Here is an 89469-nt window from a genome sequence, read left to right as displayed (position 1 = left end):
TTCGTGTCATCCCTGCCGCAGCGTTCACAACCTCCCCGGGAAGTACAACTAGGGCAGGGTTAATCGAGTTCAACTAGGGTCAGGGCATGAGTTGGCTCCTCCTGACCGCCGGATTCGCCGTCCTTGTCGTCGGCGGCGAGCTGCTGGTTCGGGGCGCGACGGCCATCTCCGGACGCCTGGGGATACCACCGATGGTCATCGGACTGACCGTGGTGGCGATCGGCAGCAGCCTGCCGGAGCTCGCTGTCGGCATCGATGCGGCACTGCGCGGCAGTCCCGGCCTGGTCACAGGCAACATCGTGGGCACAAACATCGTCAACCTGCTGCTCATCCTCGGAATCAGCGCGGCGATCCAGCCGATCCTCACCGGCCGGCAGATGATGCGACTGGACCTCCCGGTGGTCGCGGTTGTCGCGGCGCTGCTGTTCTTCCTGTCATTGGGCGGCTCGCTGAGCTGGCCGGCGGGTGTGTTCCTCCTGGTTGTCGGGGTGGTCTACACCGTGCTGATCCTGTGGTACACGCGACGGACCAGGGCGCAGGACGCGTCGGCACGGGCGAAGGAGTACAGGGAGCGGGACGACAAAGTCAGCAGAGACGCCAAGGTCACCGAACGCCCCGGTTGGGCACGCGCACTCCTGGACACCGTCTACCTCGTCGGCGGTATCGCCCTGGTCATCCTCGGTGCGGACTGGCTGGTCAGCGGTGCCGTCGACATCGCCACGGACCTCGGGGTCTCCGACACCCTCATCGGGCTGACCGTCGTGGCGATCGGTACCTCAGCCCCGGAGCTGGTGACCTCTGTCGTGGCGACGATGCGCGGCCAGGCGTCGATGGCGGTGGGTAACCTCATCGGCTCCAGCGTGTGCAACATCGTCTTCATCCTGGGGCTCACGGTGGTGGTGTCGCCGGACGCCATACCTGTCCCCGCCGAGGTGCTTTACGTGGACATGCTGGTGATGGCTGCGGTGTCGCTGCTGGTCGTCCTGCTGTTCCGCACCGGGCGCAGGGTCACCCGCAGGGAGGGTGTCGTCCTGGTGCTGCTCTACGCGGCGTACCTGGCGTACCTGGTGCTCGCACGGACGTGACTCACGACCGAAACTACATGCAGAACCCGAAAACTACCGGAAACATCGGCAACACGGACATGTAATCGTCGCCTCATACTGTGAACCGGGTCAGAGATCCGACGTTCACGAGGAGTTTCCATGCCACCACCCACTGACCCCGCGACAAGGAAGGGGAAGCGGTGGCGAAGCGTGTTCGCGGCAGCGGCAGTGGTGACCGGAGTCAGTCTCGTCCTCACGTCCTGTTCCGGAACCCGGGCCGGCGAGCCGGTCCCGGAGGCCGAGTCCTGCGTGGACACCAGCGGTGACAGCATCAGCATCGGCTTCATCAATTCCCTGTCCGGCACCATGGCCATCAGTGAGACCACGGTCAACCAGTCGCTGCACATGGCCGCCGAGGAGATCAACGCCGACGGTGGCGTCCTCGGGAAACAGCTGGACATCAAGGAGGAGGACGGCGCGTCCGAGCCCGTCACCTTCGCCGAACGTTCCCAGCGGCTCATCCAGGAGGAATGCGTGGCCGCCGTCTTCGGCGGTTGGACCTCGGCCTCCCGCAAGGCGATGCTGCCGGTGTTCGAGTCGAACAACTCGCTGCTCTTCTACCCGGTGCAGTACGAGGGCCTCGAGGCGTCCCCCAATATCTTCTACAACGGGGCAACCACCAACCAGCAGATCGTCCCCGCGCTGGATTACCTCAAGGACCGGGAGGACGTGGAGTCACTGTTCCTCGTGGGCAGTGACTACGTGTTCCCGCGGACCGCGAACATGCTGATCAAGCAGTACGCGGAGGCCAACGGCATCGAGATCGTCGGCGAGGACTACACCCCGCTGGGGTCCACCGACTTCACCACCATCGCCAACCGGATCGCCGCGTCCGACGCGGACGCGGTGTTCAACACCCTCAACGGTGACTCCAATGTCGCCTTCTTCCGCCAGTACAACGGCATCGGACTGACCCCGGAGGACATGCCGGTGATGTCGGTGTCGATCGCCGAGGAGGAGGTCGGCGGCATCGGCGCCGGCAACGTCGAGGGCCAGCTGACCGCGTGGGACTACTACCAGAACGTCGACACCCCGGACAACAAGGCTTTCGTGCAGCGGTTCAAGGACGAGTACGGCGACGACAAGGTGACCTCTGACCCGATGGAGGCCGCCTACACGAGCCTGCACCTGTGGAAGGAGATGGTCGAGAAGGCCGGCTCCTTCGACGTCGATGAGGTCCGGGCCGCCGCGGACGGGACGTCCTACGACGCGCCCGAGGGACCCGTCACCGTCAACGGCGACAACCAGCACATCACCAAGACCCCGCGCATCGGACGCATCAACGCCGACGGTCTGATCGACACGGTCTGGGAAGAGGACGCCCCGGTCGACCCGGACCCCTTCCTCGACGGATACGACTGGGCGGACATCGCCGACGACGTGAAGGAGGGTGACTGATCCATGGACGCCATACTCGACCAACTCGTCGCAGGGCTGAGCGTCGGCTCCGTCCTCCTCCTGGTCGCCATCGGGCTCTCACTGACCTTCGGTCAGATGGGCGTGATCAACATGGCCCACGGCGAATTCATCATGGTGGGCGCCTACACCGCCTTCGTCGTCCAGGGCGTGGTCTCCAGCGCGGGGCTGTCCCTGCTGGTCTCGATCCCGGTGGCCTTCATCGTCGGCGGCCTGCTCGGCGTGATCCTGGAGCAGGTGCTGATCAGGCACATGTACAACCGGCCGTTGGACACCCTGCTGGTCACCTTCGGTGTGGGGCTGATCCTGCAGCAGGTGGCCCGGGACATCTTCGGCGCCCCGGCGGCCGACGTCCGCGCCCCGGAGTTCCTGCAGGGAAACGTTGACCTGTTCGGGACCACGGTCCCGATGTCCCGCCTGTTCATCCTGGTGCTCGTGCTCGTCATCGTCGCCGCGCTCGGTGTGTTCATGACGAAGAGCCCGGCAGGACGCCGTATCCGGGCGGTCGTGCTCAACCGCGATCTCGCGGAGACCAACGGCATCAACACCCGCGCCACCGACCGGATGACCTTCTTCATCGGTTCCGGCCTGGCCGGGGTCGCCGGCGTGATGATCACCCTGATCGGTGCGACGGGCCCGACGATCGGCCAGAACTACATCGTGGACGCGTTCCTCGTCGTGGCCGCCGGCGGCATCGGACGCATCAAGGGCGCGGTCATCGCCGCGTTCGCCCTGGGCATCATCCAGGCGTTCATCGAGTTCTCGACGGGCGCGAGCATCGCGAAGTTCCTCGTCCTGATTATCGTCGTCGTCTTCCTGCAGTTCCGTCCCCAGGGCCTTGTCACGGTCCGGACGAGGAGCCTCACATGAGTACCGCAACCACCTCACCGACGACCTCACCGAAGCTCCGACGCGCGACCTTCGTCTCCGGCGCCCCACGCACCCTGTGGGCAGGTGTCGGCCTGATCGCACTGGGTATCGCCCTGCTGGTCGTCGCCCCTGCCGTGTTCACCCCGTTCGCCCTGAACCAGATGGGACGGTTCGTCTGCTACGGCATCGTGGCCGTCGGCATCGGCATCGCCTGGGGACGCGGCGGAATGCTCACCCTGGGCCAGGGTGCCTTCTTCGGCATGGGCGCCTACGTGATGGCGATGCACATGCTGCTCGCCGACGGGGAGCAGGACGACAGCGGCATCCCGTCCTTCATGTCCATCGCCGGCGCCACCGACGTCCCGGGCTGGTGGGAACCGTTCCGCAGCCCGGTGTTCACCCTGGTCGCCGTGGTCGCACTGCCCGCCCTGGTGGCGTTCGCGCTGGGGTTCTCCATCTTCAAGCGGAAGATCAAGGGCGCGTACTTCGCCATCCTGAACCAGGCGCTGGTGGCTGCCACCGTGGTGCTGCTGGTCGGCCAGCAGACCACACTCGGCGGGTCCGACGGTCTGTCCGGGTTCAACTACTTCATGGGCTTCAACCTGGAGGACGACGACAACAAGCGCATGCTGTTCTACATCGCCGCCGGCACGCTGCTGGTGATGCTCGCCGTCGCGTACTGGCTGATGCGCAGCCGCTACGGCGAACTCCTCGTCGCCACCCGCGACGCGGAGGAACGCGTGCGCTTCCTCGGCTACGACCCCGCGCTGATCAAGACGGCGGCCTACGTGATCGCCGCGGCGATGGCGGGTGTCGCCGGGGCACTGTTCGTCCCGATCGTGGGCATCATCTCCCCGGAGGAGATCGGGGTGGTCCCGTCCATCATCTTCGTCATCGGTGTGGCGGTGGGCGGCCGGACGAGCCTGTTCGGCCCCGTCCTCGGTGCCCTGGGCATGGCGTGGATGGAGTCCACCCTGGCGCAGTCGTTCCCCGCCGGCTGGTCCTACATCCAGGGACTGCTGCTGGTGCTGGTCATCGCGCTGCTGCCGGGCGGACTGGCGTCGATCCTCGGCCGGTGGAAGTCACGAACACGACAGGAGCAGGAACATGAACAGCCAGAGTAGCGGCCTCGCCGTCAACAACCTCACCATCCGGTTCGGGGAGTTCACCGCCGTCGGCGACGTGTCCTTCCACACCGACCCCGGCGAGGTGCACTTCCTCATCGGCCCCAACGGTGCAGGTAAGACCACCTGCGTGGACGCGATCACCGGCCTGGCGCCGGGGACCGGGTCGGTCACCCTCGACGGCAGGGAGATCCTGGGAACCCCGGTGCAGAAGATCGCCCGGCTGGGCGTGGGACGCACCTTCCAGACGGCGAGTGTCTTCGAGGAGCTCTCCGTCCTCCAGAACCTCGACATCGCCTGCGGCATCCACCGAGGACGCGGCGCCCTGTTCGGGGTGCGGCGCTTCGTCGACCCCCGCATCGAAGAGGCCCTGGAGCTCACCGGACTGCGTCCGTTGGAGAACCGCAGGGCCGGGGTCCTGTCCCACGGGCAGAAGCAGTGGCTGGAGATCGCCATGCTGCTGGTGCAGGACGCCCGCGCCCTGATGCTCGACGAGCCCGTCGCCGGCATGAGCGAGGACGAGCGCGTGGCGACCGGTGAACTGCTGACCCGCATCGCGCCGGGACGCATGATCCTCGTCGTCGAGCACGACATGGACTTCATGCGGCAGTTCGCCACCCGCGTCACCGTCCTGAACCGCGGCACGATCCTCGCGGAGGGCTCGGTGGACGAGGTGCAGGCGCACCCGGACGTCCAGCAGGTCTACCTAGGCACATCGGCAGGAGCTGAGTAACATGCTTGAACTCGAGAACATCACCGCGGGATACGGCCGTACCACCGTGGTCCACGGGGTGTCGCTGGGCACCGGGGACGAGGGGATCGTCTCCGTCCTGGGCCACAACGGCGCCGGGAAGACCACGCTGCTGCGCGCCGCGGTGGGACTGATCACCCCGACGAAGGGGCGCGTCCTGTTCGACGGGACGGACGTGACCCGCAAGCCCCCGCACGCCCGGGTGCGCATGGGCATGGCCTATGTCCCGCAGGGGCAGCAGTCCTTCGAGCAGCTGAGCTGCCTGGAGAACCTGCAGGTCGTCGCCGATCTGCAGGGCAGGGAGTCACAGGCGCGCCTCGATGAGGCCCTGGCCCGGTTCCCCGCGCTGGAGCCGGTACTCGACCGGCAGGCCGGGCTGCTGTCCGGCGGTCAGCGGCAGCAGCTGTCGATCGCCCGCGCCCTGATCACCAAACCTCGCCTGCTGGTGCTGGATGAGCCGACCGAGGGAATCCAGCCGTCCGTCGTCGCCGAGATCCAGCAGACCGTGCGGGACCTCGCGGCCGAGGGCGTGAGCGTCCTGCTGGTGGAGCAGCACATGGATTTCGCGCTGTCGGCGTCCCGCAACTACGCGGTGATGTCCACCGGCCGCATCGTGCTGGAGGGGGAGAGCGGTGCCGGTGACGAGGTGGAGACCGCGGAGGCGGACAAGGTGAAGCAGGCGCTCGCGATCTGATCCCCCACGCACTCCCCGGGGAGACGTAGGCTCGGGTGGTGCAACCGAACCCTCACCGAGGAGGACAGGCACATGAGCACCATCACCACACGCGACGGCGTCACACTGCACGTCGACGACAGCGGGGAATCCGGCGACCTGGGACGGACGGTCGTCCTGATCCACGGGTGGCCGCTGTCGGCGGAATCCTGGTCGGCCCAGACCGAGGTGCTGCGCAAGGACGGCTACCGGGTGGTCGCCTACGACCGACGCGGTTTCGGACGCTCCGGCAAACCCGCTTCCGGCTACGAGTACGACACCCTCGCCCGTGACCTCGAGGACGTCCTGACCGCCCTGGACCTCACCGATGTGACGCTCGTCGGTTTCTCGATGGGCGGGGGAGAGGTCGCCCGCTACTTCAGCGTCGGCGACACCTCGCGGATCCGCAGCGTCGTCTTCGCTGCCGCGGTGCCGCCGTTCATGATGAAGGGCGACGACAATCCCGACGGCCCACTCACCGAGGAGGCCGCGGCGGAGATGGAGGACGGTCTGAAGGCCGGCCGGGACGCCTTCTTCGAGAGCTTCACCACCGGTTTCTTCTCCGTCGGGGGCGAGCTGAAGGTGTCCGAGGACGCACGCAAGGAGGCGGTGCGGCTGGCGCTCCAGAGTGACCAGACCGCCGCGGTGGGCTGCATGGAGGCCTTCGGGACCACCGACTTCCGGGAGGACCTCCCGAAGGTCACCGTCCCCGCGCTGGTCATCCACGGTGACTCGGACGACATCGTCCCCTACGAGGGATCGGGGAAGCGCACCGCCGAGATCGTGCCGCACGTCAGGACGACCATCATCGAGGGTGCCCCGCACGGGTTGAACACCAGCCACCCCACGGAGTTCAACACCTCGTTGCTGGAGTTCCTGGCCGACTGAGGGGCATGCTCGCCGTGAACCGTCGGGGGCCCGGCATCCCGGCATCCAGAGACGGTTTCAGCCGCCTCCCACCGACCCTGGATGCCAAGATGCCGGAGCCGGGGGAGTCGGGTGCGGGCGAGATGACAACCACAGCCACCCCCGCAGTGTTTCGGCCCGGTTAATCCCCCTCCCGACCGCCACACACCGTCCCCCGGGACAACTATCGTGGGGAATCGACCGACAGGAAAGGACGTCGCCGTGGAACTCACCCCCCGGGAGCAGGAGAAGCTCCTCATCTTCACCGCCGCCGAGGTCAGCCGCCGGCGCCAGGCCCGGGGACTGAAGCTCAACGTCCCGGAGGCGACCGCCCTGATCAGCGACGCGGTCATCGAGGCAGCCCGCGACGGGCGCACCGTCGCCGAGGCGATGGAGATCGGTACGCAGGTGCTCGGCGCCGACGACGTGCTGGACGGCGTGCGCGACATGCTCACCCTCATCCAGGTCGAGGCGACCTTCCCCGACGGGACGAAGCTGATCAGCGTCCACGACCCGATCGGCCAGTGACCATGGGTGCCCACCACGACAACGCACTCACCGTCCTCTACGCGGGGGCGGAGGCCTCCCCCCCGGATGTCCTCGCCGGAGTGACCGGGTTCCCGGTGGCCACCGGCCCCAGGGATCTCGCCCGCCACACCGAGCAGGCCAGGGAGCAGGACGCGACACTGGTGGTCATTCCCGCCGGGACGAACCGTGACCTGACGTCGATCACCCAGGCGGCGCAGGCCCTGCGGTGGGCGCAGCGTTCCGGGGCGAAGGTCGTCCTGGGCCCGTCGCTGATCGATGCCACGCGGGCGATCGCCGAACTCCGGCGGCACCTCCGTTCGGCGGCGAAGGACCATGACGCTGTCCTGTTCACCGCACGGACGGTGGACCCGTTCGCGGACGCCGAGCTGGTGCGACGTGTTCGGCTGGCCCAGCAGTTCTCCGAGAAACTCCTGGTGGAGGTCGCGTTCGAGGGATCATGGCCGTCGGTGGGGACCGGGCGGGAACGGTTGGGGCTGTTGGGTGCGACCGCTGCCGCCGACATCCGCGCGGACCTGGCGACCGGCGGGGACGCGACCGCGCTGTTCCGTCCGTCGGCGCTGGCGACCGCCACCGAACAGGCGTCGCACACCGCGCTCCACCTGCTGCGCGACCATGGCGACGACGGCATCGCCGCCGGTCTGCTCGCCGACCACGAGACGGGGTTCGCCCACTCGCACGGCGACGAGGACGGGCACAGCCACAGCCACGGGCACAGTCACCCGCACTCACACGCCCACACCCACCACCACTAGGAGACAAGACGATGTCCGGATCCGCCAGCTACGGCACCGCGCCCGGTGCCCCGGCCACGATCGAACTGAACCCCGGCCGCCGCACGATCACCCTGCGCGTGGCCAACACCGGCGACCGCGCGGTGCAGGTCGGCTCCCACTACCACTTCTTCGAGGTGAACCCCGCCCTCGACTTCGACAGGGAGGCGGCCTGGGGCATGCACCTGTCCATCCCGTCCGGTCTGGCGGTGCGGTTCGAACCCGGTGACACCCGGGAGGTGGAGCTGGTGGACTTCGGTGGTAAGCGCATTCTGCACGGGTTCGGCGGCGTGACCGAGGGGGCGCTGGACGACCCGGACGTCAAGGCGCGGGCGCTGGGGAAGCTGCCGGAGTTCCTGGCCACCAACGATGCCCTGGAGACACACTGATGAGCACCATCGACCGTTCCCGCTACTCCGAGATCTACGGCCCGACCACCGGCGACACGGTGCGCCTGGCGGACACCTGCCTGACCGTGCGCATCGAGCACGACCACCTCGCCGCCGCCTACGGTGACGAGTCGGTCTACGGCGGCGGCAAAGCCGTGCGCGACGGCATGTCGCAGGACCCGGGCGCCACGGCGGCGTCCGGTGCCCTGGACACCGTGATCACCGGCACCATCGTGCTGGACGCCGTCGCCGGCGTGGTGAAGGGCGATGTGGGCATCAGGGACGGCCGCATCGTGAAGATCGGCAAGGCGGGCAACCCGAACACGCAGGACGGGGTGGACCCCGAACTCGTCATCGGGCCCGGCACCGAGGTCATCGCCGGTGAGCACCGCATCCTCACCGCCGGTGGGGTGGACTCGCACATCCACTACATCACCCCGCAGCAGGCCGAGCACGGGCTGGCCAACGGCATCACCACCTTCTTCGGCGGTGGCACCGGCGCGGCCGAAGGCACCCTGGGCACCACCTGCACCCCGGGTGCCAATGGCGTGCAGTTCATGCTGCGGGCCGCCGAGGGCATGCCGGTGAACACGGGTTTCCTGGGCAAGGGTTCCGGCTCGCTGCCCGAGGCGCTGGCCGAGCAGATCGTCGGCGGAGCGGCGGGGCTGAAGATCCACGAGGACTGGGGCGCGACACCGGCCACGATCCGCAATGCCATGGACGTCTGCGACGAGTACGACGTGCAGCTCGCCATCCACACCGACACCCTCAACGAGGGCGGTTTCTTCGAGTCCACCGCCCGCGCCTTCGGTGGCCGGACCGTGCACACCTTCCACTCCGAGGGTGCCGGCGGCGGCCACGCCCCGGACATCCTGCGCGTCACCGGCATGCCGAACGTGCTGCCCGCCTCCACCAACCCCACGCTGCCGTACACGGTGAATTCCGTGGAGGAACTGCTGGACATGGTGATGGTCTGCCACCACCTGTCCCACGACATCCCCGAGGACGTCGCCTTCGCCGACTCGCGCGTGCGTGCCGAGACCATCGCCGCGGAAACCGTGCTGCACGACCTCGGCATCATCAGCATCTTCAGCTCCGATTCGCAGGCGATGGGACGCGTCGGCGAATCCTGGACGCGCGCCTTCCAGACCGCCCACCACTGCCGCGAGCAGCTCGGTGAGCTGGACGGCGACAAGGGTGCGGGAGACGACAACAGCCGCGTGCTGCGCTACGTGGCGAAGATGACGGTGAACCCGGCGATCGCCCAGGGCATCGCCGGGCACATCGGCTCCATCGAGCCGGGCAAGCTCGCGGACCTGGTGCTGTGGCCCATCGGGACCTTCGCCGCGAAACCGCGGCTGGTCCTGCGGCAGGGCCGCATCGCCTACGGGCAGATGGGCGACCCGAACGCCTCGCTGGCCACGCCGCAGCCGGTCTTCTACCGCGACCAGTTCGCCAACTACGGGTCCGCGCTGCAGGCCACCCGCGTCACCTTCATGAGCCAGGCAGCCATCGACGCCGGCGTGCCTGAACAGCTGGGACTGACGTCCACCGTCCTGCCGGTCGCCGGCACGCGCGGCATCGGCAAGCGGGACATGGTGCGCAACGACCGCCTCGCGGAGATCGCCGTCGACCCGGACACCTACGAGGTCACCGTGGACGGCATCCACGCGACGATCGACCCGGCGGAGAGTCTTCCACTGGCCCAGAAGTTCTTCCTGTTCTGATGTCCCCTTCGCTGCCGTTCCTGCAGGCGCTGACCTACGCCGATTCGGCCTACCCCTCGGGGCGCTACACGCTGTCCCACGGGCTGGAGGCCCTGGTGCAGGCACGCCGGGTGACCGGCGTGGACCAGGTGACCGCGGTCCTGATCGACCACCTCCGCCACACCGCTGCGCCGGGGGACGGGGTCGCGACGGCGGTCGCGGCCATGTGCTCCGGCACCGGTGACCTCGACACGCTCGTCACGCTCGACCACGAACTCGCCGCCACGAAGGTCACCGGCGAGCTGCGCCGGGCATCCACCCGGGTAGGACGCCAGCTCCTGCAGGTCACGGCCGCGGTCGAGGCCCAGCTCGGCGCCGGGCAGCCGGAGCTGCTGCGGGAGTACGCCGCCGCCGTCGCCGCCAAGGAGAGCCCCGGTAACCAGGCCATCGCCGCCGGGCTGATACATGCGTCCCACGGGATGGACGCCGCCACCGCCGTCGCCACCGAACTCACCGGCCTGGCCGTCGGATGGGGCGGGGCGGCTCTTCGGCTGAGGCAGTGCGACCACATTGGTGCGCAGGTGGCGATCACCGCGGCGCACCCCGTCATCGCCGAACTGGGCGAGCGGTGCGTCCTGACCGCTTCTGACCTGCTGGAATCGCGGGAATGGCGATTACTGGGACGTGCGAGCCCCGGCAGTGACCTGGCCTCCGCGCAGCACGAGACCGCCCCCGCCCGCCTGTTCATGAGTTAGAAAGGGAGTCATGACAACCACCCCACAGTCCTCGCCCGATTCCGTCACCGGCACCGGTTCCCCCCTGCGCATCGGCATCGGTGGACCGGTCGGCTCCGGCAAGACCGCCCTGATCGAGGCCCTCGTCCCGCTGTTCATGGACGCCGGACGCAACGTCGGCGTGATCACCAACGACATCTACACCCAGGAGGACGCCGTCCACGTCCGCCGCGAGCTCGACGGGGTGATCGACCCCGAGGTGGTCATCGGCGTGGAGACCGGGTCGTGCCCGCACACCGCGGTGCGCGATGACCCGACGATGAACCTGATGACTGCCGCGGACCTGCTGGACGAGCACCCCGGCATCGACACCCTGTTCTTCGAGTCCGGCGGCGACAACCTGACCCTGACCTTCTCCCCGGCGCTGGTGGACGTGTTCGTCTTCGTGCTGGACACCGCGGAAGGCCAGAAGATGCCCCGGAAGCGCGGTCCGGGCATCACCGAGTCCGACATCCTGGTGATCAACAAGACCGACATCGCGCAGTACGTGCGCTGCGACCTGACGATCATGAACGCCGACGCCGTGGACGTGCGCGACGGCAAGCCGGTCGTGCTGACCGACTGTCTGCTGGGCGAGGGGATCGACGAGCTGCACCGGAAGCTGGAGGGCTTCCGCGCGTGACCGCGGTGTCCCCTGACATCCGGCTGGACCCGGCGGCTCTCACCCCGGCGGTGCCGTGGGAGCTCGCGGAGGTCGCGGGCGAGGTGTCCGCGGGGGGTGGCGTGCTGCCGGTCGGACGTCCCGGCAAGGTCGGTGTGCTCGATCTGACCTTGGGGGTGGACGGGTCCGGCACCACCGGTGTGGCGTCGCGGTTCGTGAAGGCGCCGATGCAGCTGACCCGACCGCTGTACATCGACCCGGGTGATCCGGGGGAGGCTTTCGTCTACGTGCGCACCACCGGCGGAGGACTGGCGCAGAACGACCGCATACGGCAGATCGTCCGGCTGCAACCCGGAGCCCGGGCGACGGTGACGACGCAGGCGGGGACGCCGGTCCACCGGATGAACACCGGCATGGCGACGCAGTGGGTGAGTCTGCACGTGCCGTCCGGTGCCGTGTGCGAGTACCTGCCGGGGCAGACGACCCTGTTCGCGGGGTCGAGGTTTCTGCAGGTCACCGATGCTTCCGTGGAACCGGGTGGGATGCTGCTGGCTGCGGAGGTGATGCTGACCGGACGTCTGGCCCGAGGTGAGCGCGACGGCTATGATGCACTCGGGCAGGGCTTCCGGGTGGAGCGTTCCGGACGTCCGCTGCTGTCCGACACCCTGTGCGTGGTCGGGGCGGGGGAGGGACGCAGCGAGATGCTGCTGTCACGGTGGCCCGTGTGGGGGACGGTTCTGGTTGTCCCGCCGTCGGCCACGGAGGTGCCGGGGTTGCTGGACGTGGTCAGGGATGTGCTGGGGGACCACCCGTCGGCGGGGGCGTCCACCATGGTCGGTGACGCGGGCATCACCGTGCGCGTCGCTGGCGAGGATCCGGTGGAGGTGCGGGCCATGGTCGGTGCCGTGCACAGTGTCGCCCGGGAGTTCCTGCTGGGGCGTCCCGCGGTTGACCTGCGGCGTATGTAGCCGGTCCGCTACGGTGGTGGCATGAACCACGTCACCTACGGCGACAACATGATCCGCCGCATGGAGGACTCGGTCGACGACGAGTACCAGGCCGAGATCATGCACAAGGCGTCGTCGGTGGGTATGCAGTACTACTGGTGGACATTGCTCGGACTCGGCGTGGTCTTCGCCTGGGTGCTGCCCGGCTTCTACTCGCTGCTGAGCATCCTGCTGGTCTGGGCCCCGGCACTCGCTGTCACAGCGTCGCAATGGTGGATGAAGCGCTACGCCCCACGTCCCCGATTCATGGCGATGACGCCGGGGGAATGGGCTGCGCTCATTCCCGGGCTGGCAGTCATGTGCGCCGGAATGCTCGTCAACGCCTACGACGGTGAACTGTCGACGGCCGCCGGAATGGTCGTGGGTGGCCTGGTGGGTGGATTTGCCGGTGGTTGGTACGCGAAGAACCGGGCGCGAACCGTGCGGGAACGGGACGAACGCCGTCTCGACGCCGAGATCGACGACTGGGCGCTGTAGGAGCCTCAGGCTGCAGGATGTCAGTCGGGGAGCCCGACCAGGAACTCCCGCAGCCCCACCAGGTCGTCCGTGCCGATGACGTCCAGTCCGGCCCGCAGCTGCGCCGCCCAGGTGGCACGTTTGCCCACCGGGTCCGTCTCCGGTACTCCCCAGACCCGGGAATCCGCGCCGTGCCCGTCCGCCCGCTCCACGAAACCGGTGGGGTCACCGATGACGTCGGTCCAGGTCGACGAGACGAGCGGCATGTCACGGGCATCGAGTGCATCGGTTCCGGTGAGATCCGACTCCCGGCCGTCGTAGAACCCGTAGCGCACCGGCCGGTCGGCGATCGTCTCGAACGGGGGTTCACCGGAGTAGACGACCTGCACGGCGCCGGGTGTGAGTTGACCGTCCTCCACGTGGGTCAGGACGTCGGAGTAGGACGCGAGGAGTTCCTCGGTTCGGGCGAGCGTGTCCGCGCCCCCGTCCTTGACGTCGACGAGCAGACGGACTGGTTCGGTGCGGTCCGGGTACACCTGTCCGCCGGTGCCCCGTACCCACTCCGCCAACGGCTTCAGGTACCAGTCCTCGAGGCTGCGCCCCGCCTGCGGACCCGTGGTTGCCTCGGGTTGGGTGTGCCCCAGGAGGAGCTGGCCGTCCTCGAACCAGATATCCGCCTCGATACTGGTGAACCCCTGGGCCAGGGCGTCCCACAGGGGAGTGGGATGCAGGTAGTCGTTGTGGGCGTGGGCCTGGGGCAGGGACGTCGGTGTGCTGAACCCCTCGGGCGCCGGGTTGGCCGACGATGGTTCCACCACCCCGGCCGATGACGTGGCCGCGAGGGCGAATGACAGGAGCGTGGAGCAGCATACTGAACTGATCAGGGCGGTTCGTCCGGTTCCGTGGCGGGGCATGGTGGTTAGCGTATCCGGCAGCTAATCGTCTGCGCAGCGTATCCGGACAAGGTTCATTCGCAGGTCAGTTGCTGTTCACATCCGAGAGTTCTTCAGTACCCTCGGCCCCATGAGCGACCTTCCCGAAGCACTCATCACATCCGTCCGCGATGCCCGCCGGGTCGAGGTGTTCACAGGTGCGGGGATGAGCGCGGACTCCGGACTCGACACCTTCCGCGACGCCACCACGGGCCTGTGGACCCACGTGGATCCGCAGGCGATGGCCAGCGTGGACTCCTGGGCCCGCGACCCCGACCCCATGTGGGCCTGGTACCTGTGGCGCGCGGCGAAGGCACGGACCGCCGACCCCAATCCCGGCCACACGGCCGTCGCCGCCTGGCAGCACGCCACCCCGGACACCAGCGTCCACGTCACCACCCAGAACATCGACGACCTGCATGAACGTGCCGGATCGAGCAGTGTCTCCCACCTCCACGGCAACCTCTTCGATTTCCGCTGCACGGTCTGCGGAGCCCCGGCCTTCGAACCGGACCTGCCGGAAGAACCGGTCGAACGCCTCCATCCGCCGGAGTGCAGCGCCTGCGGCAACCTGGTGCGTCCCGGGGTGGTCTGGTTCGGCGAGGCACTGCCGCAACGCGATTTCGCGGAGGCCGAACAGTCCATGCAGGACTGCGACCTGGTCGTCATCGTCGGGACGAGCGGCGTGGTCTACCCGGCCGCCGGACTGCCGCAGATCGCCGCGGCCCGAGGCGTCCCGGTCATCGAGATCAGCCCGGACGACACCGACCTCACCCCGACCGCCACCTGGTCACTGCGGACCACGGCCGCGCAGGGGCTTCCGGCGCTGCTGGACGTTCTCAGCTGAACCGCACCTCGTCCAGGCTCAACGCGTCGCCCGGCGGCCGCTGCCCCTCCGCGATCTCCACGTAGCCCGCGGCGTGGGCGATCAGGCCCTTCCTCTCCTCCTCCGAGAGCTCGCGCCGGACCTTCGCCGGCAGTCCGGCGGCCAGCGAACCGTCCGGGATCTCAGCTCCCTCCAGCACCACCGCGCCTGCGCCGATGATCGTGCCGCCGCCCACGGTCGACCCGCTCAGCAGCGACGACGACATCCCCACCAACGTGCCGTCCCCCACACTCAGTCCGTGCACCAGGGCCTGGTGTCCGACGGTGACGTCATCGCCGAGGACGCACGCCGTGCCGGAGTCCACGTGGATTACACTGTTGTCCTGGATGTTCGTCCGCTCCCCGATGCGGATCGCCCCCACATCCGCGCGGATCACCACACCGTAGAACACGGAGGAATCGGCACCGATCTCCACGTCGCCGATGATCACGGCGTTCGGGGCGACGTACGCCGATTCATGGATGCGCGGCGTCCTGCCGTTGAAGGGGAGGATCAGCGGGCCGGTGGTGCGGGGATTCTGGAAGGTAGTCATGTTCCCCACTGTAACTACTAGTCCGCGATCCCGGTCGTCCTCAACCAGTCCACGACCACCTGGCAGGTCGGCTCCACCAGGCCAGGGCCGTACTCCTCGGTGTCGGCGCGCAGTGAATCGAGGTCGACGTCCTGTGACGTGAGATCGCTGGCGTGCCCGATCAGCCACTGCTCGATGCGCGACGGATCCACCTCGGGGTGGAACTGCAGGCCGAGCGCATGGTTGGACTGGAACGCCTGGACCGGCGAGTCGTCGTCGTAGGCCAGACGCTCCACACCGGAGGCCATGGCGGACTTGCCGTCCGGCAGCTCGATCCGGTCGCCGTGCCAGTGCAGGACGGGACGCCCCTCGAGATGGCGCAACGGCCCCTCCAGGCCGGCCTCGGTGAGGGTGACCGGCGACCAGCCGATCTGCATCGGCCCCGCGCCAGGGACGATGCGTCCGCCCAGCGCCACCGCCAGGAGCTGCGCTCCCAGGCACACGCCCAGGACGGGGCGTCCGGCGGCGTGCCTGGAACGGATCAGGTCAACGACCTCGTCGAGGTAGGGGTACCGCGGGTCGGCGGTGGACACCGGCCCGCCCATCACCACGAGCAGGTCGGCCTCCAGGGGGCCGGGCGGGAAATCCACGCCGACGTCGGCGTATGTGGGGTGCAGGACGTCCTCCCACACCCCGGCGTCCTCGAACGCGAGGAAGCGGAGCACAACAGAGGTGAGCGGGCTGGTGGTCATGGTCCCAGACTACGTCCATGATGGAGGCATGTCCTACCTACTGATCGTCCACCACAGCCCCACCGACAAACTCCGCTCGCTGGCGGACACCGTGATCACCGCGGCGCGGGAGGCGGCGGCGCAGGTCAACGAGGAACTCGCCGGTGACGGGGCCCTCGAGGTCCGTGAACGCAACGCCCTGGACCCGGATCCCGGGGAACTCGCCGGGGCGGATGCCGTGATCCTGGGCACCACGGCGAACTTCGGGTACATCTCCGGGGCGCTGAAGCACTACTTCGACTCCACGTTCACGGAGAACCAGGGGGTGGACAAGCCGTTCAGCTACTGGATCCGCGGTGGCTACGACACCACCGGTGCGGAGAAGGCGATGCAGACCATCACCACCGGATTCGGGTGGACGCAGGCCGCCGAGCCCGTCGCCTTCACCGGGGACATTGAACCCCACCGCGGTGAACTGCAAGCGCTGGCGGAGAACACCGTGGGCGCGTGGTTCGCGTCGGTGGCGTGAGTGCCGCGGGTGGGGGCTACTTCGCGTCGGCCAGGAAGTGGGACGCCGCGGCAACCCCGGCGGTGACGGTGAGTACCGCGGGCCACGGTCCGATCTTCTTCGCCAGCGGGTGGGACAGGCCGAACCCGGCGACGTAGGCGGTGCCCAGTCCGGCGGTGAGGGCCGGGCCCCCCTTGGCGAGCCAGGTGCGTCCGGCATGCACCCCGGCCGCGGCGAGCAGGACTCCGCCGAGCGGGCGGATACCGGTCTCCCGGGCGCTGACCCACCCCCCGATCAGGCCCAATGTGGTGACGGTGGCGGTGTTGACGTCCTTGGCGTTCTTGAGTTTCATCTCCATGCCTGACAGGTTACCCGGGTACCCTCGGCACCAGACACTGGAATCTGTGAGAAATGACATGAATCACCCCGACCCGACCACCTCCCCCGGCGACTCCCTCGCGGACTCGTCACCCTCGCCGCTCGCTACCCTCCTGACCAGGCTGTGGGGCATCGACCTGCCGATCATCGGTGCCCCGATGGCCGGACGCGCCGGTGGGGAACTGGCGGCGGCGGTGAGCCGCGCGGGCGGACTCGGAATGATCGGGGTGGGGTCCGGGACGTCCCCCGACTGGATCCGGGACAACGCGGACACCGCCGGGGACGGGGGGAACTTCGGCATCGGACTGATGGTCTGGGCACTCGACAGGTCGGTGTCCCGGACCGGTTCCGCACCGCAGTTCGACGCCGCCATCGCCGCCAACCCCACCGTGATCTCCCTCGGCTTCGGCGACCCCGCGCCGTGGGTGCGTCGCGCCCACGACGCCGGCATCAGTGTGGTCGCCCCGGTCAACAACCTGCTCCAGGTGCGGCAGGCGTTGGCCGCTGACGTTGATGTGCTGTGCGTCCAGGGTTCCGACGCCGGAGGGCACACCGGCACGATCGGCACGATGTCGCTGATGCAGCACGTCCTGAACTACGCCGCCGTGCAGGCGCCCGCGGTTCCGGTCGCCGTCGCCGGAGGCATCGCCACCGGCCGGGGCGTTGCCGCCGCGTTGTCCGCCGGGGCGGACGCCGCGTGGATCGGGACGGCACTGCTGGGCTCCCCGGAAGCGCTCGGATCGGACGCGCTGAAGACCGCGGCCGTGCAGGCATCGTCCCGGAACACCGTCCTGACCGGCATCTACGACCGCGCCGAGCAGGTGCCGTGGGACACCGAATCATGGCCCACCCGCACCGTGCGCAACCGCTTCGTCGACCGCTACGCCGGGGACGCCTCCGTGGATGACGCCGAACTGGTCGCCGCACGCGCCGACGGTGGGGAGTACGCCGACGAGCTCAAACTGCACGCCGGACAGGGGATCGGACTGCTTCGTCGCCGCGAGCCGGCCGGGGACATCGTCCACCGCATGGTGGAGGAGGCATCGGTCCTGCTCAAGCGGTTCTAGTCCGGTAGGTCGGCGACCATGTCCGCGACGGTCGCGCGTGCGGCGTCCTCGGTGATCCGGCCCGCCATCAGCAGGGACCCGAGGCCGTGCCCGAGGGCCATTGCGGTGTCGACGATGCGTCCGGCGACCCCGTCCCCCAGTTCCGGTGCGGCGGCGAGGCATGCGGCGGTGAACTCGTCGCCCGTCGCAGCGAGGTGTCGACGGTACGCCGATGCGGCGGGTTCCGTGCCGGTGACCGCCATCAGTTCCATCGAGACGCCCACACGGTGCAGCGCCTGTGTCTCCGCGTCCACCGGGAGGGACGCGGCGAAGTAGCCCTCCAGCACCGCGCGCAGGGAACTGCTCTGCTGGCCCCGCAGGTCGCGCCAGCGTTGCACGCTGCGCCCACTCAGTCGGTCGAGGGCGCTGGTCAGAAGGGTGTCCTTGTCGGTTCCGTAGTACTGGACGAGGCGGAGGGAGACCCCGGCTTCGGTGGCGACGGCCCGCATCGTCACCGCGTTGATGCCGCCGGTTCCGAGGAGCCGGTCGACGGCATCGAGGATGTCGTCCCGGCGGGTGGATTCCCGGCGTGTGGAGCCGGTGGTTGTACGCATGTACCAGAGGGTACAGGGGGCTGCGGGTGTGGTTCGCGTAGGGTGGGCGGTGTCATGAACGAGACAGGTAGAGCCAACAGAAACACCCGCTGCCTGGACGTTGACCTTACGGCCACCCCGTGGCTGTACCCGGGGCCCTGGCCCACATCGTCCGGAACGCTGACCGCCGAGGGCTACTTCCCCGGTGACGACGGGTTGGTGGGGATCGCCTCCGACCTGGACCGGACGCCGGTGGTCGCCGTCGGATCCAATGCCTCGCCCGGGGTGGTCAGGACGAAGCTGCGGGAGCACGACGTCTCGCCGGTGGTCCCCTTCGTGCGGGCCTGCGTGCCGGACACGGTCACCGGGTTCACGGCGCACATCAGCCCGCGGGGTTACATCGCCGCGGCGCCACACCGGCGGCCCGGGACGCAGACAACGATGTGGGTCAGTTTCCTCGATGCCGAACAGCTGGAATGCGTGGACGCCACCGAGGCACCGAACTACAGGAGGATCCGGGTCAATGACACGGTGATCCTCGACAACGGTGATGAACTGACCGGGTACGACATTTACCGCAGCAGCTGGGGACTGGTTCCGGACATCCCGCACCACACCGGACGGGGCAGTGCGCCGATGGCCTTCACCAGGCGCGGGGCGCAGGAAAGGGTGTTCGGTCACCTGCGCGAACGGCTCGCCGGATTCGTGCCGTCACTGCCGGACGGCGGGAGCGAGAAGGTGGTCCGCGCTATGTGGGACGACCGGATGTTGGCTGACCGGGTCTCGGAGGAGCTCCACGCCGTCGCGCTGGACGACGGGTACTGAGCTCTCCGACGTTCTAGCCGGCGGTCTCCGAGCCGGGGACGCTCTGCCATGAACCGGCGGCGGCGCTGCCGGACGTGATGGAACCCACGACGCTGAACAGGGAACCGATGACGTCGGTCTCGGTCAACGAGGTGAGGACCGAGGCGACGGTGGGGTCGTCGGAGGAACCTCCGCCGCTCGAGTTGGAGGGGAGGTCCTGGGCGGAGGCGACGCCGGTCGCGGTCGTTGCGGTGAGCACGGTGGCGGCGGCGAGTGAGAGCGCGCGGGTACGGAAGGGGCTGCGGGTGTTCTGCCGGGCGTGGCGGGGTGTGCGGTGATGGGAAGTCATGCGGACAAGTATGCCGTCTCCGGCGCGAAAACGTGTATGAAAGGGGACATGGATACCAACACGCTTGTCCTTGCACAGGGTTCGGCCCCGACCCTCGGTTTCATCGGCTGGATCATCATCGGTGGGCTTGCCGGCTGGATCGGCTCGAAGATCATGAAGACCGACGAGCAGATGGGCTTGATGCTCAATATCCGTGGTCGGCGTGATCGGCGGGTTCCTTGGCGGGTGGTTGCTGACCCTGCTCGGCCTGGATGTTGCGAATGGCGGTTACTGGTTCAGCTTCTTGACCTGTCTGCTCGGTGCGGTGATCCTTCTGTGGATCGTGGGGGCGGTGACCTCGAGGAAGAGGTGAGCGCGTACGTGTAGCCCCGGCACCGGGAGGGGTGCGGGGTGCAGGTCGGGGATGAGTGCGGGGCGGGTTATCCCCCGGGGTCGGGGTCAGGCTGGGGTGTGGATGGGGTGAATCCGGCGAGTTCGGCGACGTCGCGGTCGCTCATTGCCTTGAATCTTGCCAGGGGTCCGTCGGCGTGGGTGGTGTGGGTGTCGCCGTCGGGCCCGGTCCAGTGGATGGTGAATCCGCCGTCATCGGTGTAGCAGCTCCAGGTCTTGTCGGTTTTGCCGGCGTGGTGGGCTCTGCACAGTTTCTGCCCGTTGGTCACCGCCGTCGGCCCGTTGCTTGTCGGGTCGGTGTGCGGCGAGTTGACGATGTGGTCGTTGTCGCACTGGGCTGCGGGCACGGTGCAGGACGGGAACCGGCAGTGCCCGTCGCGGCCGTCGAGGTAGAGCTGCTGGGTGAAGCTGAAGCGGTAGCCGGCGGCATCGGGGATGTCGGCGGGATCGGTGGGCAGCTGTTTGACGGTGTCGGCGACGGATTCGAGACGGTCGGCGGAGTTGGTGTCGATCCAGCCGACGCTGGGCAGGTAGCCGGCCCCGGTGCCGTGGATGCCGTCGAGGCTGGCACGGTAGAGGTTGACCCGGATGTGCATGGTCTCGGCGGTGTCGCCGAGCAGTTCGAGCAGGACCTGGGCTTTGATCTGTGATGGGCTCGGCAGTCCAGGCAGTTCGGCGGTGGTGTGCTCGTCGAGGAGGTCGCGATCGCGGCGCAGCCCGGCGAGCCGGGCGCGGGCTTTGCTCTCAAGGGCGTCGGCGATCGCTGCACTGCTGGTCTCGGAGCCGACGGTGAGGATGTAGTTGCGTCCGCGGCGGTGCAGTGTGGCGGAGTCGGCTTCGGCGTCGGCGGTGTCATCGGCGAGATCCGGGGCGAGGTCGATGATCGCGGCGTCGACACGGTCGCGCAGGGCGGGCAGGGGAACCGGGGTGGGGCTCGTGGCGAGCCAGTCGGTGATCGCGTCGGCGACGGTGACGTCGAGATCGGCGCGGACCTGCTCGACAGCCTTTGCGGGCACGGTCGTCAACTGGCGGTTGATGCGGCCCCAGATGGTGTCGAGGTGGTCGGCGGTGACGGTTCCGGTGTCGGCGAGGGTGGTGAACAGCTCTGGCATGCGCAGGGATAGTTCGGCTGCGTGTGCGAATTTTATGGCGTCGGTTCTGGTGCGTGCGCGTAGTGCCAGTGCGCGGGAGGTCCGGGCGTTGTCGGGCAGGGTGGCGAGGTAGGAGATGATGACGAGTTCGCCGTTGTTGAGCAGGTTCTGGACGTCGGTGATGGTGTGTTGTGGTGGGTGTGTGGTGGTGGTCATGGCCCCGAGCGTCCCCTTATGTCGTGTTCGTTGGACAAAGTATATACGACGGCACGGACACGGTCAACCACATGTTCGAATACAGGAACGTCAACGAGGCGGGGACTAGTGTTGGCGTCATGGGACAGTTGCTCATTGACCGCGCGTACAACGTCCGGGGAGCCGGAGAGGACGACGGCGCAGCGTACTTCCTCGTCGACCGTCTCTGGCCCCGCGGAGTGAAGAAGGAGGACCTGCCGTTGGACGGCTGGCCGAAAGAGCTCACCCCGTCCGCCAAACTGCGGAAGGAGTTACACGCGGAGGCGCTGACGTGGCGTCAGTTCACCGGGAGGTACCGGGAGGAACTCGATGGGCGCCTCGCGTCTGGGGAGCTGGACCACGCACTGGCGGAGATCCGGGACAAACTCGCCGTCGGCGACGTCGTCCTCCTCTTCGCGGGCAAGGACACGGAGCGCACCCATGCGAGGGTTCTGCGGGAATGGTTGGACGAAGCTGACTGACCTTCGGCCGAATGTCCATGTACGCTTTGATACATGTGTATCAAGCGAGACGGGCTACCCCACGCGGGGATCATTCTGGCCGTCGCGTGTATCGCCCAGCTCATCGTCATCCTCGACGCGTCCGTGGTGAACGTCGCACTTCCGGAGATTCGCCGGGACCTCGGACTCGGCGACACGGCTTCGGCCTGGGTGGTCACCGGCTACGCTGTCGGTTTCGCGGGGGTACTCCTGGTCGCAGCACGCTCGGTGGACATTGTCGGGGTCGGGCGCATCCTCGTCGCCGGTACGGCGGTATTCACCCTCGCCAGTGTCGCTGCGGGGATCGCCACCGGTCCTGAAATGCTCCTCGGCGCCCGCGTCGTCCAGGGCCTCGCGGCTGCAGTCGTTTCGCCGGCCACATTCACCATGATCACACTGGCGTTCCCGGAGGGACGTGCCCGCACGCGGGCGATCACGGTGTGGACGGCGGTGAGTGTTGCAGGCGGAGGGGCGGGAACTGTTCTCGGCGGTCTACTCACCGGGGCATGGTCCTGGCGACTCGTCTTCCTCATCAACATCCCCGTCGGACTCGTCGTGCTCGGCGGCCTCGCGCTTCTCGTCCGTGTCGTCCCGTTGTGGAGGGGTTCATCGGCGGCCGCGAGAATCGATGTCCTGTCCGCGGTGTGCTCGGCGGTGATGATCGGTGGGGTCGTTTACCTCCTCACCGACATCCCATCGCTTACCCCGGGCGGGGTTTCCACCGGGATAGCGTCAGTCCTGGCCGCCGTGGTCCTCCTCAGACGGCAGGCCATCTCGAACGATCCACTCATACCCGTTGACCTCCTCCGCCGGCGGCCCGTGGCGCTGGGCAATGTTGCCACTTTCCTCTCGGCGTGCTGTCTGCAGTCTGCGATCTGGTACGTCCTGACGTTCCGTATTCAGGACGATCTGGCCTACTCGCCGACGGAGACCGGCCTGTTGTTCCTTCCCCTGACCCTGAGTATGACTGCGACGAATCTTCTGCTGGTGCCCCCACTTGTGGAGGGGATAGGCAACCGGCTGACAGTTCTTGCAGGGACATCGGTCGCGGTGGGAGGACTGGTGTGGCTGGCTATGGCCCCGGAAGCGGTGGTGTGGCCCACCCTCCTGGTGGGTGCCGGAGGTGGACTCGTGGGTGCGCCGCTGGCGTACATCGTCACCGAAGACGTTCCCCCAGGACAGCAGGGTGCGGCATCCGGGATGATGAACACCTCGAAACAGTTCGGTGGCGCGGTCGGTGTCGCCGGATCCGCCCTCACGTCCGCCCCAGGGGCCTTCCTCCTCATGGCTGCGGCGATGGCCACCGCGGCGGCGCTGACGCTGGCATCCCGACCAGGAAGGGACCTCACCACCGCCGCAGCAGATCCGCGGCCACACTGACCGCGATCGTCGCCGGGTGGCTCCCTGCCAGCTCAGGGATGCCGATCGGGCACTGGATGGAGCTGACAGCCTCATCGGTGAGGCCGGCGTCCGACAGCTTCGACCGGAACCGCGACCACTTCGCCGATGACCCGATCAGTCCCACCGACCCGAGGTCGTCCCGGGCCAGCGCCGCCATGCACAGGTGCAGGTCCTCGGCGTGGTCATGGGTCATGATCAGCACGTGCGTCCCGGCGGGCAGTGCGTCGACGACCTCCTCGGGCACCATCGAATGCTGCGTCCGCACCGTCGCGACGGCGCCAGCCCCAGCGACCGCGTCCGACACTGCCGCCACCTGTTCCGGCCGGGAGTCGCAGAACCACAGGTCGGCGTCCTGCCTGGACAGGATCCTGGCGAGTTCCAGGCCCACGTGGCCGCATCCGAACACCGCCACCGCCGGCGGCACGGGCAGGGGTTCGAGCATCACCGTCACCTCTCCGCCGCAGCACTGGCGGCCGTGGTCGTAGGGAACGCGGTCATTGAGCGCGAACTCCATCATCTCCGGGGCATCGCGGGACGCCCCGAGCATCTCCCGGGCCCGTTCGACGGCACCCGCCTCGAGATTGCCACCGCCGACCGACCCATGGATTGCATCACCGCTCACGAGCATCTTCGCCCCCGCCTCCCGAGGCGCGTGGCCCCGGCGTGCAATGAGGGTGACCAGGACCGCGGGTGTGCGGGACGCGCGCAGAGCCGAGGCGTCCGACAGCCAGCTCACGGCGCCACCCCTGCGGGTGCGGCGGCACGCACCCGCCCGACCGCCCAGTACACCGCCTCCGGGGTGGCGGGGGAGGGCAGGTCAACGACGGGGGAACCACCGTCGTCCGAGAAGGCGGCAACGGCCTGGCGCAGTGCCTCGCGCACCGAGAACGCCAGCATCAGTGGGGGTTCACCGACAGCCTTCGACCCGTACACCGCCCCCTCCTCGTGTGCCTTGTCCAGCAGCTCCACGTTGAACACCCCGGGCAACTCCGACAGGGAGGGCAGTTTGTACGTCGATGCGCCGGACGTCGACAACCGGCCTGACCCGCGGTCACCGGGGTGCGAACCATCGTCCCAGCGCAGGTCCTCCAGCGTCAGCCATCCGACGCCCTGCACGAAACCGCCCTCGATCTGGCCGATGTCGATCAACGGGGACAGCGAGTCGCCGACGTCGTGCACGATGTCCACCCGCCGGACCTCGTAGGACCCGTCGAAGCGGCTGACCTCGACCTCCGAGGCGGCGACGCCGTAGGCGAAGTACTTGAACGGTTCGCCCTGCATGACCGAGGAGTCCCAGTGCAGGCCCTCGGTGCGGTAGAAGCCGGACGCGGACAGCTGGACGCGCTGCATGTAGGCGTCCGCCACGACCGACTCCCACGACAGGTCGTCCGGAACCCCCAGGGCGGACACCCGGCCGCGGGAGAAGCGGACGTCCGACGGGTTCACGCCCAACTTCGAGGCGGCGACCACCCGCAGACGCGCAATGATCTGGTCGCAGGCGTCCTTCACCGCCCCGCCGTTGAGGTCCGCCCCGGAACTCGCCGCGGTCGCCGAGGTGTTCGGCACCTTGTCGGTGCGTGTCGGGGACTGCCGGACCAGGGACAACGGCACACCCAGGGACGTGGCGGCGACCTGCATCATCTTCATGTGCAGGCCCTGGCCCATCTCCGTGCCGCCGTGGTTGATCAGCACGGACCCGTCCTTGTACACCAGTACCAGTGCCCCACCCTGGTTGAAGGCGGTGAGGTTGAAGGAGATGCCGAACTTGATCGGGGTCAGCGCCAGCGCCCGGCGGCGCGACGGGTGGGACGCGTTGAACAGGGCGATCTCGGTTTCACGGGCCTCCACGTCGGCGTGGGAGAGGAGCTGGGACCAGGCGGCCTCGAGCCGCTCCGGGTGTCGGACGGGCATGTCGTAGGGGGTGCGCTGCCCCTCCGAGTAGAAGTTGCGCCGGCGCACCTCACGGGCAGGAAGTCCGAGGTGCTGCGCGATGCGGCCCAGGATGTCCTCGATGACGAGCATCCCCTGCGGCCCGCCGAAACCGCGGAAGGCGGTCTGGGACGTCCTGTGGCACTGCGCGATACGCCCGTGGCACGCCACGTCCGGGATCCAGTAGGCGTTGTCGATGTGGCACATCGCGCGGGCCAGCACCGGCTCGGACAGGTCCAGCGACCAGCCACCGTCGGCGGTGATCGTGGTGTCCAGGGCCGTGAGCAGGCCTTCGTCGGTGAAGCCGACGGTCCAGGTGGAGTGGAAGCCGTGGCGCTTGCCCGTCATCGTCATGTCCTGCGGGCGCGTCAGACGCACCCTCACAGGACGGCCGGTCAGTACCGCACCCAGTGCGCCGACGGCGGCGTAGCCGTGCGGCTGCATCTCCTTGCCGCCGAATCCTCCGCCCATCCGCAGGGACTGCACGGTGACCTCGTGGGCGGGTACACCGAGGACGTGGCTGACGATGTCCTGGGTTTCGGTGGGGTGCTGGGTGGAGCAGTGCACCATGATCTGGCCGTTCTCGTCCACGGTTGCCAGGGACGCCTGCGTCTCCAGGTAGAAGTGCTCCTGGCCGGCGAACTCGAACGTGCCCTCGAGGGTGTTCGGCGCCGCGGTCAGGGCGGTGGCGGCGTCCCCGCGCAGCATCGTGGGCCGGGCACCGTGGAAACTGCCGGCCTCGATGGCGTCGGTGAGGGTCAGGACCGCATCCATCTGTTCGTACTCCACGACGACGGCTTCCGCACCCAGGCGGGCGGCCTCCAGCGAACTCCCGAGGACCCAGCACACCGCCTGGCCGTGAAACATGACCTCGTCGGTGGGGAACAGGGGTTCGTCGTGCTTGGTTCCGGCGTCGTTGACCCCGGGGACGTCCGTGGCGGTCAGGACGCGCACCACGCCGGGCACGTCGTACGCGGCTGCGGTTTCCAGCGAGACGATGCGGGCGTGCGCGTGCGGGGACTGCACCGGGTGGGCGTGGAGGATCCCGGGGTGCCGGTTAACCAGGTCGTCGGTGTACAGGGCGGCACCTGTGACGTGCAGGGACGCCGATTCGTGCGGGTGGGTCTCGCCGACGACCGGGTCGGCCGGACGCTGCGACAGGGTACTCATGACTGCACCTCCGCGAAGAACCGCTCCAGTGAGGTCCCCAGCATCGCCGAGCGGTAGGCGGAACTGGCCCGGTGGTCGGACATCGGGGTGCCCTCGGTCCGCAGGACGCCGGCCGCCTGCTCGATGGTCGTGGCCGTCCACGGCTCGCCCTCCAGGGCGTTCTCCGTGGCACGTGCCCGGACCGGTGTGGCGGCAACGCCACCCAGCCCGATCCTGGCCCTGGAGACCAGGCCGTCCTGCACCTCGACGGCGATGCCGACGGCGACCGAGGAGATATCGTCGAAACGCCGCTTGGCGATCTTGTGGAACGCCGTCAGCGGGGACAGCGGCAACGGGATCCGGACCCGGGTGATCAGTTCGTCCGGACGGCGCACGGACTGCCGGTAGCCGGTGAAGTACCCGTCCAGGGGCACCTCGCGTTCGCCGTCCGCGGAGGTCAGCACCAGTGACGCCTCCAGCGCCAGTAGTGCGGGCGGGGTGTCGCCGATGGGCGATCCGGTGCCGAGGTTGCCGCCGATCGTGGCACCGTTGCGGATCAGGCGGGAGGCGAACTGGGGCAGCAGCTGGCCCAGCAGGGGGACGCGCCCGCCCGCCTCCCGCTCGATCTCGGTGAGCGTCTGTGCCGCACCGATGTCCACGTGCGTGTCCGTCCACCGGATGCCACGCAGTTCCTCCAGCCGGTCGATGGCGATCACGTTGTCCGGGCGTGCACCCTTCAGGTTCACACCTACCCCGTGGTCTGTGGAACCGGCGACGACGGTGGTGGACGGGTCGTCCTGCAGGATCTCCAGGGCCTCCGCGAGGGAGGCGGGCCGCCGGAAGCGGGCGTCCCCCGTCCGCACATCGGTGTGGACGGGCCCGGGTGCCGGCTGCTGCAGCCGGGCGGCGCGGTCGTCGGTCGCGTCCGGGGTGCCGAGGGCGAGCGCGGCGTCCCTGATCGGACGGTAGCCGGTGCAGCGGCACAGGTTCCCGGAGAGGGAATGCAGGTCGAAGGGCTCGTCTGATTCGGGACGGTAGTACTCCGAGGCCATCGAGCAGATGAAGCCCGGGGTGCAGTAGCCGCACTGGGAGCCACCGCGGACCGCCATCTCGTGCTGGACCGGGTGCAGGTCCTGCGGGGTGCCGAGGCCCTCGGCGGTGATGACCTCCTGGCCGTCGAGCGCGGCCGCCGGAACCAGGCAGGCGTTGACCGGCACCCAACGGGTCCGGTCCCCGTCGGGGCGCGCGACCATGATCGCGCAGGCCCCGCACTCGCCTTCGGCGCAACCTTCCTTGCAGGCTGTGAGGCCGCTGTCCCGCAGTGCGTCCAGGGCATTGGTGTGTACCCCGGTGCTGCCGGGGCTTCCGGTCCGGAGAGTCACTCCGTTGACCGTCATCGTCGTACTGTCTGTGTGTGCTGTAGTCACGTGTGGATCTCCCGGTGACTCACGGTGGGCAGGTCGCCTGGGTCCGGGCACCCCGGGTGCGGTCTGTTGTCCGTTCACGGGGTCGTATAGCAACCGTGTGCCCACCTGTTGCCTGCACAGATTATTGCACCCCGGGGTTTCGTGCATGTTTCAGTTGACTGTGCCGGGGTGTTCCGGCCACGGATGCTTCGGGTAGCGGCCGCGCATGTCGGCACGGACCTGCGCGTATGCCCCGTCCCAGAAGCCTCCGAGGTCATCGGTGACGGCGACGGGACGCTGCGCCGGCGACAGCAGCTGGAACTGGATGCGGCGTCCGGCGATCTCCGGCGAGGAGTGCAGGCCGAAGCAGTCCTGCAGTTTCGTGGCGACGACCGCTGGCGCATCCGGACCGGCACCGGGTTCCGGGTAGCGGATCCGGACGGTCCGCCCCGACGGCAGCTCCAGGGACTCCGGTGCATACCCGTCGATCGGCCGGTCCCAGGGGACGAGTCCGCGCAGCAGCCCCGCCAGGTCGGGGCGCCGTCCTGCGGCGAGATCGGGGAGGACGAAATCGAGGAGCTGCCCGGAGTGCCGGACGTCCGCCACGTCCGGGTAGCCCTCGACGCCCCGGTTGTGCAGGTACTGGATTCGTCTGCGCAGGTCCGAGGCGTTCCGTGACCATTCGAGCACGTCCAGCCCGTGCCGTTCCAGTCCCCCGCGGACGGCGGACTCCCGCGTGGCGGCGGGCACGTCCTTCACCGAGACCGGGGTGGACGCCAGCTCGATCGCGCTGAGGGCCCGCACGCGCCGCGCCCGGAGTTTCCCGGACGGACCGCCGGGATTCCATGTGCAGACCACCTCGTCGGTGAGCAGTGGGTCGGCGGCTTCGAGAGCCAGTGATTCAGTCAGCGGCACGGCCGAGCGGATGACCGCACCGGTGCCGTCGGTGGACCGGCTCCCCGCCCCGGCGAGGTCGGCGACGGCGATCCACCGGGTATCACGCGGGCCGTTCCACACCGCACCCGTCCCTGAGGCGGTGAGGAAGCGTTCGCTGCCGGAGTCGCCGACGCGGCGGGCGATGAGTCCGGGGAATGAGCAGGCCAGCGTGTACGCGACAGCATCGGTGCCGGTGAGGTCCGGGGAACCCGGGGCCCCGTCAAGGAGCCGCCGGAATCGACGGACCACCGGGTCCTTGTCCGGTGCCAGCGTCCGCGGCGGGTCGTCCAGGGACCCTGAACCTCCGTCGAGGGCGGCCAGGACCTTCGCGACGGTGGACGCGTCCACCCGTTCCGCGGCGGTCAGGCCGCCCCGGGCGAGCCGGGGGTCGGCGGGGATCCGGGCCAGGCGGCGCCCGTAGTCCGTCGCGGCACCGGACACGTCCACCGCGCCGATGCCGAGCAGTGTGTTCTCCGCGGCTGTCGCAGTGGCGGCCGGGAACGGGTCGGGTAAAGGAAGGTCGGTGGCCCGCGGGGAACCCCAGCAGGCTGCGTCGAGCATCGCCGCGGTCAGGTCACTGGTCAGCACTGCGGGCGGTGCCACAGCAGGGGCCTTCGCGTACTGCTCGGCGGTGATGCAGCGGTACACGGTTCCCGGGCCCTCGCGTCCGGCACGTCCAGCGCGCTGTGTCATGGATGCCTGGCTCGCGGTCTCGGTGACCAGCACCGACATGCCGCGGGACGTGTCGCGCCGGGAGATCCGTGCCAGGCAGGCGTCCACGACCACCCGGACACCGGGCACGGTCAGCGAGGACTCGGCGACGTCGGTGGACACGACCACGCGGCGACCGCCGGAGGAGTGCCCGCGCACGATCCGGGACTGTTCCCCGGGCGACAGCCGCCCGTGCAGGGCCGAGGCGTGGATCCCGTCCCCGGCCAGTGCGGATGCGATCTGCTCTGTACCGCGGATGGTGGGTACGAAGGCGAGGACGTCGCCGGTGGTCTCCCGGAGCGCCGTGCGAATTGTTGCGGTGACCAGGTCCTCGACCGCAGAGCGGGACCGCCGGTCGCGGTTGACCATGGAGGTGGCGGAGTCCGCGTAGTGGATGTCGAGCGGGTGGATGGGGGAGGGGACGTCCACCAGCGGGGCGGGGCCGGAGTCCCCTCCGAGGAGGTCCGCGAACCTGGCGGCGTCCAGTGTGGCGGACATCGCCACGACCGCCAGATCGTCCCGTAGTTCGCGGAGCTGGGCGAGCATGCCGAAGACCAGGTCGGACTCCAGGTGGCGCTCGTGCACCTCGTCGATGACGACCGCGGACACCCCGTCCAGGTCGGGGTCGGCGAGCAGACGACGAAGCAGGACGCCCGGGGTGACCATCTCGATCACGGTCCCCCTGGTGGTCTTCCGGTCGCCGCGGACGGTGTAGCCGATCTCCCCGCCGAGGTCGCTGCCGCGCAGTTCTGCGATGCGGGCGGCGGAGGAGCGTGCGGCGACCCGGCGTGGCTGGGTGACGACCACCTTCCCGTCACTGTCGGTGGTACGGACATGTTCCAGCACGTACTGCGGTGCGAGTGTGGTCTTGCCCGTGCCGGGAGGGGCCTGCACGACGGCCGCACCACGGGTACGCAGGGCAGTCAGCAGGTCATCGCGTCCTGCGGCGAAGGGGAGGTCATGCACCTGTACCAGGGTAGTGGCTCAGGTGGAGATCAGGAACAGGGCCATGAGCGCGGCGATGGCCAGGGTGAACGTGCCGATTGCCAGGGAGACTCTCAGTATCGTTCGTCCGCGGGGTGTGGCCCGTCTCTGCGTGAGCGAAATGAGAATGGCCGTGACCGCGAGTGGGATTCCGACAGTGATCTTCGGAATGATGAAGAAAAGCGACAAGAGGGCCGCGGTCAATGCGATGATCGGCCACCAGTCTCGCTTCGCCCTGGTGGGCGATGCGGAAATCGCTGCGGTGGCGGTGGACATGGTCATTCCTCCGGAAGCGAGTGTAGTTCGATGGCAAGGTCTGGCTTCCACATTTTCATAAGATACTTATCATCACGATGCCTCGACCAGTATCTACTCCACCCGCATGTTCCGGGAGCGCACCGTGCTGAAGGAGTACACGAGATACACGGCGACGAAGCATGCCCCGAAGGTCAGTGCGGTTGTCATGTAGTTGAACGCACCCTCGGTGTTGTTCGTGGACAGCTCACCGAGATGGGCGAGGTAGACATTGTTCATGCCCGCGATGGCATTGATGATCGTCGCGATGAGGAGGAGGATCTGGATGGTGACGAGGTAGGTGCTCAGCGGTGGTGCCGCGTACTCCCGGCGTTGACCCAGGGGCTCCGGCTCCTCCCAGACCGGATTCACCAGGCGGGGACGCGAACGTGTGACGAGCATGAAGAACACGATGATCGACCCGACGATCGGTATCAGCCCGTAGAACGCGCAGGGGCCCGGCAGCCCCGCGTCGTGCAGGCGCCGCCAGAGCAATGCCAATGAGGGGATCAGTACCACCAGGGAGAAGGAACTGGACGTGATGTCGAATACCGTCGTCGCCGCAGAGTGCAGGGCCTCGGAACGGTCGGAGGGTGAATCACTGTCGAAGTACTGCAGCACCACGTCCCGGAGAAGACCGAAGGCGACCGTGATCAGGACGCCCGCCAGTACCACCCACCAGAACTCGCGTCGGGAGGACCGTCCCTTGAAGCGGGCCCACCGGGTGAAGAATCTCTTGACGGCACGGGGGAGTGAGGCTGAGTAGTCGGGGTGGGCGAGTGAGGGTTCCACCGGTTGTCTTTCGTAGGAGAGTGTTTCCCCAAGGTTTTCATGTGGGTCAGCGAGGCGGCAAGGAAGGCCGTGGTCCCGCGGAGACAGGACCCACACCCCGTGGGGGTGGCGGCAGAGTCAGTTGACCACGGGCACCGTCTCGGGGTCGGACAGGTAGCGTTCGCGCGAATCGTCCAGCTCCTGCAGCCACGGGGTGTGGTGCACGGTAGCGGCGGTGCCGGTCATCACCGAGCGGTACGGCTGGTCCCGGTAGGTGAGGATGTCGGTCTTCTTGTCCTTCTTCCACGCCAGGAAGATCCGCACGACCTCGTCCAGGTCGAACATCGGGTAGTCGGTGGCCTCGATGAGGTCTCGGATGTAGTCCGCCTGGAAGGTCACGGCCGCTTCGTCGTCGGCGATGGCGTCGTGGCGGGTGGTCCACCGTTCGATGTCGGCGGCACGGGCCTCACGGTCAGGCAGTTCCGCGCGTCCCAGGATCAGGTCGCGGATGTACCAGGCCTGGGCGTCGAACATGTTGAACGTGAACCACTGGTCCTGGGAACCCAGGTAGTAGACCTTCGGGTTGTCCTGCCAGACGGTGCCGCGGTACAGGCCCGCCGGGTAGAGGTTGTTCGGGGAGTCGATGCTCAGGTCACTGGGCAGGAACGGGTAATGGTGCAGGTACCCGGTGCACAGGATGACCGTGTCGAAGTCGCGGACCGAGCCGTCGGAGAAAGTGACGGTCCTGCCGCTGAAGTGGTCGATGACCGGGAGCTCCTCCATGCCATCGGGCCAGGCGAAGCCCTGGGGTTGCGACCGGTAGCTCATGGTCACCGATGCCGCGCCCATCTTGTGGGACTGCACACCGATGTCCTCGGCGGAGTAGGAGCCACCGATCAGCAGGACGTTCTTGCCTTCGAGCCGCTCAGCACCACGGAACTCGTGGGCGTGGATGATCTCGCCGGGGAACCGGCCGATGCCGTCGAAGTCCGGGACGTTCGGGAAGCTGAAATGCCCGGTGGACACGATGACGTGGTCGACTGTTTCGGTGTGGGTCGCCCGCGCCCGCAGGTCCTCGACGGTGAGGGTGAAATTGTCGGTGTCCCCGTGGTACTCGACCCAGCGCACGGCATGGGCGAAATGCACCTTGTCCTTCACACCGGACTGGGACGCGCGGCCGTCGATGTAGTCCCACAGAACCTCACGCGGCGGGTAGGACGAGATCGGCCGGCCGAAGTGCTCGTCGAAGGTGTACTCGGCGAACTCGAGGGCCTCCTTCGGGCCGTTGGACCAGAGATTGCGGTACATCGAGGAGGGGACGGGCTCGCCGTAGTGGTCGGTGCCGGTGCGCCAGGAGTAGTTCCACTGCCCGCCCCAGTCGTCCTGCTTCTCGTAGCAGACGATGTCGGGGACCCGCGCGCCCTGGCGCTCCGCCGCTTCGAATGCCCTGAGCGCCGCCATTCCACTGGGCCCTGCTCCGATGATCGCGATTCTCTGTTTTCCTTGCACTCCATCCTTCCCACCCCGAAGAATTTCTCCAGGATGAATAAGCTGAACGATATCCGACGGGTAAGTTCCATCCGTGGCCAGGCCAGGTTCAGCCGGGATCCGTCGGCGCGGCGTCCGGGACGGGGCTAGAGTGGTTCCACATGAGCCTGAAGGAGAAAGCTGTCGCACTCGCCGGCAGGATCACCGATGCGTTACCGATCGGAAATGGTCTGGACCAGCGTGGACTCGCCCCTGTGGGGTGGTGGGAGCACGGGAACGCCGTGCAACGTCTGCAGGACAGTTTCGACGCCGTCCCGTCCGGGAAGCGCGTCCGGCTGGCGAAGAAGACCTCGAACCTCTTCCGCGGTCGCTCCGGTGAGGCCGTCGGCCTGGATGTGTCAGGACTGCACGGGGTGGTCGCCGTGGACCCGGTCAACGGCACCGCCGACGTGCAGGGCATGTGCACCTACGAGGATCTGGTGGACGTCCTGCTGCCCTTCGGCCTGGCTCCCACCGTCGTCCCCCAACTGAAGACCATCACCCTGGGCGGGGCGGTGACCGGCATGGGCGTGGAATCCAGCAGTTTCCGCAACGGACTGCCGCATGAGGCAGTCGAAGAGATGGACGTGCTCACCGGCACCGGGGAACTCGTGACCTGCTCGCCGACACGGAACGAGGACCTCTACCGGGGGTTCCCGAACTCCTACGGGTCGCTCGGCTACGCGGTGCGGCTGAGGATACGCTGCGAGCAGGTCAAGCCCTACGTGATCCTGCGGCATGTGCGCTTCAATGACGTGGACAGCCTCACGGACACCCTGGCGGAGGTCTCGGAGAGCAAGGAGTACGACGGAGAGCAGGTCGACTACCTCGACGGTGTGGTCTTCAGCCTGGACGAGGGCTACCTGGTGCTCGGGCGGCAGACCGATGAACCCGGCCCCACCAGTGACTACACCCGGGACAAGATCTACTACCGTTCGCTGCAGCACCCGGAGGGAATCCTGCATGACCGGCTGACCATCCGCGACTACCTGTGGCGCTGGGACATCGACTGGTTCTGGTGCAACCGGGCCTTCGGCGCGCAGAACCCCACAATCCGGACCCTGTGGCCGCGTGACCTGCTGCGCTCCAGCTTCTACTGGAAGATCATCGGCTGGGACCGCAAGTACGACATCGGCGACCGTCTCGAGGCCCGCAAGGGGCTGCCGGCCCGTGAACGTGTGGTGCAGGACATCGAGGTCACCCCGGACAACCTGCCGGAGTTCCTCACCTGGTTCTTCACCCACTGTGAGATCGAGCCGGTCTGGCTGTGCCCCATCCGGCTGGCTGACGAGAGTGCCGACCCGACCTCCACCCCCTGGCCGCTGTACCCGCTCACCCCGGCGACGACCTGGGTCAACGTGGGCTTCTGGAGTTCGGTGCCGGTCGACCTGATGGGTCCCGACGCCGGTCCCGGGGCTTTCAACCGGGAGATCGAGCGGGTCGTCTCCGGTCTGGGCGGGCACAAGTCGCTGTACTCCGAGGCGTTCTACACCCCCGAGGAGTTCGCTGCACTCTACGGTGGGGACCATCCGCAGCAGCTCAAGGAGATCTACGATCCGGACGGCCGGTTCCCCGGGTTGTACGAGAAGACGGTCACCGGCACCTGACGGCCGCTGACGGTATCTGACGGCACAGGAAAGACAGAGGACAGAGGAGAGACATGAGCAAGAGTGGGGCCGCGGGTTTCACACCGCTGACGGTGGGGCAGATCGTGGACAAGGTCATTGCCCCGCCGTCACCGTTCCGGGTGACCGCCTTCGACGGGTCGTCCAGCGGACCGGATGACGCAGAAACCACACTGGAGGTCACATCGCCGGACGCGCTGGCCTACATCGTCACCGCCCCCGGCGACCTTGGGCTGGCGCGTGCGTACATCACCGGCAGCCTGCGCGTCAGTGGTGACCACCCCGGGCACCCCTACCTGGTCTTCGACCACCTGCAGCACCTCTACGACCAGGTCCGCCGCCCGTCGGCCGGCGACCTCGCGGTGATCCTGCGGTCGCTGAAGGCCATGGGTGCGTTCCGTTTTCAGCCAGCACCGGCGCAGGAGACCCTGCCCGGGTGGAAGCGCGCGCTGCTGGAGGGGGTCTCGCGGCACTCCAAGGAACGTGACAAGGAGGTCGTGAGCCGCCACTACGATGTCGGCAACGACTTCTACGAACTCTTCCTCGGCGATTCCATGGCCTACACCTGCGCCTACTACCCGCAGGACGGGGCCGGTGACGTCACCGGCGTTGACGGCGGATGGAACCACCACAACTGGGAGAAGGGTGCGGACGTCAACGCACCGCTCACCGCGGCCCAGGAGAACAAACACCGGCTGGTCTTCGACAAGCTCCGCCTGAGCCCCGGCGACCGGCTGCTCGACGTCGGCTGCGGGTGGGGTGGCATGGTCCGCTACGCCGCACGCCAGGGTGTCAGGGCCATCGGGGTGACCCTGTCGCGGGAACAGTACGAGTGGGGCAGGGCCAAGATCGAGGAGGAGGGTCTGCAGGATCTCGCCGAGGTCCGCTGCATGGACTACCGGGACGTCCCCGAGTCCGACTTCGACGCGGTCAGTGCCATCGGGATCCTGGAGCACATCGGCGTGCCGAACTACCAGGACTACTTCACCCGTCTGTACGCGAAGCTGCGCCCCGGCGGACGGATGCTGAACCACTGCATCACCCGCCCCCACAACCGGAAGACGAAGACCGGCCAGTTCATCGACCGCTACATCTTCCCCGACGGCGAACTCACCGGGTCGGGGCGGATCATCACGATCATGCAGGACACCGGTTTCGACGTGGTCCACGAGGAGAACCTGCGCCCCCACTATCAGCGCACCCTGCACGACTGGTGCGAACTCCTCGCCATGAACTGGGACGAGGCCGTCCCGCTGGTCGGCGAGGAGACCGCGCGTCTCTTCGGTCTGTACATGGCCGGATCGGAGTGGGGGTTCGAGCACAATGTGATCCAACTGCACCAGGTTCTCGGCGTGAAAACGCAGGAGGGGGGCCAAACCGGGGTGCCGGTTCGCCAATGGTGGCGGTCCTGACGGTAATCTTCTCGGCGTAGCTTCACCATGAAGTTCGTGGATTGCACGTTGACGAAGGAGACGTCGGAAGAATGCGGACCCGCCTGAAAGCGCTGCCGCTGGCGGTGGCCTGTGTGCCACTGCTGGCCCTGGGTGCCTGCACCATCGGGGATCCGGAGGCTCCGCAGGGGGTTGAGGGGCAGGACACCGTCGGTGCCCCCGCCGAGTCCCCCGCGGATCAGGACGCCCCGCGGGACGACCCCGTGCCGGAGGGATCCGACGCCCCGTCCGGGGACGCCGACCCGGAGGACGGGGAGCCGGGCGTGCCCGCCGACACTGACCCGGATGCACCGGGGACGCTGGGCCTGGCCGTGGGGGACTGCGTGGCCGACGTCGACGCCCTCGGCAACGCCGACGACGTCGACCCCGCCGACTGCGGTGACCCGCATGTCGGCGAGGTCTACGCGCAGGCCGACATCACCGGCAAGTCCCTGTTCCCCGGTAACGAGCCGCTGGGCCAAGAGGCCGGCGCGATCTGCGGTGGCGACGGTTTCACGGACTACGTCGGTCTGGACTTCGCCGAGTCGTCCCTGGACGTCATCACGATGATGCCGTCGAAGGAGAGCTGGGCGCAGGGCGACAGGACGGTGACCTGCGTGCTCACCGATCCGGGTGCCGACGAGATCGACGGCACCCTGGAGCAGAGCCTCCGCTGATCCGGCGACGTCAGTCTCAGGCGGCGGGGCCCTGCCCGTGGCGCCGCAGGTTCTCCTGGCGCTCCAACTGCTCCATCCGGTCGGCGGAGTCGAGCAGGGTCACCAGCTTCAGCCGGTTCGACTCCTCCAGGTGGCCGACCGTGACCCCCCAGGCCTTCGACCGGGGAAGGACGGTGCGTTCGGCCACGTCCTCCAGCAGCCGGTCGACGATGTCGGAGACCGGCGGCGCGTCCGAGGCGTCCGGGACCGGGATCATCGCCACGGCCTCGGCGGAGCCCCACACCGCCGGATCGGCGATGAAGAGGTGTCCCTGGGCGGCGGCGTAGCCGAGGGCCGCGTCCCGCAGGTCGGAGACCTGGTCGTCGGTGATCTCCCGGTTCGCCCAGGCGTCCTCGATCAGCGGGACGCGGTCGATGGGGCGGTGGGAGTCCACGATGCCCTCCAGCAGGGGGTCCGGCAGTGTGTTCAGGGTGCGGGACGCCGCGGCGTAGACGTCGGCGGAGTCGAGGTAGGGGCGGCCGACCACCAGGGTGCGGGCCAGTTCACGGCTCGCGGTCATGAAGGTCAGCAACGTGGTCAGTTGCTCGGCGGGGGCGGAGTTCAGGCCGTCGAGATCCCGGACCGCCGGGGTGGATGCGGGTCGCGTCGCGAAGAGCGGGGAAAAGGGTGGCGTGTACATGTCCCCTATGCTCCACCCGGCGGGTTTCCGCGCGGTTACGCGCGTGAACGGGGTCAGTTAAGGTACTCGTCCGCCAGGCCGTCCAGGGCCCCGAGCAGGACGTCCGTCTCATCAGCGTCGGTGACGGTGATGCGGACGCCCTCGCCGTCGAAGCAGCGCGTGGCGATGCCGTACCCGGCGATCGCGTCGGTGAACGCCCGTGCGCGGTCACCGAGGTCCAGCCACACGAAGTTTGACTGGGATCCGATGCGCAGTGGCTCGGGGATGTGCTCCAGGACGCGTGCGCGCTGGACAGCGGTCTCCTCCGTGCGGGCGGCCAGTTCGTCCTTCGCCCCGATGCTGGCGACGGCGGCGGCCTGGGCGACGGCGTTGACGCTGAAGGGGATGCAGACCTTGTTCACCGCTTCGATGAAGTCGGGGCGCCCCACCAGGTAGCCGACGCGCAGACCGGCCAGCCCGTAGGCCTTCGAGAACGTCCGGGCCACGGCCAGGTTCGGGTACTCCGCCAGCAGTCCGAGACCGTCGGGGAAGCCGTCCTCGCGGACGTACTCCACGTAGGCCTCGTCCAGCAGCACCTGGACGTCCGGCGGTACGGCGTCCAGGAAGTCGACGAGTTCCCGGCGGCCGACGGTGGTGCCGGTCGGGTTGTTCGGGTTGCACACGATGACCAGCCGGGTGTTGTCCGTGACGGCCGCGGCGAGGGCCGGCAGGTCGTTGCGGTGGTCCTCGGTCAGCGGGACCTCGACCGCGTTCGCCCCGGCGACCCGGGCGAGGATCGGGTAGGCCTCGAAACTGCGCCACGGGTAGATCACGGTGTCGGGGGAATCGCCCCCCTGGCACGTGGCCTGGATCGCCTGCTGGATCAGCGCGGAGGACCCCGCGCCGACGGCGACATTGTCCGCACTGAGCAACAGGGAGGACGGGCCGCCCAGCCAGTCGGCGATCTGCTCCCGCAGCTCCAGTGCGACCATGTCCGGGTACCTGTTGGACTGGGCGAGCGCGCCCGCCGCCGCCCTGGTGACACCGGGTAGCGGACCCCGGGAGGACTCGTTGCTCGACAGCTTGACGGGAAGGTCGTTCGGACCTCCCGGAACGTACGGGGGCAGGGTGGACAGGTCGGCGCGGATCATGGTTGTCAGCCTAGTACTCATGCGTTTTGTCCTGCCGTGGGGGGCTGCTGTAGGCTGCGTCTAGCCGTCATCCGTGACGGTGTGGAGGCGTGCCAGAGCGGCCGAATGGGACTCACTGCTAATGAGTTGTCTGCTTAACGGCGGACCGGAGGTTCAAATCCTCTCGCCTCCGCCACTTCAGATTCCCCAGGCTTTTCTTGTGGATGTGTCGTCAGCCGTCCGGTTCTTGTGGTGAGTTACCGGACATTCAGGACGTCGGCCCGTTACATGGGGTGTGTGGTGTACCCCGGGTCAGCGTGACACGTCCCGTCTGGTGGTGTGCCGGGGAATCTGGAGTCGCTGGAAACAGCGGGCGCCCGTAGCTCAACGGATAGAGCATCTGACTACGGATCAGAAGGTTGGGGGTTCGAATCCCTCCGGGCGCACGCTTTTCTTGAAGTCAACCCCCGGGTCACACATTGTGTGTCCCGGGGGTTCTTCCGTTCTTCGCCCACGTGGGGACCGTCGGAGTTGTTAGGCTTGGGCCGCATGAGCACCTTCACAGCCCTGATCACCGGCGCGAGTTCCGGACTCGGCGCCGAACTGGCACGGCAGTCCGCCGCACTCGGCCACGACCTCGCCCTGTGCGCCCGCCGGACGGACCGCCTGGAGGAACTCTCCGCGGAGATCACCGCGTCCCACCCGCAGGTGACGGTGCGTACCTACGCGCTTGACGTCACGGACGCCGACGCGGTCCGGGAGGTTTTCCAGGCGGCCCACCGGGACGCGGCGGACGGCCTCGACCGCATCGTGGTGAACGCCGGGCTGGGGAAGGGGCGCAAGATCGGCTCCGGGAAGCCGGAGGCCAACCGTGAGACCGCCACGACCAATGCGCTCGGGGCGCTGGCACAGGCCGAGGCGGCGATGGAGATCTTCCGCGGTGCCGGTGGCGGCGGGGGCGCGGGCCATCTCGTCCTCATGTCCTCGGTGACCGCGATCAGGGGAAACCGTAAGGCGATGACCACCTACGGGGCGTCGAAGGCGTTCGTGGCGAACCTGGGCGAGGGCATCCAGTCGGAACTGATCGCCGCGGGGATCCCGATCGACGTGACCGTGATCCTGCCCGGGTACATCGAATCGGAGATGACCGCCCGCAACGAGCAGGGCACGCCGTTGATGGTGGACACCGAGACCGGGGTCCGCTCGATACTTGCGTCGATCGAGGCCCGTAAGCGCAGGGCCTACGCCCCCGGATGGCCGTGGCGGCTGGTCTCCCCGGCGCTGCGGGTGCTGCCCCTGAAGGTCATCGCCAAGCTGATGTGACCGACCGTCCAACCTGCACTTTTGGCGCACAGGGCTGGCGCGTGTAGGCTACTGTCTCGTTGCGGTAAGCAACGGTGAGCGCCCGTAGCTCAACGGATAGAGCATCTGACTACGGATCAGAAGGTTGGGGGTTCGAATCCCTCCGGGCGCACCACAGAGAACGGACCCCGTCACCTCGCAGAGGTGGCGGGGTTCCGTCGTTGGTCCATCAACCCATCAGCCCTGTCACGAATGGGGTGCCGTGGGTTGTTCTTAACTGGGAAAAGCAACCCACGGCACCCCAATCGTGACAGGGGTTGAGTCAGCGGTGGCGTGGGCGGTCGGGTCACCGATGATCGCCGGCGAGCGGTACCTGGAAGCGCGGTATGAAGTACTGGCACAGAGGCCCGATAAGCAGGGCAAAGAGAACCGTGCCCACGCCGAAGGTGCCTCCCAGGAGCCAGCCGAGGGCAACGACCGTGACTTCGATCCCCGTACGTACCGCCCACAGAGGCAGCGGAGTGATCCGGTCCAGTCCAGTCATGAGACCGTCCCGGGGTCCTGTGCCGTACCGGGCTCCTATGTAGACACCGGTCGTGGCACCGACGGTCACGATGCCGGCGGCGAGGTAGAGCACTCTCGCCCACAGCTCAGTGCTGTCCGGGAAGAAGTACAGTCCAATGTCCGCTGAGGGGCCAACCAGCAGAACGTTCAGGACGGTGGCGATCCCGGGACGCTCCTTCAGGGGGATCCAGCACAACAGGACCACAGCGCTGATGACCACCATCACGGTGCCGAAGCTCAGAGGCACATGAAGACTCAGACCCAGGGTGAGGACGTCCCACGGGGCGGCGCCGAGGTCGCTTCGGACCAGCATCGCCAGGCCGATGCCGTACAGGAAGAGACCGCCGAACAGCTGGAGACTACGTCGGGCAAGCCGTTCCGTCATCACACCGTCAGTTTCCGGTGCTTCTGGTACTTCGCCTGGCTGCGGATGAACGACCCGATCACGTCCGGCCAGCGTCGGACGTCCTCCGGGGAGTACGCGATGGACAGCTGGGATCCGGGGAGCAGGTCGTGGAGCTCCTCGGAGACGGCCAGCGGGTGGGTGGGGTCGCCGATCCACCCCAGGATCAGCGTGGGGATCCGGCGTTCCCCCAGGGCGGCGATGCGTTCCCGGGGCGGCAGGTCATTGCCCGCCGCACCCCGGTACACGATCGGCAGCAGGTCCTCCGCCACGTCCGGCACGGTGAACGGGGTGTCCGCACTGCGGGCCGGGGGGTCGGGTTCCGCACGGGTGGTCTCGGCGAACGCGGCCAGACCGTGCTCCTCGACGAATTGGGCGGACCGTTCGTACACCCCCGCCCGGTCCCCCCGGAGTTCCCACGCGGTCGGCGGGATGCCCAGAACCAGCGAGCCGTAGCGTTCCACCGCGGCGTCCGGGTCGGAGGCGGCGGAGGTGAGGATCGTCGCCGATCCCATGGACTGCCCGACCACGTGCACCGGAGGGGTGTGACCTGCCTCGTCGCTGAGGAAGCCGGTGATCTTCTCCAGGTCCTTCGCCAGCGACGTCCACCGGTACGCCGCCGGGATCCGTGTTCCCACGGAATGGCCGTGGCCGCGGGCGTCGTACCGGAGAACACGCAGGTCATCCTGGCCGGCGGTGAGGTCGAGGCCCAGGGCCACGTCGCGGGCCCGGCTCGAGGTCAGTCCGTGGAGCTGGACTACGGGGGTACCGCCCACCGGGCCCCACATGTCGTAGGCGAGGCCGTCGATAGTCTCATCGGGGGTGTCGGTGACCGCGTGGTCAGGCATTACGGACCTTTCTGGCTTATCTGGAGTGCTGTCCCGGTGTCTCTCAGGCGACTTACGGGGGAAACCCGGTTGTAATCCTACGGTCCTATCTTCCGTAGGTATGAGACTCACAACTGTAGCCCTCATGGATCTCGCCGCAGGGCAGGTGCACGTGTACGAGCCCACCGTCGAGGACGTGCCCGGGCGTGACCCGGCCGGCCGGGTGCCGTCGTTCGACCAGGCACGCCACGCGGCCGGTGGTTCCCGCCCGGGAACCTGGATGGCGGTGGCGTTCGAGGCTCCGCCGGTGGCCAAGGGGCGGATCGCCGCGGCGTGGCGCAAGGTCATCGACCGGCACGGGACGCTGCGCACCGTCCTGCGCCAGCACGAGCGCAGCGGGCCGGGGGCCGACAGTTCCGCACCCCTGGTCAGGGTCCACGACATCGAGGTCACCGGTGGGCAGTGGCGGCGTGTCGGCGACGGGACGTCCGACCCCCGGGCACTGCTGCGGCAGGTCTTCGACGTCGCCTGCGACCCCTTCGGTTCCCCGTCCCACCGGCTCGCTGACGTCGCCCACCCGGACGGCAGCCGCTCGATCGTCATCGGACTGGACCACAGCCACACCGATGCCTGGTCACTGCTGGTCCTGGTGCGGGACATGCTCGCCTTCCTCGCCGACGAGGAGGAGGACAACAACGGGTCGGCCGCGCTCCGGGAGACCGTCCCGTCCTTCGCCGACCACATCCGCGACCTGGAGCGTCGCCCGGCCGCCCCGGTCGCCGTGCGCAACAGGTGGGCCCGGATCATGGCGGACGACGACGGTGACATGCCCGTGTTCCCGCTGGACCTCGGCGACATCTCCGAACCCCGCGATGAGGTTGTGGAGGTCCTCGACGTCCTCGACGCCGCCGGGGTGGCCCGGCTGGAGAAGGCCGCCGAGCAGCGGGGGGTGCGACTGCTCCCGCTGGCGATCAGTGTTCTGACCGCGGTCAACCGGGACATGGACGCCGGGACGCTGCGCGCGGTCTTCCCCGTGCACTCCCGCAAGGGGCCCGAGCACGACCGTGCGCTGTGGGCGGATTCGGTGGGCTGGTTCATCACCAACTCCGTGCTGGAGTGCGGCTCGACCGACACCGTCGACTGCGACGCCGCGGTATACGACGCCATCATCCTGGGCTCCCATCCGCTCGAGCCCCTGCTGCGGCCCTGGGGTGGCATGCCCAACACCCCGGGCATGTTCGCCCTGTCGTGGCTGGACAACCGGCGCCTGCCGGTGCAGGTTCCCGCCGGGACGCACCCGCAGCACGTCTCCGCGTGGATCAGGACCGACGGGGTGATGGCATGGTTCGTCCTCAACGACGACGGCATGCACCTGCGGGTGCGCTACCCGGGCACACCCGAGGCCAGCATGAATGTCGGTGGATGGGCGCAGCGTGTCGCTGACGGCCTGCGTGAGGTGGCCGGCGACGGAACGGGGGAGGGCTCAGACGACCCCGTTCTCGTAGGCGAAGACCACGACCTGAGCCCGGTCACGCAGTGACAGTTTCTGCAGTACCTTGCGTACGTGCGTCTTCACCGTCTCCTCGGAGATGAACAGCACACCGGCGATCTCCGAGTTGGAGCGGCCCGTGGCGATCTGCTCCACGATCTCGCGTTCCCGGGGCGTCAGGGAGGCGAGTTCCCTCGACTCGGTCCTCGACGGGGTGCGGGGGGAGCGTTCCACGGCATCGGCGATGAGACGCTTGGTGACCGTGGGGGCGAGCAGTGCCTCGCCGGTGACCGAGACACGGACGGCGCGGGCGAGCTCGTCGGCGGGGGCGTCCTTCAATAGGAACCCGGAGCATCCGATGCGCAGGGCCTCGTACACGTAGTCGTCGAGGTCGAAGGTGGTGAGCATGATGATCCGCGGGGCGGGGTCCAGTCCGGACGACAGGATCCGCCGCGCGGCCTCCAGTCCGTCCATCACCGGCATGCGCACATCCATGAACACCACGTCCGGCTGCAGGCGCGTGACCCGGTCGAGTGCCTGTGACCCGTCGGCGGCGTCCCCGATGACCGTGATGTCCTCCTGCGCGTTCAACAGCGCGGCGAACCCCTGACGGACCATCGCCTGGTCATCGACGACGATCACGGAGATGTTGTCCGGTCTGCTCATGTCGGACCAATCTACCGGGTGGCGACGGGTACACCGGCGGTAACGGTGAATCCCCCGTCCGCCGCAGGCAGCGCGGTGAAGGACCCACCCACGGCGCGCACCCGGGCGGACATCCCCTGGATGCCGGACCCGCCGCTGCTCTCCGGTGGCACGATCGCACCGTCGGTCGCGGGCCCGTTGTCCACCGACAGGTTCGCCCACTCCCCATCAATGTCCAGGTTGACCAGGATCTTCCCCCCGGGTGCGTGGCGGGAGGCGTTCGACAGGCACTCCTGCAGGACGCGTTGCAGGACCACCCCCGCCGTCTCGTCGATCTGTGCGGTCGCCGGGTCGAGGGTCCAGGTGACATCGACCCCCGCGCGGCGGGCGGCCGTGAGTGTCGGTTCGATCTGGTCGGCACCGACCGGGGTGGTGGCCCCCTCCTCCGCATCGGAGCGCAGCACGCCGAGCAGTTCACGGACCTGGTTCAGCGCCTCGCGGGCGGTGTCCGACAGGGAGTCGAACTCCGCGTGGATCGCCGGGGTGACACCCTGCAGCCGGTACGGAGCGGACTGGGACTGCACCACGATCATCGACATCTGGTGGGCGACCACGTCATGCAGGTCGCGGGCCAGACGGTTGCGTTCCTCCGCCATCACCCGCAGCTGCGACTGCTCGGAGGCGCGGGTGGCCTCCTGCCGCAGGCTCTCCGTGGAGGACGCCAGGTCGCGCCGGGAGGCGACCAGCCACCGGATCAGCAGGAACACGATGGTCCAGGAGAAGGTGCCGACCAGCCAGCCGATACGGACCTCGGACGGGTTCAGGGCCATGAGGACGCCCGTCCCGGCCACCGCACCGATCACCGCGGCGTCCGACCCCTTCAGGACGACGACCGCCAGGGTGAACGCGATGGCGAGGTGGAACGCCACCGGCCAGCCGAGCTGGTACTCCATGTTGAAGCGGAACGGCACACACGCCGCACTGGCCACGGCGACGACCAGCCAGGACTGCCACGGCCACCGGATGCTGGTGGCGACCGGCCACGTGCCGGCGGCGGCGAGGGCGGGGATGACCGCCGCGCTCACCGAATGGGTGAGGAACGATGTCGGCCACGCCACCGAGTAGAGGATCGCGGCGAGCAGGAGCACGGCCACGGGTGCACCGAAACGCTTCGCGGTGCGCCCCACCACGGTATGGGGTGTGCGGGTGCGCTCCCGGAGGGTCATGATCGGGCTGCCGGTGCCACGGGGACGTTCCTTACTGCGGTTCATGCCACATGACGCTAGTCGGCGGGCAGGGGAGGCGGATCCCCCTGGAGAGTGATATCGGAATCACTGCGGTGGGGGATTACCGCGGCGGTTGCGGCTTCGTAGCTTTCTCCGTCATGAACGCAATGAGCCGCATTCCCAGCCTGAAGAAGTCCATCACCGTTGTTGCCGGAACCATCCTTCTCCTCGGCTTGTCCGAGGGGTCCGCCACGGCGGCCACCGCCGTCGCAGACGCTGCAGGAACAGTCGACACCGCCGTCGCAGACACCGGAGGCGTCGGTGCGATCGACGCCGCCACCCGGCTGGCGGCCGGCGAGAAGGGAACGTCCTACTTCCCGGAGGAACTCGTCGCCGAGCTCGGTTACGTGCCGGGAACGCAGAACGGTCACGCCACCAATCCGACGGGGGACTGTTCCTCCCCGGTGACGCTGCCCGAGTCCTTCGAACCCGCATGCATGACCCACGACCTGGGCTACGACCTGCTGCGCGTCGCCGACCGCACCGGGGAGACGATCCCGGAGAACACCCGCCGGAACCTGGACCGGCAGATGGCGTCCCAGATGCGGGAGTCCTGCAACTCCCTCGGCTGCCGCGCGATGGCGTCGGCGGCACATATCGGCGTCGGCGCCAACACCATCCGGCAGGGCAACGGTGCCCCGGTTTCCGAGGGGTGGCCGTCATGGTGATGCTCGCACCGACCCCGACACCGACCCGGACCAGCCCGGCACCGGGCCCCCGGACGGTCCCCGCCCCCGGTCCCACCGTCCGCCCCGCCTACAGCTCCCGCGAGGCCGCGGGACTCCTCGCCAGCCTGGCGGCAGGGCTGATCCTGCTGCAGCACCTGCTCGGTGCGCTCGGCGGCGTGGTCTGGTGGACCTTCGACTCCGGTCCTCTGGGCCAGCACCCGCGCGACGTCCTCACGGAAACCTCCCCGTTCGGCGCGGTACGCGTCTTCGGCGACTACCCCGGTGTGGACGCCGGAACCGCGGCACGCGACACCGTCGATACCCTCGTCGACGCCGGCGGGTTGCAGCAGGACGTTCTGATGGTCACCCTGCCGACCGGGTCGGGCTGGGTCGACCCGGACCAGGTCGAGGCCGTGGAGGAATGGGCCGACGGTGACGTGGCGACCGTCGGCACGCGCTACGCCCGCACCCCGTCCGCCGTGGCGTACATGATGCGCCCCGACGTGGCCGTCGAATCGGCCACGGCGCTGATCAAGGAGGTGGTGGACCGTGTGGAGGCCATGCCGCAGACGCAGCGCCCAGAGATCCTGGTGCACGGCCAGAGCCTGGGCGTGGCCGCGGGGACGGAGGCCGTGTCGGAGCTGGGCATCGAGGACAGTATCGTTGCACAGCTGTGGCAGGGCAGGCCCGGGTCGACCGGGGAGCCGGATGCCCGGACCTGCACCATTGACGCGGTGAATGCGGATGATCCGGTGGCGAAGCTCAACTGGGGGCTGCTGGCGGACCCGGTGAAGGCCGTCGGTGTCCTGGCTGACCTGCCCGGGGCGGAGTCGAAGTCGCCCGGGAGTGGGCACTCCTACAGTCCGGTGCTGCCGCCGCAGGGGTGCGTGGTTGGAGTGTGAGTGCAGCCCCGGGGTCGGACAGCTGTCCGTATCAGTCGGCATCCCGGCATCCAGGGGCGGATTCACCGGGGCGTGAGCAACCCTGGACGCCGGGATGCGGCACGCCTCGTGGTGGGATGCTGCAGCCGGTGCCCTACACTTGGAGCGAATTGAGCAGGACGGTGCCTGCAGCTTCAGTGAGGAGAAGAGATGGCTGAGAATGACGGCTGGGGTCGACGGGACGGTGGGGACACGCCCGGTGCCGGGGATGCCGACGATTCCACCCGCGAGTTCCGTCCTGCCCCTGGTGGCGCTGGCCCGGCGTGGAACCAGCCCGGTGGCGGCCAGCCGGACTGGGGTCAGCCTCCGCCGCAGCCGCCGTACCCGCAGCCCATGCAGCCCGAGCCGCACTATCCCGATCCAGGGAAGTCCGACGGCGGACGCATGTTCCTCCTGATCGCCGTCCCGCTGCTCGCCGTCCTCTTGGTGCTGGTGGTTCTGATGTGGCAGTGGGACAATCTCTTCGGTTCCGATGATTCACAGGGCAGTGCCGCGCCGGGCACCACCGCCACCCAGCAGCCGACGGCCGAACCGGACGACGGGGAGGCAGACGAGACGCCCGGCGAACCCTCCACCACCGCGCGTCCCGAGGTCGCCGGTGTACCCGGCAACGCCGAACCGGTGAACGCCGCGGCCCGCAACGGTGATCCGGCCGGGAACTTCAACAACATCTACAAGTCCCCGCCGATCGGGGACAACTACACCACGGATGGATTCGCCGAGGCGGTCCGCAATGCTTTCGTGGATGCCTACCTTGAGGACCGGGAGACGGACCACGTGCTGAATGTCGTGAGCCCCAGCACCAATGCCAGTATCGAAATGACGTGCGAGGACCAGGGAAGCTACATCCACTGCTCCGGTGGCAACGACGCGAATGTCTACATTGCGTAGGCGCCGGGGGATCCTCGCCGCGGTGGCGGCCGGGGCGATGCTGCTGTCCGGCTGCGTGATCGGTGATGTGGACGGTGACGGGGGCGCCACCACGGCGGATGCGACGCGTGAGGCCCCGGTGGACGCAACGCAGGACGCCGCCCCGGACCCGACGACCTCCGGGGACGCGGCCGGCGCCCGGGTGGAACAGGACCTGGAACTCCCCGCCGAGGTCACCGGTCTCGGCGAGATGTCCGTGGCCGTCCTGGACTTCGTCGGCGGGGACGGGGACGGCGACCTGCGCTTCGGCGGTGCGGGCGACGTCACCGATTCCGCCTGGTCCACCAGTAAGGTCCCGTTGTCCGTCGCTGCGCTGCGGCAGGACTCCTCCCCTGCGGTGGTCGCCCAGGTCGAGCAGGCGATCACGGAATCCGACAATGCGGCCGCCGATGCTCTCTGGGCCTCCCTCGGGGATCCGGCGACGGCGGCGTCCGCGGTGCAGGACGTCCTCGCTGAAGCGGGTGACACCACCACGGTGGAATCGCGGAAGGTGCGTCCCGAGTTCAGTGCCTACGGCCAGACCCAGTGGTCCCTCGGGGACCAGACCCGGTTCGCCGCCGAGCTGCACTGCCTCGATGGCGCCGGGCCGGTGTCCGACGCGATGGGGAGGATCGCCGAGGGCCAGAACTACGGGCTCGGGACGTTCGCGGGCGCACAGTACAAGGGCGGGTGGGGCCCCGGTGCCGACGGCCGCTACCTGGTCCGGCAGTTCGGCCTGGTTCCCGCGCAGGACGGGACGATGGTCCCGGTCGCGCTCGCGGCCGTGCCGGCGGACGGCTCCTACGAGTCCGGCCAGTCCGCACTGACCGCCGTCACCGACGCACTGCGCGGTGAGATCGAGGGTGCGACGGGTGTGGGGGACCGGACGACGTGCACGGCTGCTGATCTCACACGGTCGTCTACTAAGCTCAGACCGCGTGGCACGAAGGACAGCACACTCGAGGCACCAGGCGACGCATGCCGCCGCATCCAAGAACCGGACGAACCTCTGGGTCGTCGGGGCGCTCCTGCTCGCTGTCCTGTCCGTCACCGTGTTCCTCAACGGACTGTCCGCGGACCGGGGCGATGACGGGGGCCGGGACCGCGAGGCCCTGGAGCAGGAGATCGCCGCCTCCTCGGCGCCGACGGCGGCCGAGGAAGCGGAGGACATCGAGGCATCGCTGGCCGGCATCGTCGAGGACATCTCCGCTGAATTCGGGGTGCAGACCGGGGCGACGATGCGTGCTGGCGGCGGTATTGTCCACGCCGGTGAACTGCAGGATATCCCGGCCCTCTCATCGATCAAGGTGCCGGTCTCCGTCGCCGCGGTGCAGGACAAGCTGTTGACCGGTGCCCCGGTGGAGGAGCAGGACGCCGACATCGACGCTGCCCTGACCAGGTCCGACAATGATGCCGCCCTGCGTCTGTGGGAGTCACTCGGCAGTGACGAGGAGTCGGCCGTGGCGGTCGGCGGGGTGCTCAGCCAGGCCGGTGACCCGACCGACACCCTGCGTGACCGGGACCTGGACACCTACGAGGGCTTCGGTGACATCACCTGGAGCCTCGACCACCAGGTGATCTTCGCGAACCGGTTGGCCTGCCTCAATGGCGCGGAACAGCCGCTGGACGCGATGGGGCGTCTCGTCGACGAGCACCGCGGCGGCCTGGGCCAGCTGCCGGAGGCCCGGGTGAAGGGCGGTTGGGGCTACGACGCCGACGACCAGTTCATCCTGCGGGAGTTCGGCCTGGCCGGGCCCGCGCAGGCGCAGGTGCCGCTGGCGGTCGCGGTGATCCCCGAGGACGGCCAGGAGGAGACCGCCCGCGAGGCCGTCGGTGAGATGGCCCGGCGTCTGGCCCCCGTGGTGGATGAGGCGTCCGCCACCGGCGGCGACGCCGACTGCCAGGCGGTTGCCAGCTAGAAGACCCCGATGTGCGCGCCGACGGTTTCGGCGTAGTGCAGCTGCTCCAGCCACCCGTCAGTCCCGGGGCGCACGCGGATGAACGGCCGGTTCGTCGGTGCGTCCCGCGTCCTGCCTGCCCGGGCCTCGAACCGTAGGCGGGCGTCGTGGCCGTCCTGGGTGAGTTGTTGGAGGTCCTCGTCCGGGTCAGCCAGCGAATCCTTCGCGGCGGTGAGCAGGGCGATCGTCTCGTCCAGTGCGGTCACCAGGGCGTCCCGGTTGTTCTCGCACATGGCACGGACCAGGCCGGGGGAGGTGCCGGCGACCCGGGTCCCGTCACGGAAACTCGAGGCGGCCAGGGACAGGGAGAGTGCCCCACCCTGGTCGGCGGTGATCGCCAGGGACTCGGCGAGGACATGGGGCAGGTGGGAGACCCGCGCCACCGCGTTGTCGTGCTTGCGGGCGCGCGCCGGGACCACCGATGCGCCGACGGAGTCCGCCATCTCCACGACCCGTCGCCAGACGCCGATCCAGGGCGAGCCGGAGGTGTCGTCCTGCGGTGCGTTGTCGTGGGTGACCACCCACACGGCCCCGTCGAACAGGCCGGTCACCGTGGCCTCCCAGCCCGAGTCCGCGGTACCCGCCATCGGGTGGCCGCCGACGAAACGACCGGCCATGCCCCGGTCGCGGACGAGGGCCAGGACATCCCCCTTCACACTGGTCACATCGGTGAATCCGCAGTCCGGAGCGTGCGCGGCGATGGTATCCAGCAGAGTGCCCAGCGCGGGGACGGGAACGCCGAGGACGATCAGGGCGTCCTGCTCCGCCGCGCGGGAGAGGGTGGCCACCAGGTCCGTGGAGACGTCGAACCCCTCCGCCGCCGCGGCGTCCACGCTGCCGGACGACCGGTTCCAGCCGAACGCCGGGCACCCCACGGTGTGCAGGTCACGCAGCAGACTGCCCCCGATCAGCCCGAGACCCAGAATGCAGACCGGGGCACGGACGGGGGCGGGGTTGGCGTGCGCATCAGAATCCACCTTTCAAGTGTGGCACAGGCCGACTACGGTTAGCGACCATGAATGGTTTCGTCGTTGCAGCCGAACTCGCCGAGGGTGACACCGGCAACTCGTCCTGGCGGGTTCGCGTCCTGCAGCGATCGGTGCCCGACGGGCTCGAAACGCTGGTCGGGAACCTGCGGAAGCTCCGCGCCGAAGGGGTGCTGCTGGGCCTGGTGTGTGTCGAGGACGACTGGTGTGCGCTGGTCAGACCCACGCCGCGGGGCTCACAGCTGCTGCTCGGGGATGCCTCGGTCATCGTCGAGGACGACCAGGAACCGGGCATCGACCTGGCCCGGGACATCCTCGATGAACTCGACGTGGACGGCCCGTCCGACGATGACATCGACGATGCCGACGACCCGGACGCGCCCTGGCCCGAAGGGGACTTCGACATGCTCGCCGACCTCGGGGTGGGGGAGCAGGTCCTGTCGGTGATCTTCGACGACGGCGACATCCTGGCCTCCGACCTGCTGCTGCGCGTGGCCGAGGAGCTCGGCTTCGGGGGTGAGCTCTCCGACGTCCTCGACGACCTCGGCTACGGCGGGGACAGTGACGGGGACGACGGCTGGTGACAGGGACGACCGGGTCCGGTCTGCCGCGTCCCGCCGGTGAACGGCGCGACGCGGCGTGGATCGGCCGGGCACTGGAGATCGCCCGCGGGACGCCGGAACAGGACGTCCCGGTCGGTGCCGTCGTGTACGGCCCGGACGGGAGTGAACTTGCCACGGCGACGAACCGGCGGGAGGCGGACGCCGACCCCACCGCCCACGCGGAGGTCCTCGCCCTGCGGGCCGCGGCGGGGGAACTCGGCGACGCCTGGCGGCTGGGGGACTGCACCCTGGCCGTGACCCTGGAACCGTGCGCGATGTGCGCGGGCGCCGCCGTCGGTGCAAGGGTGTCCAGGATCGTCTTCGGGGCCTACGAACCGCGTACCGGTGCGTGCGGCTCGGTGTTCGACGTGGCCCGCGAATCCCCGCTGCACGCGGTGGAGGTCCGTGGTGGTGTGCGGCTGGAGGAATGCGAGGAACTGCTGACCGGGTTCTTCCGGGAGCGCCGGGGGTAGTGGCGGGGGAGGACGCTTTTCTCTATCCTCGGATTCGATAGTTCACGACCCACCCACACAACCCCAACTGGAGGTACACAGCATGGATCTCGGCGGACTTGGAGACAAGGCGAAGAAGGCGGCCACGGACAACCGGGACAAGGTCGAGAAGACCGCCGGTGACGCGATCGACAAGGTCGCCGGCGGCGACAAGGCCGACAAGGCCAAGGGCGCCCTCAAGGACGGCCTCGACAAGCTGGGCGGCGGCAAGGACGACAAGGGTGGCAAGGACGACAAGTAGTCTCCTGCGTTTTGGGTCAGGTGCCACCGGTGCTGTAGCCTAATCTGCGGTGGCGTGTCCGAGCGGCCGAAGGAACTCGCCTCGAAAGCGAGCGTCGTGTAACAGCGACCGGGGGTTCAAATCCCTCCGCCACCGCCAACGCGAACCCTCCCACCCTCTCCCGATGTGGAGCAGGGCAGGGAGGGTTTCGCTGTGTCTCAGCACGCTTTCTGACCAGGAGAACAACGCCATATGCCCAAGCCGGTAGACCGGAGCACCACGTACGTCCCCGGACTGGACGGATTGCGGACCCTCGCGGTCGCCGTGGTGATTCTCTTCCACCTCAATGTCTCCGGAGTCGAGGGCGGACTGCTGGGCGTCGGGGTGTTCTTCACCCTCTCCGGCTACCTGATCACGGCCAACCTGATGAAGGCGTGGCAGAAGCGCAGGGACTCGGACGGGCGGGACAAACTCGGACTGAAGACCTTCTGGTTCCGGCGGTTCCGGAGACTCGCCCCGGCGATGCTCGTCACCGTGGCCGCCGTCCTGATACTCACCGCGGCCCTCGAGCGGGAATCGCTGGGGGACCGGGCCGGTGAGTCGCTCTCGACGCTGCTGTACGTCAATAACTGGCACGTGATCTTCGGCGGGTCATCCTACTTCGACAACTTCGGGGGCCCCGGGCCGCTGGACCACATGTGGTCATTGTCGGTGGAGGAGCAGTTCTACGTGGTGTGGCCGCTGGTGTTGCTCGTGCTGCTCATCGCCGGCACACGTCTGGCGGGGAAGAAGCGGGCGGGGACCCGTGCGATGACGGTGGCGATGTGGGCGACGGTGGCGCTGGCCATTGCGTCCTTCGTACTGATGTGGGCCCTGGCCTCGCCGGGGTTCGACAACACCCGTGCCTACGAGGGCACCGACACCCGCGCCGGCGGGCTCCTGCTCGGTGCCGCCCTGTCGATCTGGTTCGCCGTCCGGCAGGCCCGCGGACTGTCGGTGGTGCCGACCCGCGCCGCGTCCGACGTGATCGGTCTGCTGGGCGTGGCCGGCATCCTGGCGATGGTGGTCTTCGTCGGTGACCAGGACATGTTCCTGTACCAGGGCGGCATCGCGCTGCTGTCCGTCGCCACGCTGATGGTGATCCTGGCGGTGCTGCGTCCTGACGGGATCTGGTCGAAGGTCCTCGGCTGCGCCCCGATGCGCTGGCTCGGGGAGCGGTCCTACGGCATCTACCTGTGGCACATGCCGGTGATCGCCTTCATGCCCGCCGACTGGCTCGCCGGGCAGCCCTGGCTGTCCGGTGCGCTGGTGGTGGCAGTGTCCGTGGGGGTTTCCGCACTGAGCTGGAAGGTGCTGGAGGACCCGATCCGCAAGCACGGGGTCGTGGAACCGGTGAAGCGCTGGTGGGCGGCCCAGATGTCGGCCCGCCGGGCGGCGCGCAGCACGCCGCGGAGGACGTCGCCGTCAGTGATGGGGCCGTACATGGCGCAGACCTACGTCGGGTCCGCCGCCGTGGTGGTGCTCGCCGCCGTGGTCGTGGTCGGCGCACCGTCGGTGATCGCCGATGCCGGACGCACCGGTGGTGCGGCCCCGATGGAACTGCCGCAGCAGCGTCCCGCGGAGACGGCGCAGGACGATGACGGTGCCGACGACGGTGCCGACGGTCCGGACGGCGGCGTGCAGCACGACTCGGCTGCGACAGGGGCAATGTCCTGCTCCCGGGTCATCCACGTCGGCGACTCCACCTCGATCGGCATGTTCGATCCCGCCCAGTTGCCCCCGGACCGGGGCGAGGGGAGTGCCCGCTACGTGGACAAGGGAGCCGACGACGTGGTCACCAGCGTCTTCGGTGCGAGGGCCACAACCGAGGGATTCGAGGAGTACCCCTCCGCGGTGGACTCGGTGTCCCAACTGCTCGCCGAGGGTCAGCCGGAGGGGACCTGCTGGGTCATCGCCACCGGCGCCAACGACGCGGCGAACTTCTCCGTCGGTGCGAGCCTGAACGAGGAACAGCGCATCCGGACGATGATGGACATGCTCGACGACCGGAAGGTCATGTGGGTCACCACCGCCTCCGCCCTGGACCAGGGCCCGTGGGCGAAGGCCAACATGGCCGCCTTCAACGACGTGCTGAAGCGGGTCGCCACGGATTACAGCGACATGGCCGTCTACGACTGGGGCGAAGAAGTCGCACCGCACCCCGACTGGTTCATGGCCGATGACGGCGTGCACTACTCGCCCGTCGGCAACGCGGAGCGGGCCGACCGGTTCGCCGCCGCGCTGGCCAACGCTTTCCCCGAGGGGGAGGACACACATCCCGGTGGGAAAGTCGTCCACTCCGGGTTGTGACTACCAGAGGTCGACCGTCTCACCGGCATGAATGCGGATAAGGAGATCCAGGTTCACCTGGGACAATGAGCGGACGGTACTGACGCCGTTTTGACCAGCGTAGGAGCTGTGTACTGCGTCCGACGGGGGAACCGCCAGGACAGGTGCCCCTGTTGCCACCCCGGCATCGACCCCGGTCGGGGAGTCTTCCACGATCACGATTTCCTCGGGACGAAGTCCCAGACGCTGTGAGGCGGTGAGGAATACCTCCGGGTCGGGTTTTCCCTTGTGAAGTTCGTCGCCGGTGACCATTTCCCGCAGTGTGCCCTCTGGAGCGGCATCACGGACAATGCTGGCGAGACGACGGAAACTCTGGGTGCCGAGCGCAGTGGCCGTTCCATTGGCCTGCAGCGTAGCGAGCAGGTCCACAGCGCCCGGCAACCAGGGAACCCCGCTGCGGTAGATCGAGGAGAGCTCAGTGATCATCCGGTCGATCGCCTCGTCCACGGTCAGGTCGAGACCGCGGTCGATGATCGCCTGGGTCGTCTGGGCCAACGGTCGTCCGAAATAGGAGAAGGCGTCCTCCTCCGTCCAGTCGATGCCGTCGGCGGCGGCCACGCTGGACTCGACCCGTGCCCACAGCGGTTCGGAGTTGATGAGCGTTCCGTCGAGGTCGAAGACCACACCGCGGAAATCAGGCCGTGTCATCGCAGCACCCGCATGAAGTGACGGCAGGTCTCGGTCATGGCATCCCGGCCCGGACGGATGTATTTGCGGGGGTCGACGCCGCCCGTATTGTCGTCGTCGGTCAGCCAGTCCCGCACTGCGCCGGTGAAGGCGATGTTCAGGGCGGTACCGATATTGATCTTGCGCATTCCCGCCTTGGCGGCAGCGGCGAGTGACTGGTCCGGGACCCCTGAGGAGCCATGGAGGACGAGGGGGATGTCCACCTGTTCGGCGATGCGTTCCACCAGGTCGATGTCGACGCTGGCTGAGCGAGTCGTCATGGCGTGGGAGGAACCGACGGCCACAGCGAGGGAATCGACTCCGGTGTCCGAGGAAAACTGTGCAGCCTCCCCCGGGTCGGTACGGACGCCAGGGGCGTGGGCCCCGTCCTTGCCCCCGATCTCCCCGAGTTCGGCCTCCGTCCAGATGCCGTTGTTGTGTCCCCAGTCCGCGACGCGTCGGGTGGTGGCGACATTGTCGGTGTACTCGAGTTCGGAGCCGTCGTACATCACCGAGGAGAAGCCCAGATCGCGGGTGCGTAGCGCGAGTTCGGGGTCCTTGATGTGGTCCAGGTGCAGGACAATCGGGGCAGGGGAGTTTCCGGCGACGGACACCATCGCCGCAGCGATGGCCTCGGGGCCTTCGTGGAAGGCGATCGCGTTCTGGGAAAGCTGCAGGATGACCGGGGTCTGTTCCGTTTCCGCAGCGGCGGTGATGGCTTCGGCGTGTTCGAGGGTAATCACGTTGAATGCGGCCGCGGTGGTGGTCCGGTCGAAAAGCTCGGCGGGTGTGATGATCATGCTGTTGACTTTGCCACCGAATCCATTACTTTGCAAGGAAATACACCCTTGTGCAATCAAATCCAAGAAACTACACTGGTTTTCGTGAGGATACGAAGGAGATGTCGCGTATGAGAGATGCGCCGATGCTGGCCTCAGAACGGCAGCGCTACCTGCTGAACGAGCTCCAGACCTACGGGAGGATCACCGCCGCGGCAGCAGCGGAGGAGATCGGGGCGTCGGTGGAGACGATCCGCAAGGATCTGATCCACCTCGAACGCGAGGGCAGGCTGCATCGTGTCCACGGTGGAGCCCTGCCCATTACCCCGGTCACCTTCGAACCGGACGTCACCATCCGGGACGAGAACCACGAGGAGAAGATCCGCATCGCCCGTTCAGCGGTCGCCCGGGTCCCTGACGGAGGGGCGATTGCGGTGGACGCAGGCTCGACGACCATGGAGTTCGTGCGGCGGTTGCCCGACCGGCCGCTGAATGTCTACACCACCGCGCTGGACATCGCAGTCGCACTGTCACACCACCGGAACATCCGGGTCTCGACCTTCGGCGGACTGGTCCGGGCGAACACGACCGCGCAGGTGGGTCTTGTGGCCATCAACGCCATCGAACGGATGCACTTCGACGTCTCCTTCGTGGGCACCAACTCCATTTCGGTGGAGCGGGGGTTGGCGACGCCCGACGAATCCGAGTCGGCAGTCAAATCGGCTCTTATCGAGCATGGAGAGCGGGTCGTTCTTCTCGCCGACCACACCAAATTCACCCAACGCTCACTCATGACATATGCGCAGGTGACGGATCTGGATGTCGTTGTCACCGGATCTGAACTGGATCCGGAACTGCGCGAGGCCTTCAGTGAGACCGACACCGACATGGAGTTCGTATGATCGTCACAGTAACCCCGTCACCCGCAGTTGACTGGACCGTATCCACCGACAGTTTCGACCTCGACGCGGTCAACCGGGCAGGCCGTTCGACCCGGGAAGCATCCGGGAAAGGTGTGAACGTCTCCTGGGCGCTGCACCGGGCAGGCGTGCCCACCACCACCGTCTTCCCCGGTGGTGGGCAGACCGGACAGTTCATGGACGATGCGCTCTCTGGGGCGGGGATGCCGTTCACCCGGGTGGACACCGGCCAGGAAGTCAGGACGAACATCACCCTGATCACCCCGGGCCACTCCACGAAAATCAACGAACCCGGAGTTGAACTGACTGAAAGTCAGCTTACCCAGCTCACGGATGCTGCTGTCGCGGCGACCGTGGATGCCCGGGCCGTTCTGGTCTGCGGCAGCCTGCCTCCATCCATGTCCGCCGGTCAACTTCGTGATCTGGTCGCGGAACTCCGTACGGCGGGAACCGGGAACGCGGAGGTCGTCGTGGACAGTTCGGGAGATCCTCTGACCGCTGCCTTGGAGGCGGCCCCCTCGTTGATCAAACCGAACGTCCACGAACTCTCTGAAGTCGTCGGCCGCGACATCTCGACGCTGGGGGAGGTCGTCGCGGCCGCGCACCTGGCCATACAGGCTGGGGCTGGTGCCGTCCTCGCCAGCCTCGGGGCGGACGGGGCCATGTACATCGACGGAACGCACGCCGTCTTCGCTGCGGCCCGGGACATTCCCTTCGTCAACTCCGTCGGAGCGGGGGATGCGCTGCTGTCCGGATTCATGGCGGTTCAGGGTACTCCGTCGGAGCGGTTGCACAACGCGGTGCTGTGGGCATCCAGTGCGGTCGCGCACGAATCCACCTTGTTCCCCGTCCGGCCTGACTTCGACGACCGGATCTCCGTCAGCGACGTCTTCGACAACGACACACCCCTCTCTGAACCCTCGGTTCCGCTGGTCCCCACCACACGATCAGAAAGGAAGAGCAAATGAGTTCACAGGATGATGTCTTCATCGTCGCCGCGACAGGGTGCCCCACCGGAGTCGCCCATACGTTCATGGCGGAGGACGCACTGAAGAAGGCGGCGGCGGACCGCGGAATCGAGATCCGGGTTGAGACCCATGGGCAGGTCGGGCTGGAGAATGAACTGACCCCCGGGGAGATCAAGCGGGCCACCGGCGTGATCATTGCCGCGGACAAGGAGGTCAATGCCCGGCGTTTCGCCGGAAAAGCCGTCATCGATGTCGGAGTGAAAGAGGGAGTCAGCCACGCGGATCAGCTGATTGACCGGGTACTGGAGAAAGCCGCGGCGCCTGTCGGAGTGGTTGCCGGTGGCTCCGGCAACGGTGAAGGTGGTGCGGACGGTGGAGACGAACCACAAGACGAGAACGACTTCCTCAACGTCGCCGCGATTGACACCGAGGGCGACCAGGGCTGGCGCAAGGCGGGACGTGCCATCTACAAGCACCTGATGAACGGCGTGTCCTACATGCTGCCGTTCGTTGTCGGCGGCGGTGTCCTGCTTGCCGCGTCGTTCCTGTTCGGCATCTATTCGGCCGACCCGACCTCGTCGGAGTACAACCAGTTCGCCGAGATGCTCAACACCGTGGGTAACACTGGCCTGGGCCTTATGGTCCCGGTACTGTCCGCGTTCATCGCCTTCTCGATATCCAACCGTCCCGGTTTGACCGTTGGTCTGATCACCGGTTTGCTCGCTGCGGACCTGGGTACCGGGTTCCTCGGCGGTATCGTGACCGGGTTCCTCGCCGGATACGGGATGCTGTGGCTCGGCCGCGTCTTTGACAAGCTCCCCAAGGCACTCGGTGGGCTGAAGGCTATCTTCCTGCTGCCGGTCCTCGGTACGTTGATCTTCGGTGGCATCACCTTCGTCATCGGTGCTCCGATGGAGTCCATTTCCAGCGGGATGGAGAACTTCCTCGCCGGATTCCAAGGTTCCAATGCCATTGTCCTAGGCATCATCATCGGCTGCATGGCTGGTTTTGACATGGGCGGCCCAGTGAACAAGGCCGTGTACGTGACCGGTGTGGCCCTGCTGGACGCGGGCAACATGGAGTTCATGGCTGCTGTGTCTGCGGCCTGCATCGCACCGCCGATCATCACCGCCATCGCTGTGACGCTGTTCCCGAAGGGGTTCGAGCCGGGGGAGCGTAAGGCGGGTTACGTCAACTACCTGCTGGGTTCCACACACATCACCGAGGGTGCGATCCCGTTCGCTGCGCGGAACCCGCTGGTGGTCATTCCGCTGATCATGCTGGGTTCCTCCATCGCGGCGGTGCTCACCCTGCTGTGGGGGGTGACGTCCCCGGCACCGCACGGTGGGTTCCTTGTCTTGCCGATCGTGGGTAATCCGCTGGGCTGGGTGGCAGCCGTCCTCATCGGCTCCGTCGTCTCCGGCGTGCTCTACGGGCTCTACCGGCTCAGCCAGGTCCGTAAGTCAGCGGAGGCCGACCAGACCGCAGAAGAAGAGATCGCAGAAGAGGCCAGCGTGGCAGAGACGGAATCTGCCGCCGTACCGGTCGAGGCCCCGGCCGTTGCCGACATGTTCACGCGTGAGAACGTCCGCCTCGATCTCCGCGCCGACTCACAGGATGCCGCACTGTCCCAGGTCGCGGCGATGGCTGTCGAGCGCGGATACGCAACCGACGCCGACGGAGTTTTGTCCGGACTGAAGGAACGTGAAGCCCAGACGACAACTGCGCTGATGGACGGTATCGCTATCCCACACGCGAAACACCCAGCGATCATCGAGCCGGCGCTGCTGGTCACGAGGTTTGAGGGCTCCGTTGCCTGGCCGGACGAGGATTCCAAGGTCAACGTCGGCGTGGCCATGCTGATCCCGGAAGCACAAGCGGGAACCACCCACCTGAAGCTGCTCGCGAAGGTGTCCCGGGCGTTGATGAACGAGGACATCCGGCACACGCTAGCTTCCGGTACGGCCAGTGAAGTATACGACGGGCTCAGCGCGAAGCTGAGGTGAGGAAGCGAACACCCACTTTCGGCGCAACTTCCCTACGATGGGACACCGACTATGTTGTTCTGACAGAAGTTTCCCGGAGACTTCAGAAGTGGGTGAGCGCGCGTGGCGAAGCTGCTGTTCCGCCTTGGCCGGTGGTCCTATCTGCGCCGATGGATCGTCATCGGCGTATGGCTCGCCATCGTCGCCGCCGTCGGCGGTGCATCGCTGAGTATCCAGAAGGGGTACAACGACCTCTTCAGTATCGGTGGGGTGCCCTCCCAGCACGCCACCGAGATGCTCGTGGAGGAGTTCCCCGGAACCCCCAATCCCGTCGAGGCCGCCAGCGTCGACCTTGTGTTCCGCACGCCTGACGGCGAAACCCTCACGGACGAGGACAACCACGAAGTCGTCGACGAGGTCCTCGCGTCCGTCAGGGACAACGTCGACGACCTGGCGGACCCTGAGTCGCTGGCCAACCCGGTGGAGGCCAATGAGCAGCAGACGGACCTGGTCATCGGCACGTCCACGGACATGGGCCTGCCACGTGAGGTCGCTGAGGCCGATGCCGCGAACGTCGCCACGCTGAGTCCCGACGGGCGCACGGGGGTGTCGTCCTTCTCCTTCGACGTCGATCTTCCCGCGGACGTCACGGACTCCGACAAGGAGGCCGTCAACGAGGCGCTCGACATCGCACGCGATGCCGGTCTCGAGGCGGAGGCCGGCGGTGCCGGCTTCGGCGACCCCATTGCCATCGAGCCGATCAGTGAGGTCATCGGCCTCTTCGCCGCCTTCGTGATCCTGCTCATCGCCTTCGGATCCATTGTCGCCGCGGGTATGCCCCTGATCAGCGCGGTCGTCGGCGTCGGCATCGGTGCACTGGGGATCACGGGCGCCACGGCGTTCGTGCCGCTGAACAACATCACCCCGGTGCTCGGCATCATGCTCGGCCTGGCCGTCGCCATCGACTACGCACTGTTCATCATGAGCAGATACCGGGATGAGCTACGCAACGGACGATCGCGGACCGACGCGGCCGGGTTGTCCGTGGGAACAGCGGGCTCCGCGGTGGTCTTCGCCGGACTGACGGTGATCATCGCCCTGGTGGGCCTGCGCGTCGCCGACATCGAGTTCCTCAGCTACATGGGTTACGCCGCCGCGGCGACCGTGCTGGTCTCCGTCCTCGTCGCGCTGACCCTGCTGCCCGCCCTGTTCGGGGCATTCGGGGACAAGGTCTTCAGGAAGGACGCGGCGACCGGTGCCAAGGTCCGCGCCGGAATGACTGTCGCCGAGGCAGAGGAGGCCGTGGAAGCGTCCCTTGCTGCAGGGCCGCGGGGCAAGAAGAAAAAGCGTCCGAAGAAGGAGAAGAAGGAGAAGACAGGGCCGACGCTGGGCACGAAGTGGGTGCAGCTCATCCACCGTGCACCGGGCGGATTCCTGCTCGTCGTCGTCGCGTCCCTCATCCTGCTGACGCTGCCGGCGACGAACCTGCAGCTTTCCCTGCCGTCCGACAAGACGTCCCCGGTGGACACCACCCAGCGCAAGTCCGCCGAGTTGATCGAGGAGGGCTTCGGCCCGGGACGGGGTGCCCCGTTCCTCGTGATCGTCAACACCGACGACGTGGATCCGGACGCTCCGTCGCTGGCACCGCTGGTCGACAGCGGGATCGGACCGTCCGAGGCGGCGTTCGTCAACGTCAAGGACCGCCTCGGCAACAATGTCGGTGTGGAGCACAGCCAGCTCATCGCGGCGTCCGAGGACGGTTCGACCGCGCAGATCCTGGTGACCCCGACAACCGGGCCCATCGACGAGCAGACCGTCCAACTGATCCAGCAGCTGCGCGCCGAACAGGAGGCGATCGAGAACGAGACCGGTGTGGACATGGGGATCACCGGGCTCATGCCCATGCAGCAGGACGTGACCGACCGGCTCGCCGACGCCATGCCCGTCTACCTTGCGCTGGTCGTCGGCCTGGCCCTGGTGCTTCTGCTGATGGTCTTCCGCTCGCTGATGGTGCCGGTGATGGCCGCCGCCGGATTCCTGCTCTCCGTCGGCGCAGCCTTCGGTGTGACGGTGCTGTTCTGGCAGGACGGCCTGTGGGGGCTCATCAACTCCCCGGGCCCGCTGATCAGCTTCCTGCCGATCTTCCTGATCGGCGTCACGTTCGGCCTGGCGATGGACTACCAGGTGTTCATCGTGTCCAGGATGAGGGAGAGATACACGCTACGCAGTCACGAAGCGGCGAAGACCAGCAGGTACAACGCCGTGGAGGACTCGGTGATCCACGGCTTCGGTCTGGGCGCCCGGGTGGTCGCTGCGGCGGCGCTGATCATGATCTGCGTCTTCATCTCCTTCATCGCCCAGCCGTTGCCGTTCATCCAGACCTTCGGCTTCGCACTCGGTGCGGCGGTGCTGTTCGACGCCTTCTTCATCCGCATGACGCTGATCCCAGCGCTGATGTTCCTGTGCGGACGTGCCACCTGGTACATGCCGAAGTGGCTGGACAGGATCCTGCCGTCGGTGGACGTCGAGGGTGCGAAGCTGGAGGAGGCCTACGAGTCCGGCGAGATCGAGCGCATCGAGGACGAGGACGAGGACCGGGAAGACAGGGAAGTCGCGGAAACCCCGTCCGCTCAGGCGTAGATCGCCGGTGAGGTCGCACCGCGTTCCGGCACCGGGATCCCCAGGTTCGAGCGCAGTGTCGATCCGTCGTAGTCCTGCCGCAGGGAGCCGCGTTCCTGCAGCAGCGGCACGACCTTGTCCACGAACTCGTCGATGCCGGTGGGCACGACCGGGGAGCCGATGACGAAACCGTCCGAGGCGTCCTGCTGCACGAAGTCGTCCAGCGCCCCGGCGACCTGGGCCGGTGTGCCGACGAAGTCGGGCGCGGCCTGCAGGCCGATGAACGCGTCGCGCAGGCTGAGCCGGTGTGCCCCGGCGTAGTCCCGCAGTTCCCGGACCCGCTCGGTCCGGTCGCCGAGGAAGGTGCGACCGTTGACGTAGCGCGGAGCGTCCAGGTCCGGGCCGAAGGACGGGAACTCCGTCTCGACATCCACGTCCGAGAGATCGCGGTTCCAGATCTGTTCGGCGAGGACCCGCACGGTCTTCGGGGTGTAGGTCTGCTGGACCGTCTCCTCATGCCGCTGGCGGGCCTCGTCCTCGGAATCGCCCAGGACGATGCCGACACTGGGCACGATCTTCACATCGCCGCGCCGGCGTCCCCATCTCTCCACGCGCTCGTTGATGTCGCGGTGGAACGCCGAGGCTTCGGCACGGTCGCGGTACGGGGAGAAGATCAGGTCGGCGTTCGCGGCGGCGAAGTCGCGGCCGTCCGGGGACACTCCGGCCTGGACGATGACGGGGCGCCCCTGCGGACTGCGCGGCACGGTGAACCGCCCGGAGATGTCGAACTGCTGACCATGGTGCTCGAAGGAACCGGGGTCCGCCCGACGCACGAATGTGCCGGAGTCCTTGTCGGCGACGATGTCATCGGCGGCCCAGGAGTCCCACAGTTCCTTGACGGTGCGCACCGTCTCCTCCGCGCGCTGGTAGCGCTGTTCGCGCGGCAGGTAGCCGCCCTTGCGGAAGTTCGCGCCGGTGAAGGTGTCGAAGGACGTCACCACGTTCCACCCCGCCCTGCCACCGGAGAGGTGGTCCAGGGACGCGAACTCGCGGGCGAGCTCGAAGGGTTCGTTGAACGTGGAGTTGATGGTGCCGACCAGCCCGATGTGCTCGGTGACCGCCGCGAGGGAGGCGAGGACGGGCAGGGTGTCGGGGCGTCCGACGATGTCATGGTCGAAGAACTCGTTGCCGTGCTGGCGGATGGCGAGTCCCTCGGCGAGGAAGAAGTAGTCGAACTTCCCCCGCTCCGCGGTCTGCGCGACGTGCCGGAAGGTGTCGAACTCGATCTGGCTCCCGGCCCCGGGCGCCTCCCACAGTGTGTGTTCGTTGACGCCGCCGACGTAGGCGGCGAGGATGATCTGCTTCTTGTCGGTCATGGGTGTGCCTTCCTGGAGTGTGGTGGTCTGTGGTGGTTTACAGCGCGGTGGTGGGAGCGGGGGAGATCTCCCCGGAGTGCCCGGCGTAGCGGCTGGGCACGTCGGTCGGCAGCCCGACGAGCCCGCGGAGCGTGGGATTCTCCGGGTAGCTGTCCCGGGTGAGACCGCGGTCCCGGAGCCGGGGCGCGAGGTCGTCGGCGATGCGGGGGAGATCGTCGGTGAGGACCGCCGGACGCAGGCGGACCCCGTCGTAGCCCACCTCAGCGAATTCCGCGATGATCCCGGCAATGTCGTCGGCGGATCCGGTCACGATTCGGGCCTCGGTCGCCTCGGCCAGTGGCCGGCCGAGGCCGTCGAGGCGTCCGAGCCGGTCGACGGCGGTTTCACCGGTGGGACCGTCGGCGCCGGCGGTCTCGTCAAGCAGGACGACGAGGTCGGCGATGACCTTCAGCGGTTCGCCGGTGCGTCCTGCGGCCTTCTCTGCGGCGTGGACCGCGGCGAGGACCTCGGACGCGTCCCCCGTGCCCAGCGGGGAATCCGGGGTGACGAAGACGAGGTCGGCGGCCCGGGCGGCGAAGCGGTAGGGGATGTCCGCGTGGGCGAGGGCGGCGACGACCGGCTGGCCCTGCGGGGAACGTGGCGTGATCGACGGGCCGCGGACGCTGAAGTCGCCGTTGTCGAAGTCGATGGTGTGCAGCTTGCCGGCGTCGATGAAGCGGTCGGTGACGGTGTCGCGGATCTCGGCGTCGTCCTCCCAGGAGTCCCAGAGTTCGCGGATGACCTCGACCTCGTCCGCCGCGGAGTCGAAGACGGAGGTCAGGGCTTCGGCGAGTTCACTGCCGCCGGGAATGTCGCGGGAACCGAGCGGGTTGCCGGTTCCCAGATGGCTGTACTCCTCGCCGCGGGATGCCACGCGTGGCTGTATTCCGGCCCGACCGTGGCTGGTGAAGTCGAGGGTGGCGATCGCCTTGGACACATGGAAGGGCTCGGTGAGACTGGTGACGACGGTGGGGATGAGACCGATGGACGAGGTGGCCGGGGCAACGCGGGACGCGACCAGGCGCGCGTCCAGGCGTCCGCGGACCTCGTCGGTGCGCTGGTCCGGGTCGAGCCGCCCCGAGGACTGGAGCGCGAAAGTGTCCTCGATGGTGACGAAGTCGAGGAGACCGTCCTCCGCTGTTCTGACGAGGTCGGTCCAGTAGCCGGGGTCGACGAGCCTGTCCGGCTGCGAGGTGGTTTCCCGCCAGGCGGCGGGGTGCCATCCGGCGCCGTCGAGGGCGGCACCGACGATGAATGTGCTGGTGGTGTTGTCTGGCATGTGAATCACCTTGGTGTACGGGAGCGTTGTGGTTCTTCTTTGGGCTGTTGTGCCTGTAGACGGCAGCGTAGGAGCCTCGAACCGACCGCCGGAGGGGAATGACTCGGGGTGAACTTATGTGGATGATCCCGGACGTGTTCCGCCGTTCGATTTGACGAATGGGAGTGGGCGAGGGAGTATGAAAGTGGAAGAGGGGGGTTTCGGAAAGGGATCAGTGGGACGCTGGGATCGTGGGCTGCTGTCACAGGATCAAGCGGTGTACATTGCTGAAGTCTTCCCGCACGTCACCTTGCGGGAAGACCTGTCCTGGGGGTTGACGGACACCCGTGTACTTCACGCAGAATCGGGTGGTCGGGGGATCGTGATCAAGGCTGCGGGAGCAGCGAACAGACACATCAGGCGGGAGATCACCGGGCGTCAGCGTGCGCCCCATGCCTTGGTCGACCACGGTGTTATCGGGTCCATGCTTGCGGCCCGTCGGGACCTGAACGTGGTCGCCGTCGAACATGTGGGAAGGGGTGCTCGCTGAGGGAACGGCGGCGGAATGTGATCCGGCGGTGCACCGACGCGCCGGGGAACTGCTGTCCGCGATCCACGCGGAGGCTGTTCCTGAGGAACTGGACAATCCTGACTACGAGTCGGTGATGACGGACAAGACCCTCACGCTGCTCGACCGTGACCACCGGATAGAGCCGGAGTCGGTGTCGGCGGTCCGGAGTATTCTCAGTGAGTTTGCCGCTGGCGGTGTTGGCCGTGACATGCCTGCACCCCGTGTGATGACCCATGGGGACTGGGATCCGAGGAACTGGCTGGTGGATGGGGGTGTCGTGAGGATCATCGACTTCGGACGTTTCGATGTGCGGACCGCTGAATCGGATCTTGGGCGGCTCTCGGTGCAGCAATGGAGGGGACGTCCCGACCTCGAGGCCGCTTTCCTGGAGGGCTACGGTTCTGATCCGAGGAATCCTCGGACGTGGCCCATCAATCAGATCCGCGAAGCGGTGGGGACGGCGGTCTGGGCCCGCGAGGTGGGGGACGGTGCCTTTGAACAGCAGGGACACCGGATGCTCGCCGATGCCCTCGCGCTTTTCTGAGTCACTGACCATGACTCGATGAACTCAGGAACCGAGTCGGTGGTGGGGAGCATGCGAGTGAGGGCGAGCAGGCGGACGGTGGTCGGGGTGCTCAAAATCTTCTCAGCCAGGGACGCGTGAAAAGCCGGGCAATTTCGGAGACACCGGAACACTCGGGCTTACCGATTTTGCCCGGGTTTTTACGTACGCAGGGGAGGTGCACCGGAAGACGCTGTGTGGAGCGTCACCTGACGACGACGACGATGAGAAGATCGTCGGACCTATCGCCCGCGCAGCTCCGGGGCCTTGTTGGCGTAGTAGCGGCCCAGGAACTCGTCCCGGTACTCCTCGAAGCGTCCCTCCTCGATGGAGGTGCGGATGTTGTTCGTCAGCGTCACCATGAAGTGGATGTTATGCAGCGTGCACAGGGTGCCGGCCAGGAACTCGTGGGCGCGCAGCAGGTGGTGGATGTAGGCGCGCGTGTAGTTCTCGTTGACGTACCCGCCGGTATCCGTGTCGATCGGGATGAAGTCCCGGCGGTGGCGACCGGCCATCAGGTTCAGGCGCCCGTCCAACGTGTAGACCCCTCCGCGGCGCGCGAGCCTGGTCGGAGCGACGCAGTCGAAGGTGTCCGCACCTGCGGCGATGGTGGTGAACAGGTCGTCCGGCTCGGAGATGCCCAGCATGTGCCGGGGTTTGTCGTCCGGCAGCTCATCGGAGACCCAGCCGGCGATGGTGCCCAGGTTCTCCTTCTCCAGGGCGCCGCCAATGCCGAAACCGCCGAAGCCACGGCGTCCTGCGTCCTCCGCCTCCTTCGACAGTTGGACGAGTCCGCTGGCGGCCTTGCGGCGCAGGTCCTCGTACTGCGCACCCTGCACCACACCCCACAGTGACTGCAACGGACGGTGCGTCCTGTCCCGGGTGAGCCGCTCGTGCTCGAGGAGGCAGCGCTCGGCCCAGCGGTGCGTCCTGTCCACGGATTGTTCCTGGTAGAGGCGGGTGTCGATGAGGGTGGTCAGCTCATCGAAGGCGAACATGATGTCCGCGCCCAGGCCGTGCTGGATCTGCATCGACTTCTCCGGGGTGAAGCGGTGGGACGAGCCGTCGATGATGCTCTTGAAATCGACACCGTCCTCATCCACCAGTGCCATGCGCTCCTTCTTCGCCGCGCGGATGTCGCCCTCGGTGAGGTTCGCGACGTCCATCGCGAGCACCTTCTTGAAGCCCACGCCCAGGCTCATGACCTGGAATCCGCCGGAGTCGGTGTAGGTCGGTCCGTGCCAGTTCTCGAAGGCTGCGACGCCACCGGCGGTGTCCACGATGTCCTCGCCCGGCTGCAGGTAGAGGTGGTAAGCGTTCGACAGGACCGCCTCCGCACCGGTGGAACGGACCTGCTCCGGGGTGAGCGTCTTGACCGTGGCCTTCGTGGCGACGGGGATGAAGGCGGGGGTGTGGATGTCGCCGTGAGGGGTGTGGATCACGCCGGTGCGGCCGTGGGCCTTGTCTCCGTCGACGGTCTCCAGCCGGGTGCCGAGCTCGAAAGCGGTGTCGGCGGCAGATTCTGTCATGATTGACCAGTGTATCCGGTGCTCGATGTATCCAGGCATGGCAGTAGCGCTGTGCCGGTCGTCCGCCGAGAGGTAGCGTCCCGTCACGTGTAGTCCCGGTGCGGCTCACCGAGGATGAACTCACCGCGGTGATGAGCCGGCCGGAACGGGAGAACATGAAGAGATCCGAGGTGATACGGGCGGCATTGAGCGACTGGGCACACTCCGCATGATCGTTCGAGTCTCCGCGCTCAAACATGGTTGCCCAGGAGAGGTCATCCACTGTGTGGGGCAGGAAGAAGTATCTGCGTCTACTTCCCCGACCCGGGCAGTAACGTCGGATTCAGGTGTATCTACCCTGGGGAGAGAACGACGTGACAGCGTCGCACAACCAAGGAGGCACACCACCCATGACCACCGCCCGTCAGATCGTCCTGGCCAGTCGGCCCAAGGCCGCACCGCAGCCGGAGAACTTCCGGTTCGAGGACGTCGAACTGCCATCTCTCCAGGATGGTCAACTGGAACTCAAGGTCCGCTACCTCTCCCTCGACCCGTACATGCGCGGTCGGATGAGCGCGGCGAAGTCCTATGCGGAGCCGGTGCCGGTCGACGGGGTGATGACCGGCGAGACGATCGCCGAAGTCGCGCGGTCGGAGCACCCGGACTTCAGCGAGGGCGACCTCGTCCTCGCCCAGACCGGCTGGGTGGACGCCGCCGTGGTCCCCGGCAAGTACGTCCGCAAGCTCAACACCCATGGCGCTCCCGAGACGACCGGACTCGGAATCCTCGGCATGCCGGGTTTCACCGCCTGGTCAGGCCTGAAGTTCATCGGTCAGCCGAAGGCGGGGGAGACTGTGGTGGTCGCCGCCGCGTCCGGGCCGGTGGGAACCATGGTCGGGCAGCTCGCGCAGCTCGCCGGGGCCCGCGCCGTGGGTATCGCCGGCGGGTCCGAGAAATGTGACTTCGTCCGCGACGATCTGGGCTTCGACGCCGTGGTCGACCACCGCGACCCGGACTTCGCCGCGAACCTGAAGGCGGCCTGCCCCGATGGTGTGGACGTGTACTGGGAGAACGTTGGTGGGAAGGTGTGGGACGCGGTGCTGCCGCTGCTCAACCTGTACTCGCGCGTGCCGGTCTGCGGCCTGGTCGCCCAGTACAACACCGGTGGTTTCGGCGACCGTGACCGTCTCCCGGCGACGATGGGGACGATCCTTGCCCAGAGCGTCCTGATCCGTGGGTTCATCCAGACGGAGTTCGCCGGTGAACACTACGACGAGTTCCTGGCGGAGGTCGGGCCGAAGATTGCCGACGGCAGCATCTCCTACCGCGAGGACATCGTGGAGGGATTGGACGCAGCTCCGCAGGCCTTCACTAACATGCTCGACGGCGGGAACTTCGGCAAGCTGCTGGTGAAGGTCAGCTGATCACCGCAGCATCAATGAACCGGCGATAGACCTGCGGCAGATTGGTGGGGATCTCCGCAAGGGGAAACCACCGCACGTCAGAATGTTCGGCGCTGGGTCGGGGAGGCTGGGCGTGGTCCAACCTCGCAGACATCGCAATCAGGGTGACCTGTCGGTCGGGGACTGGGTGCCACAGTTCGGCGCCGATTAGCTCGACTCCAGAAGTCGGTACATCGAGGCCAGATTCTTCCCTGACCTCGCGCACCGCGGTGTCGGCGAGGCTTGTGTCCTCCCGGTCCGGCCACCCGCCGGGCAATTCCCACTCGTTGCGGTCGTTCAATCCGAGCAGGACGTTGCCCCCGGCCAGGAGCACAACCTTCACTGAACTGGGAACCGCGTAGAACCCTGTACCTTCCTCGATCATGGATCCAGGCTACCGTGCGGCACGTCCTCAACTGACCCGCCGACCACCGACGAGCGCGTACAGGAACGGCCACACCGAGACCCCCATCATCGCGATCCCCACAACGGTCACCGACGCGGAGATCAGCACCGCACCGCCGATTGCCAGGCCGACGAACAGTAGCGCCGCCACGATCCGACGGGCAACTCGCTCCAACCGCTTCAGCTGATGCTCGACCTGCGGGGTCTTGACCGACAGGTCGCCGCTCTCCACCACGGAGATCACATGGTCGAGTCGCTCGGGTAGACGTCCCAGCACGCGGAACGTCCCCGCCGCCGTCGTCACTGCCCGTCGTGCCACCTCGACGGCAGAGCCCCCGGCCTGCTCACGCACCAGTTTCGCGGCGAAGGGCTCCACGGACTCCCAGATGTTGAAGGACTTGTCCAGCGAGGAGCACAGTCCCGACAACATCGACACCGCGCGCATGATCAGCAGGAAGTTCTCCGGCAACTGGAACGGCATCGAGCGGATCACATCACGGAAACGGTGCGCGAACTCCTCGAACTCCCGGATGTCCACGTGCTGCAGATCCATCACACCCATCCCGCCGAAGCGGGCGAAGAGCTCGGTCATCGCCTCCTCGAGTTCGGTGACGTCCGCCGTCGGCAGCAGGACGCCCAGGCTCTGCATCGCCTGGACCATGCCGTGGCCGTCCCGCGTCCCGACGGCGATGACCAGGTCGCGCAGCCCCTGCTTCAGGACGTCGTCCACCGTCCCGGTCATGCCGAAGTCGATGAAGGTCAGCCGGAAATCAGCCCCCTCACCGTCGCCGCTGCCCGGCAGTCCGGGCGTGACGAAGATGTTCCCCGGATGCGGGTCGGCGTGGAAGTGACCGTTGTCGAAGAGCTGGGTGAACATCACGTCCGCCAGGCGTCGTGCCACCTGGGCCGGATCGATCCCCGCGGCACGCAGCCTGTCGAGGTCGTTGATCTTGATCGCGGTGACGTCCTGCAGGGTCAGGACGCGCCGGACGCTGCGCTCCCACACGACCCGCGGCACACTGACCCGCGCGTCCTCCCTGAAGTCCTCCCCGAACGAGGACGCCTCGGAGGCTTCATGGAGGTAGTCGATCTCCTCGTAGCTGGTCCGCGCGAACTCCTCGATCAGGCCGGGGACGTCCGCGCGCTGGGAGATGAAGCTGAACCGGGCGAGCCAGCCGGCGATCCTGCGCAGGGCGGCGAGGTCGACCTCGACGATGTCGCCGATGCCGGGGCGCTGGATCTTCACGACCACATCGGTGAATCCGACGTCGTTCGCGTCCTGCGGACGGAGCCGGGCGCGGTAGGCCTGCCCCAGCGAGGCGGCGGCGAGAACGGTGGTGTCGAAGGACGCGAAAGCCCTGTCCAGGGGCATGCCGAGTTCCGACTCGGCAAGGGCCCGCATCTCGGCGGCGTCGACGGCCGGGACCTTGTCCTGCAGTGCGGCGAGTTCCTCGGTGACCCCGGCGGGGAGTACATCGATGCGGGTCGACATGAACTGGCCGACCTTGATCATCAGCCCGCCGAGGTCCGTGGCGAGGTGGCGGAACCGTTCAGCCGCGCGGGTGAAGCGGCGTTCCTGGCCGCGGCGGCTGAGCTTCCGCAGGCCGATGCGTGGCAGGAACAGGTCGAACCACCAGGTCTGCAGCATGAGGACCATGCCGAAGACCATGATGCGCCGGTACCGGGCGCGGAGATGGCGGCGGTTCGGACGCCCCTGCTGTTCGCTCACTCGGTGTCTTCAGCCGTGCCCCCGGTTGGCTCCTCGGCAAGGATGCCGTAGACCTTGCGCCGGGTCTCGTCCAGGAGCGAGGTCACGCGTGCGCGCTGGTCCCCGTCACCGGTGAACGCGGCCTGGTGCACGGCCTGGGCGAGTTTCGTCCCGGCCTTCGGGAGCTCGCCACGTCCCTCCGCTGCTTCAGTGAAACGGCCGAAGGTCGGCCACGGTGGTGTCCAGTCCCCGTCACCGTCGTCGGAATCGATGGTCGTTGCCTCGTCCTGTCCGGCGTCCGTCGCCGAGTAGAGCCTGCGGCCGTCCTGCTCCTCGACGGTGGCGAGTTCCTCGTCCACCAGCAGCTGCAGCGTGGGGTAGACCTCGGCCGGCGAGGGCTCCCAGTCGCCGTCACTGCGGTCGGTGATGGTGCGGATGATCTGGTGGCCGTGCTGCGGCTGCTCGGCGAGGACGGCCAGGATGGCGGTCCGGAGGTTCCGTTCGGGTTCGGCGGTCGGATGGAAGTTGCCGCGGACGGCGTCGACGAAGTCGCGGATTCCGGGGATGTCCTGTGGTGTGCGGGTGGTTCCCATTGCTGGCGCCTCCATGGTGCGTCGGAGAAAAGTGGTGTGCGGTGGTTCAACTGTGCTGTGGATCTCGTGCCCCTCCAACGCTACAACCGTTTCGGGTCGGGGTGCCGCCGGATGTTGCCCAGATCACTGCGCTGCCGGGACGCCCCCGCGATACCCTGGTGGACCATGAGCACCCACACGCCAGGCAATGGCCGCTACGCACCCAGCCCCAGCGGTGACCTGCACCTCGGCAACCTGCGGACCGCCGTCCTCGGCGAGTGGTGGGCGCGGGCGACGGGACGCGGCTTCGTGATGCGCATCGACGACATCGACGCCGCCCGGTCGTCCACGGTCTCCGCCGACCGCCAGCTCGAGGACCTCGCGGCCCTCGGTGTCACCTGGGACGGCGGGATCGCGCGCCAGTCCGACACCCTCGACCGCTACGACGTCGCCCTGGAGCGGCTGCAGGACGATGGCCTGGTCTACGAGTGCTACTGCTCCCGCAAGGACATCCAGGAGGCGTCCCGCGCTCCGCACGCCGTCCCGGGAAGCTACCCGGGCACGTGCCGTGACCTTCCGGAATCGGAACGCTCGCAGAAACGGGAGGCGCTGGCCGCTGAAGGCCGTGTCCCCGCACTGCGGTTGAAGTCGCAGGTCAGTGAGTGGACGGTGCAGGAGCGCTTCGCCACTGTGGCGGAGGACGGGCGCTACACCGGCTCCGTGGACGACATGGTCCTGCGGCGTGGTGGCCAGGGCGGGGAGGGGACGGACTTCGCCTACAACCTCGCTGTGGTCGTCGACGACACCCTCGCCGGGGTCGACCAGGTCGTCCGGGGCGATGACCTGCTCAGCTCTGCCCCGCGCCAGGCCTACCTCGCACACCTGCTGGACCTGCCCGAGGTGGAGTACGTCCACGTCCCGCTGGTGCTGGGACCGGGAGGGAAACGGCTGGCCAAGCGGGACGGGGTGGTGACGCTGCGGGAGATGCCGGGGGAGACCCCCGAAGCGCAGGCGCAGGCTGCCCGGGAGTGGATCGACCGGTCCCTGGGCGACGCCACCGCGGACCACCCGGAACGGCTACCGCACGAACCGGTGACGTGGGAAGGGTAGATCCCCGGGAAGTCAGTCCCCGGGGGTCCGGAGGACCCGACGCCAGTCACCGTCGAGGTTCGGGTCGAGGTCCGGGAGGTCGCCGTCGCCGAGCTTCTCCTCCATTCCCTGCATCATCGCCTGCCTCACCCACCGGGTACTCCCTGACAGGCCCGGGATCGCGGCGAAGTGGAGGCTGGCCATGAGGGGGCGGGACGCCAGCAGGTAGGCCTCGTTCGGTGAGGTCCCGGGACGCAACTCCATCACCGTGTCGACGACTGTGGTGTAGATGCGGATGGAGTCCGGTTCGAAAGGGCCGTAGAAGAGGTAGGTCGTCAGCCCCGGGTGTTCGCCGACGAGGGCGACGGCTCGTTCGCTGATCTCGTCCACGTACCCGGTCCACGTCGTGGCGTCGGTGTCCCAGGAAACGGAGGCGAAGGTGCGGTCGCATGCCTTGCGGTACAGGTCGTCCCGTCCGGACACGTAGTTGTAGACGGTGGCTTCGGCGACACCGACGTGTTTGGCGACCTTGCCGAGGGTGAACCGCTGGAGTCCGATCTCGATTGCCGCGTCCACCAGTGTGTCCAGTGACGTCCTGGCGGGCCGTCCCGCTGCTCGGTGCTGGTTGTCCATGGATTCCCCCGGACTACCGCACCGACCGGGGACGGAACACCGGGCTGATCTTCTTCGCCGCCGCCTTCCGCGCGACGCCGGCGTTCTTTCCGGCGAGCAGGCGGAGCTGGCGCAACCGCTCCCTGGCGAAGGTTCCGCGCGGTCCCCGTGTCCAGGTCTCGTCCACCAGCTTCTTCGCGTAGGCCACGGCGTCCGGCGACCGGCCGGCCATGGTCCCCACCAGTTCATCGGCGGCGGCCAGCGGATCGTCCGACACCTCGCTCGCCACGCCGTACTCCACCGCGCGGGAGCCGTCGAAGGTCTCGCCGGTCATGGTCAGCTTCTTCAGGACGTCCGCCGGGAGCTGCTGCGTGAGTGTCTGCATCCCCGACATGTCCGGGACCAGCCCCCACTTCGCCTCCAGGATGCTCCACTCGGCGTCGGACGTGGTGATCCGCCAGTCGGCGGCCATCGCCAACTGAAGTCCGCCGCCGTAGCAGTGCCCGTGGACGGCGGCGATCACCGGGACAGGCAGCCGCCGGAATGCCCAGCAGGCCTCCTGGAAGGCGTTCGTCCCGCGCCACGGCCTCGGCAGGAATGTGGCGCCGAGTGCCGCCGGGCTCTTCATGGCCGAGGCGAAGTCCAGCCCGGCGCTGAAGGAGCGTCCCTCCCCGGCGATGACCACGGCGCGGACGCTGCGGTCGCGTCTGATGCGTCCGGCGATGGCGACCAGCTCGGAGAGGGTGCCGAGGGTCAGCGAGTTCAACTTCTCCGGACGGTTCAGCCGGACGTGGGCGACACGGGTGGCAGCGCCGGCACCGGTGCCGTTGCCGGTGTCGATGTCGGTGAACGTGAGCGTGGGCAGGCCGGCGGTCGGAGTCATGCGGTTCAGGCTAATCGATCGGTCAGCGGTTCTCGTCGATGATCCTGAAGTTGGGGTCGAGCTTCTCCAGCGACCAGGGGATGGAGCGGACGGTCGGGGTGCTCAATGCCATGGAATCGGCCTGGTCCCCGATGACGAACGCGGAACCGTTCCTCACGGACGTCAGGTCGTCCCAGCCGGACAGTGTGTCCGGCTCCACGCCGTACGGCCACATGGCCAGGAAGTCGGTGTCGAGCAGATGGACGTTCTCCTCGGAGATGAAAGCGCGGCTGCCGTCGTCGCTGGCCTCCTTGACCTCGTCGGGGACCACCATGCCGAGGTCGGTGAGGAAGCGGTTGGCCGGGTCGTTGTCGGCGGTGACCACGGCTGTCCCCTGGGCGCTGATCTGGCCGAAGACCGCGGTCGCACCCTCCAGCCCGGGGTAGGTCGCCGTCGTGTCCGCGACCCGGTCCTCCACGTCCTGGATCAGCGAGGACGCCTCGTCGTCCTCGCCGAGGAGCTCGCCGGCCAGTGAGGTCGCCTCACGCCAGTCGTCCGACTGGGTGTTGTCGCCGACCACACCGACGGTGGGCGCGATCGCCGACAGCTTCTCGTAGGCTTCCTCGTCGGGCAGCCATCCGGCGAAGATCACGTCCGGGTCCAGGGCCGCGAACTGCTCGGAGAGGTCGTCGGCGAGGGTGGCGGACGCGCCGTCGTAGGTGACGGTCTCGTCCGCCTCCGCGTCGTCGTTGTCCCCGTTCCACGGCGCGCCGTCCTCCATCAGCGACGGACGCGCCTCCAGGGAGACCGGGGACCCGAGGGCGGCGAATGCGTCGGTGAAGGCGGTGGAGACGGACACCACCGTCCCCGGGTTCGTCGGGACGTCTGTCTCCCCCATGGCGTGGGAGACAGTGACGGAGTCGGGGAGGTCCGGATCCCCGGCTCCGCCGGAATCCCCTGACCCATCACCGCAGGCGACAAGGAAGCTGCCCCCGAGGACCAGTGCCGCCACGGCGGACAAAAGATGATGCACACTCATTTTTCTCATGAAAGGGCAGCCTAGACTAATCACCGGAGAAGTGGAAGGGCAATGCCCAGGCCGGCGTCCGGCGTAGCGTGGATGCATGAAGCTCTCAATCGTTGACCTGGGGACCGTGGCCCCCGACACCACGGAATCGGGGGCACTCACCGATGCCCTGGACGCGGCCGTCGACGCGGAGGCCTTCGGCTACCACCGCATCTGGTTCGCCGAGCACCACCAGAGCCGTTCCGGGGCGTCCCACCACCCGGAACTGCTCATTGCCGCGGCGACCCAGCGCACCTCCCGCATCCGGCTGGGGTCCGGCGCGGTGCTGATGAACCACTACAGCCCCTACAAGGTCGCCGAGATGTACCAGCAGCTCGAGGCCATGGCGCCCGGGCGCATCGACCTGGGGATGGGCAGGGCGACCGGCGGTCCCGTGGTGGACCTGGCGATGCAGCTCGACCGGCAGAACCCGGTGCGGCTCGACCACTCCCAGCAGGTGCTGGAGACCCTGGCCTGGCTGTACGGCGCATTCCCGGACGAGCACCCGTTCAAGGACAATCCCCTGATGCCCAGTGTGGACTCGCGTCCGGAGGCCTGGCTGCTGGGGTCCAGCCCGCACAGTGGGCTGCTCGCCGCGCAGCTCGGCATCGGCTACACCTTCGGCGGGTTCATCAACCCCACGAGCGCCGCTGAGGCGCTGACCTCCTACCGGCAGGGGTTCCAGCCCGCCGGCTTCGGGTGGGACGCCCCGGCAGCGATCCTCGCGGTGAACGTCGCCGTGGGGGAGACGGACGAGGAGGGACGGCGCATCGCGGCGTCGCCCAAGGGCTACTACTCGCGGCTGGGACGCGCCGGACGCGCCGCCGGTTCGGTGATGGTGCCCACGCCGGACGAGGCACTGGGGGAGATGTCGGGGGACGAGCGGGACGAGCCGGTGGGGATCGTGGACGGACGGTGGCCGAGGTTCGTCGCCGGGAGTCCGTCCACGGTGCGGCTCACGCTGGAGAGGATGGCCACGGAGGCGGGGTTGACCGGTGACGGCGAGATCATGGTGCAGGATCTGATCGCGGATCCGGTGGACCGGCGCCGGTCCCGGGAACTGCTGGCGGAGGAGTTCGGGCTGCACGGTTGAGCGCGGCAGCCCGTTGTAGTGGATATTCCATAAAAGTCGGCCCAAGTGATGTTTCGTCCGCCGAAGTTGTCTATTCTTGGTAATTGTGACCGTGGACAACCGCCGCCTCCCACTGTACGAGGCCGGGGAGCTGACCTTCCCCGTCCTCGCGTTCGGGCGTGACGAGGTGCTGGAGCGGGACACCGCCTGGGGCGAGCACTCCCATCCCACCCACGAACTGCTGTGGAACGAGGTCGGCTCGGGGATGGCACGGGTGGGGCAGCGCATCTGGACCGTCGCGGGAGGGGTCGGTCTGTGGATCCCGGCGGGGACGCGCCACTCCGGGTACGCGCCCGCCGGGTCGCGGCAACGTGCGGTCCATTTCTCGCTGGACGCCCCGGCGCTGGGGGAGGAACCCGTCGCGGTGGAGTTCACACCTCTGCTGGGGCACCTGGTTGACCGGCTGATCTCGGCGGACCTGCCGGAGGAGTCCTACCTGCTGACGGAGCGGATGATCTTCGACGTCATGGGTCCCTCGGTCCGCGAACTCGTTCTGGACGTGCCGGAGTCGGAGCTGCTGAGGCCGATCGTGGACAAGGTCCGCTCCGATCCCGCCGACCAGACCACGCTGACGCAGTGGGCGTGCCGCCTTGGAGTGAGCACCAAGACCGTGACCAGGACATTCGAGGGCGAAACGGGCCTGGGCTTCAGCAAGTGGGTGGCGACGGCGAAGGTGAAGCACGCGGTGGCGCTGCTGGGGTTCGACCTGGAGATCTCGGATGTCGCCGAACAGGTCGGCTACCGCTCGGTCAGTGCGTTCATCACGGCATTCCGGAGGGTTACCGGGATGACGCCGGGACAGTTCCGGGGACAGGGGACCCGGATGTCCGAAATGCACAATTGAGTGTCTTAACTGCGCTATTGCGGGTAGGTATGGGTTAGGGCTATTTTTGACAGGCATGCCTAAACGCTGAGAATGCTCTCCCCTGTCGAAAGGTAAGACCCCATGGCCCGCTCTGTGCGTCCCCGGACGCTGCTTCTCTCCCTGGTGGCGGTGTTCGGCCTCGTCCTGACATCCTGCTCCTCCGACGACGGAGGCGACGGAGGTGACGACGGAGCGTCCTCGGGTGGTCCCATCACCATCGAGCACGCCTTCGGCGAGACCGAGATCCCGGAGACGCCCGAACGCGTCGCCACCGTCCAGTTCGAGAACCAGGAGGTCCCGCTGGCACTCGGAGTGGTGCCGGTCGGTATGGCGGAAGCGAACTTCGGCGGATCCCCGATCCTGCCGTGGGTCCAGGAGAAGCTCGATGAACTCGGCGCCACCGGCGACGACGAGCCCGTCCTGTTCGACGAGACCGACGGCATCGACTTCGAGGCCGTCTCCGACACCGCCCCGGACGTGATCCTCGCCGGCTACTCCGACCTCTCCAAGGAGGACTACGACCAGCTCACCCAGATCGCCCCCACCGTCCCCTACCCGGAGGACCAGGTGGGCTGGGGCACGACCTGGCGCGAGAACATCGAGATCGAGTCCAAGGCCCTCGGCAAGGAGGACGAGGGCAATGAGCTCATCACCAACCTCGAGGACCAGATCGCCACGGCGGCGGACGACAACCCCGAGATCAAGGGCAAGAAGACGATGTTCCTGACCCACGTCGATCCGTCCGACCTCGCCGAGGTCAGCTTCTACACCACCCACGACGCCCGCCCGAAGTTCTTCGAGGACCTCGGCATGGAGGCACCGGACTCCATCACGGAGTTCTCCGAGGAGAACCCGGACTTCAGCGGCACCATCAGTGCAGAGCAGGCGGACGTCTTCGAGGACGTCGACATCATCGTCACCTACGGTGACCAGGAGATGCTCGACACCATGAAGGACCACCCGCTGCTCGGCCAGATCCCGGCGATCGCCAACGACGCCGTCGTCCTGCTGGAGGACGACGAACTCGGCACCGCCGCGATGCCCACCCCGCTGGGCGTCCCCTACATCCTCGACGACTACGTCGCGGAGCTCTCCGACGCTGCCCAGAAGGCCGAGAACGAGTAATCTGACGCCCCGATGAACGACACCACCACCGCGGAAACGACCGCGGAGCGGCTGCGGCGTTCCACCACGCTGCGCACCATCTGGCTGATCGTGGCCGTGGCGGTGCTGCTGGTGGTGATGGCGTTGTCCACCGCGATCGGCTCACGCAATGTGGGGCTGGGCGACATCCTGGCCGCCTACGGGGGCTCCGCGGAGGGCTTCGACCAGGCGTCCGTGGCCACCCGCATCCCCCGCACCGTCCTGGCGGTCGTCGCCGGGGCGGCGCTGGGTGTGACCGGCGCCGTGATGCAGGGCGTGACCCGCAACCCCCTGGCCGATCCCGGTATCCTCGGGGTCAACACCGGTGCGGCCCTCGCCGTGGTCCTGGGCATGGCCTACCTGGGGCTGTCCTCGGCCAGCGAGTACATCTGGTTGGCGATGGTCGGCGCGGCCGTGACCGCCGTCTTCGTCTACGTCATCGGCTCACTGGGGCACGGGGGCGCCACGCCGCTGAAGCTCGCTCTGGCGGGTTCGGCGACGGCCGCGGCCCTGACCTCCTTCATCAGCGCCATCACCCTCACCCGCGCCGACCTCGTCGACATCGCCCGCGACTGGCAGATCGGCGGGGTCGGCGGCGGGACGTGGGACTCCATCCGGCTCGTCGCACCGTTCCTCGTCGTGGGGTTCCTGATCTGCATGCTCTCCGCGCGCGGCCTGAACTCCCTGGCCCTCGGTGATGAACTCGCCGCCGGACTGGGGCAGAACGTGGCGCTGACCAGGGTGGCCGCGGCACTCGGCGCCGTCATCCTCTGTGGTGCGGTCACCGCGGTCACCGGCCCCATCGGCTTCATCGGCCTGGTCGTCCCGCACGCCTGCCGCCTGCTGATCGGGGTGGACCACCGCTGGCTCATCCCGTTCTCCGCGGTCTCCGGGGCAGCCCTGCTCGTCGCCGCCGACATCCTGGGGCGGATCGTCGCCCGGCCGTCCGAACTGGAGGTCGGGATCCTCACCGCACTCATCGGTGCGCCCGTGTTCATCGCCATCGTCCGACGTCAGAAGGTGCGTGCACTGTGAGCCTCCCGACCTCCACGACCACTCCCGGGGCAACGGCCGGCACGGTCGCCGCCGTCGCGGCCGAGCGCCGTGGGCGCCACCGACGCTGGTGGACGGTCATCGGTGTCCTCACCGTCCTCGTCACCGCCTCCTACCTGCTGTCCCTGTGCTTCGGGCACACGTTCTACCAGCTGGGCGACGTGTGGCGTGTAATTGTGGGTGATCAGGTGCCCGGGGCGTCCTACACCGTCGGCAACCTCCGCCTGCCGCGGGCGTCGCTGGCGCTGGCGTGCGGCCTGGCCTTCGGCCTGGGTGGTGTGGTCTTCCAGACGATGCTGCGCAACCCGCTGGCCAGCCCGGACATCATCGGCATCAGCTCCGCTGCCTCGGCGGCGGCCGTGTTCTCCATCCTGACCCTGTCGCTGAGCAGTGCCGCGACCTCCGCCTTCGCGATCGCCGCCGCGCTGGCGGTCGCCGTCCTGGTGTTCGCCCTGGCGTGGAAGGGCGGGGTCGCCGGAACACGGCTGATCCTGGTGGGGATCGGGGTGTCGGCGATCCTGACCAGCCTCACGAACTGGCAGCTGTCCACGGCCCAGACCTGGGACACGCAGGAGGCGATGCGGTGGCTGACCGGCAGCCTGAACAACGCCTCCTGGGGCGACGTCCGCCTGGTGCTCGTCGCCGTCGTCGTGCTGACTCCGGTGCTGCTGGCACAGTGGCGCAACCTGGCGATCACCCAGCTCGGCGACGACACCGCCGAAGCACTCGGCGTGCGGGTCTCGAGGACCCGGCTGATCCTGGTCGTCGCCGCCGTCGGGCTCATCGCCTTCGCCACCGCGGCAGCAGGACCGATCGCCTTCGTGGCCTTCCTGTCGGGTCCGATCGCCGCCCGGCTGGTGGGGCAGGGGACGAACCTGCTGGTCCCGGCCGCGCTGGTCGGCGCCCTGCTCGTCCTCGTCGCCGACTTCGCCGGGCAGTGGCTGTTCGACGCCCGCTACCCGGTCGGTGTGGTCACCGGCGTGCTCGGCGCCCCCTACCTGATCTACCTCATCATCCGCACGAACCGCGCAGGAGGCTCTCTGTGACAACCGACCACGCCCTCAACGCCTCTGGCCTGTCGCTGGGCTACGGCGACCATGACGTGATCACGGGGATCGACCTCTCCGTGCTCCCCGGGAAGGTCACCGGCATCATCGGTGCGAACGCTTGCGGAAAATCCACGCTGCTGAAGTCGATGTCGCGGCTGCTCAAGCCCACGGCGGGCAGTGTGCTGCTGGACGGGAAGGACGTCCATTCGATGCCGGCGAAGGAGCTGGCGCGCACGCTCGGCCTGCTGCCGCAGTCGCCGATCGCGCCGGAGGGCATCACCGTCGCGGACCTGGTGGGACGTGGTCGGCACCCGCACCAGGGGATCATGTCCCGCTGGTCGTCGGCGGATGACGAGGCGGTGGCCTTCGCCCTGGACACCACCGGGACGGCTGAACTGGCGGACCGGTCGGTGGACGAGTTGTCCGGTGGCCAGCGCCAGCGCGTGTGGATCGCCATGGCACTGGCGCAGCAGACCGACCTGATGCTGCTGGACGAGCCGACGACGTTCCTGGACGTCTCCCACCAGGTCGAGGTCCTGGACCTGCTCACGGACCTGAACGCGTCCTCCGGGATCACCATCGCCATGGTGCTGCACGACCTGAACCTGGCGGCGCGCTACTGCGACCAGATCGTGATGATCGCCGACGGTGGTGTCGAAGCCCAGGGCGTGCCCTCGGAGATCTTCACCGAGGAACGGGTGGAGAAGGTGTTCGGACTGCGCTCGCGGATCATCGACGACCCGGTGTCCGGCACACCGCTGGTACTGCCGATCGGACGTCACCGGGTGCTGTAGGAACCGCCGTACTCCTGGGGAGGTTGGTCGGCTGTCCGCCGGATTATCACACCGCCGCCGATTTTTCCGAAGCCCATAAAACACCCTGAACTGCATGTCTCACTATGTGGAAATCGCAGCCGGTGTGAATATCCTCTGCAGCCTAGACTCGGTCGCATGACCCACGACCTGACGCAGCCGATCGTCACTGGGATGCCAGTGTCCGGCACACCTCTGGTACTGCCGATCGGACGTCACCGGGTGCTGTAGCCTCGGGCCCATGGAGATCCGGCCACTGACCGTCGATGACGCGCAGGGCGTCCTGCCCCTGCTCGACCAGCTCGGCTACCCGGCGGGGCAGGAAGGCATCCGGTCACGCATCGGTCGGTTCCTGCAGGCACCCGAGATCTGCTGCTGGGTTGCCGACGGTGGGGGTGAGGACGGTGATCGTCTGATCGGTCAGCTCGCCGGGCAGCTCAGCTGGCACATCGAGCTGGAGAAGCCCGTGGCGCGACTGTCGGCGATCGTTGTCGACGAGGAGGCACGGGGACAGGGGGTCGGGCAGCGACTCATCGGGGTCTTCGAGCGCTGGGCCCGGGTGCGGGGGGCGGGGAAGATGGTCCTGACCTCAAGCACCCACCGGGAGGAGACCCACGTGTTCTACCTGCACCTCGGCTGGGAGGCGACGGGACTCCGCTTCGTGAAGGACCTCGGTCCGGAGGCCTAGACCCACCGCCATGAACCACGACCTCACGCACCCGATCGCCACGGGTATGCCGGTGTTCCCCGGGGACCCGGAGGTGCAGGTCGAGGATGCGCTGACGATTGCCTCCGACGGCTGCGCGGTGCGTGATCTGCACCTCGGGACACATTCGGGGACACACGTGGACGCACCTTCCCACACCATCCCCGGCGGTCGGACGATTGATCGGGTGCTGCCGGGGGAGCTCACCGGCGATGCCGTCATTCTGCACCTCCCCGAGCTGCAGTCCGGGGAAGAGATCACGCCCGGGCACCTCGGTGACGTGGATCTGCAGGGGGCCCGGATCGTCCTGATCGCCACCGGCTGGGACCGGTACTGGGGGACAGGACGCTACCCCGGCCATCCCGTGCTGGGCGCGGAAGCGTGCGAGGTTCTGGTCGACGCCGGAATGCATGTGCTCGGCATGGATACGATCAGTCCCGATCCCGTCGACGCCGATGTCCTGCCGGTGCATGACCTGCTCCTCGGTGGTGACCGCCTGATCATCGAGAATCTGCGGGGACTCACGGAGCTGCCGGGCAGGGTGGAGTTCACCGCCCTGCCACTGCCGGTGGCGGGCGGCGACGGCTCGCCGGTCAGGGCGGTTGCCAGTACGCCTCCCACCTGGACGATCGGCGAGTACGCGTTCCCGGGGCAACTGCGCGACGAATTGGTGGGGGCGATCCTCGACGGACGGAAGACCACGACGTCGTCCCTGCTTCTGGAGTACAGGCAGGATGGCGACACACTGCCGCAGGCGGGTGACAAGGAGGTGGTGGTCGATTCCGGCGGGGCACCGGTCTGCGTGATCGTGAAGACGGATGTGGCAGTGTGCCGCTTGGACGAGGTCACAGGGAAGCATGCCCGCGGTGAGGGTGAGGGTTTCCGGGATGCTGTCGAGTGGAGGAGCGGGCACGAGGAGTTCTGGACGTCCCGGGAGTTCCGCGCCGAGTACCCGGGCCTGACCATTGGCGACGACACTCAGGTGGTGTGCGTGCGGTTCGAGATGGTGTCCCGGCTGGCAGACTGGCAGTCATGACCGATACCAGCCACACCGAAACCGTAGAGACACCAGCAGGTCGCGTCCGGGGGATCTGGCGGGGAGACTCCGCAGCTTTCCTGGGGATACCCTTCGCCGAGCCCCCGACAGGGGAGCGCCGCTTCGCTCCTCCGGTGCGTCGTGGTGACTGGGACGGCGTCCTGGACGCCACGGCACCGGGCTCCACGCCGCAGCGCCGTCCCTTCTCGGAGACCCCGACCATCCCCGAGCCCACCATCCCCGGTGATGACACGCTCAACGTCAATGTGTTCACCCCTGTACCCGGGGACAGGGATGCGAAACTGCCCGTGTTCGTGTGGATCCACGGCGGGGCGTATTTGTCAGGCACGCCGTCCAGCCCCTGGTACGACGGCCGGGCGTTCAACCGGGACGGTGTCGTCACCGTCGCCGTCTCCTACCGGCTGGGATTCGACGGCTTCGGGTGGACAGGGCAGCACGGCAGCGGCGGTGACAGTGGTCTGAACCGTGGTTTCCTCGACCAGGTCACCGCATTGGAGTGGGTACAGGACAACATTGCCTCCTTCGGCGGTGACCCGGACCGGGTGACGATCGGCGGGCAGAGTGCCGGAGGAACCTCCGTCCTGCAGCTGCTCGCATCCCCGCGGGCACAGGGCCTGTTCCACGGAGTAATCGCCCAGTCGGCGGCGATCAACGACATCGACGCTGACGAAGTGGCCAGGGCGTCCCGCATGCTCGCCGACTCGCTCGGAATCCCGCCGACGCTGGACGGGTGGCGCTCGCTCACCGAGGACCAGATCCTCGATGTCGAGCGTGTGGGCAAGGCCTACGGAGGGGTGAGCCTGTTCGACCCGCCAAAGCCGATCGATCTGGCGGCGGCGGTGCAGGGAATGCGGGCAGGGATGCCGGTCCCGCTGTCGCTGGAGTGGGCGCCGGCAATCGACGGTGAGGTTCTCACGGCTCCGGTGAGTGAGGGCCTGGCGTCCGGACAGGGCGCGGAGGTACCACTACTGATCGGGAGGGCACGCAATGAGTTCCCCGTCCCGTCGCCGCGTCCCCGTGCCGATGTGGTGTCTGATCTGCGGGACGCTGGGCTTTCGGACGCTGCGCTTGAGAGGTTCGGTGCCGAGATCGATCTGATTGGCGACCAATTCGCCCAGGGGCAGGCCGTCACCGAGATGATGTTCGCCGCCGGTGCGCTGCGGACGGCGGACGCCCACCGGCGTGCGGGAGGTAGTGCCGGGACATGGCTCTACGACTTCAACGGCCGGATCGAGCGCGGCAACCTCAGCCCGCACTGCTCCGACGTCCCGTACTCCTTCGACCTGTTGGACGCACCGGGTGTGGGGCAGGTCCTCGGATCGTCCCCGTCACAGGAGCTCGCCGATGCGATGCACGGAGACTGGGTCCGGTTCATTACCGACGGCGGACTCGACTGGCCGACGGTGGAGGACGCCGGGCTGCAGCAGGCCCGCGTCTACGATGCGGACGGCAGCCACCTCGACCCGGCGTCCTACGTGGTGACGGCGGGGGTCGCCGGGATGGAGTAGCTACGGCTCGACGACGGGGTCGGTGACCGCCAGCCCCATGTGTTCGGCTGCCGACGCCATGTTCCTGTCGTGGGTCGCCACCGTGATCGGCTCTCCGATGAGCTTGGCCGTGGCCAGATGAAGTGCGTCCAGCGACGTTGTGTGCTGTTCAATCGACTCGGCGACAACGTGCGTTTCCGGGGTGATGTCGATCAGGCCAATCCGAGCGAACAGTGGTTCAGCTTTGCGAAGATCGATGCCCTCCCTCCTGAGAATCCGAATGAGTTCGGTGTGGAAGAGACGGGATGCGACGAAACGTCTGTCGGGCTCTCTTAGCCACAATTGGAGTCGGCGCCGCTCTGGTGTGCCGAGCACGGTGCGCAAGGCGACCGAAGAATCAAGGTAGATGAGGGGCACGGGTCAGTGGTCGCCCTTCATGTCCTCGATGAGGGCATCGATTTCCTCACTGGTGTAGGTGGGACCACCCGTGTCCTCCGGCCATGGCGGGGGATTGCCGGAAGGTGGAGTGTACAGCCCCTGGCGTTCCAGGCGCTCTAACGTGGTTTCCTGTGCCCGGTACCGGGTGACCCGCCACCGGGGTTTGCCGTGCTCGGTGATGATGACGTCATCGTCGTCGGTGACCTGGTTAAGTGTGGCTGCGGTGTGCTGGTTGAGTTCGCGCTTGCTGACGGTACTCATGGCTCAAATGTTCTACATTTGTCTGACTTTAGGCCCGCCCGTGTGAACGTAGGATCCCGACTGCCGCGACAGTCGCGCGTCCCCTCCACTCCAGGGCAGCCGCCTCGGAGTAGCTCTCGAAGTCCACTGCCCACCCACCGTCCGGGAGCTGCCCCTGCTCCAGCCGATCCAGGTCGTCTGCCACAGCATCTGGGTCAAGGAGGTTCCGGACGGGGCGGTCGGGTTCGGGCGCGTAGTCGAGGAGGTACAGCGTTTCTCCGTCGGCGCCGCCAGTGACCGGAGCTGCTCCGTCTGCGGGGACGAACTGACCTACGTGTCTGAGCAGCTCGTGCGCTTCGGGGTGGGTGTCTGAGGCGGCGTCGAGCATCTGGAGGGAAAAAGAGAGTACGTATGCGAACGGGGCCTCGTCCAGTGACCGGATTGCGTCGAAACAGTAGCGCGTCGCCGTTTGCAGCCAGGGGTGGGTTCGGACGGCTGCGTCGAACCGGGCGACTCGGTGTGCCTGAGCGGTGATAGCGGCGGTGATCTGCAGCGAGAATTCCGACGGGGTGTCGTCGGCAACCCAGAATGGCGCGCAGCCGGTAGGATCGCTCACCGGCAGAGAGAAGGGGAGCCCGCCGTCCGGGAGACTTACCCTCTCCAGCCAGTCCATTAGTCCGCCAGTATGTGGTGAGGTCAACGGCCCCGCGGTGACCAGAGCCTCGAAGGCGTGAAGCGCTCCGGCGGGTTGGCTCTCCTGGGCGCGGAGGTCGGGTTCCAACCCCCAGCCGTACCCGCCGTCGGAGTTCCGGTGGGCGTCGAGCCCCGTGATGATGGCCTTACGTGCCGCGTCGCTGTCAGTGGTGATGACCTCGAAGCGTCGTCGGTCGAGGACGCGGGCCTGGGACGCCATGAATGTGGCTGCTCTGTGGCGATCAATACTCATGCTGATCAGCATTCCAGGCGGGGCCGGTTGGGTCTTGAAGAAATCGGTCAGGATGCCTGTTCCGGTGCCCCTCCCGCGAGTTCGGACGGCGGTTGCCCGGCGAAACGGCGGCATTCGCGGGTGAGGTGAGCGTGGTCCGAGTACCCCGCAGACATGGCCGCCTCGCTGATCGGTGTGCCCGTACGCAGCAGGGTGAGCGCCTGGTTGAAGCGGTGGATCTGCGTGAGCATGTTCGGGCCGTAGCCAAAAAGGTCGTCGCTGACCCTACGCAGAGTGCGTTCTGAGATGTTGTGGTGGACAGTTGTCTCCCGGACCGTCAGCCGGTTCCGGGCGGCACGGTCAAGGGACGACGCCAGGCGCAGCGTCGTAAGGTCGGGATCCGCTGCGGTCCACAGTGTGGCGAAGACCTGTTCAAGGGCAGTGGGGATGGCGCTATTATCCGAGGCGATGTGTTCGATGTCGCTGGTGGACGCGCCGGGCACGGTGACGATATCCGACAACTCGACCCGCTGGTCGGTTAGCTCCCGTACGGGCAGGCCGAGCAGCGTATGTGCCACGCCGGGCGCGAGTTGGATTCCCCAGGTCGGTTCACCGGGGCGGGTGTCGGCGATCATTGTCCGGGTGTCGGCACCGGCGACAACGAGGCGTTCCCGGAACCACATCAGGTCCATTACCCCGTCCGGGGTGATGCGTCGTTGCGCGGTCGGTGACTCTGCGCGCCACAGTGTGGCGCCGGTGAGTGTGCCGCGTTGTCTCGTGTAGCCGGCCACTGCCATTGCCACCTCCCTGTGCCGTGGTCAGGCAATCATCCCACAGCGTCGTTGATGAGGTCCTTCATCGCGGCGACCGTCAGCTCCCGCCAGTGACCGCGTGGCGGGTTCGATGGGATGTCCTCCCCGCGCAGGTGCCCGAGCCCGACGTGGAGGATAGGTGCATGCTCCGGGAACCTCTCCAGCGCATATTCGCCCGCGGCATCCTTACTGATGACCTTCCCAGTGGTCAGAGTGGCGTGCATCCGGGCCGGTCCCAACAGAGACCACTCAACGCGTCCGGCGAGTAACGGGAGACGACCGTGGGTGACCTTCTCTGCCAATGGAGTCCAGTAGTCGTGCAGGTTCTGCCTCGTCCACGGCTGCAGTTTCTCCGGTTCCTGGTCGATGCCCCAGTCCGCAACCGCCTTTCCGCGGACCACGATCCCGTCGGCGGCCAGCTGGTTCCACATGGCGGGGTTCACGTCGAAGGCGTCGTTCGCATTGAAGATCTCGCCGACATGCGATCCCGCGGGACGAATCTGCGTCACCGGGAGTGTTCGCTCACTGCCCCAGATGTAGGCCGTATTGCATGTTGCGGATACCCCTTTGCCGCGGACGATGCGTCCGAAAAGGCGTGACAGCTGCGACAGGTGCAGCAGACGGAGTCGAGGGAGGAGACCGCGGCGTCCTCGCCAAGAATCGTCGAGGACGGCGACCAGGTCGATGTCGCTCGCGCCAGGGCGGTACGCGCCGAGTGCAGTGGAACCGACAACGGCGAGATCGGTGACGGCGCCTGGCAGTAGCCGGTCGGCTGACGCCAGGTAGGACGACACAGCGTGTTCGACCTCCGTGGGCAGCGTGTTCATAGGCGCAGGCTACATTAATCGCCAGGAGGCGACTAGAAACGTCGCCCCACGAAGATTAACGTCATCATCATGAATGTAACCGCTCGTGCGGTCCGTGAATCCGGGTGGTGGACAGTCACCGTGGACGAGGTGCCGGGGCTGTTCACTCAGACCCGGCGCCTCGATCAGATCCCGGCGATGGTCCGGGACGCCCTGGCACTCTTCCCCGAGATCACCACAAATCCGGCGGAGGCCACCGTGGATGTCGTCCCGGAAGGGGAGACGGCGCAGAGAGCCAGCGCGGCGGCCGACCTACGGGACGAGGCGCGCAAAATGCAGGCCGAAGCTACGGCGACACTGCAGTCCGCAGTCAGCGAGTTGTCTCAGCGCGGCCTGACCTACCGCGACATCGGAACCCTGCTTGGTGTCAGTTACCAGCAGGCCCAGAAGCTTGCGGCGGCTGCGGGAGGTGTCAGGCAGGCAACTCCGCAGCATTGAGGGCCTCACGGAGTTCATCATCGGTCGCGGCGTGGCCCGGGCCCATGTTCAGCAGGGACGTGGGCTGGAAGCCGGGTGAGATGTAGGGCTTACCGTAAGCGGGCTGACCGTTGTCGAAGCGGCGTCCCTCGGACAGTTCTCCGGCATCGAAGGAGTTGTAGCCGATGTCGTCGAGGAAGGTGATGACCTCGGCCTTGGCCTCCGCATCATCGCCAGCGATGACCAACGACGTCCGCTCCGGGTCGCCGGCGGGGCGGTTCAGTTCGCCGAGGTGCGCGAAGTTGATGTTGTTGAACGCCTTGACCACGTGGGAATCGGGCAGGTGGTCCTGCAGGATCTGGGTGGTGGTGATCGTGCGGGCATCGAGCGAGTCGATGAGCCCGTCCCGCTGCTCGTAGTAGTTGGACGTGTCGATCACGGTCTTGCCCTTGAGCGGCTCGACCGGGATGTCGGCCAGTGCACCGAGCGGGACGCTGACGACCACCAGGTCCCCGTCCTTCGTCGCATCCTCGGCGGTTGCGGCGCGGGCTCCGGGGCCGAGCGCTGCGACCAGCGGCAGCAGCGTCTCGGGTCCGCGCGAGTTGCTGACTACCACGTTGTGTCCGCCCTGCACCGCCAGTCGTGCGACGGTTGCCCCGATGAGTCCTGACCCGATGATTCCGATGGTGCCCATGATGCTCTCCTTGTTGGTCGTGCTGGGCCGGTTGTTCCGGTTGCCGGTGGTGTAACCCGTTCGGGCCCGTGGGGATTCCCTGGAGGTGGAGGGAAGGCGCCGGTGGTGGTAGCAGTAACGGCTGCAGAATGGCCTGTTCTGTGGCGTGAAATCCGGATCCTGGAGTCGTTGCACCGCAGGGGTCTTCAGGGCTTTCTGAGACGGGCCGGGTTGCCTAGTTGAGTTCTCTCAGTCCGTCAGTGACAACCCGATTGAGCGTGCGTAACGCGTCAAGTACCTCTGGTTCGTCCAGGGCTGTTCCGAGGACCTGCTGATGCACCGCGATATC

90 protein-coding genes, 4 tRNA genes and 1 pseudogene are annotated in these 89469 nt (G+C 67.8%); 57 read left to right on the top strand and 38 right to left on the bottom strand.

All coding sequences use genetic code 11. From position 1 onward, the window contains the following. Window positions 1-86: 86 nt before the first annotated feature. The 15 genes from ACTIL2_RS02900 to ACTIL2_RS02830 all read left to right on the top strand — a co-directional run bounded on the left by ACTIL2_RS02900 (window position 87) and on the right by ACTIL2_RS02830 (window position 13178). Entirely contained in the window at window positions 87-1085 is a 999-nt protein-coding gene (locus ACTIL2_RS02900; protein WP_442335949.1) for a calcium/sodium antiporter, read from the top strand. A 120-nt stretch (window positions 1086-1205) separates the two neighbouring features. Continuing rightward, window positions 1206-2504, top strand: a complete 1299-nt coding sequence (gene urtA, locus ACTIL2_RS02895; protein WP_442335948.1) for an urea ABC transporter substrate-binding protein — start codon at window positions 1206-1208, stop codon at window positions 2502-2504. Window positions 2505-2507: 3 nt separating this feature from the next. Then, the gene (urtB, locus tag ACTIL2_RS02890) at window positions 2508-3392 is read left to right on the top strand and encodes an urea ABC transporter permease subunit UrtB (RefSeq protein WP_442335947.1); all 885 of its coding nucleotides are present in this window, start codon (window positions 2508-2510) and stop codon (window positions 3390-3392) included. Next, window positions 3389-4516, top strand: coding sequence for an urea ABC transporter permease subunit UrtC (gene urtC / locus ACTIL2_RS02885; protein WP_442335946.1), 1128 nt, complete (start codon window positions 3389-3391; stop codon window positions 4514-4516). The genes urtB and urtC overlap by 4 nt, the downstream gene beginning before the upstream one ends. Then, window positions 4500-5249 carry an ABC transporter ATP-binding protein gene (locus ACTIL2_RS02880; protein WP_442335945.1) on the top strand — a complete coding sequence of 250 codons (750 nt, stop codon included), beginning with the start codon at window positions 4500-4502 and terminating at the stop codon, window positions 5247-5249. Before urtC ends, ACTIL2_RS02880 begins: the two co-directional genes overlap by 17 nt. Before the next feature lies 1 nt (window position 5250). Beyond that, window positions 5251-5961, top strand: a complete 711-nt coding sequence (locus ACTIL2_RS02875) for an ATP-binding cassette domain-containing protein (RefSeq protein ID WP_442335944.1) — start codon at window positions 5251-5253, stop codon at window positions 5959-5961. Between the two features lie 72 nt (window positions 5962-6033). Then, a complete protein-coding gene (locus ACTIL2_RS02870; protein ID WP_442335943.1) occupies window positions 6034-6867 on the top strand; it encodes an alpha/beta fold hydrolase in 834 nt (277 codons plus the stop codon). Window positions 6868-7107: 240 nt separating this feature from the next. Further along, window positions 7108-7413, top strand: a complete 306-nt coding sequence (locus ACTIL2_RS02865) for an urease subunit gamma (protein WP_442335942.1) — start codon at window positions 7108-7110, stop codon at window positions 7411-7413. Between the two features lie 2 nt (window positions 7414-7415). Then, window positions 7416-8186: a hypothetical protein gene (locus ACTIL2_RS02860; RefSeq protein WP_442335952.1), complete on the top strand. Its 771-nt coding sequence runs from the start codon at window positions 7416-7418 to the stop codon at window positions 8184-8186. A gap of 11 nt (window positions 8187-8197) precedes the next feature. Next, the gene (locus ACTIL2_RS02855; protein WP_442335941.1) at window positions 8198-8593 is read left to right on the top strand and encodes an urease subunit beta; all 396 of its coding nucleotides are present in this window, start codon (window positions 8198-8200) and stop codon (window positions 8591-8593) included. Next, on the top strand, window positions 8593-10320 hold the full coding sequence (ureC, locus tag ACTIL2_RS02850; RefSeq protein ID WP_442335940.1) for an urease subunit alpha: 1728 nt from the start codon (window positions 8593-8595) through the stop codon (window positions 10318-10320). The genes ACTIL2_RS02855 and ureC overlap by 1 nt, the downstream gene beginning before the upstream one ends. Next, entirely contained in the window at window positions 10320-11054 is a 735-nt protein-coding gene (locus tag ACTIL2_RS02845; RefSeq protein WP_442335939.1) for an urease accessory protein UreF, read from the top strand. The genes ureC and ACTIL2_RS02845 overlap by 1 nt, the downstream gene beginning before the upstream one ends. Before the next feature lie 10 nt (window positions 11055-11064). Further along, window positions 11065-11715, top strand: a complete 651-nt coding sequence (ureG, locus tag ACTIL2_RS02840) for an urease accessory protein UreG (protein ID WP_442335938.1) — start codon at window positions 11065-11067, stop codon at window positions 11713-11715. Continuing rightward, a complete protein-coding gene (locus ACTIL2_RS02835; protein ID WP_442335937.1) occupies window positions 11712-12662 on the top strand; it encodes an urease accessory protein UreD in 951 nt (316 codons plus the stop codon). The genes ureG and ACTIL2_RS02835 overlap by 4 nt, the downstream gene beginning before the upstream one ends. A 21-nt stretch (window positions 12663-12683) precedes the next feature. Further along, window positions 12684-13178: a hypothetical protein gene (locus tag ACTIL2_RS02830; RefSeq protein WP_442335936.1), complete on the top strand. Its 495-nt coding sequence runs from the start codon at window positions 12684-12686 to the stop codon at window positions 13176-13178. A gap of 20 nt (window positions 13179-13198) precedes the next feature. On the opposite strand, the gene ACTIL2_RS02825 is transcribed toward ACTIL2_RS02830, so the two are convergent. Next, window positions 13199-14071: a hypothetical protein gene (locus tag ACTIL2_RS02825; RefSeq protein WP_442335935.1), complete on the bottom strand. Its 873-nt coding sequence runs from the start codon at window positions 14069-14071 to the stop codon at window positions 13199-13201. A gap of 109 nt (window positions 14072-14180) precedes the next feature. Between ACTIL2_RS02825 and ACTIL2_RS02820 the strand changes: the two genes are divergently transcribed. After that, complete coding sequence (locus ACTIL2_RS02820) at window positions 14181-14936, top strand: NAD-dependent deacylase (protein WP_442335934.1); 756 nt, start codon at window positions 14181-14183, stop codon at window positions 14934-14936. Here the strand turns inward: ACTIL2_RS02820 and ACTIL2_RS02815 are convergent. Then, a complete protein-coding gene (locus tag ACTIL2_RS02815; protein ID WP_442335933.1) occupies window positions 14929-15507 on the bottom strand; it encodes a gamma carbonic anhydrase family protein in 579 nt (192 codons plus the stop codon). The genes ACTIL2_RS02820 and ACTIL2_RS02815 overlap by 8 nt on opposite strands. Before the next feature lie 17 nt (window positions 15508-15524). Further along, window positions 15525-16238: a glutamine amidotransferase-related protein gene (locus tag ACTIL2_RS02810; protein ID WP_442335932.1), complete on the bottom strand. Its 714-nt coding sequence runs from the start codon at window positions 16236-16238 to the stop codon at window positions 15525-15527. 28 nt (window positions 16239-16266) lie between these two features. Between ACTIL2_RS02810 and ACTIL2_RS02805 the strand changes: the two genes are divergently transcribed. Further along, a complete protein-coding gene (locus tag ACTIL2_RS02805) occupies window positions 16267-16746 on the top strand; it encodes a flavodoxin family protein (RefSeq protein ID WP_442335931.1) in 480 nt (159 codons plus the stop codon). A gap of 16 nt (window positions 16747-16762) precedes the next feature. Here the strand turns inward: ACTIL2_RS02805 and ACTIL2_RS02800 are convergent, their stop codons facing one another. Further along, window positions 16763-17083: a hypothetical protein gene (locus ACTIL2_RS02800; RefSeq protein WP_442335930.1), complete on the bottom strand. Its 321-nt coding sequence runs from the start codon at window positions 17081-17083 to the stop codon at window positions 16763-16765. Window positions 17084-17141: 58 nt separating this feature from the next. On the opposite strand from ACTIL2_RS02800, the gene ACTIL2_RS02795 reads away from it, so the two are divergent. Further along, window positions 17142-18170 (top strand): NAD(P)H-dependent flavin oxidoreductase, encoded by a 1029-nt coding sequence (locus ACTIL2_RS02795; protein ID WP_442335929.1) that lies wholly within the window; start codon window positions 17142-17144, stop codon window positions 18168-18170. Here the strand turns inward: ACTIL2_RS02795 and ACTIL2_RS02790 are convergent. Next, a complete protein-coding gene (locus ACTIL2_RS02790) occupies window positions 18167-18763 on the bottom strand; it encodes a TetR/AcrR family transcriptional regulator (RefSeq protein WP_442335928.1) in 597 nt (198 codons plus the stop codon). The two genes, ACTIL2_RS02795 and ACTIL2_RS02790, sit on opposite strands and share 4 nt — an antisense overlap. A gap of 54 nt (window positions 18764-18817) precedes the next feature. On the opposite strand from ACTIL2_RS02790, the gene ACTIL2_RS02785 reads away from it, so the two are divergent. Beyond that, window positions 18818-19567, top strand: a complete 750-nt coding sequence (locus ACTIL2_RS02785; protein WP_442335927.1) for a hypothetical protein — start codon at window positions 18818-18820, stop codon at window positions 19565-19567. Between the two features lie 13 nt (window positions 19568-19580). On the opposite strand, the gene ACTIL2_RS02780 is transcribed toward ACTIL2_RS02785, so the two are convergent. Continuing rightward, window positions 19581-19895 carry a hypothetical protein gene (locus ACTIL2_RS02780; protein ID WP_442335926.1) on the bottom strand — a complete coding sequence of 105 codons (315 nt, stop codon included), beginning with the start codon at window positions 19893-19895 and terminating at the stop codon, window positions 19581-19583. A 48-nt stretch (window positions 19896-19943) separates the two neighbouring features. On the opposite strand from ACTIL2_RS02780, the pseudogene ACTIL2_RS02775 reads away from it, so the two are divergent. Further along, window positions 19944-20247 (top strand): annotated as a pseudogene (locus ACTIL2_RS02775) (GlsB/YeaQ/YmgE family stress response membrane protein). 67 nt (window positions 20248-20314) lie between these two features. Here the strand turns inward: ACTIL2_RS02775 and ACTIL2_RS02770 are convergent. Continuing rightward, the gene (locus ACTIL2_RS02770; protein ID WP_442335925.1) at window positions 20315-21592 is read right to left on the bottom strand and encodes an HNH endonuclease signature motif containing protein; all 1278 of its coding nucleotides are present in this window, start codon (window positions 21590-21592) and stop codon (window positions 20315-20317) included. A 119-nt stretch (window positions 21593-21711) separates the two neighbouring features. Between ACTIL2_RS02770 and ACTIL2_RS02765 the strand changes: the two genes are divergently transcribed. Then, window positions 21712-22092, top strand: coding sequence for a DUF488 domain-containing protein (locus tag ACTIL2_RS02765; RefSeq protein ID WP_442335924.1), 381 nt, complete (start codon window positions 21712-21714; stop codon window positions 22090-22092). Between the two features lie 33 nt (window positions 22093-22125). Then, window positions 22126-23490, top strand: coding sequence for an MFS transporter (locus ACTIL2_RS02760; protein WP_442335923.1), 1365 nt, complete (start codon window positions 22126-22128; stop codon window positions 23488-23490). Here ACTIL2_RS02760 and xdhC read toward each other — a convergent pair. The 7 genes from xdhC to ACTIL2_RS02725 form a co-directional block, all read right to left on the bottom strand. Continuing rightward, complete coding sequence (gene xdhC / locus ACTIL2_RS02755; RefSeq protein ID WP_442335922.1) at window positions 23456-24247, bottom strand: xanthine dehydrogenase accessory protein XdhC; 792 nt, start codon at window positions 24245-24247, stop codon at window positions 23456-23458. The genes ACTIL2_RS02760 and xdhC overlap by 35 nt on opposite strands. Next, on the bottom strand, window positions 24244-26610 hold the full coding sequence (gene xdhB / locus ACTIL2_RS02750; protein ID WP_442335921.1) for a xanthine dehydrogenase molybdopterin binding subunit: 2367 nt from the start codon (window positions 26608-26610) through the stop codon (window positions 24244-24246). Before xdhB ends, xdhC begins: the two co-directional genes overlap by 4 nt. Next, window positions 26607-28016 carry a xanthine dehydrogenase small subunit gene (locus ACTIL2_RS02745; protein ID WP_442335920.1) on the bottom strand — a complete coding sequence of 470 codons (1410 nt, stop codon included), beginning with the start codon at window positions 28014-28016 and terminating at the stop codon, window positions 26607-26609. The genes xdhB and ACTIL2_RS02745 overlap by 4 nt, the downstream gene beginning before the upstream one ends. A gap of 150 nt (window positions 28017-28166) precedes the next feature. Beyond that, window positions 28167-30608 (bottom strand): ATP-dependent RNA helicase, encoded by a 2442-nt coding sequence (locus tag ACTIL2_RS02740; protein WP_442335919.1) that lies wholly within the window; start codon window positions 30606-30608, stop codon window positions 28167-28169. An 18-nt stretch (window positions 30609-30626) separates the two neighbouring features. After that, complete coding sequence (locus ACTIL2_RS02735; protein WP_442335918.1) at window positions 30627-30902, bottom strand: hypothetical protein; 276 nt, start codon at window positions 30900-30902, stop codon at window positions 30627-30629. A gap of 93 nt (window positions 30903-30995) precedes the next feature. Then, window positions 30996-31712, bottom strand: a complete 717-nt coding sequence (locus ACTIL2_RS02730; RefSeq protein WP_442335917.1) for a DUF805 domain-containing protein — start codon at window positions 31710-31712, stop codon at window positions 30996-30998. Between the two features lie 117 nt (window positions 31713-31829). Then, on the bottom strand, window positions 31830-33200 hold the full coding sequence (locus ACTIL2_RS02725; protein ID WP_442335916.1) for an NAD(P)-binding domain-containing protein: 1371 nt from the start codon (window positions 33198-33200) through the stop codon (window positions 31830-31832). A gap of 140 nt (window positions 33201-33340) precedes the next feature. On the opposite strand from ACTIL2_RS02725, the gene ACTIL2_RS02720 reads away from it, so the two are divergent. The 3 genes from ACTIL2_RS02720 to ACTIL2_RS02710 all read left to right on the top strand — a co-directional run bounded on the left by ACTIL2_RS02720 (window position 33341) and on the right by ACTIL2_RS02710 (window position 36950). After that, window positions 33341-34825, top strand: a complete 1485-nt coding sequence (locus ACTIL2_RS02720; RefSeq protein ID WP_442335915.1) for an FAD-binding oxidoreductase — start codon at window positions 33341-33343, stop codon at window positions 34823-34825. A 53-nt stretch (window positions 34826-34878) separates the two neighbouring features. Further along, window positions 34879-36255 carry a class I SAM-dependent methyltransferase gene (locus ACTIL2_RS02715; RefSeq protein WP_442335914.1) on the top strand — a complete coding sequence of 459 codons (1377 nt, stop codon included), beginning with the start codon at window positions 34879-34881 and terminating at the stop codon, window positions 36253-36255. A 71-nt stretch (window positions 36256-36326) separates the two neighbouring features. Beyond that, window positions 36327-36950, top strand: coding sequence for a septum formation family protein (locus tag ACTIL2_RS02710; RefSeq protein WP_442335913.1), 624 nt, complete (start codon window positions 36327-36329; stop codon window positions 36948-36950). A 16-nt stretch (window positions 36951-36966) separates the two neighbouring features. On the opposite strand, the gene ACTIL2_RS02705 is transcribed toward ACTIL2_RS02710, so the two are convergent. After that, window positions 36967-37629, bottom strand: coding sequence for a hypothetical protein (locus ACTIL2_RS02705; protein WP_442335912.1), 663 nt, complete (start codon window positions 37627-37629; stop codon window positions 36967-36969). A gap of 53 nt (window positions 37630-37682) precedes the next feature. Beyond that, entirely contained in the window at window positions 37683-38759 is a 1077-nt protein-coding gene (locus ACTIL2_RS02700; protein WP_442335951.1) for a histidinol-phosphate transaminase, read from the bottom strand. An 83-nt stretch (window positions 38760-38842) separates the two neighbouring features. On the opposite strand from ACTIL2_RS02700, the gene ACTIL2_RS02695 reads away from it, so the two are divergent. The 4 genes from ACTIL2_RS02695 to ACTIL2_RS02680 all read left to right on the top strand — a co-directional run bounded on the left by ACTIL2_RS02695 (window position 38843) and on the right by ACTIL2_RS02680 (window position 40215). Next, window positions 38843-38934: transfer RNA gene (locus ACTIL2_RS02695), tRNA-Ser, on the top strand. Between the two features lie 177 nt (window positions 38935-39111). After that, a tRNA-Arg gene (locus ACTIL2_RS02690) sits at window positions 39112-39184 on the top strand. Window positions 39185-39287: 103 nt separating this feature from the next. Beyond that, window positions 39288-40061: an SDR family oxidoreductase gene (locus ACTIL2_RS02685; protein ID WP_442335911.1), complete on the top strand. Its 774-nt coding sequence runs from the start codon at window positions 39288-39290 to the stop codon at window positions 40059-40061. A gap of 78 nt (window positions 40062-40139) precedes the next feature. Further along, a tRNA-Arg gene (locus tag ACTIL2_RS02680) sits at window positions 40140-40215 on the top strand. 171 nt (window positions 40216-40386) lie between these two features. Here ACTIL2_RS02680 and yczE read toward each other — a convergent pair. Next, on the bottom strand, window positions 40387-40989 hold the full coding sequence (gene yczE / locus ACTIL2_RS02675; RefSeq protein ID WP_442335910.1) for a membrane protein YczE: 603 nt from the start codon (window positions 40987-40989) through the stop codon (window positions 40387-40389). Next, window positions 40989-41855 (bottom strand): alpha/beta fold hydrolase, encoded by an 867-nt coding sequence (locus tag ACTIL2_RS02670; protein WP_442335909.1) that lies wholly within the window; start codon window positions 41853-41855, stop codon window positions 40989-40991. Before ACTIL2_RS02670 ends, yczE begins: the two co-directional genes overlap by 1 nt. A gap of 100 nt (window positions 41856-41955) precedes the next feature. Here ACTIL2_RS02670 and ACTIL2_RS02665 point away from each other — a divergent pair, with 100 nt between their 5' ends. After that, window positions 41956-43374, top strand: a complete 1419-nt coding sequence (locus tag ACTIL2_RS02665) for a hypothetical protein (protein WP_442335908.1) — start codon at window positions 41956-41958, stop codon at window positions 43372-43374. Here ACTIL2_RS02665 and ACTIL2_RS02660 read toward each other — a convergent pair. Next, complete coding sequence (locus ACTIL2_RS02660; RefSeq protein WP_442335907.1) at window positions 43318-43989, bottom strand: response regulator; 672 nt, start codon at window positions 43987-43989, stop codon at window positions 43318-43320. The two genes, ACTIL2_RS02665 and ACTIL2_RS02660, sit on opposite strands and share 57 nt — an antisense overlap. Before the next feature lie 11 nt (window positions 43990-44000). Then, window positions 44001-45239: a sensor histidine kinase gene (locus ACTIL2_RS02655; RefSeq protein ID WP_442335906.1), complete on the bottom strand. Its 1239-nt coding sequence runs from the start codon at window positions 45237-45239 to the stop codon at window positions 44001-44003. Between the two features lie 113 nt (window positions 45240-45352). Between ACTIL2_RS02655 and ACTIL2_RS02650 the strand changes: the two genes are divergently transcribed. The 5 genes from ACTIL2_RS02650 (at window position 45353) to ACTIL2_RS02630 (ending at window position 49691) form a co-directional block, all read left to right on the top strand. Next, on the top strand, window positions 45353-45922 hold the full coding sequence (locus tag ACTIL2_RS02650; protein ID WP_442335905.1) for a hypothetical protein: 570 nt from the start codon (window positions 45353-45355) through the stop codon (window positions 45920-45922). Beyond that, window positions 45916-46824 carry an alpha/beta-hydrolase family protein gene (locus ACTIL2_RS02645; protein ID WP_442335904.1) on the top strand — a complete coding sequence of 303 codons (909 nt, stop codon included), beginning with the start codon at window positions 45916-45918 and terminating at the stop codon, window positions 46822-46824. Before ACTIL2_RS02650 ends, ACTIL2_RS02645 begins: the two co-directional genes overlap by 7 nt. Before the next feature lie 189 nt (window positions 46825-47013). Next, window positions 47014-47754, top strand: coding sequence for a hypothetical protein (locus ACTIL2_RS02640; RefSeq protein ID WP_442335903.1), 741 nt, complete (start codon window positions 47014-47016; stop codon window positions 47752-47754). Next, window positions 47738-48862, top strand: coding sequence for a hypothetical protein (locus ACTIL2_RS02635; RefSeq protein ID WP_442335902.1), 1125 nt, complete (start codon window positions 47738-47740; stop codon window positions 48860-48862). Before ACTIL2_RS02640 ends, ACTIL2_RS02635 begins: the two co-directional genes overlap by 17 nt. Next, window positions 48825-49691: a hypothetical protein gene (locus ACTIL2_RS02630; protein WP_442335901.1), complete on the top strand. Its 867-nt coding sequence runs from the start codon at window positions 48825-48827 to the stop codon at window positions 49689-49691. The genes ACTIL2_RS02635 and ACTIL2_RS02630 overlap by 38 nt, the downstream gene beginning before the upstream one ends. Here ACTIL2_RS02630 and ACTIL2_RS02625 read toward each other — a convergent pair. Beyond that, window positions 49688-50707 (bottom strand): prephenate dehydrogenase, encoded by a 1020-nt coding sequence (locus tag ACTIL2_RS02625; RefSeq protein WP_442335900.1) that lies wholly within the window; start codon window positions 50705-50707, stop codon window positions 49688-49690. The genes ACTIL2_RS02630 and ACTIL2_RS02625 overlap by 4 nt on opposite strands. Before the next feature lie 38 nt (window positions 50708-50745). Between ACTIL2_RS02625 and ACTIL2_RS02620 the strand changes: the two genes are divergently transcribed. From ACTIL2_RS02620 to ACTIL2_RS02600, 5 genes are all read left to right on the top strand, one after another. Continuing rightward, entirely contained in the window at window positions 50746-51300 is a 555-nt protein-coding gene (locus tag ACTIL2_RS02620) for a tRNA adenosine deaminase-associated protein (protein WP_442335899.1), read from the top strand. Window positions 51301-51359: 59 nt separating this feature from the next. Next, window positions 51360-51791: a nucleoside deaminase gene (locus ACTIL2_RS02615; protein WP_442335950.1), complete on the top strand. Its 432-nt coding sequence runs from the start codon at window positions 51360-51362 to the stop codon at window positions 51789-51791. 82 nt (window positions 51792-51873) lie between these two features. Further along, entirely contained in the window at window positions 51874-52071 is a 198-nt protein-coding gene (locus ACTIL2_RS02610; RefSeq protein ID WP_442335898.1) for a hypothetical protein, read from the top strand. Window positions 52072-52119: 48 nt separating this feature from the next. Beyond that, window positions 52120-52209: transfer RNA gene (locus ACTIL2_RS02605), tRNA-Ser, on the top strand. Window positions 52210-52302: 93 nt separating this feature from the next. Continuing rightward, window positions 52303-54399 carry an acyltransferase family protein gene (locus ACTIL2_RS02600; protein WP_442335897.1) on the top strand — a complete coding sequence of 699 codons (2097 nt, stop codon included), beginning with the start codon at window positions 52303-52305 and terminating at the stop codon, window positions 54397-54399. Here ACTIL2_RS02600 and ACTIL2_RS02595 read toward each other — a convergent pair whose 3' ends face one another. Both ACTIL2_RS02595 and ACTIL2_RS02590 read right to left on the bottom strand, forming a co-directional pair. Further along, on the bottom strand, window positions 54400-55086 hold the full coding sequence (locus tag ACTIL2_RS02595) for an HAD family hydrolase (RefSeq protein ID WP_442335896.1): 687 nt from the start codon (window positions 55084-55086) through the stop codon (window positions 54400-54402). Next, window positions 55083-55904 carry a class II fructose-bisphosphate aldolase gene (locus ACTIL2_RS02590; RefSeq protein ID WP_442335895.1) on the bottom strand — a complete coding sequence of 274 codons (822 nt, stop codon included), beginning with the start codon at window positions 55902-55904 and terminating at the stop codon, window positions 55083-55085. Before ACTIL2_RS02590 ends, ACTIL2_RS02595 begins: the two co-directional genes overlap by 4 nt. A 110-nt stretch (window positions 55905-56014) precedes the next feature. Between ACTIL2_RS02590 and ACTIL2_RS02585 the strand changes: the two genes are divergently transcribed. The 4 genes from ACTIL2_RS02585 to ACTIL2_RS02570 all read left to right on the top strand — a co-directional run bounded on the left by ACTIL2_RS02585 (window position 56015) and on the right by ACTIL2_RS02570 (window position 62396). After that, a complete protein-coding gene (locus ACTIL2_RS02585; protein WP_442335894.1) occupies window positions 56015-56785 on the top strand; it encodes a DeoR/GlpR family DNA-binding transcription regulator in 771 nt (256 codons plus the stop codon). Then, window positions 56782-57771, top strand: coding sequence for a 1-phosphofructokinase family hexose kinase (locus tag ACTIL2_RS02580; protein WP_442335893.1), 990 nt, complete (start codon window positions 56782-56784; stop codon window positions 57769-57771). Before ACTIL2_RS02585 ends, ACTIL2_RS02580 begins: the two co-directional genes overlap by 4 nt. After that, window positions 57768-59777: a fructose-specific PTS transporter subunit EIIC gene (locus ACTIL2_RS02575; RefSeq protein ID WP_442335892.1), complete on the top strand. Its 2010-nt coding sequence runs from the start codon at window positions 57768-57770 to the stop codon at window positions 59775-59777. The genes ACTIL2_RS02580 and ACTIL2_RS02575 overlap by 4 nt, the downstream gene beginning before the upstream one ends. A gap of 102 nt (window positions 59778-59879) precedes the next feature. Continuing rightward, a complete protein-coding gene (locus ACTIL2_RS02570) occupies window positions 59880-62396 on the top strand; it encodes an MMPL family transporter (RefSeq protein WP_442335891.1) in 2517 nt (838 codons plus the stop codon). Here the strand turns inward: ACTIL2_RS02570 and ACTIL2_RS02565 are convergent. Next, on the bottom strand, window positions 62387-63751 hold the full coding sequence (locus tag ACTIL2_RS02565) for an NtaA/DmoA family FMN-dependent monooxygenase (protein ID WP_442335890.1): 1365 nt from the start codon (window positions 63749-63751) through the stop codon (window positions 62387-62389). The two genes, ACTIL2_RS02570 and ACTIL2_RS02565, sit on opposite strands and share 10 nt — an antisense overlap. Window positions 63752-63788: 37 nt before the next feature. Further along, window positions 63789-65069, bottom strand: coding sequence for an LLM class flavin-dependent oxidoreductase (locus ACTIL2_RS02560; protein ID WP_442335889.1), 1281 nt, complete (start codon window positions 65067-65069; stop codon window positions 63789-63791). Between the two features lie 557 nt (window positions 65070-65626). Between ACTIL2_RS02560 and ACTIL2_RS02555 the strand changes: the two genes are divergently transcribed. Further along, the gene (locus ACTIL2_RS02555) at window positions 65627-66163 is read left to right on the top strand and encodes a phosphotransferase family protein (protein ID WP_442335888.1); all 537 of its coding nucleotides are present in this window, start codon (window positions 65627-65629) and stop codon (window positions 66161-66163) included. 260 nt (window positions 66164-66423) lie between these two features. Here the strand turns inward: ACTIL2_RS02555 and tgt are convergent, their stop codons facing one another. Next, window positions 66424-67710: a tRNA guanosine(34) transglycosylase Tgt gene (gene tgt, locus ACTIL2_RS02550; protein ID WP_442335887.1), complete on the bottom strand. Its 1287-nt coding sequence runs from the start codon at window positions 67708-67710 to the stop codon at window positions 66424-66426. Between the two features lie 389 nt (window positions 67711-68099). Between tgt and ACTIL2_RS02545 the strand changes: the two genes are divergently transcribed. Next, the gene (locus ACTIL2_RS02545; protein WP_442335886.1) at window positions 68100-69113 is read left to right on the top strand and encodes an NADP-dependent oxidoreductase; all 1014 of its coding nucleotides are present in this window, start codon (window positions 68100-68102) and stop codon (window positions 69111-69113) included. Here the strand turns inward: ACTIL2_RS02545 and ACTIL2_RS02540 are convergent. Genes ACTIL2_RS02540 through ACTIL2_RS02530 form a run of 3 tightly spaced genes read right to left on the bottom strand, consistent with a single transcriptional unit; the run spans window position 69106 to window position 71837 of the window. Further along, complete coding sequence (locus ACTIL2_RS02540) at window positions 69106-69516, bottom strand: NUDIX domain-containing protein (protein ID WP_442335885.1); 411 nt, start codon at window positions 69514-69516, stop codon at window positions 69106-69108. The genes ACTIL2_RS02545 and ACTIL2_RS02540 overlap by 8 nt on opposite strands. A 27-nt stretch (window positions 69517-69543) precedes the next feature. Further along, window positions 69544-71265 carry an ABC1 kinase family protein gene (locus ACTIL2_RS02535; RefSeq protein ID WP_442335884.1) on the bottom strand — a complete coding sequence of 574 codons (1722 nt, stop codon included), beginning with the start codon at window positions 71263-71265 and terminating at the stop codon, window positions 69544-69546. Further along, entirely contained in the window at window positions 71262-71837 is a 576-nt protein-coding gene (locus ACTIL2_RS02530) for a PadR family transcriptional regulator (protein ID WP_442335883.1), read from the bottom strand. The genes ACTIL2_RS02535 and ACTIL2_RS02530 overlap by 4 nt, the downstream gene beginning before the upstream one ends. A 165-nt stretch (window positions 71838-72002) precedes the next feature. On the opposite strand from ACTIL2_RS02530, the gene gluQRS reads away from it, so the two are divergent. After that, window positions 72003-72926, top strand: coding sequence for a tRNA glutamyl-Q(34) synthetase GluQRS (gene gluQRS, locus ACTIL2_RS02525; RefSeq protein ID WP_442335882.1), 924 nt, complete (start codon window positions 72003-72005; stop codon window positions 72924-72926). A gap of 12 nt (window positions 72927-72938) precedes the next feature. Here the strand turns inward: gluQRS and ACTIL2_RS02520 are convergent, their stop codons facing one another. The 3 genes from ACTIL2_RS02520 to ACTIL2_RS02510 are packed head-to-tail and all read right to left on the bottom strand — an operon-like array spanning window position 72939 to window position 75427. Further along, window positions 72939-73538, bottom strand: a complete 600-nt coding sequence (locus tag ACTIL2_RS02520) for a TetR/AcrR family transcriptional regulator (RefSeq protein WP_442335881.1) — start codon at window positions 73536-73538, stop codon at window positions 72939-72941. Window positions 73539-73551: 13 nt separating this feature from the next. Then, the gene (locus tag ACTIL2_RS02515; RefSeq protein WP_442335880.1) at window positions 73552-74400 is read right to left on the bottom strand and encodes a crotonase/enoyl-CoA hydratase family protein; all 849 of its coding nucleotides are present in this window, start codon (window positions 74398-74400) and stop codon (window positions 73552-73554) included. 22 nt (window positions 74401-74422) lie between these two features. Next, on the bottom strand, window positions 74423-75427 hold the full coding sequence (locus ACTIL2_RS02510; RefSeq protein ID WP_442335879.1) for an ABC transporter substrate-binding protein: 1005 nt from the start codon (window positions 75425-75427) through the stop codon (window positions 74423-74425). Between the two features lie 76 nt (window positions 75428-75503). Between ACTIL2_RS02510 and ACTIL2_RS02505 the strand changes: the two genes are divergently transcribed. The 9 genes from ACTIL2_RS02505 (at window position 75504) to ACTIL2_RS02465 (ending at window position 84770) form a co-directional block, all read left to right on the top strand. Beyond that, window positions 75504-76538: an MsnO8 family LLM class oxidoreductase gene (locus tag ACTIL2_RS02505; RefSeq protein ID WP_442335878.1), complete on the top strand. Its 1035-nt coding sequence runs from the start codon at window positions 75504-75506 to the stop codon at window positions 76536-76538. Between the two features lie 85 nt (window positions 76539-76623). Continuing rightward, window positions 76624-77421, top strand: a complete 798-nt coding sequence (locus tag ACTIL2_RS02500; protein ID WP_442335877.1) for a helix-turn-helix domain-containing protein — start codon at window positions 76624-76626, stop codon at window positions 77419-77421. A 102-nt stretch (window positions 77422-77523) separates the two neighbouring features. Continuing rightward, window positions 77524-78567: an iron-siderophore ABC transporter substrate-binding protein gene (locus ACTIL2_RS02495; RefSeq protein ID WP_442335876.1), complete on the top strand. Its 1044-nt coding sequence runs from the start codon at window positions 77524-77526 to the stop codon at window positions 78565-78567. A gap of 12 nt (window positions 78568-78579) precedes the next feature. Beyond that, window positions 78580-79620 carry a FecCD family ABC transporter permease gene (locus ACTIL2_RS02490; RefSeq protein ID WP_442335875.1) on the top strand — a complete coding sequence of 347 codons (1041 nt, stop codon included), beginning with the start codon at window positions 78580-78582 and terminating at the stop codon, window positions 79618-79620. Continuing rightward, window positions 79617-80684 carry a FecCD family ABC transporter permease gene (locus tag ACTIL2_RS02485; RefSeq protein ID WP_442335874.1) on the top strand — a complete coding sequence of 356 codons (1068 nt, stop codon included), beginning with the start codon at window positions 79617-79619 and terminating at the stop codon, window positions 80682-80684. Before ACTIL2_RS02490 ends, ACTIL2_RS02485 begins: the two co-directional genes overlap by 4 nt. Next, entirely contained in the window at window positions 80681-81481 is an 801-nt protein-coding gene (locus tag ACTIL2_RS02480; protein ID WP_442335873.1) for an ABC transporter ATP-binding protein, read from the top strand. The genes ACTIL2_RS02485 and ACTIL2_RS02480 overlap by 4 nt, the downstream gene beginning before the upstream one ends. A gap of 259 nt (window positions 81482-81740) precedes the next feature. Next, the gene (locus ACTIL2_RS02475) at window positions 81741-82187 is read left to right on the top strand and encodes a GNAT family N-acetyltransferase (RefSeq protein WP_442335872.1); all 447 of its coding nucleotides are present in this window, start codon (window positions 81741-81743) and stop codon (window positions 82185-82187) included. A gap of 10 nt (window positions 82188-82197) precedes the next feature. Further along, window positions 82198-83241: a cyclase family protein gene (locus ACTIL2_RS02470; protein WP_442335871.1), complete on the top strand. Its 1044-nt coding sequence runs from the start codon at window positions 82198-82200 to the stop codon at window positions 83239-83241. Next, window positions 83238-84770 (top strand): carboxylesterase/lipase family protein, encoded by a 1533-nt coding sequence (locus ACTIL2_RS02465; RefSeq protein ID WP_442335870.1) that lies wholly within the window; start codon window positions 83238-83240, stop codon window positions 84768-84770. Before ACTIL2_RS02470 ends, ACTIL2_RS02465 begins: the two co-directional genes overlap by 4 nt. Here the strand turns inward: ACTIL2_RS02465 and ACTIL2_RS02460 are convergent, their stop codons facing one another. Genes ACTIL2_RS02460 through ACTIL2_RS02440 form a run of 5 tightly spaced genes read right to left on the bottom strand, consistent with a single transcriptional unit; the run spans window position 84771 to window position 87991 of the window. Next, on the bottom strand, window positions 84771-85166 hold the full coding sequence (locus tag ACTIL2_RS02460; RefSeq protein WP_442335869.1) for a type II toxin-antitoxin system VapC family toxin: 396 nt from the start codon (window positions 85164-85166) through the stop codon (window positions 84771-84773). Window positions 85167-85169: 3 nt separating this feature from the next. After that, a complete protein-coding gene (locus tag ACTIL2_RS02455) occupies window positions 85170-85448 on the bottom strand; it encodes a type II toxin-antitoxin system Phd/YefM family antitoxin (RefSeq protein ID WP_442335868.1) in 279 nt (92 codons plus the stop codon). 28 nt (window positions 85449-85476) lie between these two features. After that, window positions 85477-86373 (bottom strand): hypothetical protein, encoded by an 897-nt coding sequence (locus ACTIL2_RS02450; RefSeq protein ID WP_442335867.1) that lies wholly within the window; start codon window positions 86371-86373, stop codon window positions 85477-85479. Window positions 86374-86420: 47 nt separating this feature from the next. Next, window positions 86421-87149: a helix-turn-helix domain-containing protein gene (locus ACTIL2_RS02445; RefSeq protein WP_442335866.1), complete on the bottom strand. Its 729-nt coding sequence runs from the start codon at window positions 87147-87149 to the stop codon at window positions 86421-86423. Between the two features lie 29 nt (window positions 87150-87178). Then, window positions 87179-87991: an aminoglycoside adenylyltransferase domain-containing protein gene (locus ACTIL2_RS02440; RefSeq protein WP_442335865.1), complete on the bottom strand. Its 813-nt coding sequence runs from the start codon at window positions 87989-87991 to the stop codon at window positions 87179-87181. A 69-nt stretch (window positions 87992-88060) separates the two neighbouring features. On the opposite strand from ACTIL2_RS02440, the gene ACTIL2_RS02435 reads away from it, so the two are divergent. After that, window positions 88061-88468 carry a type II toxin-antitoxin system HicB family antitoxin gene (locus ACTIL2_RS02435; RefSeq protein WP_442335864.1) on the top strand — a complete coding sequence of 136 codons (408 nt, stop codon included), beginning with the start codon at window positions 88061-88063 and terminating at the stop codon, window positions 88466-88468. Here ACTIL2_RS02435 and ACTIL2_RS02430 read toward each other — a convergent pair. Further along, window positions 88443-89315 (bottom strand): NADPH-dependent F420 reductase, encoded by an 873-nt coding sequence (locus tag ACTIL2_RS02430; protein WP_442335863.1) that lies wholly within the window; start codon window positions 89313-89315, stop codon window positions 88443-88445. The genes ACTIL2_RS02435 and ACTIL2_RS02430 overlap by 26 nt on opposite strands. Window positions 89316-89469 lie beyond the last annotated feature (154 nt).

It is taken from the genome of Corynebacterium sp., assembly GCF_052107835.1.
GTDB lineage: Bacteria > Actinomycetota > Actinomycetes > Mycobacteriales > Mycobacteriaceae > Corynebacterium.
This window is presented reverse-complemented; position numbering and strand designations above follow the sequence as displayed.

What these genes read in the sequence shown, in the direction of transcription:
- ACTIL2_RS02900 (WP_442335949.1), top strand. Translation starts at nt 87, where the DNA reads ATGAGTTGGCTCCTCCTGACCGCCGGATTCGCCGTCCTTGTCGTCGGC.
- urtA (WP_442335948.1), top strand. Translation starts at nt 1,206, where the DNA reads ATGCCACCACCCACTGACCCCGCGACAAGGAAGGGGAAGCGGTGGCGA.
- urtB (WP_442335947.1), top strand. Translation starts at nt 2,508, where the DNA reads ATGGACGCCATACTCGACCAACTCGTCGCAGGGCTGAGCGTCGGCTCC.
- urtC (WP_442335946.1), top strand. Translation starts at nt 3,389, where the DNA reads ATGAGTACCGCAACCACCTCACCGACGACCTCACCGAAGCTCCGACGC.
- ACTIL2_RS02880 (WP_442335945.1), top strand. Translation starts at nt 4,500, where the DNA reads ATGAACAGCCAGAGTAGCGGCCTCGCCGTCAACAACCTCACCATCCGG.
- ACTIL2_RS02875 (WP_442335944.1), top strand. Translation starts at nt 5,251, where the DNA reads ATGCTTGAACTCGAGAACATCACCGCGGGATACGGCCGTACCACCGTG.
- ACTIL2_RS02870 (WP_442335943.1), top strand. Translation starts at nt 6,034, where the DNA reads ATGAGCACCATCACCACACGCGACGGCGTCACACTGCACGTCGACGAC.
- ACTIL2_RS02860 (WP_442335952.1), top strand. Translation starts at nt 7,416, where the DNA reads ATGGGTGCCCACCACGACAACGCACTCACCGTCCTCTACGCGGGGGCG.
- ACTIL2_RS02855 (WP_442335941.1), top strand. Translation starts at nt 8,198, where the DNA reads ATGTCCGGATCCGCCAGCTACGGCACCGCGCCCGGTGCCCCGGCCACG.
- ureC (WP_442335940.1), top strand. Translation starts at nt 8,593, where the DNA reads ATGAGCACCATCGACCGTTCCCGCTACTCCGAGATCTACGGCCCGACC.
- ACTIL2_RS02845 (WP_442335939.1), top strand. Translation starts at nt 10,320, where the DNA reads ATGTCCCCTTCGCTGCCGTTCCTGCAGGCGCTGACCTACGCCGATTCG.
- ureG (WP_442335938.1), top strand. Translation starts at nt 11,065, where the DNA reads ATGACAACCACCCCACAGTCCTCGCCCGATTCCGTCACCGGCACCGGT.
- ACTIL2_RS02830 (WP_442335936.1), top strand. Translation starts at nt 12,684, where the DNA reads ATGAACCACGTCACCTACGGCGACAACATGATCCGCCGCATGGAGGAC.
- ACTIL2_RS02825 (WP_442335935.1), bottom strand. Translation starts at nt 14,071, where the DNA reads ATGCCCCGCCACGGAACCGGACGAACCGCCCTGATCAGTTCAGTATGC.
- ACTIL2_RS02820 (WP_442335934.1), top strand. Translation starts at nt 14,181, where the DNA reads ATGAGCGACCTTCCCGAAGCACTCATCACATCCGTCCGCGATGCCCGC.
- ACTIL2_RS02815 (WP_442335933.1), bottom strand. Translation starts at nt 15,507, where the DNA reads ATGACTACCTTCCAGAATCCCCGCACCACCGGCCCGCTGATCCTCCCC.
- ACTIL2_RS02810 (WP_442335932.1), bottom strand. Translation starts at nt 16,238, where the DNA reads ATGACCACCAGCCCGCTCACCTCTGTTGTGCTCCGCTTCCTCGCGTTC.
- ACTIL2_RS02805 (WP_442335931.1), top strand. Translation starts at nt 16,267, where the DNA reads ATGTCCTACCTACTGATCGTCCACCACAGCCCCACCGACAAACTCCGC.
- ACTIL2_RS02800 (WP_442335930.1), bottom strand. Translation starts at nt 17,083, where the DNA reads ATGGAGATGAAACTCAAGAACGCCAAGGACGTCAACACCGCCACCGTC.
- ACTIL2_RS02795 (WP_442335929.1), top strand. Translation starts at nt 17,142, where the DNA reads ATGAATCACCCCGACCCGACCACCTCCCCCGGCGACTCCCTCGCGGAC.
- ACTIL2_RS02790 (WP_442335928.1), bottom strand. Translation starts at nt 18,763, where the DNA reads ATGCGTACAACCACCGGCTCCACACGCCGGGAATCCACCCGCCGGGAC.
- ACTIL2_RS02785 (WP_442335927.1), top strand. Translation starts at nt 18,818, where the DNA reads ATGAACGAGACAGGTAGAGCCAACAGAAACACCCGCTGCCTGGACGTT.
- ACTIL2_RS02780 (WP_442335926.1), bottom strand. Translation starts at nt 19,895, where the DNA reads ATGACTTCCCATCACCGCACACCCCGCCACGCCCGGCAGAACACCCGC.
- ACTIL2_RS02770 (WP_442335925.1), bottom strand. Translation starts at nt 21,592, where the DNA reads ATGACCACCACCACACACCCACCACAACACACCATCACCGACGTCCAG.
- ACTIL2_RS02765 (WP_442335924.1), top strand. Translation starts at nt 21,712, where the DNA reads ATGGGACAGTTGCTCATTGACCGCGCGTACAACGTCCGGGGAGCCGGA.
- ACTIL2_RS02760 (WP_442335923.1), top strand. Translation starts at nt 22,126, where the DNA reads ATGTGTATCAAGCGAGACGGGCTACCCCACGCGGGGATCATTCTGGCC.
- xdhB (WP_442335921.1), bottom strand. Translation starts at nt 26,610, where the DNA reads ATGAGTACCCTGTCGCAGCGTCCGGCCGACCCGGTCGTCGGCGAGACC.
- ACTIL2_RS02735 (WP_442335918.1), bottom strand. Translation starts at nt 30,902, where the DNA reads ATGTCCACCGCCACCGCAGCGATTTCCGCATCGCCCACCAGGGCGAAG.
- ACTIL2_RS02720 (WP_442335915.1), top strand. Translation starts at nt 33,341, where the DNA reads ATGAGCCTGAAGGAGAAAGCTGTCGCACTCGCCGGCAGGATCACCGAT.
- ACTIL2_RS02715 (WP_442335914.1), top strand. Translation starts at nt 34,879, where the DNA reads ATGAGCAAGAGTGGGGCCGCGGGTTTCACACCGCTGACGGTGGGGCAG.
- ACTIL2_RS02710 (WP_442335913.1), top strand. Translation starts at nt 36,327, where the DNA reads ATGCGGACCCGCCTGAAAGCGCTGCCGCTGGCGGTGGCCTGTGTGCCA.
- ACTIL2_RS02705 (WP_442335912.1), bottom strand. Translation starts at nt 37,629, where the DNA reads ATGTACACGCCACCCTTTTCCCCGCTCTTCGCGACGCGACCCGCATCC.
- ACTIL2_RS02700 (WP_442335951.1), bottom strand. Translation starts at nt 38,759, where the DNA reads ATGATCCGCGCCGACCTGTCCACCCTGCCCCCGTACGTTCCGGGAGGT.
- ACTIL2_RS02685 (WP_442335911.1), top strand. Translation starts at nt 39,288, where the DNA reads ATGAGCACCTTCACAGCCCTGATCACCGGCGCGAGTTCCGGACTCGGC.
- yczE (WP_442335910.1), bottom strand. Translation starts at nt 40,989, where the DNA reads ATGACGGAACGGCTTGCCCGACGTAGTCTCCAGCTGTTCGGCGGTCTC.
- ACTIL2_RS02670 (WP_442335909.1), bottom strand. Translation starts at nt 41,855, where the DNA reads ATGCCTGACCACGCGGTCACCGACACCCCCGATGAGACTATCGACGGC.
- ACTIL2_RS02665 (WP_442335908.1), top strand. Translation starts at nt 41,956, where the DNA reads ATGAGACTCACAACTGTAGCCCTCATGGATCTCGCCGCAGGGCAGGTG.
- ACTIL2_RS02660 (WP_442335907.1), bottom strand. Translation starts at nt 43,989, where the DNA reads ATGAGCAGACCGGACAACATCTCCGTGATCGTCGTCGATGACCAGGCG.
- ACTIL2_RS02655 (WP_442335906.1), bottom strand. Translation starts at nt 45,239, where the DNA reads ATGAACCGCAGTAAGGAACGTCCCCGTGGCACCGGCAGCCCGATCATG.
- ACTIL2_RS02650 (WP_442335905.1), top strand. Translation starts at nt 45,353, where the DNA reads ATGAACGCAATGAGCCGCATTCCCAGCCTGAAGAAGTCCATCACCGTT.
- ACTIL2_RS02645 (WP_442335904.1), top strand. Translation starts at nt 45,916, where the DNA reads ATGGTGATGCTCGCACCGACCCCGACACCGACCCGGACCAGCCCGGCA.
- ACTIL2_RS02640 (WP_442335903.1), top strand. Translation starts at nt 47,014, where the DNA reads ATGGCTGAGAATGACGGCTGGGGTCGACGGGACGGTGGGGACACGCCC.
- ACTIL2_RS02635 (WP_442335902.1), top strand. Translation starts at nt 47,738, where the DNA reads ATGTCTACATTGCGTAGGCGCCGGGGGATCCTCGCCGCGGTGGCGGCC.
- ACTIL2_RS02620 (WP_442335899.1), top strand. Translation starts at nt 50,746, where the DNA reads ATGAATGGTTTCGTCGTTGCAGCCGAACTCGCCGAGGGTGACACCGGC.
- ACTIL2_RS02610 (WP_442335898.1), top strand. Translation starts at nt 51,874, where the DNA reads ATGGATCTCGGCGGACTTGGAGACAAGGCGAAGAAGGCGGCCACGGAC.
- ACTIL2_RS02600 (WP_442335897.1), top strand. Translation starts at nt 52,303, where the DNA reads ATGCCCAAGCCGGTAGACCGGAGCACCACGTACGTCCCCGGACTGGAC.
- ACTIL2_RS02595 (WP_442335896.1), bottom strand. Translation starts at nt 55,086, where the DNA reads ATGACACGGCCTGATTTCCGCGGTGTGGTCTTCGACCTCGACGGAACG.
- ACTIL2_RS02590 (WP_442335895.1), bottom strand. Translation starts at nt 55,904, where the DNA reads ATGATCATCACACCCGCCGAGCTTTTCGACCGGACCACCACCGCGGCC.
- ACTIL2_RS02585 (WP_442335894.1), top strand. Translation starts at nt 56,015, where the DNA reads ATGAGAGATGCGCCGATGCTGGCCTCAGAACGGCAGCGCTACCTGCTG.
- ACTIL2_RS02580 (WP_442335893.1), top strand. Translation starts at nt 56,782, where the DNA reads ATGATCGTCACAGTAACCCCGTCACCCGCAGTTGACTGGACCGTATCC.
- ACTIL2_RS02575 (WP_442335892.1), top strand. Translation starts at nt 57,768, where the DNA reads ATGAGTTCACAGGATGATGTCTTCATCGTCGCCGCGACAGGGTGCCCC.
- ACTIL2_RS02565 (WP_442335890.1), bottom strand. Translation starts at nt 63,751, where the DNA reads ATGACCGACAAGAAGCAGATCATCCTCGCCGCCTACGTCGGCGGCGTC.
- ACTIL2_RS02560 (WP_442335889.1), bottom strand. Translation starts at nt 65,069, where the DNA reads ATGCCAGACAACACCACCAGCACATTCATCGTCGGTGCCGCCCTCGAC.
- tgt (WP_442335887.1), bottom strand. Translation starts at nt 67,710, where the DNA reads ATGACAGAATCTGCCGCCGACACCGCTTTCGAGCTCGGCACCCGGCTG.
- ACTIL2_RS02545 (WP_442335886.1), top strand. Translation starts at nt 68,100, where the DNA reads ATGACCACCGCCCGTCAGATCGTCCTGGCCAGTCGGCCCAAGGCCGCA.
- ACTIL2_RS02540 (WP_442335885.1), bottom strand. Translation starts at nt 69,516, where the DNA reads ATGATCGAGGAAGGTACAGGGTTCTACGCGGTTCCCAGTTCAGTGAAG.
- ACTIL2_RS02530 (WP_442335883.1), bottom strand. Translation starts at nt 71,837, where the DNA reads ATGGGAACCACCCGCACACCACAGGACATCCCCGGAATCCGCGACTTC.
- gluQRS (WP_442335882.1), top strand. Translation starts at nt 72,003, where the DNA reads ATGAGCACCCACACGCCAGGCAATGGCCGCTACGCACCCAGCCCCAGC.
- ACTIL2_RS02520 (WP_442335881.1), bottom strand. Translation starts at nt 73,538, where the DNA reads ATGGACAACCAGCACCGAGCAGCGGGACGGCCCGCCAGGACGTCACTG.
- ACTIL2_RS02515 (WP_442335880.1), bottom strand. Translation starts at nt 74,400, where the DNA reads ATGACTCCGACCGCCGGCCTGCCCACGCTCACGTTCACCGACATCGAC.
- ACTIL2_RS02510 (WP_442335879.1), bottom strand. Translation starts at nt 75,427, where the DNA reads ATGAGAAAAATGAGTGTGCATCATCTTTTGTCCGCCGTGGCGGCACTG.
- ACTIL2_RS02505 (WP_442335878.1), top strand. Translation starts at nt 75,504, where the DNA reads ATGAAGCTCTCAATCGTTGACCTGGGGACCGTGGCCCCCGACACCACG.
- ACTIL2_RS02495 (WP_442335876.1), top strand. Translation starts at nt 77,524, where the DNA reads ATGGCCCGCTCTGTGCGTCCCCGGACGCTGCTTCTCTCCCTGGTGGCG.
- ACTIL2_RS02490 (WP_442335875.1), top strand. Translation starts at nt 78,580, where the DNA reads ATGAACGACACCACCACCGCGGAAACGACCGCGGAGCGGCTGCGGCGT.
- ACTIL2_RS02475 (WP_442335872.1), top strand. Translation starts at nt 81,741, where the DNA reads ATGGAGATCCGGCCACTGACCGTCGATGACGCGCAGGGCGTCCTGCCC.
- ACTIL2_RS02470 (WP_442335871.1), top strand. Translation starts at nt 82,198, where the DNA reads ATGAACCACGACCTCACGCACCCGATCGCCACGGGTATGCCGGTGTTC.
- ACTIL2_RS02465 (WP_442335870.1), top strand. Translation starts at nt 83,238, where the DNA reads ATGACCGATACCAGCCACACCGAAACCGTAGAGACACCAGCAGGTCGC.
- ACTIL2_RS02455 (WP_442335868.1), bottom strand. Translation starts at nt 85,448, where the DNA reads ATGAGTACCGTCAGCAAGCGCGAACTCAACCAGCACACCGCAGCCACA.
- ACTIL2_RS02450 (WP_442335867.1), bottom strand. Translation starts at nt 86,373, where the DNA reads ATGAGTATTGATCGCCACAGAGCAGCCACATTCATGGCGTCCCAGGCC.
- ACTIL2_RS02445 (WP_442335866.1), bottom strand. Translation starts at nt 87,149, where the DNA reads ATGGCAGTGGCCGGCTACACGAGACAACGCGGCACACTCACCGGCGCC.
- ACTIL2_RS02440 (WP_442335865.1), bottom strand. Translation starts at nt 87,991, where the DNA reads ATGAACACGCTGCCCACGGAGGTCGAACACGCTGTGTCGTCCTACCTG.
- ACTIL2_RS02435 (WP_442335864.1), top strand. Translation starts at nt 88,061, where the DNA reads ATGAATGTAACCGCTCGTGCGGTCCGTGAATCCGGGTGGTGGACAGTC.